The organism is Curtobacterium sp. 458 (assembly GCF_030406605.1).
Taxonomy (GTDB): Bacteria; Actinomycetota; Actinomycetes; order Actinomycetales; family Microbacteriaceae; genus Curtobacterium.
In genome coordinates this window covers 454,036-567,807 of record NZ_CP129104.1, presented here as the reverse complement: position 1 = coordinate 567,807, position 113,772 = coordinate 454,036, and the positions used below count along the sequence as shown (strand labels likewise).

Here is a 113,772-nt window from a genome sequence, read left to right as displayed (position 1 = left end):
TCCAGCTCCCCGAGCGCGACACCCGGCAGATCGAGAAGCAGGACGAGCAGCGGGCGAAGGACGTCCTCGAGGGGATCCGGATCCGCCAGGGCGCCGACCGCGACTGACCCGGCCGGGTGAGACTGAGGACATTCCCGGCGGGCGCCGCTACCGTTCGCCCGTGCCGTCCTTCCTCGACGACCTGCCGTTCTGGCCGCTCGTCGCCACCCTGCTCGTCATCGTGTTCTGCCGTGCGCAGGCCACGTACTGGCTGGCACGGCTGGCGGTGACCGGGGCGGCACGCTCGCGGTGGGGCCGGTGGCTCGACTCGGCCGCGGTCCGTCGAGGCTCGGCGCTCCTCGACCGCTGGGGGCTGCCGGTCGTCACGGTCAGCTTCCTCACCGTCGGCCTGCAGACGATGGTGAACGCGGCCGCGGGCCTCGCCCGGGTCCCGTGGTGGCGGTACACGGTCGCAATGCTGGTCGGGTGCGTCGCGTGGGCGTTCGTCTACGCGACCGTCGGTCTGGCCCTGTTCTGGGCGCTCCTCGCCGCCTTCGCCGGCTCGCCCTGGGGTGTCTCCGCGATCGTCGCGGTGGTCGCGGCCGGTGCAGTCGGGTGGGTGGTGCTCCGCCGCCGGCGCGGCGCGTCCGTCGCCTCCCGCTGACGCGACCTGCGGTCGCACACCCGGCCTGGAGGCACGGTGCGGCCCCGTCGGACCGCATCCGTAGGCTGGTGCGCATGACCGACACCGCGCCTCCCGTCAGCCTGCCCACCGCACTCGTGACGGGCGCGACCCGTGGGATCGGCCGCGCCATCGCGCTCGACCTCGGGCGGACGCACCACGTGTACGTGGGCGGTCGGGACGCCGGGGCCGTCGACGCCCTCGTGTCCGAGCTGCCGAGTGCGTCGCCGTTCGTCGGCGACCTCGGTGCCGGTGACGCGCCCGCCCTGCCGGACCGCCTCGACGTCCTCGTGCACAACGCCGGCGTCGAGGAGGGCACCACCGTCGCGGACACCGAGCGCGCCGTGTGGGAACGGGTCTTCGCGACGAACGTGTTCGCGGTCGCCGAGCTCACCCGTCGCGCGCTGCCGGCCCTCCGCGCGGCCCGGGGCATCGTCGTGCCGATCAACAGCGGCTCGGGGTTCCACTCCGGCCCCGGTGGCGGGGTCTACGCGGCGTCGAAGTTCGCCCTCCGTGCCTTCGCCGACGCCCTGCGCGAGGAAGAGCGCGCGAACGGCGTGCGGGTGTCGAGCGTGCACCCGGGCCGGACCGACTCGGACATGCAGCGCGCCCTCACCGAGAAGCTCGGCGAGGACTACGACACCGCGTACTACCTCGCTCCGGAGGACGTCGCGGCGGCGGTCCGCACCGTCGTCGACCTGCCGGAGCGTGGCACGGTCGAGTCGCTCGCGATCCGGCCGACGAAGCGCCGCTGACCGTCCCGCCGAGGCCGAGGCCGAGGCCGAAGCCGGGGCCGGGGCCGGGGCCGGGGCCGAGGCCCGCGGTCCCGGTCACGACAGCTCGATCCGGGCCGTGAGGTCGAGCCGCTCGAGGAACGTCTCGTCGTGGCTCACGACCACGAGCGCACCCCGGTAGGACCGCAGCGCGTCGACGAGCTGGTCGACGCTCGTCAGGTCGAGGTCGTTCGTCGGCTCGTCGAGCACCAGCAGCTGCGGCGGCGGGTCCGCGAGCACGAGCGCGGCCAGGGCCACCCGGAACCGCTCGCCGCCGGAGAGGTCCCCGGCGCGACGGTCCACGGCGTCCCCACGGACGAGGAACCGGGCGAGCCGGTTCTTCACCTCGGCGTCGCTCGCGGTCGGGGCGTGCCGTCGGACGTTGTCGAACACGGTCGCGGTGTCGTCGAGCGAGTCCTTCCGCTGCGGCAGGTAGCCGATGCGATCGACGTGCGGGACGGCACCGGTGCTCGGGAGCGGGTGCTCGCGGGCGGCCGGGAGATCGACGAGCTGCTCGAGCAGCGTCGTCTTGCCGACCCCGTTGTCGCCCGCGACCGCGATCCGTTCCGGGCCCTGCACGATGGTGTCCCGCCCCCGGACGGTCACGGTTGCGATCATCCGGGAGGCCGGCACCTCCGGATCGGGCAGCGCGACCGTGATCGACTCGTCGACCCGCAGCCGGGCCTCGGCCTCGTGCTTCGCCGCCAGCGCCGCGGCCTCGTCCTCGGCGTACCCGGTGCGGAGTCGCCCGGCGGTCTGCTCGCCACGCTTCCGCATCTCGTTCGCGAAGATCTTCGGCATGCCCTCGGCGGCCTTCTTCCCCGAGCGGGCACGCCGCGCGATCTTCGTCTCCGCCTCGATGCGCTGCCGCTTCTCCGTGCGGTGCCGCTGTTCGGCGACCCGGACCTCGCGCAGGGCCGCGGCCTGCTGCACCGCGAGGTGCTCCTCGTACGCGCTGAACGTCCCACCGAACACGGTCAGCGTCCCGGAGCGCAGCTCGCAGGTCTCGTCCACGTGCTCGAGGAGCTCCCGGTCGTGGCTCACCAGCACGAGCGTGCCCGACCATCCGTCGACCATGTCGAGCAGGACGCCGCGGGCACGTCGGTCGAGGTTGTTCGTCGGCTCGTCGAGGAACGCGATCGGTGCTCGACGCATCCGGATGCCGGCGACGGCGACGAGCACGGCCTGTCCGCCGGACAACGTCGACACGGGACGGTCGAGGTCGGAACCGTCGAGGCCGAGCCCGATGCCGGACAGTGCGGCGGCGGCCTGCTCCTCGACGTCCCAGTCGTCGCCGATCACGTCGAAGTGCTCCGGTGACGCGTCGCCGCCGAGGACCGCGCGGAGCGCCGTGACCGTCGGTCGGATGCCGAGGAGGTCCGTGACGCTGTCGTCGGGCCGCGCGGTCAGGCGCTGCGGCAGCAGGTCGACCGGACCGGTCGTCGTGACCGATCCCGAGGTGGGGTGGAGCTGCCCCGTGACCAGCCGGACGAGCGTGGACTTGCCGGCCCCGTTCCTCCCGACCAGGCCGGTGCGGCCGCGGCCGAAGGCGGCGGTGAGGTGGTCGAGCGCGACGGTGCCGTCGGGCCAGGCGAAACTGAGGTCGTTCAGGACGACGGACTGACTGATGGGCATACGGGTGCCTCCCCGGTTGTCGGTGCTGGGCGCACGACACCGGAGCCACCACCGTGCGGTCGGGCACGAGCGGTGGAGCGCCCGACGGCGGGCGCGATCACGGTGTCAGCGCGTGGGCTGAGCGGAACCGGTGATCGACAGCAACTCATCTGCTTCCGTCGGGGACCCCCGTGGCCGTCACCCGTGGCGGCGGCCGGTCGTCCCGCACCGCGACCCCGTGGTGACGACGGGGTGGGCCACCACGGTACGCCCGGGGGTGCTACCGCGCAAGAGGTGACAGGCTGGAGGCATGCCGGAGAACCTGCTGCCGAACCCAGCCACCCCCGAGACCCTGCTGCCCGAGGAACCGGAGGTGACGTCGGCGCTCGCCGCGGACGCTCCCGTCGCCTCCGTGGTGGTGTCGCACCCGTCGTCGAGCCTCGCGTGGGCGCTCCTCGCCGACGAGGCCTGGGACCGCGGTGCGACGCTCGAGTCGTACGCCTACGCCCGGGTCGGGTACCACCGCGGGCTCGACGCGCTGCGGAAGGCCGGGTGGCGCGGAGCCGGTCCGGTGCCGTGGTCGCACGAGCCGAACCGCGGCGTGCTCCGGGCGCTGTTCGCGCTGCGTCGGGCGGCCGAGGCGATCGGCGAGGACGGCGAGCCCGAGCGGCTGACGGCGTTCCTCGAGCAGAGCGACCCGGAGGCGCTGCGCGCACTCGGCGCGTAGCGCGGCGGGCGCGCCGCGCGGTCGCATCGAACCACGGAAGCGACATCGAACCGGGTTGAGTGCCCGGTTCGATGTCGCTTCCGTAGTTCTTCGCGGCGCGAACGCGCCGCCCCGCTCTAGCCCAGCACCACGCTCCACGACGCCGCGTGCGGCCACAGCTGGTGCTCTGGCAGCACGTCGAGGCCGCACGCCCGCGAGCCCAGCCCGTGCTGCGCGACGTCGAGGTACAGGTACGCGTGGTCCGGCGTCGGCAGCTCGTACGGGTGCCCGGCGCGCGTGACCTGCTGCGCGGTCCACGGCGTGAGCGTGAAGCCCGCGCGGTGGGAGCCGACCGTCGTCACGGTGAGGTCGCCGACGCTCAGCGACCGCAGTTCAGGCCGGTGGCCGGACTCCTGCGGCCGCGAGTACTCGACCGTCAGCGAGCGGACCGGCGCAGTGAAGCGTCCGACCCGGGCCGCGTGGTCGGAGTCCGAGTAGGACTCCTCCGGACCGGTGCCGAACCACGTCGCGGTCTCGTCGAGGAACGACACGGGCAGGTCGAACCGCACGCCGAACCGCGGCCACGTGACGTCCCACGCCCCGAACGGCACGGCGTCCGTCTGCAGCTGCAGTCCGGCGTCCGTCAGGGTCCAGCGGTGTGTGACGTCGACGCCCCACCCGCTGTTCGCCGCCGCGACCCGGACCCGCTGCACGAGGCCGTCCGCCGTGCGGTCGACCGACACCAGCCGGTGCGTCAGCCGGTCGAGCCCACGCTCGACCCACCGCTCGGCCGACGCCGGAGCGTCCGGGTCGCCGACGCCGCCAGTGAGCACGGGGTCGGCCGTCTCGTAGCCGCCCTGTGACGACAGCCGGTCGTTGTCCGTCGGCGCGCGCCAGAGCTCGAGTCGCGGTCCGGCGACCTCGTGGCCCTTGAACGAGACCAGGTCACCGCGGGCGGTGAAGGTGCCGTCGCCGAGACGGTCGCCGTCCCACCCCTGCCGGGAGGCCCGTGGCGCGTCCGCCGGTCGGCTCGCGACGAGCCGCTGCGTGCGTGCCACGACGTGGCCGGTGTCCGCCCACGCGGTCGGTCCGGCGAGCTCCGCGGTCACGTCGAACCAGAGCTCGTCGCCGGGTGCGACCGAGCCGGCGGCGGCCTGCAGCACCTCGTCCGGCACGGGCACGGTCGCGGACGCCCGAGCGGCGATCACGCCGGGTGCGAGCCGCCCGGACGCCTCGACCTCGCCGTTCCGCGACAGCGTCCAGCTGAAGCGGAGTCCCGCGGTCGAGGCCGAGTGGTACCGGTTCTCGACGAGCAGCGTGGTGTCCGACGACGACATCCGGATCGGCGCCACGACGGCCGCGAACTCCGCGAGGCCAGGGGTCGGGGTGTCGTCGGGCAGCACGAGGCCGTCCATCACGAAGTTGCCGTCGTGCACGACCTCGCCGAAGTCGCCGCCGTACCCGTAGTACGGCGTGCCGTCGGCGGTGTGGGTGAGCAGGCCGTGGTCCCGCCACTCCCACACGAAGCCGCCGTGGAGCCGCGGGTACTTGTCCACGAGGGCCTCGTACTCGGCGATCTGCCCCGGTCCGTTGCCCATCGCGTGCACGTACTCGCAGTGGATGAACGGCTTCGACCGCTGCCGTGCCGCCTCGGCCGGGCCGCACTCCATCAGGGGCGTGGGCGTGCCACCACCGATCGACTCGGTCTCCTGCAGCGTCGGGTACATGCGCGAGTACACGTCGGTGTACTCACCCGTGTAGTCGCCCTCGTAGTGGACCGGCCGCTCGTCGTCGCGGTCGTGCACCCACTGCGACATGGCCGCGAGGTTCCGACCGGTGCCCGACTCGTTGCCGAGGGACCACATGACGATCGACGGGTGGTTCTTGTCCCGCTCGACCGTCCGCGCGATCCGGTCGAGGTACGCGTCGCGCCAGGCCGGGTCGTCGGAGGGGTTGCCCACCCACCCGGTGAACAGGAAGCCGTGGGTCTCCAGGTCGCACTCGAGGACCACCCAGAACCCGAGCTCGTCCGCGAGGTCGAGCACGCGCGGGTGCGGCGGGTAGTGCGAGGTGCGGATCGCGTTGACGTTGCTCCGCTTCATGAGCGCCATGTCGGCGCGGGCGTGCTCCTCGTCGAAGACGCGCCCGCGCACGGGGTGGGTCTCGTGCCGGTTCACGCCGTGGAAGACCACGCGCTCGCCGTTCACGAGGAACCGGTCGCCCTCGATGCGCACCGACCGGAAGCCGAGGCGGAGCGAGACGGTCTCGCCGCCCGTGCGTCCGCCGGCGGCGGTGCCGGTCGACAGCGTCGCGTCGTACAGCCGCGGCAGTTCGGCGCTCCACGGCTCGACGCCCTCGACGGTGATCGGTGCGACGTCGGACGCGGACGCCCACGTCACGTCGACGTCGAGCGACGGAACGGCGAACCGCACCGGGAACACGGCGTCGAGCGTCGGCACGGTGATCGTCCCCGTCCCCGTCGACGGCCGCCCCGACGCGGCGGTGCCGGCGGTCGCGGCGGACCCGAGCACCGGCGCCCATCCGGCGCGCACGAACACGTCGTCGATCGCCGCGGTCGGACGCGCGAGCAGCGTGACGTCGCGGAAGATGCCGGGCAGCCACCACTGGTCCTGGTCCTCGAGGTACGAGGCACCGGACCACTGGTGCACGCGCACGAGCAGCTCGTTCGACCCCGGACGCAGCAGCGCGGTCACGTCGAACTCGGTGACGAGCCGCGAGCCGGTGCTCCAGCCGACGAGCGAGCCGTTCAGCCACACCCGGAAGTGCGACTCGACGCCGTCGAACCGCAGCACGACCCGGGCGGCCGCGTCGAACGAGTCCGGTAGCGAGAACGTGCGCCGGTGGTCACCGGTGGGGTTCTCCTCCGGCGGGTGCGGCGGGTCGATCGGGAACGGGTACTGCAGGTTCGTGTAGCTCGGTGCCCCGTGCCCGTGCAGCACCCAGTGCGACGGCACCGGCAGGGTGCCCCAGTCGTCGTCCGCCCCGGGGACCGGGACGTCGGCGACGGGCGACCAGCGGAAGTCCCACTCGCCGTCCAGCGACAGCGAGGGGGCGTCCGTGTGCAACCAGGCACGGGGTGCCAGTCGCGAGTCGGAGCCGGGGGCGGTGGACGCCAGGTCGGCGCGTGCCGAGTCGGCGGATGGCTGTGCAGTGACGGTCAACCCTTGACCGATCCTTCCGTGAGGCCCCCGCGCCAGAAGCGCTGCAGGACGATGATCGCGATCACGAGCGGGATGACCGAGACGAGCACTCCGCCGGTGGTGAGCTGGTAGAACTCTGGCAGACGATCGACCTGTGCACGCCAGTTGTTGAGTCCCAGTGTGATCGGGTACAGCTTCTGGTCCGCCAGCATGATGAGCGGCAGGAAGAAGTTGTTCCAGATGCCGACGACCTGGAACAGGAACACCGTCACGAGCGCCGGCGTCATCTGCCGCAGCACGATGGTGTGGAAGATCCGCAGCTCACCGGCCCCGTCGATGCGCGCCTGCTCGAGGAGCGCCGTGTCGACTGACGCCGCCGCGTAGACCCGGCAGAGGAACAGCCCGAACGGGGAGACGAGGCTCGGGATGAGCACGCTCCAGTACGTGTCGGTCAGCCCGAGCGTCGAGAACAGCAGGAACAGCGGCAGCGCCGTCGCGGTGCCGGGGACGAGCACGCCGCCGAGGATCGTGCCGAACACGAGCTGTCGCCCGCGGAACTCGTACTTCGCGAGGGCGTACCCGCCGGCGGCGGCGAAGTACGTCGCGAGCACGGCACCGACGCCCGAGTACAGGATGCTGTTCGCGATCCACCGGACGAAGATGCCGCCGTCGTACGAGAACACCTGCGCGATGTTGCTGAACAGCGCGAACTCGCCGCCGAACCAGAACCCGTTCGTCGCGAACAGTGCCCCGGTGGTCTTCGTCGCCGCGATGACCACCCAGTAGAGCGGCACCAGGAAGTAGATCGCGACGATGACGAGGATCCCCGTCACGACGATCTGCGACTTCCCGGACCGGTCGAGCTTGCGGCGCTGGTGCGCCGTGATCGCGGTCGTGTCGACGGGTTCGGCCGCCTGCTTGGTCACCGGCGCGCTGGAGCTCTGAGCGACGCGCCAGCGGCGCCGCGACGCCAGCGCCGCAGGAGCCTGCGACTGCGGTCCGTCAATGCGTTCGCCGCTCATCGGTTGTCCCCTTCGGCCTGGAGGCGCGGTGCGGCCCCGGTGGTCGTGTTGCGGTTCGCGACACCGGTGGCGGGCCGCGACCCACCGTCGGCGGTGACGCGCGTCTGGAGCGCACGCCGTGCCTCCAGGCCGTCGCGCTTCGCGCGCTTCCTCTGGTCCCGCTCGCTCTTCGGCGGCCGGTTCGTCAGCGCGAGGAACGCGAACGACAGGATGAACGCGGCCAGCGCGATGATCACAGCCTGGGCCGAGGCGACGCCGTACTCGTTGAAGGCGAACGCGTTCGTGTAGGCCGCGTAGTTCGGCGTGTACTCCGTGTCGATCGCGGGCGCGACCGTGGACAGGATCTGCGGCTCCGCGAAGAGCTGCAGCGTGCCGATGATCGAGAACACGGTCGTGAGCACGAGCGCCGGCGCGATGAGCGGGATCTGGATGCGCCACGCGACCTGGAAGGCGTTCGCGCCGTCCATCTTCGCGGCCTCGTAGACCTCGCCCGGGATGGACTTGAGCTGCGCCACGATGATGAGCATGTTGTAGCCGGTGTACGTCCAGGTGACGATGTTCGCGATCGACCACAGGACGCTGTTCGCGCCGAGGAAGTCCGGCTGCAGCCCGATCGACTGCAGCAGCGCCACGATCGGGGAGAGCCCGGGGACGTAGAGGAACGACCACAGGATCGTCGCGATGACGCCGGGGACGCCGTACGGCATGAAGTACACGGCCCGGAAGAACGCGGGCCAGCGGGCGCTCGCCGACTCGAGCAGCAGCGCCAGGATCGTGCAGAGGATGATCATCACCGGGACTTGCACGATGCCGAACAGCAGCATCCGGCCGATCGAGGCGACGAACCCGGAGTCCTGCAGCGCGATCGCGTAGTTGTCGAACCCGGCGAACCGGCCGACGACGCCGTCCTCGCCGAACAGGCCCTTGCGGTCGACGGTGGTGAAGCTCTGGAACAGCGCGCTGATGATCGGGATGATGAACGTCAGGACGAACAGCGCGAGGAAGGGTCCGAGCAGGATCCACGGCGCCCGCTTCTGCGCGCTGGTGGCCTTCGTGCTCGTCCGGAAGGTCGGCGTGGTGCCGCCGGTCTGGCGTGTGCCGGTCTGCTGGCTCATCGTGCGGTCCTCACGCTCAGGCCCTTGTCCTTGAAGGACTGGACGATCTCCCGTTGGGCGAGCTCCACCGCGTCGGTGAGCTTCAGGCCGCCGGTCAGCTTGCGGCGGAACTGGTTCTGCAGGCTCGTGAACGCGGACTGCGTGACCGGGGACCACGACCAGTCGACGTTCTGCTCCTGCGCGGCGGGGACGAAGACCTCTTCGTTGTAGTTCTGCCCGGAGAACCACGCGCTCGGCTTCTGGCGCGCGGCGCCGATGTAGTCCTTGGCGGGCGACCAGCCGATGCCGCAGTACTTGATCATCGCGTTGATGCCCTCCTCCGAGGTGGTCATCCACGTGATGAACTCGAGCGCCTCGGCCGGGTGCTTCGCGTTCGCGAGGACCGCGGCGGTCGAACCGCCGATCGCGCTCGAGCCGAAGCCCGTGTCGCCCCACGTCTGCATGGGCGCGACCTTCCACTTGCCCTCACCGCCCTGCACCGACTGGATGAGGGCGTCGCCCCAGCTCGCGCTCGTGACGGCCGCGATCTTGCCGCTCGCCGCCGCGGCGTACCAACCGGGGGAGTACGCGCCGGCGCTCGTGTCGACGAGCTTGTCGTCGATGACGCCGTCGAAGAACTCGGCGACCATCATCGTCTTGTCGTCGGTCATGTCGACGACCCACTCGTCGCCGTCGATCCTGAACCACCGCGCACCGGCCTGCTGCGCGTAGGCGGCGAACGGCGACGCGTCGGCGACCGGGAACACCTCGAGGTAGTTGCCGTTGCCCGTGCCACGCACCTTGTCGGCGAGGTCGCGCCACTCGTCCCACGTCTTCGGGGGTTCCCCGCCGGCCTGCTCGAGGATCGCGGTCTGGTAGTAGAAGCCCATGGGGCCGGTGTCCTGCGGGATGCCGTAGATGCCGTCCACGAACGAGACCTGCGCCCACGCTGCCTCGTCGTACTTCGACTCGAAGTCCTTCGCGCCGTACCGGGCGAGGTCCGTCAGGCCGTTCGCGAGCATGAACTCGGGGATCTGGCGGAGCTCGACCTGTCCGATGTCCGGGCCACCGCCGGCCGCGAGCGCGGAGTACATCTTCTGGTAGCCGCCGCTGTTGCCGCCGGGGATCCAGTTCGCGGTGACCTGGATGCGGGGGTTCTTCGCGTTCCACACGTCGCAGACCTTCTGCAGGTCCTTGAGCCACGCCCAGTAGGTGAGCTGGACGGTCTCGCCGCCCGACGAGGCGGGGATCAACGCCGCCTTGTTCACGTTCGTCGAGCCCGGCACCGCACAGCCGGCGAGCAGGCCCGCCGCCGCCGTCCCCAGGCCGAAGCCCAGGAGTTGTCGTCTCGTGATGGGGCTTCTTCTGCCTGTCGGCGTCATCGCACGGCTCCGGTTCGTCGTCGATCGGGGTCCCGCCCAGCCAACCACAAAACCGAGCGTTGCTGTACTTTCACGCAGGTCGCTGGGCGTTCCCTCCGCACTGTGGACGCATCCGGGTCGACGGGTGGAGTGTGGGCTGACGCGGACGCAGGGGACCGTGACAGGGTCCGTCCGAACCGGTGTCCGCCGTCGGGGCAGACCTGCTCCGGCACGCTGAGCGGAAGGAGCTACCATGACGTCGACCAACGCGACGAGCGAACTGCACGGGATCCTGGGACAGCGGCTGGAGGACGGGGGCACGTGGGCCTGGGCCTACGCGGACGTCTCCGGCAACGTGGAGGACCCGAGGCGGCAGGCGGCGCTCAAGCTCCGCGCGGTCGAGGAGTCGCTCCGTGCGCAGGGCGCCACCGACGCCGTCGTGGACGCCGTCGCCGCCGAGTTCGAGCAGGAGGCCGGCGTCCCCTCGCCCGTCACCCGGTACGTGCTCGTCCACGAGGGATCGATCGTCCTGAGCGAGGTGCTCCCCGGACACCTGCACGGCGTGGAGTCGGTCGGCGTCGGGGCCGTCCCGGACCTCGTACCCCTCGTCGCCCACCGCCCCGTCGACCTGCCCTTCCTCGTCGTGCACGCCGGCAAGGAGGGCGGTGCCTTCCGCACCTACCGGCTCGGCCACGCGCCCGTCGCCCCGGACGAGCAGCAGGTCGAGGGCCGCAACGACACCCTGCACTACGCCAAGGCCGGCACCGGGTGGAAGCAGCCGCACTGGCAGCAGCACACCGAGGAGATCTGGAAGCAGAACCAGTCCGAGCTCGCTGGTGCCCTCGACGCCACGGTCCGCGAGCGCCGACCAGGGCTCGTCGTCATCGCGGGGGACGTCACCGCACGCGAGCTCCTCGTGAAGTCCCTGTCGACCGAGACGAAGGCCCTCGTGTCGGTGTTCCCCGGTGACCCCCGCGCCGACACCGCGTCGAAGCAGGCCTTCGTCGAGCACGTCGAGATCGCGCTCGCCCGCGTCGTCGCCACCCGTCGGCACGACCTCGAGGACCTCCTCCGGACCCACGTCGGACGCGGCGACAACCAGGCGGTGACCGGGCTCGGCTCCGTGGTCGAGGCGCTGCAGCAGGCGCAGAGCTCGGTGGTCGCGCTCGACGCCGTCGCCATCGGGGACCGGACGCTCCTCGCACTCGGGGCGGCGCCCTGGGTCGCGACGGCTCCGGAGCAGGCCGGCGGCGTCCCGGTGATCGGGCCGGTGCCCGCGGTCTGCGCGCTCGTCCGGGCGGCGGTGCTGACGGACGCGGAGCTCGTGCTCGTCAACGCGGCGTCCCTGCCGGGCGGTGCAGCGGCGGCCGCGCTCCTGCGCTGGCCGGTCGGACCGGCCGTGCCCGCCTGATCACGTGACCCCTGACGGACGGGAGGCCCGTGGCGACCCCGCCACGGGCCTCCAGTCCGTCCCGCGCGCGCGTCCGCACCCGAGCCGCCCTGCCGAGGTTCCGGAACACCGGCATCTCGCCGGCTCCCGCCTCGGTCGTCGGAACCTCGGCGACCTGCGGGCGGCGAGTCGCGCAACCTCGGTACCGCACGCCCGGGCGCGTCAGTCGTGCGAGCGGTCCGCCCTCGGCACGAGCGGGAGCGCGAGCAGCGGCAGGACCGCCACGATCGAGAAGGACGCGGCGAACCCGAGGCCCGCGACGAGCGCGCCGACCCCGGGCCCGACGGCGCTCGCCGCGATGAACTGCCCCGTGTTCTGCGCCCCGAGGGCGCGACCCGACCAGAACGGTCCCGCGGCCTCGGCCACCGACGTGTACGCCAGCCCGTTGTCCGCGACGGTCACGCTCGTCGCCACCACGAGGAACACCGCCCCCGCCGCCAGGTGTGTCACGTCCACGAGCGCGAGCACGCCCATCACCGCCGCGGCGCTCAGGGCGACGATCCGCAGGGGGCCGACGCGGGAGCCGACCCGGTCGCTCCAGGCCCCGACGAGGATGCGCCCGACGGCACCGACGAACTGTGCGCCGCCGACGAGGAGTCCGGCCGCACCCGTCGACCATCCGAGCCCGACGAGCCACACCAGCCCGTACGTGGACAGGGTGAACTGCGGCACGACGAGCAGCACCGACACCGCGTGCACCCGCCAGAGGAACCCGTCGGTGCGGTAGGGGTTCGCCACGTGCTCCGCCGGGGCGTCGGCCCGCGAGGCCCTCGGCGGGTTGACGATCCCGATCGTACAGAGCACCGCGAGCACGGCGCAGAGCACGACCGGCAGCACGAGCGATGCCCGGATGCCGGCGGACTCGGCGAGTTGCGGCACCGTCACCGCCGCCAGGGTCACGCCGAGCGGCTGTGACATCTGCCGGATGCCCATCGCGAGCCCGCGGCGCTCCTTCGGGAACCACCCCACCACCACGCGACCGCTCGCGGCGTTCGTCGACGCGCTCGTCATGCCCGCTGCGAGGAACGCGATCCCGAGCAGCACGGTGTTCCCCGCCGCGAGCCACGCTGCCGCCACCGCGACGGTCGTCAGGACGAGACCACCGGCGATCACCGCACGCTCGCCGAACCGGTCCGTGACGGCGCCCCAGGCGATCAGGGTGAGCACCATGCCGAACGTGGGCGATGCGGCGAGGACGCCGGCGACGGGCAGCGGGGTGCCGTGGGCGTGCAGGTGCGGGATGAGGAGCGCGGGCGCGGAGACGACGAGGGTGCCGGCTGCCTGCGCGGCGACGCCCAGCGCGAGCATCGTCCACGCGCGGCGGCTCATCGTCGGGCGCGATGTGGTGGTCGTCGTCACGATGATTCCGTTCGGGGACTGATTGGTATACCAAAACGGTATACCATTCCTGCTAGGCTCTCGGACCGTGGCTGGAACGACAGACGTGGTGACCGCGGACGGCGTGGCGGTCTCGCAGACCGCGCAGCTCTACGACAACCTGCGCGCGGCGGTCCTGACCCTCGACATCGCCCCGGGCGAGCGCATCTCGGAGCGCGGGCTCGAGGCGCGGTTCCATGCCTCGCGCACCCCGGTCCGAGCCGCACTGTCGCGGCTCGAACGCGAGGGGCTCATCCTGCACGAGGGGCGCTCGTGGATGGTCACCCCGATCGACCTCGACGAGATCGCCTCGCTCGCGGAACTCCGTGGCGTCCTCGAGCCCGCGGCCGCCAGGCTCGCGGTCGCGCGCGCCTCCACCGAGCAGCTCGACGAGGTCCGGGCACACCTCGACGACCTCCGCGAGGCACCCGACCAGCGCTCGGGCATCCGGATGGGCTCGACGTTCCACCTCGACCTCGCGTCGCTCGGCGGCAACCGGTTCATCACCGACGCCGTCGCGGACGCGCTCACCCGCCTCGAGCGGACCCGCTGGATCGAGGTGCGGACGCCCGAGGCCCGCGACGCCGCCTGGGACGAGCACAGCCAGATCCTCGACGCCGTCCGTTCGGGCGACGCCGACCGCGCGGCGGAACTGCTCGCAGCGCACGTCGCCGGTACCAACGACCGGCTGCTCGCGTTCATCGCGCAGGAGCGACGGCGGCTCCGCGGTGCGGGCATGGCGATCGTCGGGCCGACCGAACGCTCCGGCGGGCCGGCCGAGCGCGCCAACGGGTCGACGGAGCGCTGACGGCGCTAGCTCGCGTCGACCGGCGCGTCAGAGCGTCGGTTCCTCGCTCCCGTCGACCTCACCGAAGATCCAGGCGTTCTGGTTCCCCTGACTGTGGTCGAGCAGTCCGCTCTTCACCTCGTCGATGGCGATCGACTCGGTGATGACGTCACGGCTCTGTCCGCGGGTGTTCTTCGACATCGTCGGCTCCTGTGTGTGTGGGCATCGGATCGGTGGCGCAGGCCCCTGCCTGCGGATGCGCTTCCTCACGGGACGTACTGAGGTCGCTCAAGTGTGACCGTGTTCGTCCGCGGAGCGCAAGGGTCTGCGCGCACCTGTGGACGGATCGGCCCGGACGGCGTGCCTAGGATGGTCCGGCCGCACCGGGCGCGGCACCACCAGCGCGACGGCGGACGGGAGGCACGGCTTGGCTGGACAGCGCACCGCACCTCCCACGGTCTACGACGTGGCGTCCGCCGCCGGTGTCTCCATCGCCACCGTCTCGCGCGTGCTCCGGACGCCCGACGCCGTCCGCGAGGGCACCCGCGACCGCGTGCAGGCGGCCATCCGGACGCTCGGCTACGTGCCCTCCGGCAACGCGCGTGCGCTCGCCGGCAAGCGCACCGGCGTGGTCGGACTCCTGCTCCCGGGCTTCGACGTCGTGCCCGACGAGCGGCCGGACCTCGTCACGGACGGCGGTGTCCGCGTGGTCGACGACCGCCGGCACGTGACGCAGCCGTTCTCGTCGAACCTCTACTTCGACGAGGTCCTCCGCGGCGCCGAGGTCGAGGCGTGGCAACGCGGCCTCGCGCTCATGGTCGCGGCCGGTCGGGGTCCCTCGAGGGACGTCATCGTGAACGACGTCGCCGGCCGGGTCGACGGCCTCGCCGTGCTCGCGCAGACCGTCCCGGACGAACTGCTCGAGCACGTCGCCCGGCGCATCCCCGTGGTGGTGCTCGCGGACGACCGGCGCTCGCACGGCTTCGACTCGGTGAGCGTCGACAACGCCGCGGGCATGCGGACCGTCGTGTCGCACGTGGTCGGACGCCTCGGGATCCGCTCGATCGCCTACGTCGCCGGTCCGATCGACTCGCCGGACGACATGGAGCGCGCGGCGGGGTTCCGCGCGGCCCTCGTCGAGCACGGGGTCGACCCGGCCGACGTGCCCGTGGTGCACGGCGACTTCGGCCGCGCCCGCGCCCGGGAGCTCGCGACGTCGCTCTTCGAGGGTGCCGTCCCCCGTGCGGTCGTCTGCTCGAACGACCAGTCGGCGCTCGGCACGCTCGACGCCGCTGCGGCCCTCGGCATCCGGGTGCCGGAGGACGTCGTCGTCACCGGGTTCGACGGCATCGACGCTGGTCGCTTCTCGCAGCCGCGCCTCACGACCGTGCACCAGCCGATGGGGGAGCTCGGGCGTGCCGCCGTGCGGGCGATCGTCGAGCGGCTCGCCCGCCCCGACGGGCCCCCGCGTGCCGTGCGCCTGCCGGTCGAGGTGCTGCTCCGCGAGAGCTGCCCGCCGGTCCTCGACGCCTGACGGCACCGGACGCCGTGTTGCACCCCGCCGATCAGGACCGGTGGTTGCACGCCGCGATGTAAGCGCATACATTGGTGCGGTACCCAATCGACACGGAGGTCGACCGAGCAATGACGCTTCCCCCACAGCGCATGCGCGAGCCAGGCATGCGCGAACCAGCAGGCCCACAGACGGCCGCTCCGCGCGCAGCCCGCGGCACCCGTGCCACCGGCCCCGCCCGTCCCCGCCGGCGCGGCCGTCTCCTCGCCGCCCTGGCCGGCATCGCCGTCGTGGCCCTCGCGGCGAGCGGCTGCAGCATCCAGGTCCGCTCCCAGCCGGACCCGAGCATCGGCAAGGACACGATGCTCATCAACGCCGACCACGGCAACCCGCTGTTCGACCGCAACTTCAACCCGTACATCTCGAACGCCCGCACCGCGAGCAAGTGGATGTACGAGCCGCTGATCGAGGTCAACCCGCTCGACGGCAAGGGCACGCCCTGGCTCGCGAGCAGCTGGACCCAGCCGGACGCGCGCACGATCGACATGACCATCCGGCAGGGCGTCGAGTGGTCGAACGGCGATCCCTTCAGCGCGAAGGACGTCGTCTTCACGTTCGACCTGCTCAAGAAGTTCCCCGCGATGGACATCAAGGGCGCCTGGCAGCACATCGACCGCATCGAGCAGGACGGCGACCACGTCGTCTTCCACCTCAAGAGCGACGACGTGCCGAGCCTCAACATCATCGGCGCGACGTACATCCTCGGCGAGCAGCACTGGGGGAAGGTCAAGGACCCGACCACGTGGCGCGACCCGAACCCCGTCGGCACCGGGCCGTTCGTGCTCGGCAACTACACCGACCAGCAGTACTCGATGGACAAGAACCCCCGGTACTGGCAGGCCGACAAGATCGCCATCAAGCACCTCATCCTCCCAGCCACGAACACCCAGCTCGACACCGTCACGCGTGGCTACGACTGGGCGTACTCGTTCATCTCGGACGTCAAGGGCACGTGGGGTGCTGCGTCGAAGACCAACACGTGGTGGTTCCCGGCCGGCGGTGTCATCGGCCTCGTGCCGAACCTCACGAAGGCGCCGTACAACGACGTCAACGTCCGCAAGGGCATCTCGTACGCGCTCGACCGGCAGGACATCGCCGAGACCGCGACCGAGGGCAACCTGACGGCCGCCGGTCAGACGGGCCTGATCCTGCCGAACCAGGAGCAGTACCTCGACCCGTCCATCCCGGACAAGGGGATGATCACGCAGGACACGAAGCGGTCGCTGCAGGAGTTCGCGAAGTCCGGCTGGACGCAGCAGGGCGGCAAGCTCGTGAAGGACGGCAAGCAGCTGACCATCACGATCATGACCGCGAACGGCTACTCCGACTGGCTCCGCGCGGCCCAGCAGGTGCAGCGCGACCTCACCGCGATCGGCATCAAGGTGTCCCTCCAGGCGCCGCAGCCCGCCGGCTACCAGGCCAACCTCAACAACGGAAAGTTCGACATGGCCATGGGCGGGATGGGCAACGGTGACGTCTACCAGGCCTTCAACTCGCTGCTGTCGAGCGACTTCTACCAGCCCGTCGGCAAGTCGACGGTGAACAACTTCGAGCGGTACCGGAACGCCGACACCCAGGCGCTCCTCGACGAGTACAAGGCGACGACGGACGAGTCCCGGCAGCGGGCCATCCTGCACCAGCTGCAGAACATCGTCTACGACGACGTCCCGGTCATCGGCATGTACTACGGCGGCCTCTGGGGTCTGTTCAACACGAACAAGTTCGTCGGGTGGCCGAGCGCGGAGGACCCGTACATGGCACCGCAGAACTACGACTCCGCACCGCTGCTGATCTTCTCGAAACTGCGGCTCCGCGACAGTGCCGCAGGCCGCCAGATCCTCGAGGAACAGGAGGAAGCGAAGTGAAGTACCTCCTCCAGAAACTCGTCCTGTTCGTCCTGACCCTCTGGGCCGCGGTCACGCTGAACTTCGTGCTCCCTCGGCTCATGCCGGGCAGCCCGACCGACGCCGCACTCGCGAAGCTCAGCCAGAACGGCCCCGTCACCGACGCCACGAAGAAGGCGATCGAGGCGCAGCTCGGCGTCCCGAGCGGCAACCTCTGGGACCAGTACGTCAGCTACCTGCACCAGGTCGTCACCCTCGACTTCGGCACGAGCTACACGTTCTACCCCCAGCCCGTCGGCGACCTCGTGGCGCAGGCGCTGCCGTACACGCTGGTGCTCGTCGGGCTCGTCACGATCATCGCGTTCGTGCTCGGCACCCTCATCGGCGTCGGGGCGGCGTGGAAGCGCGGCACCTGGCTCGACTCCCTGCCGACCCTGTCCGGCAGCTTCATGTCGACGTTCCCGTACTTCTGGACCGCGCTCCTGCTGCTGTTCTTCCTCGGCTACGTCCTGCACTGGTTCCCGACGACCGGGGCCTACTCGGCCACGACCACGCCGGGCTTCAGCGGACAGTTCATCGGGGACGCCCTGCAGCACGCGATGCTCCCGGCGATCACGATCCTCGTGACGAGCCTCGGCGGCTGGATCATCGGCATGCGCAACGCGATGATCAACACGCTCGGCGACGACTACGTCACCTTCGCCGAGGCCAACGGGCTCCGCGGCCGAACGGTCGCCGTCCGGTACGCAGCCCGGAACGCGATCCTGCCGAACCTCACCGGCTTCGGCCTCGCGCTCGGCGGTGTCGTCGGCGGGTCCGTGCTCGTGGAGCAGGTGTTCGGGTACCCGGGCATCGGCTACCTGCTGTTCAACGCCGTGATCGGGCAGGACTACCCGCTCATGCAGGCCCTCTTCCTGATGATCACCGTGTCGGTGCTCATCGCCAACTTCATCGTGGACGTCCTCTACGGCGTCCTGGACCCGAGGACGCGCCGATGACCCAGACCAAAGCACCGGACACCACGGTCGCAGTACGCACGCAGCACGAACCAGCAGCCCCGTCCAAGTGGCTCGCCGCCGCCCGCCAGTTCGGCGTCGTGTGGAGCAACACCAAGGCCCGCATCGGCATCATCATCCTCGCCGTGTTCGTCGTCGTGGCCATCGCCGCCCCGCTCCTCGCCCCCTACGGCGCGAGCCAGAACGGCTTCGCCCGCAGCGCCGACGCCACCTGGGCACACTGGATGGGCACCACCGCCGCCGGCGAGGACGTCCTCTCCCAGCTCATCTACGGCGCCCGGGTCTCCGTGCTCGTCGGTGCGGTCGCGGGCTTCCTCTCCACGCTCGTGGCCGTCGCCATCGGACTGAGCTGGGGTTACATCCGCGGCTGGGTCGCCGAGGTCATCGGGTTCATCGTGAACCTCTTCCTCGTCATCCCCGGCCTGCCGCTCATGATCGTCATCGCCGCGTACCTGCAGAACGGCGGCATCGCGGTGATCATCGCCGTGATCGTGGTCACCGGCTGGGCCTGGGGCGCTCGGGTCCTCCGGAGCCAGACGCAGTCGCTCCGCAGCCGTGACTTCGTGACGGCCGCGCAGTTCTCCGGCGACGGCGCCACCCGCATCGTGTTCCGCGAGATCCTCCCGAACATGACGAGCCTCATCGTCGGCTCGTTCTTCGGTGCGGCGACGAGCGCGATCCTCGCCGAGGCGGGCCTCGAGTTCCTCGGGCTCGGTGACTCGTCGATCGTCAGCTGGGGCACGATCCTCTACTGGGCGCAGAACTCGAACGCGCTGCTCACCGGTCAGTGGATCCTGCTGTTCGCCCCCGGTCTCTGCATCGCCCTCCTGGCGATGAGCCTGACCCTGATCAACTTCGGCGTCGACGCCGTGTCCAACCCGCGGCTGCGCGAAGGCGCGCGCCGCAAGCGCAAGGAGGCCACCGCATGAGCGGCGCACCCACGCACGCAGCAGACGGCCGGGAGGCCCGTGGCGGCGCCGCCACGCGCCTCCAGTCCGAAGGTCCCGACGCTGGTGACGTCCTGCTGGACGTCCGCGATCTGTCGGTCGTCTACGAGTCCACCGGCCAGGAGGCCGTCCAGGCCGTCGACCACGTGTCGTTCTCCCTGCGGAAGGGCGAGTTCGTCGGCCTCGTGGGGGAGTCCGGCTCCGGCAAGTCGACCCTCGGGTACGCGCTGACGCGGCTGCAAAAGCCTCCAGCGCGCACCAACGGCGGCAACATCTTCTTCGCCGGGTCGGACATCCGCGACCTCGACGACGAAGCGCTCCGCCAGCAGCGGCAGGGCGGGTTCGCGATGGTGCTGCAGTCGGGCATGAACGCGCTCAACCCGGTGCGGACGATCCGCAACCACTTCATCGACGTGTTCAAGGCGCACGGGCACGTGCCGCGCGAGCGGTGGGACGCCCGGATGCGGGAGCTCATCGACAAGGTGAAGCTCCCCGCCACGATGCTCGCCCGCTACCCCGGGGAGCTCTCCGGCGGCATGCGGCAGCGCGTGTCGATCGCCCTCGCGCTGTCGCTCGAACCGCGGCTCATGGTGTTCGACGAGCCGACCACGGCGCTCGACGTCCTCGTCCAGCACGCCGTGATGGACACGATCATCGAGCTGCAGCGGTCCGAGGGGTTCACAGCGATCCTCATCAGCCACGACCTCGGCATCGTCCTCGAGGCCACCGAGCGTGTGCTCGTCATGCACGAGGGCCGCATCGTCGAGGACGGCGGTTCGACGGAGATCCTGCGCGACCCGCAGGACGAGTACACGAAGATGCTGCTGTCGCACTACGCCGACCCGCGTGCCGAGGTCGTCTCGCTCCCGGGGTTCCCGGACCGGTCGCAGCGCGATCCCTCGGCCACCCGCCAGGAGACGACGTCGTCGTTCAGCACGGTCGGCTCCCGCGAGCGCAGCGCCGCGCGCAACCCGATCGTCGTCGACCACCTCGTCAAGACGTACCCGGCGCCCCGCCGTGGCGAGCAGCCCGTCCAGGCCGTTCGCGACGTCTCGTTCACGCTCGAGCCCGGGCAGTCGCTCGCCCTCGTCGGCCAGTCCGGCTCCGGCAAGTCCACGATCGCGAAGATGCTGACCGGCGTCGAGAAGCCGACCACGGGCACCGTCCGGTTCGGCGACACGGACGTCGCGAAGCTCGGGCGACGCGGGCTGAAGGACCTCCGCTCCGAGGTGCAGATGGTGTTCCAGGACCCGTACGCGGCGCTCAACCCGCTGCACACGGTGGAGTACATCCTGTCCCGGCCGATCGCGAACTACACCGGACTCCGCGGCCGTGACGCGAGGCGACGGATGCTCGAGCTGCTCGAGACCGTGGGACTGACGCCCGTCGAGCAGTTCGCGCAGAAGCTCCCGCACCAGCTCTCCGGCGGGCAGCGCCAGCGTGTCGTCATCGCCCGGGCACTGGCGTCCGACCCGCAGGTCATCATCGCCGACGAGCCCGTCTCGATGCTCGACGTCACGCTCCGTGCCGGGGTGCTCGCGCTCCTCGAGGACCTGCGCGAGCAGTGGGGCGTCTCGCTCCTCTACATCACGCACGACCTGCTGAGCGCGCGGCTCATCACGGACGACATCATGGTGCTGCACGACGGTGCCGTGGTCGAACGGGGCCGCACGGCCGCGGTGCTGCAGGACCCGCAGGACCCGTACACGGTGGCGCTGCTCGACGCGGTGCCGAACCCTCGAAGGGCACTGCTGGCATGACCACGCTCCACGACTTCCCGACCGTCCCCGCGTTCGGGCACCTCCCCACCCCGGACGGCGTCGACGTCGTCGGCATCGACCTCCCCGTCGGGCGGCTCACCGCCTACCGCGTCGTGCCGACCGGGCGATCGAAGGGTGTCGTGTTGATCGTCCCCGGGTACACGGGGTCGAAGGAGGACTGGCGGACGTTCATGCCGCTCCTGGGTGACGCCGGCTGGACCGCGGTCGCGATCACCCGACGTGGGCAGGCCGACTCGGCGCGGGCGGCGTCGCCGTCCGGGTACACGCTGCAGGAGGAAGCCGCCGACGTCGTCCGGGTCGCTCGGCTGCTCGACGACGGCGCTCCCGTGCACCTCATCGGACACTCGCTCGGCGGTGTGATCGTCCGCGAGGCCGCCATCGCTTCGCCGGACTCGTTCCGTGACGTCGTCCAGTTCTGCTCCGGACCGTACGGCTGGCCCTACCGCAAGGTCACCGAGCTCACGATCCTGCACGACACCGGCGGGAACCTCCGCCAGCTGTTCGACTCGACGAACCCGCTCTGGGCCTACCGCCCCGACGAGGAGCTCCCCGACGACCCGCGCTTCGTCCGCGACCGGTTCGACGCACACGACCCCGCGAGCGTCGTCGCCGGTGGCCACATCCTCGAGGACCACACCGACGCCTCCGCCGAGCTCCGCGCGACCGGCCTCCCGGTGCTCGTGACCCACGGCGAGTGGGACGGTGCCTGGCCGATCCCGTGGCAGCGGCAGATGGCGGAGGACACCGGCGCCGCCTACGAGGTCATCCCCGAGAGCTACCACGGCCCGCAGGTCGAGAACCCGGCGGCGACGCTCGCCGTCTTCGACCGCTTCCTGAGCACGCACTGACCCGAGCACGCACTGAAAGGCACCATCATCACCACGCTGCAGTTCCCCGACGGCTTCCTCTGGGGTGCCGCCACCGCCGCCCACCAGATCGAGGGCAACAACGTCAACAGCAACTGGTGGGTCCACGAGCACGAACCCGACACCACCATCGTCGAGCCCTCCGGCGACGCCGCGGACAGCTACCACCGCTACCGCGACGACATCCGGATCGCCGCCGACCTCGGCCTGAGCTCCTACCGGTTCAGCATCGAGTGGGCGCGCATCGAGCCGGAGCGCGGCTTCGTCTCCCGTGCGGAGATCGACCACTACCGCCGCATGGTCGAGACCTGCCACGAGTTCGGCATCGAACCCATCGTCACGCTCATGCACTTCACCGTCCCGCGCTGGTTCGAGCGCGACGGCTTCTGGCGCGCACCCGACGCGGCCGACCTGTTCGCCCGCTACACCGAGGCCGCGCTGCCCGTGGTCCAGGACGGCGTGCGCTACGTCTGCACGATCAACGAGCCGAACATCGCCGCGATGCTCGCCGGGGGAGAGGACGCGTCGAACCTCGTCGCGTACGGCCTCCCGAACCCGGACCTCGGCGTCGCCGACGCCCTGCTCGCGTCGCACCAGCGATCCCGCGAGGTCCTGTCACAGGTGTCCGGGCTGCAGTCCGGCTGGACCATCGCGACGCAGGCCTTCCGGTCGAACGGCGAACCCGGTTCGGACGAGATGCTCCGCGAGTACGGGTACCCGCGCGACGACTGGTACCTCGAGCAGGCCGCCGGCGACGACTTCCTCGGCGTGCAGGCGTACACCCGCACCTTCATCGGGCCGTCCGGCCCGCTCCCGGTAGCCGACGACGTCGAGACGACGCTGACCGGTTGGGAGTTCTACCCCGAGGCCTCCGCCGACGGCCTCCGCTCGGCATGGGAGCTCTCCGGTCACGTGCCGCTCATGATCACCGAGAACGGCATCGCCACCGCGGACGACTCCCGCCGGGTCGCGTACACGCAGGGCGCCCTCGAGGGCATCCACCGCTGCATCGAGGACGGCATCGAGGTCCTCGGCTACCAGCACTGGTCCCTGCTCGACAACTACGAGTGGGCGTCGGGCTACCGCCCGACCTTCGGGCTCGTCGCGTGGGACCCGGAGACGTTCGAGCGGACGCCGAAGGACTCGGCGCGCTGGTACGGGCGGGTCGCGCAGGCGAACGCGCTCACCGTCTGAGACGACACCAGCCGGGAGGCGCGACCTGCGTGGAGGCGCAGGTCGCGCCTCCCGGCTGGTTCAGTCCGCCGATTCGTCGGAGGTGGGGTCCTCCGCGGTGAAGTGCAGCCCCGCGGTCTGGTCGTCGAACCAGGCGAGCAGGACCTCCTCCGCCTTCCGCGAGCCGCGCTCGCGGGCGAGGTCCAGGGCACTGCGCCCCTCGGCGTCGAGCACCGTCACGTCCGCGCCCCGTTCCAGCAGCGCCTCCGTCGTACCGCGCCGGTCGAACCAGGCTGCAGCGTGCAGCGGAGCGAAGCCCCAGCGGGGGTCGACCTCGTCGATGCCGACCGTTTCGCCACCGATGCCGTCGAGCGCGAGCGACAGTCCGCCGACGTCGCCGTGTGCCGCCGCTCGCACCGCCGGCGTCGCCCACTCGACCCAGCCGTCCGGCACCGGGCCGTGCCAACCGTGCTGCCGGCGCTGCTCAAGCTTGGCCCAGTCGTCCTCGTGCACGGACCGGACCTCGATCGCGACGTCACGGAAGTGCACGGCGAGCTCACCGGTGGGGGAGAGCAGGAGTCGGAGCTCCCAGACGTCGGCGTCGACGTGCGCGAGCTCCCCGCGCGTGACGTGGACGTCCCCGGCCAGGAGGTCGAGGGTCTCAGTGTCGCGCGGTTCGAGCACAGCGCGGTCGAAGCGCAGCGTGACGCGGGCGTGGTTCCAGCGCTTCCAGAGGCCGTCCGGGGTGTCCAGGACCTCGTCGTTCCGGACGACCACGGCTGCGCTCACGGCCGCGCTGCCGTCGTCAGCGGGGGTCTCGGTCTCCCAGCGTTCGATGCGCGCTTCGTTCCAGGTGACCGAGGCGAGGGCCGCCACGGTGGGCGGCGCGTCGGTCAGCAGACGGGCGAGGTGCTCGGGGTAGCCCTCGACGTCCTCGAGGGAGACGTACCCGACCGCGGGCCAGCCCACTCGACTCCATCGCACGGTCCGAGCCTAGTCGTCGGCGATGCGTCTTCGTACATATGACATCTTGATTGCTGGAGTGTGGCGCACGACCTGTCTACGCTCCTGCCCATGCGCCCCCTTCCTCGTGACCCGCTCCGCCTCTTCGCGTCGTACGTGCACATGGCATCGGCAGCTGTTCGCGCCCGGCTCGGGCGTCATCGGCTGACGATGCCCGGCGGACCCGTCGTCTCGTTGACGACGCACGGAGCGCGTGCCCGCGCGGTCCACCTGACGCTGGCGTCCATCGGAGCCGGCACCGTGCGGCCGTCACGGCTGATCGTGTGGATCGATGACGAAGCCCTGCTCGCCGAGCCTCCACGAGGGCTGCGTCGCCTCGTGGCACGCGGGGTCGAACTCCGACCGTGCGAGGACCTCGGCCCGCACAAGAAGTACTTCCCCTACGTCTGCTCGCTCGCGCAGCACCGCGTCCCGATGGTGACCGCGGACGACGACGTGCTCTACCCGCGGAGGTGGCTCGAGACCCTCGTCGCGGAGCACGTTCGTCGGCCGGATGCTGTGTTCGCGCATCGGGTCAACCGCATCACCGTCGAGGACGATCGCGTCCTCCCGTACGACCGCTGGGAGCGGGCCACGTCTGCCGAGGTGACGCCGCGCAACTACGCGGTCGGGGTGAAGGGGGTGCTGTACCCGCCGGCGTTCCTGGACGCACTGCGCGATGCCGGCGACGGGTTCAGGTCGGTCGCCCCAGGGTCGTCGGACACCTGGCTCCACCACCGGTCGCTCCGGGCGGCGGTCCCCGTGCTTCCGGTCACCGCCCTCGAGGGAGTCGTCTTCTGGCCGGTCCGGGGGCTGCGGCGCTCGCCCGCGCTCCTCGACCAGAACGTCCGAGCGGGCCGGAACGACCGCGTCCGCGCGTCGCTCTGGTCGCCGACGGACAGCGATCTCGTCGTCCGAGGTGCGTGGACCCCTTGTTGAAATAACACATGTCATGTTCTAATGGAGCGACCCGTTCAGGAGGCTCCTCGTGCTGTTCCTCGTCCAGATCGCTCTGTCCCTCGTGGTCGCCCTCGCGACCGTCCGTCGGCCACAGTGGGGCATCGCGGCTGTGGTCCTCTCCGCCGCCCTCCTGCCGTTCGAGGTCGTCCGGAGCCTCCTCGGGACGAGCTGGCACCCGGCGACCACGATCGGCATCGCGCTCCTCGTGGTGACCTTCGTCCGTGACCCACTCCAAGTCGGGCGTGTCCTCTGTCGCCACGCGGTCGTCACTGCCGTCCTGCTCGTGTTCATCGCCATCGCGATCGCCACGTCGTGGTTCACCGGGCGTGCCGGCGATCTCGGCACGATCGTGCTGCAGCTCATCGCTCCGACGATGGTGTTCCTGGTCGTCCGAGCCCGGTCGACCGACCAGCCCGGACTCCCGAGCGCCGTCGCCCGGATGATCGTCCTCGTCGCCGTCGGCGAGACGCTCCTGATCCTCGGGATCTGGTCGGGCCTCGTGCCGCAGCCGTGGCTGAGCACGCTGGAGGGACTCCGGTGGTGGGCGACGGACTCCGCGCGGATGCTCGGTACCTTCGACCACCCGCTCGTCGCTGCACTGTGGATCTCAGCCGCTGTCCCGATGGCGGCCGCGCTCGGCACGGTCTGGGCACGGACCGCGGTACCCGTCCTGCTCGTCGTGGGGGTGGCGCTGACCGGTTCGCGATCCGCCCTCTTCGCGGCGGTGCTCGCGGTGGTGGTGCTCATCCTCCGGTCGCGCATCGCCGCGGTCGTCAAGGTCGCTGCGCTCGGCGCGGCGACGATCGGCCTGACGACCTTCCTGGGGAGCGCCGCTGGAGCGATCGTCAACGACCGCCTCGAGGACGACGGTGGCTCGTCGTCGGCCCGCTTCAAGACGATCGGTCTCGCCGTCGAGCAATGGCGGGAGACCGCGGTCATCGGCCGCGGCTTCGGTGCGAGCGAGCAGGTCACCCGCAACGCCCTGATCGGGAACACCTTCGAGAACCCGTTCCTGATGTTCTCAGTCGACTTCGGGCTGGTGGCGGCTGTGCTCTTCTTCGCGGCGATCGTCGGACTCGTGTTCGCCCGGCGAGCGGGGGCGGTGCGGACGCCGGGAACGCGCCTCGCGGCGGCGCTCACGTTGCTGACGCTCATGGGCTTCAACTCGCTCAGCACCAACACCCCCATCGGGCTGCTGCTCTTCCTGCTGCTGGCGATCGTCCCGGGGAGCGGGGCCGGCGACACGGGTGGAGGTCGGGGCGAGTTCCCGACCGCGGACCTGCCGGACCGGGCCGACCCGCGCTGCACCGTCAGGGCCGGGCTGTGACCGCCGGGCACCAGAACCGTGTGGGGAACATCCTCGCGGCCCTCGTCGGGAACGCGTTCCCGCCGCTCGCGTCGATCGCGACGGCACCGATCCTCGCACTCGCGCTCGGTGTGGACGGGCGAGGAGCGGTCGCGTCGGCCACGGCCCCGCTCTTCCTCGCGGTGGCCCTCGCGACCTTCGGGGTCCCGGCCTCCGTCACCCGCTCGATCGCGCGGCAACCGTGGCTCGCGGGGCCGTTCGTCTGGCGGGCGGCGGGCGTCCTCGTCCTCGCGGGGGCCGTCGTCACGGTCGCAGTGGTGCTCACGTCGCCCTTCTTCGGCGGTGGGGACGACACCCTGGTGACCCTGGTGCGCGTCGCCGCGGTCGCGGTCGTCCCGACCCTCCTGACCACGCTGCTCCAGGCGGTCGCGAGCGGACGCCACCGATGGCGGCTCGTCACCGTCGAGCGCGCGGTCACGGCCGGCGCGCGTCTGACCGCGCTCGCCTCCCTGGCCATGGCCGGCACGCTCGACGTGGTGAGCGCGGTGGTCGTCCTCGCGCTCGCCCCCGTGGTCGGTGCCGCCGCGTACCTCGGGCTGCTCCGCACGGACCCGGTCGGGCGGCCTGTCGGTTCCGTGGACGCCCGCTCCCGCGACGTCCTGTCCTTCGGGATCCGGGTGTGGTTCGGGTCGGTGGCCGGCGTGCTCCTCACGCGGCTCGACCAGGCGCTCATCACGCCGCTGTCCGGGCCGGCCGAGCTCGGCCTCTACGTCGTCGCCGTCAACGTCGCGGACCTCCCGCTCGTCATCAGCAACGCCGTCCGGGACGTCTCGTTCGCAGCGGACGCAGCAGAGGCCGACGACCGACGCATGCTCGCGGCCTCGCGGATCTCGTCAGCACTGTCCCTCGTCGTGAGTGCCGTGCTCGCCGCGACTGCCTGGTGGTGGGTGCCCGTCGTGTTCGGGTCCGAGTTCGCAGCCGCGCTGCCCGCGTGCCTTGTCCTGCTGCTGGCCACGGCGGTCGGCGGTCAGGGCGCCCTCGCCGGCGTCACGCTGAGTGCCCGGGGCGCGCCCGGGCGGCGGAGTTGGTCGCTCGTCGTCGCAGCGGCGGTCAACACGACCCTCGTCGTGCTGCTCGTCCCCGGGCTCGGTGCCGTCGGGGCGGCGATCGGCACCCTGGTCGGTTCGTTCGTCTCGAGTTCGCTCAACGTCCTGCAGGTCTGGCAGCGACACGGCATCCCGCCGCGCTCGTTCTACGGCCTCCGCGCGAGTGACCTCCGCGCCTGCGGCCGCGTCGTGCGGCGCGTTCGGGGCCGTCCGACCATGTGACATGTGAACGCTTCGGTCCTCGAATGCCCGCGCCCGTAGGGTCCTCGCGGCGCCGCGGAGTGCGGCGCGGAGAGGAACGACATGCACGACCACAACGAACCGCCGCGCGCCGCGCGGCTGCGCCGACGGACAGTGCTGTCCGGTGGCGCCGCGGGACTGGCCGCGGCAGCGCTGACGGTCTGGACGAGTCCGGCGCGTGCGGCCACCGCGGAGTACTTCGTCGACTCCGCCGCGGGCGACGACACCGCCGACGGCAGTCGGACGCGCCCCTGGGCGACGACTGCGAGGGTGAACCAGGCCATCGCATCCGGAGCGGCCGCGGCCGGGAGCACCGTGCGCTTCCGGCGCGGTAGACGGTTCCACGGCATCATCCGACCCGGATCGACGCGCGGACTCCGGTTCGAGTCCTGGGGCGACGAGTCCGAAGCGCCGGTGATCACGACCTACAAGTACGTCCAGGGGGAGCGGTGCTGGGACGCCGTCGGTGACGGTCTCTGGCAGGTCGACCTCAGTGCAGCGAACATCGGACGGACGCATCACGGCCACGTGAGCACCTGGACGACGGAGATCGGGTTCCTCAAGGTCGACGGCACGATGCACGGTGACCGGAAGGCCTCGACCAGCGCGCTCACCGAAGACTGGCAGTTCACGTCGATCGGGCCCGTCGTCACGGTGCGGTGCACAGAGAACCCGAGCACCGACGGCCGGCGTGTGTGGCTGGCCGTGGCGGAACCGATCCTCGAGGGGCGCTCCGGAACGACTGTGCGCGACCTCGCCCTCCTCGGTACAGGGCGCAATGCGGTGCAGACGGCGAGCTCCGCTGTCCCGACGCAGGGGTTCACGCTCGCAGGCTGCATCGTCGGCGAAGCCGGGGGCGGATTCGCCGCGGACGGTGTCTCCCGGATGGGCAACGGCGTGCAGGTGTGGAGCGGCGCCACGGACGTCCTGATCGCCGCCAACACGATCGTCGACTGCTGGGACACCGCGATGACGATCCAGGGGCCCGCGGTGGTGTCGGGGCCATCATGGTCGAACGTCGAGTTCAACGGCAACGTCTCGGACCGGAACATGCAGACCTTCGAGTACTGGTCCTCCGGCGCTCCTGATCCGGGCACCGTGTCGACCTGTGCCGTCCGCGGCACCAGAGCGTCGCGGGCCGGGTCGAGCTGGAGCGCGCGTGTCCGACTCGACCGGTCGGGGAAGGGGTCGCACGTGCTGTTCTACTCGGACGCCGTGGAGGCTCGGATCGCCATGCGGGGCAATGAGTTCGCCGGCGCCTCGGACGCCTACCTCTACGCGAAGGTCCGCGTGCCCGTCGGTCTGACGAGCGACGAGAACACGATCCGAATCGCCCCGACCACACGCCTGCACTGGCAGCGGTCCGAGCGCATCGATCAGCGCGCGGCGTGGACCGCCGCGACGGGTCTGGAGCAGAATTCGACCTTCGCCGTGCTGGCCTGAGCGACGGCGAGCTGACGGCCACACCGCCCGGCCAGACCGGCCGGCCAGACCCGCCCAACCGGCCCGGCCCAACCGGCCCGGCAAGACCGGCCGGACCCGTCCAGACCCGCCCGGCCCGGCCGGACCGGCAGGGCAGACCGGCCCGGGCCGGCCAGACCCGCCCGGTCGGACTCGAACTGCTGGCTTGATCTGTCCGGCCCGCCGCCTGGACCGGTCTGCCCCGCCGAGCACGTGCTCCGTGCAGGGCAGGCCGGTCCTCACTTCGCTGAGTCGTCCGCGTGCGACCGGATGGGTGCCGCCGGCGCGACCGGGAACGCCCCCGTCTCACTGTCGCGCAGTCGACGTCCACGCTTCGGTGCAGCGACTGCCAGGTCGACCGTCGCGGCGCCGCCGTAGTACGCCCCGTACGCCGATCCGTACGCGCCGCCGTACCCCTTGCGCCCGCGGAAGGCCACCATGCTGACGACGATGCCGAGGACGGAGGCCCCCACCCGGTCGAGGCGGTCGAGCGCGGCACGGAGCTGCGGCGTGCGGCTGCTCCGGGCCGAGGTGACCACGACGGCACCGGAGGTCATCGACGCGAGCACCGCGGCGTCGGTCACCGGCAGGAGTGGCGGCGCATCGAGGAGCACGTGGTCGTACTGCTCCGTCAGGAGCTCCAGCAACGCCTGCATCGCGGCCGATCCCAGGAGCTCGCTCGGGTTCGGCGGGACGAGTCCGGCGGGGAGCACGTCGAGCTTGGTGCGCCCCCACGGCTGGACGACGTCGTGGACCTCGGCTCGACCGATGAGGAGATCGGTGAGGCCCGCGGCGTTCTCGAGCCCCATCACCTCGGCGACCCGCGGTCGGCGAAGGTCGGCGTCGATGAGCACCACGCGTGCGCCGGTCTCGGCGAGCGCGATGGCGAGGTTCGCGGTCGACGTGGTCTTCCCTTCACTGGGCATCGCGGAGGTCACGACGAAGCTGCCGTTGCCTGACCCGAGGTCGACGAACTGGAGGTTGGTCCGGAGCGCCCGGTACGCCTCGGCGAGCGGGTTGCGCGGGTCCGCGGAGACGATCAGCGGGCGGCGCTTCGCGTCGTGGTCGAAGCCGAGCGTGGCGAGGATCGGCGAGTCGGTGCTGGTGGCGACGTCGCGCGGCCCGTGCACCCTGGTGTCGACGACGCTCCGGAGGAGTGCTGCGCCGAACCCGAACAGGGCGCCGAGCGCGAGACCGACGGCGAGGTGCAACGGCGTGTTCGGCGAGGAGGGCGCGGACGGGACGACGGCGCCCTGGATGGTCGAGGCCCGGACGAGGCTCGTCGCGTCGGGACTCGGCTTCTCGAGTCCTTCGATGACGCGGATGAAGCTCGTGCCGATGGCGTCCGCGATGCGGGCCGAGCGGCGGGCAGATCCGTCGGTGACGGCGATCGTCATCACGACGGTGTTCGTGTTGATCGTCGGCTGCACACGCCGCGCGAGGGCCGTCGGGGTCGTGTCGAGCCCGAGTTCGTCGATCACCGGCTGCAGGATGCTCTCGGTCAGGATCACGTCCGCGTAGGAGCGGACCTTCTGCTGTGCTGCGGCGTTGCCCTGCGACACGTCGGTCGCTGATGCTGCGTCCGGAGTGCGGACCGCGACGAAGAGCTTGACCGCTGCCGTGTACTCGGGTGTCGCGGCCTCGGCGGCGGTGAACCCGGCGCCCCCGCCGAGCAAGAGGCCGATCGTGATCAGGAGCCATCCCTTGCGGAAGACCTTCACGAGGTTCGCCGTGTCCATGTCGCGTTCCTGTCTGGAGGGAGTGGTCGTCAACGTAAATATATCACATGATAGTATTTGGTCACCCGCCCTGAACGGAGACGAGATGACCAGCCCTCCCCCCGCGTTCCGAACGGATGTGCACGGCCTTCGCGGCATCGCGGTCGCGCTCGTCCTCCTCGATCATGCCGGGCTCACGTTCGGCGGCGGGTTCGTCGGGGTCGACGTCTTCTTCGTGATCTCCGGCTTCCTCATCACCGGTCACGTCGTCCGCGAGCTCGAGCAGCGGGGCCGTGTCGACCTCGCTGCGTTCTGGGCTCGTCGTGTCCGTCGCATCCTGCCGTCGGCCCTCGTCGTCGCCCTCGTGACGGCGGTGGCCGGACTCGGGCTCGTCCCGCCCCTGGCACGTGGCGAACTCGTCGACGCCGCGGTGGCTTCGTTCCTGTCGGTTCCGAACCTGTACTTCGCATCGGAAGGCACCGACTACCTCACCGGGACCGCTCCGTCGCCGTTCCAGCACTACTGGTCCCTCGGGGTCGAGGAGCAGTTCTACCTGCTCTGGCCACTGCTGCTCCTGCTCGTCTGGCGACTCGGACGCCGTTCGTCGGACAGCCAGCGGACGGCCCTGCTCGTCGGCACGATCGTGGCGCTCATCGGACTGTCACTGACCCTCGCCGTGCTGCTGACGGACCGGTCCCAACCGTGGGCCTTCTTCTCCCTGCCGTCCCGTGCCTGGGAACTCGCGGCCGGTGGACTCGTCGCGGTCGCGGTGGCTCGGCGGGCGGTCGTGCGGGGTCACACGGCCGCGTGCATCGGCTGGGCGGGTCTCGCGGGCATCCTCCTCGCGGCGACCACGTTCGACGAGACCACCGCGTACCCGGGGACGGCCGTCCTCTTGCCGGTCCTCTCTGCGGTGGCGCTCGTGTGGAGTGGAGCCGCTGGCCACCCGTTCGGCCCCGTCGTCCTGCTCGGGGTCCGTCCGTTGCAGTACCTCGGGGGCATCTCGTACGCGCTGTACCTCTGGCACTGGCCGCTGCTCGTCCTGCCCCAGGCCGCGATCGGACTCGCGACGCCCCTTCCGCTCTGGGCGCGCTTCGTCGCGCTGGCCACCGCCGTCGTCCTCGCGCACCTGACGACGCGGTACGTCGAGCAGCCGTTCCGTGGTGTCCGTGCGCCGGGCGTCCGGACCGTGCTGCTCGGGGTCTCCGCGAGTGCCCTCGCCGTCGCCGTCGTCCTCGGGGCGGGTACGGCCACCGACCCTCGGACGTCGACGTCGGGCCGCTCCGCCGCTGATGTGACGCCCACTGCACCGCCGACCTTCACGCCGTTCGTCCCGAGCGGACTCGAACCACAGCTCGACCGGGCGACCGAGGCTTCGTCGGACTACCGACGCGAGGGCTGCCACGTGGAGTCGACCTCGGACACGACGGTGAATTCGTGCGTGCTCGGAGACCCCGAGGGTGCCCTGACGGTCGCGCTCGTGGGGGACTCCCACGCCGCGCACTGGATGCCGGCACTCGAGGGCTGGGCGGAACGACGCGGCGGGGTCCGGGTCCTCGGGTACACGAAGAACGCGTGCACGATGGTCGACGTCGAGGTCAGGACGTCGGGCCGCCCCTACCGGGAGTGCGACGTGTGGCGAGCCGCAGTGCTGCAGCGGCTCACGGCCGACGCACCGGACGTCGTGCTCGTCGCCGGTTCCGCGCACCTGCCGCTCGTGGGTGCGCCCGACGAGGCAGACCGGGCCGCCCGGATCGACCTGTGGCGCGAGGGGCTGCGTCGGACGCTGGCCGCGCTGCCCGAGCGGTCACGGGCGAGTGTCCTCGCCGACACCCCGGAGTTCGCGGAGTCGGTCCCGCGGTGCCTCTCGGCGAACCTCGACGACGCCGGCGCCTGTGGCGTCGACCGGCACGTCGGTGTGGACCCTGGTTGGATCGCCTCGGAACGGCGCGTGACCGAGGACGCCGGTCACGGTTACGCCGACCTCACCGACTGGTTCTGCTCGGCCACCCGGTGCGGCGTCGTGTCCGGGAACACCCTGCTGTACCGGGACCACGGACACCTCACCGAGCCGTGGGCACGTGCGCTGTGGAGGCAGATCGGCGGGGCGATCGAGGAGGCACGCTGAGCCGCGTCACGAGACCCGCGACGCCGTCACGGTGAACTTGTCGGTCCGGACCACCTGGCGCGTCGCGCCGACGACACGCTCCAACACCGGCCGGTAACGCAGGTGCGAGTTCCAGACGCACCACAGTTCCCCGCCGGACTGGAGGATCGTGGCCGCGTTCCGGAACATCGCCTCGGCGGCGTCGGTGGTCACCGTGGTGTCCGCGTGGAACGGCGGGTTGCACAGCACGAGCTGGGCGCAGCCGTCCTGGAGCTCGTCGCCCGCGTCCGTCCGCACGACCTGCACGCGGTCCTCCACATCGTTCGCCGCCGCGGTCGCCTTCGTCGACGCCACCGCGGTCTGCGTCACGTCCGTCGCGATGACCTTGATGCCGGGCCGCTGCCGCGCGAGCGACACCGCGATGACGCCGTTCCCGCAGCCGAGGTCGACAGCGGTCCGAGCGGTCGGGACGGCGTCGCGCACCACGTCGAGGAGCACGCGCGTGCCTTGATCGAGCGACGGTCCCGCGAACACCCCGCCGTGCGCGACGAGCGTCAACCCGAGTTCGTCGTTGTGGACCGACCGCGGCCACGGGTTCGACGTGTCCGCGCGGACGGCCGAGGCACGAAGGGGGTCCTGCGCGACGAGGAGCCGCGACTTCCCGCGCCCGCGCGAGGCCGTCACCTCGCCGAAGTACCGACGGAGGACGTCGTTCTGCCCGAGGTTCATGTGCTTCGACACCCCGCCGCAGAGCAGCACCACGTCGGGTGCGGCGTACCGGGCGACCGCGCGGGCGATCTCGTCGAGCCGGTCGTTCGACTTCGAGAGGCGCAGCAGCACGAGCCGTGCGTCGGTGAACGCCCGTTCGAGGGAGTCCGGATGGTGGAAGCCCCGCCGCCCGAAGACGCCGGCGTTGGCCTCGAGCGCGCGGACCCCGACGAGGGAGTCCTGCACGACCCGGACGTCCGACGCGCCGTGCACCGAGATGACCCCGAGCGTGAGCACACCGTTCCGGTCGTCGACGACCGCGACCTCACCCGGCTGCCGGAGCGCATCGCCGTGTACGTGCGGCGCCTCGTCGAGGATGAAGCGGTCGGTGCCGTCGATCGTGATCAGGTCCGGCGCGTCGTCGTCGCGACGGCGGAAGAGGTCGGCGAGGTCCGGTGGCACGGCGCCACCCTACCCAGTGCGCCCTAGTGCGGCGGACGCCAGAGGACGATCTGCGTGTTCCGCTGCGGGCGCATCCCGGCGCGCAACGGCACCGCACCGCCGGTCGCCGAGGCCGCGAACACACGCGCGCCCGGCCGGTTGATGAGCTGATCGGCGAGGGCCGTCTCGAGTTCCGACACCCGCGAGCGCAGCGCCCGGTTCTCGTTCTCGAGTTCGAGCACCCGACGGATGCCCTCGAGCGAGACGCCCTCGGACCCGAGCCGCGCGATCTCCCGCAGCTGGGCGATGTCGCGCATCGAGTACCGCCGCGACCCGCCGCGGGTGCGGCCGGGCACGACGAGGCCGAGCCGGTCGTACTGCCGGAGCGTCTGCGGGTGCATCTCCGCGAGCTCGGCCGCCATCGCGATGGCGAAGACGGGCGAGTTCTCGTCCATGTCGGTCATCGACCGCCCCTCTCGTCGTTGTCGTGGTGCGGACCAGCCTGGAGGCTCGGTGCGGCTTCCTGACGGAGCCGCGCCGAGCCTCCAGGCCGGGTTTCGTGCAGCGCGCTAGCCGCGCGCCTTGGCGAGGAGGTCCTCGCGGGGGTCCTCGTCGGGCAGCGCAGCTGCCAGGGCCTCGACGGCCTCGCGCTGCTTGTCCGACAGGTGGGAGGGCACCGCGACCTGCACGGTGGCGAGCAGGTCGCCCGTGCCCTTGTTGCTGGCGACGCCGCGACCCTTGACGCGCAGGACGCGACCCGACGGGGTGCCGGGGGCGACCCGCAGCTTGACGGGCTCGCCGCCGAGCGTCGGGACCTGGATCGTCGCGCCGAGCGCCGCCTCGACGAACGTCACGGGGACGTCCACGCGGAGGTTGAGCCCGTCGCGCTCGAAGACCGGGTGCTTCCGGACCGAGACCGTGACCACGAGGTCGCCGGCCTCACCGCCGTCGGGGGACGGCTGCCCGCGCCCGCGGAGACGGATCTTCTGCCCGTCCGCGACCCCGGCCGGGATCCGGACGTTCACCGGACGACCGTTGCCCTGCGAGAGCTTGACGGTGTCGCCGGCGATCGCGGTCGCGAAGTCGAGCGTCGTGGACGCCGTGACGTCCTGACCCTTCGACGGTCCACCGAAGCCGCGGTAGCCGCCGTTCGACTGACCGAAGCCGCCGCCGCCGAACATGCCGCCGAGGATGTCCTCGAAGCCGCCGGCGCCGCCGCGACCGTTGCCCGGCTGCCCGAAGCGGACGCGCTGACCGCCTCCACCGCCGCCGAACATGCCGCCGAAGACGTCCTCGAAGCCGCCCTGGGCACCCGGGCCGCCCGCCGTGAAGCGGGCGCCCGAGCCCATGGCGCGGACCTGGTCGTACTCGGCGCGCTGCTCCTTGTCGGAGAGCACCGAGTAGGCCTCGCTGATCTCCTTGAAGCGGGCCTCGGCGGCGGCGTCACCCGGGTTGGAGTCCGGGTGGTACTGCCGCGCGAGCTTCCGGTAGGTCTTCTTCAGCTCAGCGTCGCTCGCCGTCTTGTCGACGCCGAGGACCTTGTAGAAGTCCTTGTCGAACCAATCCTGACTGGCCATCCGTACCTACCTTTTCCCGCGCTCAGGCCGGGACCGCGACCGCGACCTTGGCCGCACGGAGGACCCGCTCGCCGAGTTTGTAGCCCGGCTCGACGACGTCCGCCACGGTCTGCGCGGTCGCACCCGGCGTCGGGAGCTGCACGATCGCCTCGTGGATGTTCGGGTCGAAGGCCTCACCCTTCTCACCGATCTGCACGAGCTTGAACCTCTCGAAGCCGCCGCGGATCTTCTGACCGATGACCTGCATGGGCCCCTCGGCGAGGTCGCCGTGGGCCTCGGCTCGGGTGAGGTCGTCGAGCGCCGGCAGGAGCGCCCGGACGACCTCGGCGATGGCGACCTCGCGGTTCGCCTCACGGTCACGCTCGACGCGCTTCCGGAAGTTCACCAGCTCGGCCTGCGCACGGAGCATGTCCGCCCGCATCTCGGCGACCAGGTCGCGGTCCTCGGCGCTCAGCTTGTCCTCGGCGATGCCTCGGGCGGCGTCGTCGAGCAGCGCCTGGTCCTCCGGGGAGAGGTCGCTCTGCGGCCCGCCGGCGGCGGGGCCGTCCGTGGGGACCTCCACGTCCGGCCCCTCCGCCTCGATGAGGTCCTCGGGCTCCTGCGCGTTGGTGGCGTCGCCCTCGACCTGGGGCTCTGCATCCTCGGGCACGTTGTCCTTCGGTGCGTTGTCCTCGGGGTTCGGCATCGTTACTTCTTGTCCTTGTCGTCCTCGTCGTCCACGACCTCGGCGTCGACGATGTCCTCGTCGTCCTGCGTCGCCTGGTCACCCGCGGGCTGCTCGCCACCGGCCGCGGCACCCGCGTCCTGCTGGCTGTAGATCGCCTGGCCGAGCTTGCCCTGCGACTCGTTGAGCTTGTCGAACGCGGCCTTCACTGCGTCGTCGTCCTCACCCGCGAGCGCCGACTTCAGGGCGTCGACGTCGGCCTGGACCTCGGACTTGACGTCCGCGGGGAGCTTGTCCTCGTTCTCCTTGATGAGCTTCTCGATCGAGTAGACGAGCTGCTCGGCCTGGTTGCGACGCTCGTTGGCCTCACGACGGGCCTTGTCCTCGGCCGCGTGCTCCTCGGCCTCGCGGACCATGCGCTCGATGTCCTCCTTCGGCAGCGACGAACCGCCGGAGATGACCATCGACTGCTCCTTGCCGGTGCCCTTGTCCTTCGCGGACACGTGCACGATGCCGTTCGCGTCGATGTCGAACGTGACCTCGACCTGCGGGACGCCACGGGGCGCCGGCGCGATGCCGGTCAGCTCGAAGGTGCCGAGCGGCTTGTTGTCGCGGGTGAACTCGCGCTCGCCCTGGAAGACCTGGATCGCGACCGACGGCTGGTTGTCGTCGGCGGTCGTGAAGGTCTCGCTCCGCTTGGTCGGGATCGCGGTGTTGCGGTCGATGAGCTTCGTCATCAGGCCGCCCTTGGTCTCGATGCCGAGCGACAGCGGCGTCACGTCGATGAGGAGGACGTCCTTGCGCTCGCCCTTCAGGACACCAGCCTGCAGCGCGGCACCGACGGCCACGACCTCGTCCGGGTTGACGCCCTGGTTCGGCTGCTTGCCGCCCGTGAGCGACTTGACGACCTCGGCCACGGCGGGCATGCGGGTCGAGCCACCGACGAGCACCACGTGCGCGATGTCGCTGACCGAGACACCCGCCTCCTTGATGACGTCGTTGAACGGCTTCTTCGTGCGGTCGAGCAGGTCGGAGGTCATCTGCTCGAACTGCGCACGCGAGATGGTCTCGTCGAGGTTGAGCGGACCCTCGGCCGTGAGCGTGAGGTACGGGAGCTGGATGCTCGCCGACATCTGCGACGAGAGCTCCTTCTTCGCCTGCTCAGCGGCCTCCTTGAGGCGCTGCTTCGCGATCTTGTCGGTCGAGAGGTCGACGCCGTGCTCGTCCTTGAACTTCTTGATGAGGAAGTCGACGATGCGCTGGTCCCAGTCGTCGCCACCGAGGCGGTTGTCGCCGGCGGTCGCGCGGACCTGGATCGTGGAGAAGTCGTCGTCCTTGCCCACCTCGAGCAGGGAGACGTCGAACGTGCCGCCACCGAGGTCGAAGACCAGGATGAGCTCGTCTTCCTTGCCCTTGTCGAGGCCGTACGCGAGCGCAGCGGCCGTCGGCTCGTTGATGATGCGGAGGACGTTGAGGCCGGCGATCTCACCGGCGTCCTTCGTGGCCTGGCGCTCGGCGTCGTTGAAGTACGCCGGGACGGTGATGACCGCGTCGGTCACGTCCTCGCCGAGGTACTGCTCGGCGTCGCGCTTGAGCTTGCCGAGGGTTCGAGCCGAGATCTCCTGCGGCGTGTACTGCTTGCCGTCGATGTCGACCTTCCAGTCGGTGCCGATGTGGCGCTTGACGGAGGCGATGGTGCGGTCCACGTTCGTGACCGCCTGGCGCTTGGCGGTCTCGCCGACCAGGACCTCGCCGTCCTTCGTGAAGGCGACGATCGACGGCGTGGTGCGGAGGCCCTCAGCGTTCGCGATGACCGTGGGCTCGCCACCCTCGAGCACGCTGACGACCGAGTTGGTGGTTCCGAGGTCGATGCCTACTGCACGTCCCATGTGTTGGTGCTCCTTCGTTTGGTGCGGAAGTCGTTGGACTTGCGTCCGATGGACTCAACCTTACTCCTGACAGGGGGCACGTCAACTCGAAGGGCTGGAAGTTGCGTCCGAATGACTCAAGTCATTTCGATAGCGAGTGTTGTATTCCTACGCAGAGTTTGATATTTTGAAATGGCAGCGGGGTGTCCCGCGACCACGACGACCGCGAATCGCGGATGGACCGATCATCCCCGATGAGCCCTCGCGGCCCGACCCCTCGAAAGGGATCACCAACCATGTCCTACAAGACCAAACGCATCGCGAAAGGCCTCGGCGCATCCGCGCTCGCCGTCGCGACCATCGCGTCCGGCCTCTCCTTCGGTGCTGCCGCCAGCGCGAACCCGAGCTCCGCTCCCCAAGAGGCCAAGGACGGGCGCACGGTGCAGATCATCGCGAAGCTCGATGAATACAACTTCCGCACGCATTCCGCATCGTACGTGCGCCAATTCCCGACCTACGCTGACGCGCAGAAGGCCGCCACGTCGTACCGAGTGCTCCCCACCGGTGACGGTCGCTTCCAGCTGGAGGACACGAAGAACCCGGGCCAGTGCTGGGGGTACGCAAAGCACGCGTCACTTGGCGAATGGTTCCAGGAGCACCCCTGTGGGGGTCCCCAGTCGGAGCTCATGCAGGATGAGCGCGGGAACATCATGGTCCCGGCGTACTCGAAGTACCTCACGACGAACATCAGGTCGATGACCAACCAGTCCTACTTCGCGCCGTCCACATCGGCGCCGAGCACCAACGATTTCGTCGGCATCGAGGGCCTCGGGTTCGGCGGACGAGTCGTTTCGACCGACCTCGACCGACGTTCGGCCGTCGTGTCGGGCGCCGCGATCCCGAACGCGTTCGTCGCTATCGCATGGGGTGATGGCCGGGCCGACGAGATCCGCGCGAACGCGGATGGCGAGTGGTCCTACGAGCTGGAGGGGTTGCAGCTCGGGGAGAACCCCGTTCACATCGAACAGTACGTCGACAAGAAGCAGTACGGGTTCCACGACTTCGACGTCGAGCTGAAGATCGCAGACCTCACGGTCGAGCACGAGTTCGGCGCTGAGCGCGACGATCTCGTGGTGCTCTCCGGAGCGGCGCAGCCGGGCGCGGTCGTGCAGGCACTCGACGAGAACGGCAACATGCTGGTCGCGTCTGACGAGGTGCCGATGTCCGGCGCGTGGTCGATGGAGCTCCCGGCGCCGAACAAGGCCGGTGCCTACGAGATCGACGTCGTCCAGTCCTACGGCGGCGAACAGACCGGCAAGACCGCGGTCTCGATCGACTACGGCGCGCAGCTCGCTGTCACGCGCCCCGAGGACGGCTTCGCGCATGCGGGCGGAAAGCTCAAGCTGCGAGGCACGGGTGAGCCTTCGTCGACGATCACCGTGGCGGAGGACGGCAAGGTCGTCGGGACCGCCAACGTGTTCCAGAGCTCGCAGTGGAACCTCACGACGACCGAGGCCCTGAGCGCATCCGAGCACGAACTGACGGTGACGCTGCAGTCGAAGGGCGGCAACGCCCAGACCGAGACGATCGTCGTGAACCCGGGTGAGGGCACGGTCGAGCTGACTGCTGACGGCCGCTTCGATGCTGCTGACGCGACGAAGCCGGCAACCGCGTTCGGTGCGGCGCCGAACGGTTCGACGGTGGTGCTGCGCAACTCGGTCGGCACCGAGATCGGTCGCACGGTCGCGAAGGGTGACGCGTACGAGATCAAGATCAATCCGACAAAGGCGATCTCGGGCGTGAACTCGTTCAGTGTCATCATCGATGGCGCTCCGGAATCCGAGTCGAAGTCGTTCACGTTGAACTACGGGCAGCCGGCTGCTGCGGTGGTCGTGACGAAGCCGGAGCGCGACGGCACCGTCGCGCCGGGCCGGGTCGAGTTCGCGGGGACCGGTGAGACCGGTTCGAAGATCGTGGTGCGTGGGTCGAGCCGTGAGGTCGCGTCGGCGATGGTCGTGTCGGGTTCGTGGTCGGCGACGTCCACGATGGAACTCGGCAAGGGGAAGTACGACCTGTACTTCGACCAGATCAGCAAGGGCGGGCTGACGTCGACGGTCCGTCACGCGTTCACGATCGGTGAGCTCGCTTCGATCGTGACGCCGCACACCCTGACCAGCCCGGGTGCGGACGCGGTCCTCGACACCCTCACTCCGGAGTTCCGGGGCACGGGGCACGAGGGTGCGACGATCACGGTTCGTGGTTCGTCGCGGGTCGTCGCGAGCGGCACGGTCGTGAACGGTCAGTGGATCGCGAAGACCGACGAGGCGTCGCCGCTGGCGCCGGGCACGTACAACCTCTACGTCGATCAGTCGGTCCGTGGGACCGTCACGGGCACGATCCGTGCGTCCTTCACCGTGTCGAACGAGTCGTTCCGGGAGCTGACCCTGTCGGCGCCGGCACAGAACGAGAACGTCACGACGCTGCGTCCGACGTTCGTCGGGACGGCAACGCCGGGTGCGGAGATCCGGGTCGGCTCGTCGCGGACCACGGTCGCGACTGCCACGGTCGGCGAGGACGGCACCTGGCGTGCCACCGCCCTGTTCGACCTCGCTCGGGGCGGCACGTACGCCGGCCTCGAAGTGAAGCAGACCACGAAGTCGGGCAAGACCTCGACGGTGTCCTCGACCTTCACCGTCGACCGCAACGCCCAGTAACACTCCCGCAGCTCTGGCTGCATCGGAGGGCCCGGCTCGCGCCGGGCCCTCCCCCCCCGACTCACCTCCGGCCCACGCCCCACCCCGAATGAAAGGCACCGCCATGCGTACTCTGCGAATGCTCGCCCCCACGATCGTCGCCGCTGCGCTCGTTGCCGTGCTCGCCGGCTGCTCCGCAGCTGACAGCACCGAGCCCGCGTCCAAGCGGTCGACGTCCGCGTCGTCGAAGCCGTCCGTGCTGCCCCAGTCCGACGTGCGGGTGCCGGACGTCAAGAAGAGCGTGACGTGCACCGACGGGACCGCGGTCGTGGACCAGTCCGGCGCAGAGGTCACCCTCGATGGCGACTGCGCGAGGGTCACCGTGTCGGGCAACGACTCGATCGTGCACCTCGGCGACGTCGACGAGCTCATCGTCGAGAGCGCCATCAGCCGCATCATGGTCGGCACGGCCAAGACCGTCACGCTCAGCGGCAACGCGAACGATGTCCTCTACACCGGCGGCAAGCCGACGAGGGTCACTGACAAGGGCGAGCGGAACATCGTTCAGGCTGAGGGCAAGTAGACCGGACACACGGAAAGGGCGGCAACCAGGAGGTTGCCGCCCGTTCGTGCATCCGGCGGATCAGGCCGGGACGTAGTCGAACGTGTCCGGGTCCGGGCCGGTGCGGTGGCCCTTGTCGAGCGACGTGATCGCGGTCATGTCCTCGTCGGAGAGCTCGAAGTCGAAGATCGCGAAGTTCTCCTCGACGCGGGTGCGGGTGACCGACTTCGGGAAGACGATGTCGCCGCGCTGGATGTGCCAGCGGAGGACGACCTGCGCCGGGGTCTTGCCGGTGTTGCCGGCGATGCGGGTGATGGTCTCGTCGTCGAGGACGAGGCCCTGCGCGATGGGAGACCACGCCTCGGTCGCGATGCCGTGCTCGCGGTCGTACGCGCGGAGTTCCTCCTGCGTGAGGTACGGGTGCACCTCGATCTGGTTCACCGCCGGGGTGATGGTCGTCTCGGCGGCGAGGCGGTTGAGGTGGTGCGCCTGGAAGTTGCTCACGCCGATCGAGCGAGCGGTGCCGGCGCGGTAGAGCTCCTCCATCGCCTTCCACGTCGGCACGAAGTCCGAGACGGTGGGCAGCGGCCAGTGGATGAGGAAGAGGTCGGTGTAGCCGCCGAGGAGGTCTGCCGACTTCTTGCCGTTCTCGAGCGCTGCCTCGGAGTCGTGGAAGCCGTTGTTGAGCTTCGAGGTGACGAAGATCTCCTCACGAGGGATGCCGGACGCCTCGATGGCCTCGCCGACCTCCTTCTCGTTGCCGTACATCTCGGCGGTGTCGATGTGGCGGTAACCGACCTCGAGTGCTGCGAGCGTCGCCTCCTTGGTGTCGGAGGGGTCGATCTGGAAGACGCCGAAGCCGAGCTGCGGGATGGTCTTGCCGTCGTTCAGGGTGATGTTCGGAACGGTCATGTCGCCATGCAACCAAAGCCCGCCCAGCGTGCATTCCAGCAACTCCCAGCCGGGCGCGTCACCCGGTCCGGGGGCGGTCAGTCCAGCGCAGAACGGATGTAGGCGAGGAGTGCGGCACCGTACGCGTCGGCCGCATCGGGAGCGTCGAAGGTCTGCGGGGCCCCGTCGATGGTCGCGGTGACGGTCAGCGACGAGCCCGAACTCGCGAGCGACACGAAGGCGCTCCCGAGCAGGGACCGCAGCTGGTCCTCCCGCGGCAGCCACAGCGACTCGGCGGCCTCGACCGAGTCGAGCGCCCACTCCGTGGTGCCGTTGAACCCGAGCACGGTGCCGGAGGGGTAGTCGTGCCGCTCGACGGTCATCTCGGAGACGGTGTAGACGTCGTCGTCGACCCCGGGCTTGTCGATGACGAAGCGGTCCCCGGTCGACGGGTGCCAGCGGAGTCCGGCGTCGCGGAGGGCTGCGGCGAGAGCAACTGTGATCACGCGCCCCAGCCTGCCACCCACCCCCGTGCAAGCTCCGCGTACTAGCATCGCCGGGCACCCCCTCGTGTGATCGCCCAGGCGGTCGCGCGCGCGACGTGACGACGCCCGGCTGACCGGTGTCGTGCCTCCAGGCCGGTACCCGGCCGCCTGGCGGACACGCAGCCGGCGTCCCGACCGAGCGGACCACCGGTCCCGCCCGCCCAGAGAAGGACCCGCATGACCCTCGACCGCGAGGAACTCCGCGACGGCTGGACCGTGACGATGGCAGGCGGCAGTGGCGCCCCTGACGGCGTCGCCGGTCGGAGCATCCCGGCGACGGTGCCGGGGCAGGTGCACACGGACCTCGAGCGGGAGGGCCTGCTCGCCGACCCCACGTTCGACCGCAACGAGGCGGACGGCAAGTGGGTCGGACGCGCTGACTGGGCCTACCGGCGCGCGGTCGACGTCGATCCGCGGGGGCACGAACGCGTCGACCTGGTGTGCGACGGACTCGACACGGTGTCGACGCTGACGGTCGACGGTGTGACCGTCGGGACCACCCGGAACATGCACCGGCGCTACCGGTTCGACCTGCGCGATGCGACCGGTGGGTCCAACACGCGCACGGAGCGGGAGCTCGAGATCCTGTTCGAGTCGCCCTACCGCGAGGCCGGACGCGTCGCGGCCAGGGCCGGGAGCATGCCGGGCCCGTACGACGAGCCGTTCCCGTACGTGCGGAAGATGGCGTCGAACTTCGGCTGGGACTGGGGGCTGACGGCGGTGACCAGCGGCCCGTGGCGGCCGGTGGCGATCGAGCGCTGGTCGACGGCGCGACTCCGTGAGGTGCGTCCGCTCGTCGACGTCGAGGCGGGGGAGGGCGTGCTCGACGCGCACATCACGGTCGAGCGGTCCGGGATGAACGACCTCGACCAGGACGGCGAGGACGACGACCTCGTGCTGGTCGTGACCGTGAGCGGCCCGGACGCCGAGGGCGGGACGACCCGACAGCGCTCGCGTGCGCAGCTGACCCCGAAGGACGACGAGACCGTCGTGACCGTGCGGGTCCCGGATGCGCAGCGGTGGTGGCCGCGCGGCTACGGCGAGCAGCCGCTCTACGACGTGACCGTCGAGCTGCAGACGGTCGAGGGTGAGGTCCTCGACCGTGATGTGTTCCGGACGGGCTTCCGGTCGACGCGGATCGACACGGCATCGGACACGATCGGCAAGCCGTTCGGTGTGTACGTCAACGGGACGCTCATCGACGTCCGCGGGGTGAACTGGATCCCCGACGACGTCATCGTCTCGCGTGTGACGCGGGACCGCTACGCGTCCCGACTGGGCACCGCTGCCGCGCTGCGGGCGAACCTCGTGCGCGTCTGGGGCGGCGGCGTGTACGAGTCGCGCGACTTCTACGAGGTGTGCGACGAGCTCGGACTGCTCGTCTGGCAGGACTTCGCGTTCGCGTGCTCCGCCTACCCCGAGACCGAGCCGATCCGGAGCGAGGTCGTCGCGGAGGCCCGGGACAACGTCGCCCGGCTCTCCCGCCACCCGTCCCTCGTGGTCTGGAACGGCAACAACGAGAACATCTGGCTGCACGACGTCGACGGCTGGGCGGAGTCGCTCGGGGACCGCGGCTGGGGGCTGGACTACTACCTCGACCTCCTGCCGACGATCGTCGACGCGGTGGACCCGACGCGCTTCTACACGGTGGGCTCGCCGTGGTCCGGCGACGAGGAACTGCCGGCCAACGACGTCGACCACGAGACGCACCACTCGTGGGAGGCCTGGAACCGCCTGCCCGACAGCGCGTACCGCGTGTCGGTGCCGCGGTTCGTGTCCGAGTTCGGCTGGCAGGCGCCGCCCGCGTGGCGGACGCTGCGTGACGCGGTGTCCGACCCCGAGCTGACCGTGGACGCACCCGGCGTCGTCCACCACCAGAAGGCGGACGACGGGATGGGCAAGTTGGCGCGGGGGATCGCTCCGCGCTTCGGCAGCGTGGACGCTGCCTCCTTCGACGCGTGGCACTACCTGACGCAGCTCCAGCAGGCGCGCGCGATCGCGACGGGCGTCGAGCACTGGCGGACGCACTGGCCACGGAACACCGGGGTCGTCCTGTGGCAGCTCAACGACCTGTGGCCGGTCGCGTCGTGGTCGGCCGTCGACTCGTCGGGGCGCCTCAAGCCGCTCGCGCACGAGCTGCGGCGGCTCTACGACGACGTGCTGCTGACGATCCGGCCCGTCTCGTCGGTCGCCGGCCCGCGGCCGGCGGCTCCGGCCGGCGCGTCGCCGGACGACCAGCCTGGAGGCACGGATCGCCCGTCCTCACCGGCGCACGTCGACGAGGCGGCTGAGCTGGGCGAGCTGGCGGACACGCTGTCGCTCGGGTCCGGGGGCGTCTCGCTCGGGGTGTCGCCCGGAGCCTTCGGTTCGTCGCCCGTCGAGGTCGCGGTCCGGTCGGCCAAGTCCGTCGGCGACGGGGTCGTGCGGGTCCGCCGCATCACGCTCGCCGGTATGGTGCTCGCCGAGGTGACGCTGCCGGTGCACCTCTCCGCCGGGGTCGCCGTCGTCGCGCTGCCCGAGTCGGTCGGGGTCGTGGACGATCCGCGGAACGAGCTGATTGTCGCCGACCTCGACGAGCACCGCGCGGTGTGGACGCCGGCGCCCGACCGTGAGCTGCGGTGGGAGCCCGCGCGCTTCTCCGCGTCGACCGAGGTCGACGGAGCGACGATCCGGGTGGTGGTGGAGGCCTCGACCGTCGTGCGGGACCTGCTGCTCCAGCCCGACCGGGTGTCACCGGACGGGGTTGTCGACCGGGGCTTCGTGACGCTGCTCCCTGGCGAGCGGGCGGTGTTCCGCGTGCGCGGGGTCGAGCCGGCGGACGCGGGGGCGCTGCTCGACCGGCCGGTGCTGTGGTCAGTCGCGGATGTCCTCGGTCATTGATATTTCCAACATCTCGGTGATATTCTGGTAGGGCGAACCTTCGTCGTGCTCTGACCGACGAAGGCGCCCGGCCGACCCTCCGTCGGTCGGCGTCCGACCGGAGGTCCCGCGGTGTCACTCACGTTCCGTCCCACCCGTCCGGTGGGAGTCGTCGCCCTGACCGCGACGCGTGCCGTTCCCACCGCCGCCCCCGCCGGAGCACGGCCCGGGTTCGCGACGGCTGTCGCCGCCCTCGACCTCGCCGTCCTGCTCCTCGCCTTCGTGGCGGCGCACCTCGTGCGGTTCCCGGGTGAGCTCCCGGTGGGTTCTGCTGCCGCGGGCTGGATGGAGTTCGTCGTCGCGCCCGCGATCGTGCTCGTCTGGATGACGCTCCTGTCGACGTTCCGTACCCGCAACGCCCGCATCGCTGGTGTCGGCAACGAGGAGTACCGCCGGCTCGTGCTGGCGAGCCTCGTCGCCGGAGCGAGCGTCGCGATCGTCGCCTACGCAGTCCAGCTCGACCTCGCCCGTGGGTACGTCGCGATCGCGTTCCCGCTGGGGCTCGCCCTGCTCGTGGCGGAGCGCAAGGTCGTGCGCACGGTGCTCGCACGCCGACGGGGTCGTGGCGAGCGGCTCCAAGACGTCCTGCTCGTCGGCGACGCCGAGGACGTGCGCTACGTCGGCCGTCGGATCGCGGCGACCCCCGTCGCCGGGTACCGGGTCGCAGGCGTCGTCACGGACTGCCTTGCCATCGGCTCGACCGTCGAGCTCGGAGGGGCGTGCTCGTCGGTCGTCGGCGGGATCGACGACGTCCTCGACCGCGCGCAGGCGGGCGGCGTGTCCGCCGTCGTCGTCGCAGGGGCGATCCGCGGCGGGCACGAACGTCTCCGACGACTCGGTTGGCAACTGGAAGAGCACGGCGTCGAGCTCGTCGTCTCCTCGCCGCTCGCCGACATCGCTGCAGGCCGGGTCCACGAACGCCCGGTCGACGGCCTGCCGCTCATGCACGTCGAGACGCCCGACTACCGTCGGCGGTTCGGCAAGCGGCTGCTCGACGTCGTCGGCGCCGGGCTCGGCCTGGTGCTGCTCGCCCCGGTGTTCGCCGTGATCGCGGTCGTGATCCGGCTCGACGACCGGGGGCCGGTGTTCTTCCGTCAGACCCGTGTCGGTCGCGGTGGGCAGGACTTCCCGATCCTCAAGTTCCGGACGATGTGCGTCGACGCCGAAGCCCGGATGGCCGCACTCGAGGCATCGAACGAGGGCGCGGGACCGCTCTTCAAGATGCGGGACGACCCCCGGGTGACCCGCGTCGGAGCATTCCTCCGCAAGACGTCGCTCGACGAGCTCCCGCAGCTCTGGAACGTCCTGAAGGGGTCGATGAGCCTCGTCGGGCCCCGTCCGGCGCTCCCGAAGGAGGTCGCCGTCTACGAGGACTTCGCGGACCGGAGGCTGCTCGTGACCCCGGGCATCACCGGGCTGTGGCAGGTCAGTGGTCGCTCGGACCTCGACTGGGCCGAGGGCGTGCGGCTCGACCTCCACTACGTCGAGAACTGGTCGTTCCTGCACGACATCGTCATCCTCGCGCGGACGATCCCGTCCGTGCTGCGGTCCCGCGGCGCGTACTGACCCGGCGGGGGCAGTCGCCGAGCCTGTGCGAACGGTGTCCGTTCGGGCTCCTCGCCTGTGATTCCCGGAGAGACCGAGTTACCATGAACGGACCACGAGCTTCCGCCGCGTGTGTCGAAGAAGACCCGAGCACGGCGACCAGTTCACCATCGAAGGAGTCATGATGTTCGCAGGCCTCACCGGCATCCATCTGCTGATCATCCTCGGGATCGTCATCCTGCTGTTCGGGGCGACCAAGCTCCCGGCGCTCGCGAAGGGTCTCGGTCAGTCGATCAACATCTTCAAGAAGGAGATGGGCACCGAGGACAAGCAGGCGTCCGACGCCACCGCCCAGAACACGACCGCGCAGAACACGGCTGCGCAGACGGCGGCCCCGGTCGTGAACCCCGGCCCCTCGGTCCAGCCGAACGCCGACTCCAAGCAGTAGGACTCCCAGCCCCGTCCTGTCGGCAGCCCCCGCGACCACTCCGGTCGCGGGGGCTTCGTCGTGCGTGCGGTCGTGTGCGCGACGTCGGCGGTGCGGGGTTGGATGAGCGCATGACGACGCCCGCCGCTCCGCTCCGCGACGACCGCCGCGTGGTGCTCGTCGTCGCGATCCTCGCGTCGTTCGTGGTGGGGTTGGACGCGAGCGTCGTGAACGTCGCGCTCCCGGCGATCCGACACGAGCTCGGGGGCGGCCTCGTCGTGCAGCAGTGGGTCGTCGACGCCTACATGGTGACGCTCGGGTCGCTCATCCTCGTCGCCGGCTCCCTGTCGGACCTGTTCGGCCGGGTGCGGATCATCACGCTCGGGTTGATCGTCTTCGGGGTGGCCTCCATCGTGTGCGCGGCGGCGCCGACGGGCGAGGTGCTCATCGTCGCGCGGGCACTGCAGGGTGTCGGGGGTGCGCTCGTCACACCGAGCTCGCTCGCGCTCATCATCGCGGCGTACCGCGGTGCGGCGCAGGGCAGGGCGATCGGCTCGTGGACGGCGTGGTCGAGCGCTGCCGTGATCGTCGGCCCGGTCATCGGCGGGGTGATCGTCGACGGGATCGGTTGGCGGTGGATCTTCGTGCTCACCGCGGTGCCGATCGCCGTGACCATCCCGCTCGTGGCCCGGATCTCCGGTGACGTCCGGCCTCCCGGCAGGCCGCGGGTCGACGTGGTCGGGGCGGTGCTCGCGGTGGTCGGCATCGGCGGGGTGGTGCTCGGGCTGATCGAGCAGGAGCGCCTCGGCTGGTCGTCCCCGATCGTGCTCGGCGCGCTCGTGCTCGGCGGGCTGGCGCTGGCGGCGTTCGTGCCGTGGGAACGGCGGACCCCGCAGCCGCTCGTGGACCTCGGGCTGTTCCGGGCGCGGAACTTCGCGGTCGGGAACCTGGCGACACTGTCGATCTACGGTGCGCTCGGCATGGTCGGCTTCGTCGTGACCCTGTTCCTCCAGGAGGTCTGGGCGTTCCCGGCCTGGGTCGCCGGGATCGCCACGCTGCCGCCGACGATCCTGCTCCTGCTGCTCTCGACGACGGTGGGCTCCTTCGCCGGCCGGTACGGGCCGCGGTGGTTCATGGCCGCGGGTCCGGCGATCGCAGCAGTGGGTTCGTTCCTCATGGTGCTCGTCGGCGACGACCCGGCGGCCTACTGGTGGACGGTGCTCCCCGGGCTCGTGCTCGTCGGCGTCGGGATCTCGCTCATGGTGACGCCGCTGACCAGTGCGGTCCTGGGATCGGTACCGGAGTCCGAGGCGGGCATCGGCTCGGCGGTCAACAACGCCGTGGCCCGGATCGCCAGCCTCGTCGTGGTGGCGCTCGCCGGTGTCGTGCTCGGCGGCGCGATGAGCACGGTCGGGTTCCACCGTGCGGTCGTGGTCATGGGCGTCCTGCTGCTCGCCGGCGCGATCGTCAGCGCGGTCGGGATCCGGAACCCGGTGCGGGAAGAAACCGTGCCGAACAGAAGTTGAGTGCAGTAGACTCAACCCCAGGATCAATGCAACGAAAGGACGGAACGCATGGCGAACCTCCAGGGCGCTCCTGACTCGCAAGAGCGACAGAAGACCGCCCTCGAGCAGTACGGCGTCGACCTCACCGCGATCGCCCGGAGCGGCAAGCTCGACCCGGTGATCGGTCGCGACGCCGAGATCCGGCGCGTGTCGCAGGTGTTGACCCGCCGGACGAAGAACAACCCCGTGCTCATCGGCGAGCCCGGCGTCGGCAAGACCGCCGTGGTCGAGGGACTCGCGCAGCGCATCGTCGCCGGGGACGTCGCCGACTCCCTCAAGGACAAGCGGCTCGTGTCGCTCGACATCTCCGCCCTCATCGCCGGCGCGAAGTACCGCGGCGAGTTCGAGGAGCGGCTCAAGGCCGTGCTCAAGGAGATCAACGACTCCGACGGGCAGGTCATCACCTTCATCGACGAGCTGCACACACTCATGGGCGCCGGTGGCGGCGAAGGGTCCGTCGCAGCGTCGAACATGCTCAAGCCGATGCTCGCGCGCGGTGAGCTCCGGCTCATCGGTGCCACGACGCTCGACGAGTACCGCCAGTACATCGAGAAGGACGCCGCACTCGAACGACGGTTCCAGCAGGTCTACGTGGGCGAGCCCAGCGTCGAGGACGCCGTGGCCATCCTCCGCGGGCTCAAGGAGCGGTACGAGGCACACCACAAGGTGACGATCAACGACTCCGCGCTCGTCGCCGCTGCGAGCCTGTCGAACCGGTACATCTCCGGTCGTCAGCTGCCCGACAAGGCGATCGACCTCATCGACGAGGCGGCGTCGCGACTCCGGATGGAGATCGACTCGTCGCCGGTCGAGATCGACGAGCTCAAGCGCACGGTGGACCGGCTGCGCGTCGAGGAGTTCGCACTCAAGCAGGAGAAGGACGACGCCTCGAAGGCGCGGCTCGAGACCCTGCGTGCCGAGCTCGCGAGCCGCGAGACGCTGCTCGCGGAACTCGAGCAGCGGTGGCAGGCCGAGCGCGCGTCGCTCAACCGGATCGGTGAGCTGAAGCAGCAGCTCGACGAGCTGGGCATGCGTTCGCAGCGGGCACAGCGAGAGGCCGACTACGAGACCGTCAGCCGGCTCGAGTACGGCGAGAAGCCGCGCATCGAGGCCGAGCTGGCCGCCGCCGAACAGGCCGAGAGCGCCGAGCGGATGGTGAACGACAGCGTCACCGACGAGGACATCGCGGCCGTCATCGCGCAGTGGACCGGCATCCCGATGGGGCGCCTGCTCCAGGGCGAGACCGAGAAGCTGCTGCACCTCGAGAACGAGCTCGGCCGCCGGATCATCGGGCAGCGCTCGGCGGTGAACACCGTGTCCGAGGCCGTCCGCCGCACCCGTGCGGGCATCTCCGACCCGGACCGCCCCACGGGCTCGTTCCTGTTCCTCGGACCCACCGGCGTCGGCAAGACCGAGCTGGCCAAGGCGCTCGCCGAGTTCCTGTTCGACGACGAGAAGGCCCTCGTCCGGATCGACATGAGCGAGTACGGCGAGAAGCACTCGGTCGCGCGGCTCATCGGCGCCCCGCCCGGGTACGTCGGGTACGAGGCCGGTGGGCAGCTCACCGAGTCCGTCCGGCGTCGGCCCTACTCGGTCGTGCTGCTCGACGAGGTCGAGAAGGCCCACCCCGAGGTCTTCGACGTGCTCCTGCAGGTGCTCGACGACGGCCGGTTGACCGACGGACAGGGGCGGACGGTCGACTTCCGGAACACGATCCTCATCCTGACGTCGAACCTCGGGTCGCAGTTCCTCACCGACACCTCGTTGACGCCGGAGCAGCGCGAGGAGGGCGTGCGTGAGCTCGTGTCGCAGGCCTTCCGGCCGGAGTTCGTCAACCGGCTCGACGACATCGTGGTGTTCCAGGCGCTCACCTCGGAGGACCTCGGGCAGATCGTGTCGCTGTACGTCGACCGCCTCGCGCGCCGGCTGTCCGACCGTCGGCTCGAGCTCGCGGTGACGCCGTCGGCCCGGACGTGGCTCGCTGAGCGCGGGTACGACCCGGTGTACGGCGCGCGTCCGTTGCGGCGGCTCATGCAGCGGCAGATCGACGACCGGCTGGCGCGGGCCATCCTGGCCGGCGACGTCCGCGACGGCGACACCGTGCGGGTGGACGTCGCTGCGGGTGGCGACGAGCTGACGGTCGAGCCGTTCGACCTCGGTGAGGTCGTCGAGGGCGAGATCGTCGAGGAGTAGCGGGAGGCAGCCCGTGCGCTCCGAGGGGAACCAGGTTCCGGGCGCAGCACCGTGGAACGGCGCGGTGTGGTGTCCGGAACCTGGTTCCGTGTCGGCGTGGCCAAGGGTGACCGCCTGGAGGCCCGGGGAACGTTCCTGGAACGCGCCCCGCCTCGCTCGCAGGCTCGCTCGGCGAGACCGGGGCACAGCGCTGGCGCGCTGTGAACGCCCCCGCCTCGCCCGGCCTAGATTCCAGGGCATGCCTGAGATCCGCGCCATCCGTCGCCTCACCGACGCCGTCGAGCACGCGGACGTGCTCGACAAGGCCGTCGACATCGACCGCAGCGTCGTCCGCGCGCTCGCACGCCCGAAGGCGCTGCGACAGCTGCTGCACGGCGTGCCCTTCGGGCACCCGCTCCACCCCCTGATGGTGCAGGTGCCGCTCGGGGCGTGGATCTCGGCGGCGGTGCTCGACCTCGTGGGCGGGAAGGGCAACGCGAAGGCCGCGAAGACCCTCGTCGGTGTGGGGCTGGTGTCGTCCGGGAGCGCGTCCGTTGCCGGGTACGTGGACTGGTCCGAGCTCGACCGCGAACAGCTCCGGACCGGATGGGTGCACCAGGCGGTGAACTGGGTCGGGATCACGCTCTACGGGCTGTCGTGGATGCAGCGGAAGCGCGGGAACCACGGCGCCGGGAAGCTGCTCGGGTTCGCGGGGCTGACGGTCGTCGGGGTCGGCGGGTACCTCGGTGGGCACCTGGCCTACCGGCAGCGTGCGGGTGTCGGGTCGAGCGAGCACGTCCCCTTCGACGACTGAACACTCTGTCCTGACGGGTCGCTCCGGCGACGGACGGGAGGCCCGTGGCGGGATCGCCACGGGCCTCCCGTCCGTCGTGTCCGGCGGGTGCAGATCATGCCTGGTCATGACCAGTTCGTCAAGGCTGCGTCCCGATCTGTTCGACATCCGTGATCGCCCGGAAACATGCGGATCGCGACTGTCCACAGGCTTGCGATCCGGTGTTGACATCCCTGCGTGATGGGTCTTTACTCACCATTACGCAACGTCCTTTCATAAAGGTCGGACCAAGGGAGTCAACGTGACACGCACGCGTTTCGCCGCACTCGGTGCGCTCGCCCTCGCAGGCGCGCTCGCCCTCACCGGGTGCTCCGCCGGAAGCAACGGAGCTTCCGACGGCGGCACGAAGTCCATCGGCACACCCGACGGCAAGGGCAAGACCATCACCGTGTGGATCATGAACGGCGACCTCAGCCCGAAGATCCTCGACGTCGCCGAGAAGCAGTTCACCAAGGACACCGGCGCCAAGGTGAAGCTCCAGCTGCAGCAGTGGGACGGCATCACGACCAAGCTCACGACGGCGCTCGCGCAGCAGGACGCCCCGGACGTCGTCGACCTCGGCAACACACAGGTGCCGGTGTACGCCGCGACCGGTGGCCTGATGGACCTGTCGCCATACAAGAAGGAGCTGCAGGACGGGCAGACGTGGCTGTCCGGGCTCGAGGGCCCGGCGACCGTCGACGGGAAGCTCTACGGCGCCCCGCTGTTCGCCGGCAACCGCGCGGTCATCTACAACAAGAAGACGTGGGCGGACGCCGGGGTCACCGACGTGCCGAAGTCGTACGACGAGCTCACCGCCGACCTCGACAAGGTGAAGGCGAAGAACCCGCAGGCCGACTTCTCCGCGTTCTACATGCCCGGCCAGTACTGGTACGGCGGACTGCAGTGGGTGTGGGACGCCGGCGGACAGATCGCCACCGAGAAGGGCGGCAAGTGGACGGGAGCGCTCGACTCCGCCGCCGCCGTCAAGGGGCTCACGGCGTGGAAGGACTTCCAGAACAGCTACTCGGCGAAGTCCACGCAGGACATCAACACCGACAAGCCCGCCGAGTCCGACGTCTTCGCCCAGGGCAACACCTCGGCGATCCTCGGGTCAGCGTGGGAGATCGGGTCGATCACCACGGCCAAGCCCGAGCTCAAGGACCAGATCGGGACGTTCCCGATGCCCTCCGCGACCGAGGGGAAGACCCAGCCGGTGTTCCTCGGCGGGTCGGACCTCGGCATCCCGTCGAAGTCGCAGAACCAGGACCTCGCGCTGTACTACACGAAGATCCTGACCTCGAAGGAGTTCCAGAAGGACCAGGTCTTCGGCGTCGACGGGTGGGAGCCGAACTCGACGCAGCTGCTCGACGCGGTCGCCGGTGACGTGGACGAGCTCCACAAGCCGTACTTCGAGGCCGCCTCGACGAGCCGCCCGACCCCGGCGACCCCGGGCTGGGCCACGATCGAGGGCGACTCGAGCTTCCAGACGATGTTCGCCGACATCGCCACGGGGCGGAAGACACCGCAGCAGGCAGCCGAGGGCTTCTCGGAGCACCTCACGTCCGCGCTCAACGCGCAGCAGTAGTCGATGACCTCCACTGCAGAGCGGGTGTCCGGTCCGGCCTCGGCCGGGCCGGACACCCGGCGTGGCGGTCTGCGCCGGAGCCGTCCGGTCGGAGCGGGTCCGTCGGGGTCGGGCTCGGCGGGCGGTCGCGGTGGCCGGCGGCGGTCGCTGACGGCGTCCCGGGCCCCGCTCGTGCTGCTGGCGCCGGCCGCGGTCCTGTTGCTCGCGCTGGTCGTGTACCCGCTCGTGCGGCTGCTGGTGATCTCCTTCCAGGACTACGGCCTCCGCGCGATCTTCACCGGGCAGGCCGGGTTCGCCGGGATCACGAACTACACGAACGTCCTCACCGACGCCAGCTTCTGGCCGGTCATCCTCCGGACGGTGCTCGTCACGGGGGCGATGGTCGTCGGGACGATCGGCATCGGCATGGCGGTGTCGCAGCTGCTCACCCGGCTCGGCGTCGTCATGCGCACGGTGGTCAGCGTCGTGCTCGTGCTGGCCTGGGCGATGCCGAACGTGGCGTCCAGCCTGGTCTGGCAGTGGCTCTTCCAGCCGTTCTACGGTGTGCTCAACTGGATCATCACGCAGCTCGGCGTGTTCGGGGACCACACGCAGGACAACTGGGCCTCGACCCCGGGGCAGTCACTGGCGATCGTGCTCTCGCTCGTCATCTGGCAGGCGGTCCCGTTCGTGGCGCTCACGCTGTACGCGGCGCAGTCGCAGATCGCGGCGGAGTACTACGAGGCCGGTGCGCTCGACGGCGCTTCGGCGTGGGCCATGTACCGGGCGATCACGCTCCCCGCGCTCGTGCCGACGCTGCTCCTCGTGACGATCCTCTCGGTGATCTGGGACTTCAACGTCTTCAACCAGATCTGGCTGCTCACCAGGGGCGGACCGGAGGACACCACGCTCACGCTCGGCATCTGGACGTTCGTGAAGTCGTTCGTCTCAAACGCGTACGGGCAGGGCGCCGCGATCGCCGTCATCTCGACGCTGATTCTCGGTGCGCTCACCAGCTACTACATCCGCCGGCTCGTCCGCAGTGGAGAGGAAGACCTGTGACGACCACCACCACCCCCGGGGTGACCGGGGTGACCGCCTCCGAAGCGCAGCCCGACGTGGCGGGGGCGAGGCGTGCCTCCAGGCCGGGCGGGCGTGGTCGGGGCGGTGAGCCGGGCGGCGCGCGTCGGCGGAAGCCGCGCATCGTCGCGAACACCATCGCGGTGGTGTTCTGCCTGGTCTGGGTGTTCCCGATCTACTGGATGGTGAACACGGCGTTCAAGCCCGCGGACGAGGTCACGACGCTGACGCCGATCTGGCTGCCGCTCCGACCGACGCTCGAGAACTTCACCCGGGCGCTGACCCAGGACGGGTTCCTCGTGTACCTGCGCAACTCGGCGATCGTCGTCGTGGCTGCGGTGCTGCTGTCGATCGTGGTCGGGTTCCTGGCCTCGGCGGCGCTGTCGCGGTTCCGGTTCCGCGGGCGGCGGGCGATCCTCGTGGCGATCCTGTTCGTGCAGATGATCCCGTCCGGGGCGCTCCTCATCCCGCTGTTCCTGTCGTTCCAGACCCTCGGGCTGCTCAACAGCTACATCGGGCTGATCCTCGCGTACGTCGCGAGCGTCCTCCCGTTCTCGATCTGGGTGATGCGGGGGTTCTTCGTGGCCGTGCCCGTCGAGATCGAGGAGGCCGCGAAGGTCGACGGCGCGGGAACGTTCCGCATCCTCTGGAGCGTCCTGTTCCCGCTCGTGATGCCGGGGGTGATCGCCACGAGCGTGTTCGCGTTCATCGCCGCGTGGAACGACTACCTGACGGCGTACGTGATGCTCAAGGACCAGGGGATGTACACGCTGCCGGTGTGGCTCGCCGGGTTCTCCACGAACAAGGGGACCGACTTCGGCGGGCTCATGGCGGCGTCCGTGCTGTTCTCGATCCCGGTGGTGGTGTTCTTCCTGATCGTGCAGCGGCGGCTGGTGAGCGGGATGACCGCGGGGGCCGTCAAGGGGTAGCCGGCACCGGTGCTCGTACTCCCTGCAGGGCGGGGTGTTCTCGTGCGCCCGGGTGCTCGCGTGCGCGTGTCGCGCCGACCCCGGCTGGTCGCAGAACGTGTCGGCCCGCTCGGCCCCGGGCGGCGTGTTGTGCGACCAAACGGGTGGCGCGGGCGCCCGGCCGAGCCTGTGGACGTGTTGGTTTCGCAACGAAACGGTTGCGAACGTGTGACTTTGCGGCGTACAGTGCTCGAAACCCACGGGAACGAAGGAGTTCGGGCATGTACGCAACCGAGCGGCACGACGCCATCGCCGCCTCGCTGCTGTCGGCAGGGCGCGTCTCCGTCGCCGAACTGGCCGAGCACTTCGACGTCACGACCGAGACCGTCCGACGTGACCTCGACGTCCTCGAGTCCGCCGGCGTCCTGCGCCGTGTGCACGGGGGAGCGGTGCCGGTCGGCCGGTCGAGCGTCGTCGAACTGAGCGTCGCCGAACGTGAGGGGCAGCACGGCTCCGCGAAGACCGCGATCGCCCGCGCTGCCATGCGTCTCGTGCCGCCGACGTTCACCGGGTCGATCGCCCTCGACGCCGGCACGACCTGCGCCGCCGTCGGCGCCGAACTCGCCCGGTGGGAACCCGCCACGGCCGGGGCGACGATCACCGTCATCACGAACTCGGTCCCGATCGCCGGCGTCCTGCAGCACAGCGAGCACGTCGAACTGCACCTCCTCGGCGGCCGGGTGCGCGGCGTCACCAGCGCCGCGGTCGGCACGGCCACGGTCGAGCAGATCGGCGCGCTGCGACCCGACATCGCCTTCGTCGGGACGAACGGCCTCTCCGCGGGCTTCGGGCTGAGCACCCCGGACGAGTACGAAGCAGCGGTCAAGGGCGCCTACGTCCTGGCCGCTCGGCGGAGCGTCGTCCTCGCGGACGCGGCCAAGCACGGGGTCGAGGCCCTCATGCGCTTCGCCCGGCTCGACGAGGTCGACACGATCGTCACCGACCAGGAGCCCCCGGCGGACCTCGCCGGTGCGCTCGCCGAAGCGGACGTCGAGGTGGTCGTCGCATGAACCAGAACCCGAGCCACGACGCGCGGACCAGCACGCGCATCGTCACGGTGACGCCGAACCCGAGCCTCGACCGCACGATCGAGCTCGCCGGTGAACTCCAGCGCGGCGCCGTCCAGCGCGCCACGCGGTCCACGGCGGAGCCGGGCGGCAAGGGCGTCAACGTCTCCCGCGTCGTCGTGGCGAGCGGTGGCGACACGATCGCGGTCCTGCCGGGCGACGAGCTCGACCCCGTGCTGCTCGGCCTCGCGACCCGCGGCATCCCGACGGCCGCGATGCCGATCGGCGCGCCGCTCCGCTCGAACGTCACGGTCACCGAGCCCACCGGCACGACCACGAAGCTCAACGAGCCCGGGCCGTCCCTCGCCGGACGCCTCGAGGAGTTCGCCTCGCTCGTCGCCGACGCCGCGGGGCCGACCCCGACCGGACCCGGTGCACGCTGGGTCGTCCTCGCCGGGTCGCTGCCGCCGGGACTCCCGGACGACGCGCTCGCCGAGCTGGTCCGGGCCGTCCGCGCCCGCCACGGTGAGGACGTCCGGATCGCCGTCGACTCCTCGGGCGTCCCGTTCACGGCCCTGCTGCAGTCCGGCGAGCGGATCGACCTCGTCAAGCCGAACGCCGAGGAACTCGCCGAGGTCGTCGGCGGCGACCCCGACGAGTACGAGCGGGACCTCGACGCCGCGGCCGCCGCAGCGGAACGACTCCGGTCGCGGGGTGTGGACACCGTCCTGCTCACCCTCGGCAGCGCCGGCGCCGTCCTCGTCGGCCCCGACGGAGCGCACGCCGCCGCCGCCCCGAAGATCGTCGCCCGCTCGACCGTCGGGGCGGGGGACTCCTCCCTCGCCGGGTACCTGCTCGCCGAGGTCGCCGGAGCGCGGCCGGAGGAACGCCTCGCCCAGGCCGTCGCGACCGGAGCGGCGGCAGCCGCACTCCCGGGCAGCGACGTCCCCGCACTCGACCACACCGATCCCACCGCCATCGCGGTCCGAGCACTGCGGCCCGCGACACCGACGGCACCGGCACCAGCTGCACCGGCACCGGTCTGAACCCCGACGACCACCCGCACGACAACCCGTACGACCCCCACCCACCAGCACGAAGCACGGCCCGCGCCCCCGGCGCCACTGCAAAGGAGCAACCCATGTCCGCAGACACGACGCAGCGCCTCATCAGCGCTGAGCTCGTCGGCCTCGACGAGGACCTCGGAGCGACGTCGAGCGACGTCATCCGCGTCCTCGCCGACCGCGTCGCCGCCACCGGCCGCGCAGCCGACGGCGCCGCCCTCGCCGAGGACGCCATCAAGCGCGAAGCCAGCGTCGGCACGGGCGTGCCCGGCGGCATCGCCATCCCGCACGCACGGTCGGCCTCGGTGTCGAGCCCGACCCTCGCGTTCTCGCGCCTCGCCCGGAAGGTGCCGTTCGGCGCTCCGGACGGCGACGCCGACGTCGTCTTCATGATCGCCGTGCCCGAGGGCGCCGACAAGGACCACCTCACGGTCCTCTCGACCCTCGCCCGGGCGCTCATCCGCGAGGACTTCACCGCGGCGCTCCGCGCCGCGTCGACCCCGCAGGAGATCGTCGACCTCGTCGAGCGCGAGGTGGGCGGCGAGGTCGCCGCAGCCGGCGTCGGGAACGCGAGCAGCGCCTCCCGGCCGGCCGCAGCACCGTCGACGCAGGCCGCGTCCGGTGACGCGACCACGAGCAACACCGCCGCGCGTGCCCGCAAGGTCATCGTCGGCGTCACCGCCTGCCCGACCGGCATCGCGCACACCTACATGGCTGCCGACGCCCTCGTCGCCGCCGCCCAGCGGGCCGGTGCCGAGATGCACGTCGAGACCCAGGGGTCCTCGCAGGTCGAGCCGCTCGACCCGGCGCTCATCGCCCGGGCCGACGCCGTCGTGTTCGCCGTGGACGTCGACGTGCGCGACCGCGGCCGGTTCGCGGGCAAGCCCCTCGTGTCCGGACCGGTGAAGCGCGGCGTGGACGAGCCCGACAAGATGATCGCCGAGGCCCTCCGAGCCGCCGACGACCCGAACGCCGCGCGCGTCCAGGGCGGTGCGGCGACCGCCGAGACCACGAAGCCCGACGAGCACTTCGGGCAGGCGCTCAAGCGCTGGCTCCTCACCGGTGTCAGCTACATGATCCCGTTCGTCGCGGGCGGCGGTCTGCTCATCGCGCTCGGCTTCCTGCTCGCCGGCTACGGCATCGCGCTGCAGCACGGCGACTCCGGCCAGAACAACGCCGTCTACACGCTGACGAACTACACCCTCGTCAACCTCCCGCCGGAGGGGCTCGCTTACTACCTCGGTGCGGCCGCGTTCCAGATCGGTGGCGTCTCGCTCGGCTTCCTCGTCGCAGCACTCGCCGGGTACATCGCGTACGCCATCGCCGACCGTCCGGGCATCGCGCCGGGCTTCGTCGCCGGTTCGATCGCCGTCTTCATGAACGCGGGCTTCCTCGGAGGGCTCGTCGGTGGCCTCATCGCCGGTGGCGCTGCGTACTGGATCGGGCGCATCCCGACCTGGCGCTGGCTGCGCGGACTCATGCCGGTCGTGATCATCCCGCTGTTCGCGTCGATCATCGCCTCGGGCCTCATGCTCCTCGTGCTCGGCGGTCCGATCGCCTGGGTCATGACGCAGCTCACCGCGTGGCTGAACTCGCTGTCCGGCGCCTCGGCGATCCTGCTCGGCATCATCCTCGGCCTCATGATGGCGTTCGACCTCGGTGGCCCGGTCAACAAGGTGGCGTACGCGTTCGCGGTCGCCGGCCTCGGTGCCGGTTCGGCCACCAACGTCGTGCCGTTCGAGATCATGGCCGCCGTCATGGCCGCGGGCATGGTCCCGCCGCTGGCCCTCGCGCTCGCCTCGACCGTCCTCTACCGTCGCGGCTTCACCAAGCCGGAGCGGGAGAACGGCAAGGCCGCGTGGCTGCTCGGTGCGTCGTTCATCTCCGAGGGTGCGATCCCGTTCGCCGCGGCCGACCCGCTCCGCGTCATCCCGGCGTCGATGATCGGTGCCGCGGTCACCGGGGCGATCTCGATGGCGGCCGGTGTGACCTCGCGGGCACCGCACGGCGGCATCTTCGTCTTCTTCGCGATCGGCAACATCTGGATGTTCATCGTCGCGATCCTCGCCGGCACCGTGGTCTCCGCGCTCGTGCTGGTCGGGCTGAAGAAGTGGGTGCGTCGTCGTCCGGTGGACGAGGCCGCCGCGGGCTCCGAGGCCGCGGTCGCGGCCGAGACGGTGGGGCAGCGCGCGCCGGTCGCGGCGTAGTCGACGTCACCACGTGACGGACGGGAGGCACGGTGCCAGCTGGCACCGTGCCTCCCGTCCGTCCGTGGGTGCGTCGCGCACGGGGCGCGACTCTGCCCTGTACTCGCAGCGCGGAGCGGTCGCGACGCCCCGCGGGCCGCAGGTCGAGCGGTCACGGAACGTCGCTCTCGCGAGTGGGGCGCGACGATTCGCGACCTATCGGGGGAGCTGAGCGGGGAGTCGTGACCGATCGGCGCCCTCCGCGTCCGGTCGGTCCAGCCAGCCCCGCGCGCTACTCCGCGATGTTCGCCGTCACCGCGTCGATGTACGCCGCGCGTTCCTCTCGTGAGGCCGGCCGCCCCGGCACCCCCGGCCGCTGCTCCCACGGGAACGGCCCGGCCTCGTGCCGGTACTCGATCCCCATCGCCTCGAGCCGTGCCGTGTGCTCCGCCAGGCGTCCGCGGAACTCCGCGACGTCCCGTGGTCCGGCGACGTCCGCCGACCACAGCGCCTCGGACAGCGCCGCCACCCGGGGGAAGAGCTGGTAGTCGAGCTTCCGGGCAGTGTCGACGTGCTCGGTCCACATGTTGCCCTGGCCGCCGATGACGTGCGCCCGCTCGGCGTCGGTCAGGCCCGAGGGCACCGGGTCGAACGCGAAGACGTCGTCGACGGAGAGCACGATCGACACCGGGATCGGCTCGGTCGGCAGGTCGCTCTGGCGGTAGTCGAGGTACGCCTGGTCGTCCGGGGACGAGATCACGTCGTGGCCCCGCTTCGCCGCCGTCCGCGCACCCGTGAGCCCGCGCCACGACAGCACGGTGGCCGACGGGGACAGGGTACCGCCCTCGAGGATCTCGTCCCAGCCGAAGGCACGTCGGCCCCGCGACTCGACGTGTGCCGCGAGCCGACCGATGATCCACGCCTGGAGCTGCTCCTCGTCTGCCAGCCCGAGCTCCCGCATGCGCTCCTGCGTGCGCGGGTCGTGCTCCCACTGCACCTTCGGGCACTCGTCGCCGCCGATGCCGATGTACGGGCTCGGGAAGAGGTCGATGACCTCGTCGAGGACGTCCTGGAAGAACGCGATCGTGGACTCCTCGGCGTTGAGGACGTCGTCGGCGATGCCCCACTCCGTCCAGACCTCGACCGGGCGGTCCGGGTGGACGCCGAGCTCCGGGTACGCGGCGAGGGCGGCGCGGACGTGACCAGGCGTCTCGATCTCGGGCACGACGGTGACGAAGCGGTCGGCTGCGTAGGCGACGATCTCGCGGACGTCGTCGTGCGTGTAGTACCCGCCGTGCGGGCGTCCGTCGAACCCGGCGGGACGGAGCGCCCCGTCGGCGTCCGCCACGTGCGCGCCGACCTGGGACTCGCGCCGCCACGAGCCGACCTCGGTCAGACGCGGGTACTTCCGGATCTCGATCCGCCACCCCTGGTCCTCGGTGAGGTGGAAGTGCAGGCGGTTGATCCGGTGCGCGGCGAGTTGGTCGACGACCCGCATGACCTCGTGCTTCGTGCGGAAGTGGCGGCAGACGTCGAGCATCACGCCCCGCCAGGCGAAGGCGGGGGCGTCCTCGACGACCGTCGCGGGGACCGTCCACGGCCCCGTCCCGACGCGTCCGTGCCGGTACACGTCGGCCGGCAGGGACTGCAGCAGGGCCTGCACACCGTAGAAGACACCGGCAGCCGAACCGCCGACCACCTCGATCCGCTCGGGCGTGACCGTGAGCCGGAACGCCTCGCTGCGGTCGCCCGGAGCCGACGCGGGTCCGTCGGCCGCGGGTCCGGCCGCGGTCGCGGGTCCGGCCGGCAGGGTCTCGAGCTCCGCCGGGGAAGCGACCCGCAGCGCGATGACGTCGGCCCCCTCGTGACGTTCCGCGTCGCGCACCGGCAGGCCGGTCGAGCCGCGGAGGGTCTGCTGCAGGTACAGTCGCACCGACGCGGTGTCGTCGTCGGCAGCGATGCGGGTCGACGCGGTGATCTCGAAGGCGCCGGTTCCCGCTTCGGTACGGCGCGGGCGGGGGATGAGCATGTCAGGTCCACCATTCCTCAATGGTCTTTCGTAATATGGAGGCTATGGCCGTGGAAGAGACCGTGTCAACGCTCCCGAGCACCGTAGTGGGGACGACCCCCGGTGTGCTGCGGCTGATCAACTCGCGCGCGATCCTCGACGAGCTCTTCCGCGAGGACGCCTCCCGGACGGTCACGGAACTGAGCCGGACGGTCGGGCTCTCCCGTCCGACTGTCGAGGCTGCGCTCGCCGACCTCGTGGACGAAGGGTGGGTCGCCGAGGCCGAGGCCATCGCGACCCCGAACAAGGCCGGGCGTCGTGCCAAGCGCTTCGCCGCCGACGCGTCGGCCGGTGCGGTCCTCGGCGTGGACCTCGGGCTGCACGGCATCGTCGGTCTGCGCGCGGACCTCCGGGGCGCGACGACCGTCCGGGTCGAGGAGCGCTACGCCGACCTGACCAGCGCCGAGCAGGCCTGGACGAGCGTGCAGGACGTCGTGCAGCGGCTCACCGAGGGCGTCGCGCCCGACCGGGTGCTCGCCGCCACGTTCGGCGTGCCGGCGGTCGTCGACCGCTCGGGCGCGATCGACTACACGGTCGCGGTGCCCCAGTGGGTGGAGTCGCGGGTGCCCGGCCGCATCCAGGACCTCTTCCCCGGGGCGGCGACCTTCTTCGACAACGACGCCAAGCTCGCGGCGACCGCCGAGGCGATGTGGGGCCGGTTCCGCGGTGTCGACGACGCGCTCTACCTCGTCATGGGGCGGCAGATCGGAGCGTCCTACCTGGTCGACGGATCGCTGGCGCGCGGGGCGCGCGGCGCCGCGGGTGAGATGGGAGGCCTCGCCTCGACCGGGTGGCCGTCCGCGCCGACCCGCCTGGAGGCGCGGATCGCCCCCGGCACGGACCTCGAGTCGGTCTTCGCGTCGGCCGGGCACGGCGACCCCGGGGCCGTCGAGGTCGTCCGCGCGTTCGCGGCCGACGTGGCCCCGGGCGTGGTTCAGCTCGTCACGACGCTCGACCCGCAGGTCGTCGTGGTCGGGGGAGAGGTCCTGCCCGCCGCAGACGTCTTCGCCGCAGCGCTGCAGGGGCTCGTGACGCCCGAGCTGCGGCACCCCGTCGAGGTCGTGCCGTCGACGGTCGGTCGCGACGCGGTGGCGCGAGGTGCGCTCGCTCGGTCCCTCACCCACGTGCGGACCTCGCACATGGGCCTCGGGTGACGCTCAGGTCCCGCGCCGGAGTCTGACAGGCCGCTCAGGGATGATCGGCGGATGACGACTGCCCTGCCCCGTCCCGTGGCTGCCGCCGATCCCGAGATGGGCGGGCTCTCCGGGCTCGTCCTGCAGCTCATCGACGCCCTCGGCGAGTGGGGCGTCGCGCTCATGCTCTTCATCGAGACGGTCTTCCCGCCGATCCCGTCCGAGGTCATACTGCCGCTCGCCGGGTTCCTCGCCGGGGCGGGGCAGATGAACCTCGTGCTGGTGCTCGTCGCGGCGACGCTCGGGTCCTACCTCGGAGCACTGGTGCTCTACTGGCTCGGCGCGGTCATCGGCTTCGAGCGGACCGTGCGCCTGCTCGGTCGGCTGCCGCTCGTCGACGAGGACGACTTCCGCAAGGCTGCGGACTGGTTCCACCGACACGGCAAGAGCGCGGTGTTCTTCGGCCGCTTCGTGCCGATCGTCCGCAGTCTCATCTCGCTCCCGGCAGGAGCGGACCGCATGCACCTCGGTACGTTCTCGGTCTTCACGATCATCGCGAGCGGGATCTGGAACGGCGCGCTCGTCCTGCTCGGTGCGGCGTTCGGGACGCAGTACGACAAGGTCGAGCAGTACACCGAGTGGATCGACCGGGTGCTCTACGTCGCCATCGCCGTCGTCGTCGTGACGTTCGTCGTGCGCCGGGTCCGACGAGCCCGCGCCGGACAGGGTGCTCGCAGGCGGCGCCGCGCCACCCCGGCCGGCGACTGAGCCGCACCGGGACCGGTTCAGGCCTTCGTCAGGGCCGACTCCTTGTGGGCGGCCTTGTTGCCCGACTTCTCCGACTCGACGATCCAGTACGGGTCGTCGTCGGTCGGCTTGAAGTCCTGACCGTCGAACGTGAAGTCCTTGGTCTTCTTCTCGACCAGCTTGCCGGTCGTCTTGCCCTGCGAGGTGTTCCAGTGCACCTCGTCACCCTTCGACAGCGCCATCGTGTCCTCCTTGCGCGTGAACGTCCATCTGTCCCGCCCATGCGTACACCCGATGCAGCCGCATGAACACAGGGAAGTACGGCCCATCACGATGTCGTAACGAGCCCGCGGGATCGTTCGCGGGCGCGTACCGTACTGGGTGAGTCAACCCGAAGGCAACTGCTGCTCCCGACTCCCGACGGAACGACGTGCACATGACCCTGCTGGACAGCCCTCGGGCGGAGACGGTGCTCGCTGGCCGCTACCGTCTCCTGCGGCTCATCGGCACCGGTGGCATGGGCACCGTCTACGAAGCGCGCGACGAGCACACCTACCGGCTCGTCGCGGTGAAGCTGTTCGCGACGCCGGACACCATGACGACCGCCGACCGCGTCCGCCAGGAGCGCGAGATCCGCCTGCTGAGCATGCTGTCGCACCCCGGACTCATCCCGCTCTACGACGCCGGGACGCACGACTTCGAGGACGGCCCGCACCGCTTCATCGTGATGGAGCTCATCGCCGACACGACGCTGCTCCGGCGGCTGGCCGAGGGCGCGCTGCACAACTACGAGGTGGCCGACCTCGGGGCGCAGCTCGCCGACGCGCTCGCCTACGTGCACTCCCGCGGCATCGTGCACCGTGACGTCAAGCCGGCGAACATCCTCATCAGCGACGAGGGCTCCTCCGGTTTCGCTCGGACGGTCAAGCTCACCGACTTCGGCGTCGCGCACTTCGTCGACGGCTCCCGGCTCACCAACGACGGCACGATCATCGGGACCGCCGCGTACCTCAGCCCGGAGCAGGTGGCCGGCGAGCCGATCGGGTTCGCGACGGACGTCTACTCGCTCGGGCTCGTGCTGCTCGAGGCCCTGACCGGCAAGCAGGAGTACTCCGGCACGCTCATCGAGGCCGCCCTCGCCCGACTCCGGCGCGACCCGGAGGTCCCGGAGGACATCGCGTCGGAGTGGCGCGACCTCCTCGAGCGCATGACGGCCCGGGACCCCGAGCGCCGGCCGACCGCGGTGGCCGTGGCGAACGCACTGCGCGGCGGATCGACGCAGATCACCGGACCGGTGCCGCTGGGGCCCGACCGCGAGAGGCACCTCCGCGCGCACAAGCTGCACCGTGCCGCACACCGACACGCCAAGCGGGGCACGTTCGACTCCGTGAAGCGGTGGCGTCGCCGGAACGTGCTGCTCGGCGGGTTCGCGATGTTCGGACTGCTCGCAGCGTGCGGCGCGTCGTACCTGGCGGGCATGCTGCACTGAACCGAGTGCGACCGCGTCTGTGCGCCCTGGCAGGATGGACGGCATGACCGATCAGCGCTGGATCAAGATCTGCGGCCTCTCCACCCCCGAGACGGTGGACGCCGCCGTGGACGCCGGCGCCGACGCGGTCGGGTTCGTCTTCGCCGCGAACAGCCCCCGCACGGTGACGGCCGACCTCGCGAAGGAACTCGTCGAGCGGGTGCCCGAGGGCATCGACGCCGTCGGGGTGTTCCGCGACCAGCAGATCGACGAGGTGGTCGGGATCGCCTCGGCGGTCGGACTGACCACGCTCCAGCTGCACGGCGGCGAATCCGTCTCGGACTTCGCCCGCGCACGTGACGCCGGCTTCTTCACGATCCGGGCGGTCAGCACCGAGGACTACCTGCGCGAGACGCCCGAGCAGCGTGCCGCGTTCGACCACGACCTCCTGCTGCTCGACGCCGCGGTGCCGGGCAGCGGTCGACTCGTGGAGCCCTCGACGATCGCGGGCAAGGTGGACGAGGCCTGGATCCTCGCGGGCGGCCTCACACCCGCGAACGTCGTTGCCGCGGTCGAGGCGCTCGACCCGGACGGCGTCGACGTGTCGAGCGGCGTCGAGTCCGAGCGCGGCGTCAAGGACGCCGCGAAGATCCGCGCGTTCGTCGAGGCGGTCCGCAGCATCCCTTGACGCCGCGCCTCGCGCGCGACGCGACCAGACGGACGGACGGGAGGCCCATGGCGGATCCGCCACGGGCCTCCCGTCCGTACCGGTGCGCGTCAGCGCAGCGTCGGGATCAGCTCCGTGAGGAACGCGTCGGTGTCCTCCCAGCCCTCCACGGCGTGGCAGGGGACGCCGAGCGCCTTCACCGGGTAGTCGTTGCCCTCGGGGTCGAGGCGGTCGCCGACGAACAGCATGTCGTCGAGCGCGATGCCCGTGAGCTCGGCGAGCCGACGCATCCCGTAGGCCTTGTCGATGCCCTTGCGGGTGATGTCGATGCTCGTGGAACCGCCGGAGCGGACCTCGAGGTCGGCCAGCTGCTCCTGCACGAGGCGACGCAGGTGGTCCTTCTTCTCGCCGGTCGGGTCCCACTGCTTCTTCACGTCGACCGGTGCTGCCTGGCCGAGGGCCGAGAACGTGATCTGCGAGCCACGGTCCTCGAGGATGTCACCCCAGGTCCGGGTCTCCCAGTAGCCGGCCTGCTTCGCCTGGTCCTCCACGGCGGCGAGGGCGCGGGCCTTCTGCTCGTCGGTGAGGTCCTCGGCGTACTGCAGTGCCCAGTCGTCGTCCTGCCAGCGGTAGTACCGGGTGCCGCAGGTCGGCAGGAGGTGGAGGTCGTCGAGCGTCAGGCCGTCGCGGTGCCGGAGCGGCGTGACGAGCTGCTGCTCGAACTGGTGGAAGTTGCCACCGGAGATCACGGCGACCGGCACGACCTCGAGCAGGGACGCGAAGGTCTCGAGCATGCGGGGGTCGAGCGGCGACTTCGACGGGGCGAGGGTGTCGTCCAGGTCGAAGGCGACGAGGTGGGGCGTGGTCATGGGTCCGATCCTGCCAGAGTCGGGCCGAGCAGACGGTCCGTGCGGGGGAGCGGTGCGGATCGGATGCGGACCACCGCGACGTGCGGGCAGCGGACGGCGGCCGGTGGGCGGTGCAGCATGCGGCGGGCGGCGGGCGGCCGGTCAGGCCCGGTGCGTGGCGGGGACCCGGTCGCGCGCGTAGGTGATGTCCGTGTAGCCGTGCGGCGCCGGGTTGCCGTCCTCGTCGAGGTTCACGAAGACGACCTCGTCGATGGTGAGGATGCTGCGGTGCGTGAAGAGGTTGCGCGCCTCGGCCCGCATCGTGAGCGACGTCCGGCCGAAGCGGGTGGCGACGAGGCCGATCTCGACGATGTCGCCCTCACGCGCGGACGACACGAAGACGATCTCCGACATGTACTTCGTCACGACCTTGCCGTTGCCGAGCTGGATGATCGCGTAGACCGCGGCCTCCTCGTCGATCCAGCGGAGGAGGCTGCCGCCGAAGAGCGTGCCGTTGGCGTTGAGGTCCTCGGGGCGGACCCACTTGCGGGTGTAGAAGTTCATCGCGTTCTGCATGTCAGTACATACTACGACGGCCGGGCCCGTGCGGACCCGGCCGTCGGTACGACGTGCTGCCGACTACTCCTTGACGAGGACGACCTCGTCGAGCGGCAGGCGGGTGCGCGGCGCGACCTCGCGCTCGGCGGCCTTGTCGTCGAGCTGCGACGGGTCCGCGACCGTGCCGATCGCCGTCACGGTGTAGGGCAGGAATCGCTCCGGCAGGTCGAACGCGGCGCGGAGCCCCTCGGCGTCGATGCCCGCCATCTGGTGCACGTGCAGGCCCTCGGCGTGCGCCTGCACGGTCAGCGCGGCGAGCGACTGGCCGAGGTCGTACTGCGCGAACGGCCGCTCCTCGCCGTCCTCGGTGACGGTCTCGAGCACGCCGACCACGAGCGCGCTGGCACGGAACGCCCACGCGGCGTTGAAGCCGAGCAGGTTCTCGTTGATCTTCCGGAACGTCTCGGTGCCACGGCGACCGGCGATGAAGCGGCGCGGCTGGTGGTTCATGGCCGAAGCGGCCCAGCGTGCAGCCTCGAGGACGGCGTCGAACGCGGCGTCGTCGATGGTCGCGGTCTCGTCGTAGGAACGCGGGCTCCACCGCTCCTCGAGGAGCGGCACGAGGGGCTGGCTGGAGTCGGTCGAGCGGGTGAGCGTCTGCGAGGTCATGGTGCCGTCAACGGTATTCGATGCGTTCGCATTTCCCGGCTGTACGACGTCACATGAAGCCGAGGTGCCAGGATGGACGGGATGGGTGGCGTCTTGACCGGGTTCGCGATCATCGGCGCGATCATCGCTGCCGGGTACGTCGTGGGGCGCACCGGCCTGCTCGGTCCGCACGCCCAGTTCGTGATGAGCCGACTCGCGTTCTTCGTGCTCATGCCGTGCCTGCTGTTCCACACCATCGCGACCGCCGACATCGCCGCGCTCCTCTCGCCCGTGCTCTGGGTGTCGCTCGTCAGCGCGCTCGTGGTCGCGCTCGGAGCGGCGATCGTCTTCCGGGTGGTGCTCCGGCGTCCGCTCACGACGACGACGGTCGGAGCACTGGCGTCGAGCTACGTCAACGCGAACAACATCGGCCTGCCGGTCGCCGTCTACGTCCTCGGGCAGGCCACCGCCGTCGTCCCGGTCATCCTGCTGCAGCTCATCGTCCTCGCGCCGATCGCCCTGACGGTCCTCGACACCGCGACGGCCGGTTCGGGCAGCCTCGGGCGTCGGATCGCCGGGCCGTTCCGGAACCCGATCATCATCGCGTCGCTCGTCGGGCTCGTGTGCAGTGCGCTGCACGTGGAGCTGCCGGCGCCCGTCCTCGAGCCGTTCTCCCTGGTCGGGGCCGCGGCCGTGCCGGTGGTGCTGCTCTCGTTCGGGATGAGCCTGCACGGCGCGACACCGCTGCGGGACCCGGCGATCCGGACCGACGTCGTCGTCGCGTCGGCGATCAAGCTCGTGGTCATGCCCGCCGTGGCGTTCGTGTTCGCGCGGTACGTGTTCGGCCTCGGCGCACAGGACGTCTTCGTGCTCACCACGCTCGGGGCGCTGCCGTCGGCGCAGAACGTCTTCAACTACGCGCAGCGCTACGGTGCCGCCGTGCCGGTGGCGCGGGACGTCGTGCTCGTCTCGACCGTCGGGTCGGTTCCGGTGCTCGTGGCGATCGCGGCCCTGCTGCACCCGTAGCGCGCTGTCCGGCGTGGGGTCGCGAACGGGCGGGCACTCGCGACGCGCTCGGTGCGCGCGACCTCGAGTGGGCGTGCGCTCGCGACATGCGTGCACTCGCGACGCCGCGTGCGCCCGCGACGCCGCGTGCGCTCGCGACGCCGCGTGCGCTCGCGACGCCGCGCGCGTCAGAAGATCATCGGCCGGTCGTCGTCGAGCGAGGTGTCGAGGTCGAGGTCGACCGTCACGGGCACGTGGTCGCTCGGGGCGTCGCCCTTCCGCTCGTTGCGGTGGATCGCCGCGTCGGTGACGACGTCCGCGAACGCCTGCGAGCCGAGCACGAAGTCGATGCGCATGCCCTCGTTGCGGGGGAACCGGAGCTGCTTGTAGTCCCAGTAGGTGTAGCCGTCGGGGACGATCGGACGCACCACGTCCTGCAGGCCGCGCTCCTCGAACGCCCGGAACGCCGCGCGCTCCGGCTCACTGACGTGGGTGGCGCCCTCGAACACCGCCATGTCCCAGACGTCCCGGTCGAACGGCGCCACGTTCCAGTCGCCCATCAGCGCGAGGGGGAGGTTCGGGTCCTCGATGAGCCACTCCGACGTGCGGTCGGCGAGCTGTGCCAGCCAGTCGAGCTTGTACGTCCAGTGCGGGTCGCCGAGCTCGCGGCCGTTCGGCACGTAGAGGCTCCAGAGGCGCACGCCGTCGACCGTCACGCCGATCGCGCGGGCCTCGACCGGGAGGTCCGGCCCCTCCCGGCCCTTGAGGAAGCCCGGCTGGCCGGGAAAGTCCCGCGTGACGTCCTCCATCGGCAGCCGGCTGGCGAACGCGACCCCGTTCCACTGGTTCAGCCCGTGCGCCTCGACCTGGTAGCCCGCGGCCTCGAACGCCTCGGTCGGGAACTGCTCCGGCTTGCACTTGATCTCCTGCATGCCGAGGACGTCGACGTCCTCGCGCACCAACCAGTCGACGATCCGCCCCACTCGGGTGCGGACGGAGTTCACGTTCCAGGTCGCCACGCGCATGGGTCCGAACCTACCGGTCCCTCCCCGGTGGGATGGTGTTCGCTGGGGTGCACCACCGGATCAGCGGATCAGATCGGAGACCACCCATGGCATCCACCACGGACCGCGTCGACGGGACCACCACCGGGACCACGACGACGCAGGTGACCACCAAGGGCAAGACCCTCATCGACGACGCCGTCGTGGCGAAGGTCGCCGGCATCGCCGCGCGCGACGTGCCCGGCGTGCACGCCCTGGGTGGCAACGCGGCGCGCGCGTTCGGAGCGATCCGGGACGCCATCGGGTCGAGCGACCTCGGGCAGGGCGTCCGCGTCGAGGTCGGCGAGACCCAGGCGGCGGTCGACATCACGATCGTCGTCGAGTACCCCGTGCCGATGATGCAGGTCGCCTCTGCCGTGCGCGAAGCCGTCACCGCCGCGGTCACCGACCTCGTCGGGCTCGAGGTCACCGAGGTCAACGTCGCGATCAACGACGTCGAGATCCCGGGGCTGCCGGCCGCGACCGAGGACTCCGAGGGTCGCGTGCGATGAACGGGACCGTCGTCGGGGCGGGCGTCGGGGCGGTCCTCGCGATCGTCGCCGTGACGCTCGGGTTCTGGGCGTTCGTCGTCGTCGCCGTGTTCATGCTCGTCGGGGCCCTCGTCGGTCGGATCGTGAGCGGCGACCTCGACGTGCGCCGACTCGTCGACGTGCTCCGCGGACGCCGGAGCTCGTCGTGACCGGCGCCGTCGTCGCCGGCGGGACCGGCAGCGGCGGCGTCGTGCCCGGGTGGGACCGCATCGGTCCCGCCGCACTCGTCCACACCGCGCAGGCGGTCGCCTCCGAGGCGCTGCGTGCACCCCTCCGCGAGGTCCGTGCCCGGATCGCCGACGACGGGCACGGTTCGCTCGCGGTCGAGATAACGGCCCCGCTCGTCGTGCCCGCGCTCGGATCCGGCACCGTCCCGTCCGAGCCGGTGCTGCGGACCGCACACCGCGCCCGCGGAACGATCGCCGAGCGGCTGCACACGATCACCGGGCGGCAGGTCGACCGCGTCGACGTGACCTACGGATCGTCGGTCGTCGACACGCCGAGGAGGGTGCGGTGAGCGCGGCTCCGGACGCCAGCGCGGCCCGCGGACTCGACGCGTCGTCGGCGGGGAACGAGCGGGTGTACCGACGGGTCCTCCGCCGCGAGACCTCCGCGTCGCGCTCGGGCACCGTCGTCGTCGCGATGCTGCTCACCGTGCTGCTCGCCGCTGCGGTGGTCTTCGCCGCCGCCGTCGTCCTGCTCGGCCAACGCGTGGCCGGTGTCGACCCCCGAGCCCTCGTCGACACGGCCGTGCGGACACCGGACGGCCTCGACACGACCGTGGTGGTGACCGTCGGCGCGATCGTCGCCCTCGTCGGGCTGACCTTCCTGCTCCGCGGACTCCTGCCGCAGCGCCGACCCCGTCACACCCTGCCGTCCGACCGGCTCGCGGTGGTCGTCGACGACGAGGTGCTCGCGTCCGCGGCCGCCCGTGCAGCCCGCTCCGCCACGCGCCTCGGGCCGGACGCCGCCGTCGGCACCGTCGGACGCCGGACCGTCGACGTGGTGCTGCGGCCTGCCGCCGGGGTGGACGTGCCCGTGCTCGACGCCACCGAGGCCGTCCGGCGGGAGCTCGACGCCGTCGCGGCGCAGCCCACCGTGACACCGCACGTCCGGGTGCAGCCGACCGGGAGGGTGGACGGGTGAACGCCACGAACCGCGTCGTCGGACGCATCGCCCTCGTCGTCGTCGGGCTCGCCCTGCTCGTCGCGGGAGCCGGAGCCGTCCTCGTGCAGACCGTCCCGGCCGCCGCCGGCATCTGGCACGACCTCGCACGACCGGGCCTGACCGACCTCGGCACCCGCGCGGCCGAGGAAGCGTCGCTCGTCGCGTGGACCGCGGTCCTCGGCGGCGCGGTCGTCGTCGGGGTGCTCGCGCTCGTGGTGCTCAGCACGCTCGGCGGCGGACGGACCGGCACGGTGGTGCAGGACGACGGTGGTGCCGACGGCGTCGCGGGATCGGTGCGGATCGATGCCGCGGCCGTGCAGCACGCCCTGTCGTCGGCGATCGGTGCGCTGCCGCAGGTGGCGTCGCTCGCCGTGGACGTCTACCGGGTACGTGGTCGCCGTGCCGTGCGCATCCGGGTGCGTCCGCGCCGCGGGGCCGGGCCGCGTGAGCTCACCGAGCGGGTCGAGGCGGTCGTCGCTGACCTCGACGCGCTGCTCGGCGAGCGGCTGCCGGTCCTGCTCGAGATCGCCCGCGGGGGCGTCGGGTCGGGGAAGCCGGACCGCGTGCACTGACGCCAGGTGCCGGTGCGGGCGTCGGTGCCGGTGCCGGTGCCGGCGTGGGTGCCGGTGCGGATTGGTGGCGCACAACCGAAGGCACCTCGAACCGCGGATGCGCGCGGTTCGAGGTGCCTTTGGTTGTGCGAGCGCGAGAGCGCGAGAGCGCGAGAGCGCGAAGACGCGAGAGCGCCGCCGGTGCGCGGCCGCGCGGGCCCGCTAGATGCCGACGCCGCGAGCGCGGAGGAAGGGCACGGGGTCGATCGTGGCGCCGCCCGTGTGGACCTCGATGTGCGAGTGGCACCCGGTCGAGTTCCCCGTGGAGCCCACGAGCGCGATGAGCTGCCCGGCCGAGACGCGCTGCCCGGGCGACACCCGGAAGCCGCCGTTCACGATGTGGCCGTACGCGGTCGTGATCCCGCCGCCATGGGAGATCCGCACGTAGTTGCCGTAGCCGCCGTACCAGCCGACGTACTCGACCGTCCCGGCGGCCGCCGCCACGATGGCCGACGAGCACGGGCTGCCGAGGTCGACGCCGTCGTGGAAGATGACGCCGCCGTGGATCGGGTGCACACGGTAGCCGTACGGGCTCGTGATGCCGCCGCTCGCCGGTCGGACCCAGCCCGTACCCGAGCCGGACCCCACGGAGCCGCCCGAGGACCCGCCGCTCGACCCGCCGGAGGCACCGGAGCCCCCACCCGACGAACCGCCGCTGTTCGCCGCGGCGGCTGCAGCGGCCGCGGCAGCAGCGGCGCGGGCGGCAGCTTCACGTGCAGCCTTCTCCTCCGCCGCCTTGCGGATCGCCTCGCCCTTCGCGAACTCCTTCTCGGACCGGACACGACCCGATGTCAGGGTCGCGAGCTGTGCGTCGAGCCGGGCCTTGTTCGACTGCTGCTCCTCGTACGCTGCCTGGACCTTGTCGGACGCGGCCTGCGCGACGTCCATCCGTTCCTTCGCCTCGTCAGCGAGTTCGTCGAGCTTCTTGGCCGCGCGGTCGGCCTGTGCGGTGAGGGACCGCGCGACGGAGGCGTCCGCGGAGGCAGCGGCCTCGACGCGCTCGGCCTGCTCGGAGAGCTTACTCAGGGCGCCGAGGTTGTAGAGCAGGTCGGAGGCGTCCTCCGAGCTGCCGACGACCGACGCGGTGACGTCCGCGCCGCCGGAGCGAGCCATCTGGGCGGCGAGCTGCCCGGCCTGGGCGGCGCTCTGCTCGGCGGTCTCGGCGTGCTCGTCGGCCTCGGCGCGGAGCTTCTGTTCCGTCTCCGCCTGCCGCTGCGCCGCGGCCTGCGCCTCCTGGAAGTCGTCACCGAGGCGCTGGGCCTCTGCCTGGGCTTCCTCGAGGTCGTCGGACAGCCCGTCGATGATGCCGCGGATCTTCGTGATCTGCGTCTGCTTCTCGGACTCCTTGCCACGGGCGGCGAGCACGTCGTCCCACGACGGGTAGGTCTTCGCCTGCGCCGCCGGGGCGTCCAGCACGACGGTGCCGACGAGTCCCGCGAGCGCCAGACCGGTGACGGCGAGGCGGAGCGGGAGGGTCCGGCGGGGTCGGGGGCTGGTGGCGCGGGTCACAGGGGGAAGCCTATACATCCGTACAGGCAGATCGGGTCGCGGGCGCGCCGCTGTGGATGGAACACCGCGCGACAGGGTGGAGCTCAGAAGCCCCGGTCGCGCAGGGTCTGCTCCGCGCTCTGCACGACCCGGTCCCGGAGGACGGCCGCGCCCGTGGTCCCCGCGTAGTCGTAGACGTCGAAGCCCGTGCAGTGCGTGATCGACGCCGGAGCGCCGAGCGAGTCCTCCACGGCCCGGGTCCAGACGTCCCCGGAGCCGATGACCACGAAGGTCGGCCGGGCCCCGCGGTAGGCGCCGAGGTCGACCAACCACGGGTAGGTGTCGAACGTGTCCCGGACCTGCAGCAGCTCGACGTTCGGCGCCGCGTAGGTCGCGAGTGGCCGCACCGTCCAGAACTGCCCGACCCCGGTGACGTCCCGCCCCGCTGCCCAGCGATCGAGGCAGCCGGCGGCGGAGTAGCGGGCGTCCGACACGGTGCGGACGGTCCCCGGGACGGCAGCCACCCCCGCGACGAGGACGGCCGCCGCACCGATCGCGAGGAGCGTACGGACCGCCCGTGACGGTCGGTGGACCCGGGTCGCGCGGACGGCGGTCCGGGTGAGTTCGGCGACCGCGATGAACGCCAGGAGCGGCGCGGTCACGATCGGCTCGAGGTACCGCGGGGTCTCCGACCCGGCGACCACGACCCCGACGGACACTGCGACCACGGTCACGAGCGGCAGCACCGTGGCGACGAGCACCGTGCGGGAGGTCCGGATCCGCCAGGCCCACACCGTGCCACCAACGGCGAGCAGGACCCCGACGAAGAGCAGGAGCAGCCCGGCGTCGCCCGCCGCGGTGGCCGCCCGGTCGTCGGTGAGCTGCGCGAAGAACGCCAGGGTGTCGAACGCCCGCGATGGGTGCACGTAGGTGGACGGGTCGAGCGACACGAACGGGCGCAGCGGGATCCGCACGAGGTACCCGACCACGGAGCCGACGACGAGCACCCCGCCGAGCAGCCCGGCCGGCCGCCACGGCACCCGGCGTGCGAGTGCGAGCAGCCCGAGTGTCACGATGACCGGGCCGGCCGACCACGGCACGTACAGCGGGTTCGACGCGGTCGTCAGCGCCGCGACGAGGCCGAGCGTGACGAGGACCGGGACCGATGCCCGTCCGGTCCGCACTGCCCGGAGCACGAGCACGGCGGTCGCGAGCATCGCCAGCACGGCGCCGTAGTAGTAGGTGGTCGTGAGGAGCAGCGACGCGAGTTCGAGCGAGGTGGCCGTCGCGGTCGACTCGGTCAGGACGAGCGCCGTGACGAACGCGAGCGCCAGCCCGGACACTGCGATCCGTGCCGGACGTCCGGCCGAGGGCATGAGCTCGTTCGCCGCCGCGCGGAGCAGTGCGTACACGGCGAGGAGCACGAGCACGCCGTTCAGCGCGAGCGCCTGCTGCGGGGTCGCCGTCACCACCGAGCAGAGCAGGTAGACCGGCAGCTCGGGGAAGAAGAACAGCGCGGGGGACATCGCCCACTCGAACGGCTGCCCGGCGTCGAGCGAGCGCCGGACCAGCGGCAGGAGCACCGAGTCGCCGTCGTACCAGAGCAACGCGACCCGCGGTGTGGCGACGACGTGCCGCAACGCGATGACGGACAGGGCCAGCGCGACCAGGGCGCCCAGTGCCTCCCGGCCGATCGCGACCCACCTGCCCGCGGTGGCCGCGCTGCCCGCCTCGACGGCTGGCGGCGGTGCGGAGCGGGGCATGCTCCGGAGCGTACCGAGCGCGCCTCGGCGGGAGCCGCCCAGGTGCACAGGAGCGCCCGATCACCCCGACCGGCTACTCTGGTGCGCTGTGACTGACGTGCGTGACCAGTTGATCGACCACATCAAGGCCGATGCCGTGTTCCACGGCGACTTCACCCTGACCAGCGGCAAGCAGGCGTCGTACTACATCGACCTGCGGAAGGTCAGCCTCGACCACCGTGTGGCACCCCTCATCGGGCAGGTGATGACCGACCTCATCGCCGAGGTCCCGGACGTCGCCGCCGTCGGTGGCCTCACCATGGGAGCCGACCCGATCGCGAGCGCCGTGCTGCACCAGGCCGCCGCGCGTGGCCTCGCGTACGACGCCTTCGTCGTCCGCAAGGAGCCGAAGGACCACGGTCGCGGCCGTCAGGTCGAGGGCCCCGACGTCCGTGGCAAGCGCGTCATCGTGCTCGAGGACACCTCGACCACCGGCGGCTCGCCGCTCAAGGCGGCCGAGGCGCTCGAGCGTGAGGGCGCGATCATCGCCGCGGTCGCCGTCGTGGTCGACCGCGACACCGGCGCCAAGGAGAAGATCGAGGCCGCCGGGTACCCCTACTACGCCGCCATCGGGTTGGCCGACCTGGGGTTGTCCGCGTGACCGGGGAGCGTCCGGACGACGCGCAGGGCCCCGAGGGCACCGCCGGTCCCGGAGACGGGGACGACGGCCTGGAGGCACGGCGCGCGTCGGACGCGGACGCTCCGTTCCACGGTCTCCGCAGTGCCGCGGACATCTTCGGCGCTCCCCGCTCGGCCGACGAGTGGCCGTCCCGACGGGAGCGTCGCGAGGCCATCAAGGCCGCGCAGGAGACCGGTGCGCCGCTGCCCGAGCCGTTCACCGCGCCCTCGGAGGAGGACTCCGCCGGCGCGGACACGAGCCCGGCCGAGGCGGCCGCGCGTGACGAGGCGGCCGCGCGTGACGAGGCGGCGGCGCGTGACGAGGTGCCGGCCGACGCCGGTGCCACGCAGGCGATCTCGATGCCCGAGGAGCTCCGCGCGCCGTCGCAGCAGGCGCACCCGAGCTCGATCCAGCTGCCGACCGCGCAGTCGAACCGGGACGCACGCGCCGCCGAGGCCCGGGCGCTCGACGAGGAACGCCGGCGGACCGACCCCACTGGGACCGGCCGTGACGACGTCGACTGGCTCGGCCGAGCGACCGGCACCGGCACGGGAGCGGTGACGGTCGGCGAGCCGATGGCCCGTCAGCCGCTCGGGGTCGAGGACGCGCTGCCCTCCGCCGACGAGCCGCCGAGCTTCACCGACCTGCTGCGGGTGCAGTCGTCCTCCGACGACGACGCGGCTGCCGGGTCGGACCGTCCGTTCGACTGGGCCGTGCACGACGACGAGACGGGCGAGGTCCCGACGACGCTGACCTCCGAGGCGTACGACACGGCCGGGTCGTGGACGCTCGCGGACGAGGCGGAGGACGAGGACGAGGTCGCCACCGGAGCGGTCCCCACCGCGGCGCCCGGACTGCCGACCGCCGCCGCACTCGGCGCCGCCGGTGCGGTCGCTGCCGGGGCTGCGGCCGCCGCACCGACGGGATCCGAGCCGGACGCCCCGACGACGCGACTCTCCGTACCGGACGCGGCCACGGGCCTCCCGGTCGAACCGACGCGACCGTCGACCCCTGTCGAGCCGGCGCTTGCCGAGCCGGCGCTTGCCGAGCCGGCGCCTGCCGAGCCGGCGCCTGCCGAGCCGGCAGCGGACGGGGCCGCCACGACCAGGTGGTCGCTCTCCGACGAGGCCGAGGAGACCCCGACCGTCGCCTTCGAGCCGCCACGCTCCGCGTCCGCGACGCCGTGGTGGGCCGAACCCGACGACGCCGTGCCGCCGACCGCCGCCCCGCCGCTCGTCGAGCCGACCCCCGAGTCGTACCCGGCGCACCTCCCGCCCGCGGTCGGTCAGGACTTCGACGGACTGCTCTCCGCTCCGGAGGACCGCCCCGACCCGGAGCCCGCCGCGACGACCGACCCCGCAGCAGCAGCGGTGCGCCCGGAGGACATCGACCAGTCGGAGTGGACCGACCGCGAGACGAGCGACACGAGCGCGATCAAGGACCTCTTCGGGACCGCCGCAGTCGACCAGCTCGGCACGACCGGCTACGACCCGCACGACACCGGCACGGCGATGATGCCCGCGGTCCGGTCGTCCTCGGCCGCCGCTCCCACCCCCGCTGCTCCCTCGGCCCGCGCGTCGGAGACCCCGTCGCCGTCCCAGCAGGGGCTCATCAACCAGCAGTTCGCGAAGCTGCAGGGCGAGGGGACGCGCGGCAAGCAGCTCCTCATCGGCGGCGCGATCGTCCTCATCGTCGTGCTGCTCGTCCTCGTGTTCCTCTTCGCGAAGTGGATCATGGGCAACACGGTCGCCGACCATCTCGTCCCACCCACGAAGTCTCCGACCGCCGCCGCGCAGTCCGCGGCGCCGTCGTCGACGCCCTCCGCCGAGGCCGAGCAGGCGCAGACGCCCGCGACGGGGCTCCAGTTCGCGACCACGCCGGCGGCCCCGGGCGAGCACGCGTGGACGGACCTCGCGGGCGGGGAGTGCCTGACGCCGTTCACGAACGCGTGGGCGCAGACCTTCACGGTCGTGGACTGCGCGACGCCGCACGCGGCGCAGCTCACCGCACGGCTGCCCGTCCAGGCGGACGCGTACCCGGGGGCGGACGCACTCGCGGCGCAGGCTGCGGAGCAGTGCCAGACCTCGGCGGCGCTGGACACGGCCGCGGCGGGTTCGGTCGGGGACGTGCAGGTCCAGGGGGCCTACGCGCCGGACGAGTCCACGTGGCAGCAGGGCGACACGTTCATCTCGTGCTTCGTCACGCGGTCGTCGGGGCAGGAGCTCACGGGGTCGCTCGCGCCCGCGGCGTAGGCGGCGCGGGCGGCGTCGAGCGTGTCGTCGTCGTCGTCGCGCAGCCGGCGTCAGCGGCGCTGGAGCGACGAGCGTGGGGGCGCGGCTGTCGATCGACGCGGTCGTCGTCGTACGACCACCGCGGAGTCGCTCCGTGCCCGCGCGGGTTGCCCGCGTGCGCGACGAACGACGTCGCCGCCGTCGTACGACAGCGGCGACGTCGTTCAGCAGCGGCAGCGCGGGGCGCCGCCGCCGCGGTCAACGTGCGGCGGGGACCTTCGCGGACGCGTCCGACAGGGTGCGCAGCTCCTCCGCGCTGAGCTCGAGCTCCGCCGACGCGAGCAGCGCCGGCAGCTGGTCGGTGTTCCGCGCGCTGGCGATCGGCGCGACGACGTCCGGCTGTGCCTGGAGCCACGCCAGGGCCACGGTCGCGATCTCCACGCCGTGCTCACGGCCGATCGTGTCGAGGGCGTCGACGACCGCGAGCCCCTCGTCCGAGAAGTAACCCGACACCTGCCCCTCGCGGTCCTTGCCGGCGAAGTCCTCCTCCGAGCGGTACTTCCCGGTGAGGAACCCGGCGGCGAGGGCGAAGTACGGCACCACCCCGAGGTGCTCGGCGGCGGCGAGCGGCGCGATGTCCGACTCGTACGGCTCCCGCGTCACGAGGTTGTAGTGCGGCTGGATCGCGACCGGCTTCGCGAGGCCGTGCTCGTCCGCGATGCGGATCCACTCCTGGGCGCGCTCCCGCGAGTAGTTCGAGATCGCCGTGTACCGGACGAGGCCCTCGCGCACGAGCTGGTCGAACGCCCGCACGGTCTCCTCGAGCGGGGTCGACTCGTCGTCGAAGTGCGCGTAGTACAGGTCGATCCGGTCGGTGCCGAGCCGTTCGAGGCTGGCCCGGGCAGCCGCTGCGACGTTCGACGCCGAGAGGCCCTGGAACTCCGGGTGCTGCGACACCTTCGTCGCGATGACGACGTCGTCGCGCTTGCCCGAGGCGCGGAGCCACGAACCGATGACCCGCTCGGACTCACCGCCGCTGTTGCCCGGCGCCCAGGCGGAGTACACGTCGGCCGAGTCCACGAAGTCCCCACCGGCGCCCGTGTACGCGTCGAGTACCCGGTGCGAAGTCTGCTCGTCGGCCGTCCAGCCGAAGACGTTGCCGCCGAGTGCGAGGGGGAACACGGTGAGGTCGCTGGTACCGATGCGGGGCATGGTGGTCCTTTCGTGGTCTGGTCGTCGCGGTCACGGTGACGGCCGCGACCCTCCCACGCTATGCCCGGCCGCCTGTCGCCCGGCCAGGGGCTTCGCAGTGTTGCATGAGGGGATGAGCACGCTGACCGACCACCTCGCCGACCCCCGTTCCTCCGCGCGCCTCCGCGCCGTGATGGCGGCCGGCACCGCGGCGGACCCGGCCGACCTCGACGTCCTCCTCGAGCAGTGCGCGGTCGACCCCGACCTGCAGGTCCGCGAGGCCCTGACGTGGTCGCTCGTCCGGCTGCCGGCGGAGGTCGTCGTGCCACGGCTCGTCGCCGAGCTCGACCGTCCGGAAGCGCAGGCGCGGTCGCAGGCGCTCCACACGCTGTCGAAGATCCGCGACGGGTCCGTGTACGCCGAGGTCGCGGACCGGATCGGCGACACCGACCCCGGTGTCCGGCGAACGGCCTGGCGTGCCGCCGCGGTCCTCGCCCCCGAGGGGGAACGACCCGCGCTGGCCCGACGGCTCGCCCGGGAACTCGGCGAGGGCGACCGGGACCGCCGCCTGGCCCTCAGTCGTGCGCTGGTGTCCCTCGGCGAGGACGTCGTCGCGCCGGTCCTCGCGGACGCCGCCGCGCGACGCGGCGAGTCGGTGCGCGAGCACGTCGCCGACACCGAGCGGCTGCTCCACGACCCGGACGCCGCGTCCTCGCTCGCGCTGGAGCGCGCGCGACGCGAGATGGCGCTGGGACGCAGCAAGCGCGCCTCCGGCTGACGCGACCCGCAGGAGCGCGACGGCCGCCGACGTGAGCGGATGACGGCCGGGAGGCGCGTGGCGGCGCCGCCACGCGCCTCCCGGCCGTCCGCACCAGCGCTGGGCGGGCGCCGGAACCCGCGGATTCGGCGTCTCGAAACCCCCGGATCGGCTTGCGCGTCGGGAACGACACCGGCCAAGGTGGGTGTCGAAGGGGAGTAGCTCCCAGCGCGTGCATCGACACACTGGCCATCACGACGATCGGCCCGGTGCACCACCTGCCGGTCCCACCCGGCGGGCGAGCGAGACCTTCGGCCGTTCTGCCGTGCCGAAGCGCTCCCCACCCCTGCGCGATCGGTGCGGCCCGACCAAGGGACCCCCCTGTGATCGACACCTCACCCGTCCGCGTCGTCGACGCCGCCGCACCGCCCGCCCGCATGGGCCGCAGTGCCTGGGGCCGCATCGCGATCTGCGTCGTCCTCGCACTGCCCGCCGTCGTCTTCCGGTTGACCGGTTCCGCGCCGAACCCCGTCGTCGACCTGCTCGTCTTCGGCGGCGCGGTCGTCGCAGCCTCGTTCCTGCTCGCCTGGGCCGCCGAGGCCGCGCAGAAGGACATCGCGGGCGCCCTGGCCATCGCGATCCTCGCGCTCATCGCCGTGCTGCCCGAGTACGCGGTCGACCTGTTCTACGCGTTCCGGTCCGGCTCCGACCCCGCGTTCGAGCAGTTCGCCGCCGCCAACATGACCGGGTCGAACCGGTTGCTGCTCGGGTTCGGCTGGCCGCTCGTCGTCGTCATCTCGCTGCTCGTCGCCCGGCGGTACGTGCGCGCCGGTTCGCTGCCCGCGTCGGCCACGCGGGTGCTGCAGCTCGAGCAGTCCTCCCGGCTCGACATCGGGTTCCTCGCGCTCCTCGCCGTCGTGGCGTTCCTCATCCCGCTGTTCGGGTCGATCCCACTGTGGTTCGGGTTCGTGCTCCTCGCCGCGTTCGTCGCCTACCTGTGGCGCGCGTCGAAGGTGTCCGACGGTGACGACGACGACGAGGAACTCGTCGGCATGGCGGGCAACATCGCCGCGATGCCGACCCGCGCGCGTCGATGGACGATCGTCGCGCTGTTCGTCGTCGCAGCCGCGGTGATCCTGTCGTCCGCGGAGCCCTTCGCCGAGGCCCTCGTGTCCTCCGGCAGCGCGCTCGGCATCGACAGTTACTTCCTCGTGCAGTGGCTCGCACCGCTCGCGACCGAGGCGCCGGAGTTCATCGTCGCCGCGCTCTTCGCCCTGCGCGGGATGGGCGGTGCGGCGATCGGGACGCTCATCGCCTCGAAGGTGAACCAGTGGTCGCTGCTCGTCGGGTCGCTGCCGATCGCGCACGTGCTCGGCGGCGGGACCACGGGCGGGCTGCCGCTCGACGGTCGGCAGGTCGAGGAGTTCATGCTCACCGCCTCGCAGACGGTGCTCGGCGTGGCCATCATCATCGCGCTGCGGTTCCACCGGTGGTCGGCGATCGCGCTCGTGGCGCTCTTCGCGGTCCAGTTCGTGGTGACGGACACGAGCGGGCGGTGGGTGCTGAGCATCGTGCACCTCGTCGCCGCGGTCGTCGTGTTCTGGATCAACCGGCGGGAGATCGCGTCGACCCTGGCCGCGCCGTTCCGGCGGCAGTCGGTGGTGGCGCGCGGCTGACGCCGGGCTGGCGTGGGCGCTGCGGGTGCCGCGGCCGTCACGCCGGGTGCCTGGTCGCAGAACCTGTCGGCTTGTGGACGCCCGCGCGGCATGTCGTGCGACCAGGGTGGACGTGAGCGGCACGTCGTGCGACCAGCGCGGGGCGGGATCGGACGAAGCGGGGCGGGGTCGGACGGGCGGACCGCGCCGGTCAGTCGTCGTCGGGGGCGAGCCAGATGGCGGTCGCGGCGGCGGCCGGCAGGTCGACGAGGGACTCCGAGCCGTCGGCGGAGCGGCGCGCCACCGCGATGACGCCCGCGTAGTCCCGGACCTGCTCGACCCGGAGGTGCGTGCCGAGCGCCACCCCGAGCTCGTCGAAGTACCGCAGGAGCGAGGGATCGTCGTCCGACACCCGGTCCACCGTGCCGCACGTGCCCGGTGTCACGGTGCCCAGGAGCGCCCCGGGAGAGTCCGGCACGGAGCCGTCCGCGCGGGGGATCGGGTCGCCGTGGGGGTCGTGCGTCGGGTGCCCAAGGTCGGCGTCGACGCGGTCGAGGAAGGTCTCCGACACCGCGTGCTCGAGTGCCTCGGCCTCGGTGTGCACCTCGTCCCAGCCGTACCCGAGCCGCTGGACCAGGAACGTCTCGATCAGCCGGTGTCGGCGGACCATCGCCACCGCGACCTGCTGCCCGAGCGGCGTGAGGACGACGCCGTAGTACGGGGTGTGCTCGATCAGGCCGTCGCGGTCGAGCTTCCGGAGGTTGCCCGACACCGTGGAGGCCGAGACCCGGAGCGCCGCCGCGATGTCGCGCGTCGCCAGACCGGCACCGCCGCGCTCGCCCGCCTTCCAGATGAGCTTCACGTAGTCCTCGGCCATGGTGCTGAGGGAGGGAAGCCGCATGCGTCAATGGTACAAACGCAAGGGTGACGTCAGCAGCCCCTGCTCGCAGACGGCGCTGGCCGGTTCCCCCCTCGCTGCTGGTCGGCGTCGCGCCCCTCGTCGTGTTCGCCGTGGTGAGCGCGGTCCGGGCCCGCCCGAGCGACGACTACCCGAGTCTCGGGCAGACGGTCGACAGCGTCGTCCGCTCCCTCGTCGTGCCGGAGGGGATCGCGGTCGCGGCGTTCGCGGTCGTCGTCACCGCGCTCGGCTGGTGGCGGATCGCGACCGTCGACCTCACCCGGACGCCCCTGCGTTGGACGATGATCGCGCCGCTCGGGATCCTGCTCGTCTGCCTCGTGCGGCTGCCGCTGGTGGACTGGGGCGCGCTGCCCGTCCGGTACTTCCTGCTGCTCACGGTCGGGGTGCTGTTCGTCGGGGTCTTCGAGGAGCTGATGACCCGGGGCGTGCTGCTCGTCGGGCTGCGTCGACGTCTGCCCGAGTTCGCGGTGTGGGCGGTGTCGTGCGTGCTGTTCGGGCTGCTGCACCTGCTGAACATCCTCGCCGGAGCCGGTGTCGGGCCCACGCTCCTGCAGGTCGTGTTCGCGGCGTCGTTCGGCTCGACGCTGTACGTCGCGCGACGGCTGACCGGGTCGTTGCTCGCGCCCGTGCTGCTGCACGCGTTCTGGGACTTCGGGTCGATCGGTTACTCGCCCACGGCGGACCCGTCCGACCTCTCGACGCTGACGGTCGCCGGGGTGATCGGCCTGTTCTCGTTCGGCCTGCTCGCGTTCGGGATCGTCGCGGGCGGCATGGTGGCGTGGCGGGACGACCGCCAACGTCGTACACGGCGGCGGTGGGTCGGGGTGCCCCCGATGGCGGCGTTCGTCGTGCGCGGTGACGAGCCGCGCCTCCAGTCGGTCTGACGCGCAGCGGCGAACGACGCGTCAGCGCTTGCGGCCCACCGCGAACACCCGACGGAACGGGTACACCGTGCCGTGCGGTCCGGCCGGGTACGCGGTACGCAGCAGGGCGGCGTACCGCTCGGTGAACGCGGTCGTCAGCGCACCGGTCGGGTCCGCGGCGTCGAGGGCGGCGACGGCGGGCCGCAGCCCCGTGCCCCGCACCCACGCGAGCACCGGGTCGTCGCCGGACAGCAGCTGCGCGTACGTCGTCTCCCACGCCCGGGCCTCGAGTCCGGCGTCGAGCATGAGCCCGAGGTAACCCGCCGGGTCGAGTACCGGATCGGCTCGCAGCACGCCGTCGAGCACGGACGCCCACGGTCCGTCGGCCGCGACCGACCGCATGAGCGCGTGCGACGGGGAGTCGAAGTTGCCCGGCACCTGCATCGCGAACCACGCGCCCGACGGCATCGCGGCGAACCACCGCGGCAGGAGCTCGACGTGCGACGGCACCCACTGGAGCGCGGCGTTCGTCACGACGACGTCGTCCGTCGCGCCCGGCGTCCAGTCCTCGATCGCGCCGAGCTCGAACGCCAGCCCGGGGACGTCCGACGGCGCCGTGGCGAGCATCTCCGCGGAGCTGTCGATCCCGACCACCTGCGCGCCCGGCCAGCGGGCCGCGAGGGTGGCGGTGAGGGTCCCGGGGCCGCAACCGAGGTCGACGACGCGACGCGGTGCCTCCCGGCCGTCGCCCGCCGACCACGCGACCTGCGCGACCAGGTCGTGGAAGGGGCGTGCGCGGTCGTCCGCGAAGGCGGCGTAGCGGTCCGGGTCCCAGCGCACGGTGCTCCTACATCTCGACTTCGAACGGCTCGGTGCGCACGAGCTCGTGCACGCCGGAGATGACCTCGCTCGGTCGGAACGGGTACTTCTCGATCTCGGCCTGGTCGCTGATGCCCGTCATCACGAGCACGGTGTGGAGCCCGGCCTCGATGCCGGCCTGGACGTCCGTGTCCATGCGGTCGCCGATCATGCCGGTGTTCTCGGAGTGCGCCCCGATGCGGTTCATCGCGGAGCGGAACATCATCGGGTTCGGCTTGCCGACGACGTACGGCTGCTTGCCGGTGGCCTTCTCGATCATCGCGGCGATCGCACCGGTCGCCGGCAGGACGCCCTCGGCGCTCGGGCCGGTCGCGTCGGGGTTGGTGACGATGAACCGCGCGCCGTCGCGGATGAGCCGCACGGCCTTGGTGATCGCCTCGAACGAGTAGTTCCGTGTCTCGCCGACGACCACGTAGTCGGGGGCGGTCTCGGTCATGATGAAGCCGGCCTCGTGCAGTGCCGTGGTCATGCCGGCCTCGCCGATCACGAAGGCGGAGCCGCCGGGCATCTGGGACCGGCAGAAGTCCGCGGTCGCGAGCGCGCTCGTCCAGATGCGCTCCTCGGGCACGTGCAGGCCCGAACCGCGGAGCCGGGCGCTCAGGTCGCGCGGCGTGAAGATCGAGTTGTTCGTCAGGACGAGGAACTCGGTGCCCTCGTCGAGCCACTGCTGGATGAGCTCCGGTGCCCCAGGCAGGGCCTGGTTCTCGTGGACGAGCACGCCGTCCATGTCCGTCAGCCAGCACTCGACCTCGTCGCGGGTTGCCATGGCCTCACCCTAGTGCGAGCGGATGGTCGCGCCGGCTGCGCGTGCGGTCGCGCCCGGCACGGGCTGGGAGCAGGCCGGGAGGCACGGATCGGCTCTTGCGCGTCGGCGTCGGTTGCCGGGATGGTCGAGTCACCGAATGACACTCGCTTTTGCCCTAGGCTTTTCGGTACACGTACTGGATCAAGGAGTCCCACCGTGCTCGTCGACCCCCTCGCCCACGCCGCCACCCCCCGACCCGCTGCTGCTGGTGCCGTCTCCGGTGCTGCCGGGAACGCGTCCGTCGGCGAGGCCGAGGTGGCGCCGCGGCGACGACGCGGTCGTCCGAACGTGCTCTCGCGCGAGCAGGTGATCGACGCCGCGACCCGGATCGCGAACGAGGAGGGGCTCGACCGGCTTTCCTTCCGCGCGCTCGGGGCGGCGCTCGGCGTGGCCCCGATGACCGTGCACCGGACGATCGGCGGTCTCGACGACCTGCACGCCGAGCTCGTCCGACGCACCGTCGACGAGTTCGCGTCGACGTTCGTGTGGCCGTCGGACTGGCGCGAGGTCGTCCGGGTCTTCGCCTGCACCTTCCGCGACCTCATGACGACGCACCCGCTCGTCCTCGAGTCGCACAGCCAGCACGCGCCGCTCGCCTCGACCGAGTCGGACGGCGTCGTCCGGACCGTCGTCTCGGCGCTCCAGGATGCCGGCTTGCCGGACCGCGAGGCGATGTACGCGTTCTTCGTGGTCTACGACTTCGTGGTCGGGCACGTCGGCGTCCTCGTCGGCCGGGGCTCGTCCGAGGCCGGCCGGCCGGAGCGGCACGCGCTCGTGGGGGAGATCCTCGGGTCGCACTCGTACGACGACCGCTTCACGCTCGGCGTCGAGGTGCTGCTCGCCGGCATCGAGGCGCGGGTCGCAGCGTCACGCGCGTCCTAGTCTGGAGGGCGTGACCGCCGCCCAGCCCGAGCCCTCCCACGAGCGCACGACCAACGGCGTCGGCCCCCACCCCGAGCCGTGGCCCGACGACCCCCGGCTCGACCCGGAGCTCCTCGCGGACGGCGACCCCCGCAACGTCGTCGACCGCTTCCGGTATTGGTCGATGGAGGCGATCGTCGCCGACCTCGACACCCGCCGCCACGCGTTCGACGTCGCGATCGAGAACTGGCAGCACGACCTCAACATCGGGTCGATCGTGCGCAGCGCCAACGCGTTCCTCGCCGGCGTCGTGCACATCATCGGGCGCCGCCGCTGGAACAAGCGCGGCGCGATGGTCACCGACCGGTACCAGCACGTCCGGTACCACCCGGACGTCGCGGCGTTCCTCGAGGCCATGCACGCCGAGGGGCGGCCGGTCGTCGCGATCGACAACACCGACGGTGCCGAGCGCATCGAGACCGCGGCGATCCCGGAGCGCTGTGTGTTCCTCTTCGGCCAGGAGGGCCCGGGGCTGACCGCCGAGGCCGTGGCCGGGGCGGACGCACACCTCGAGATCACCCAGTACGGGTCGACGCGGAGCATCAATGCCTCGGCCGCCGCTGCGATCGTCATGCACAGCTGGATCGTGCAGCACGCGATCGCGGACTGAGGTCCGTCCGTTCAGGTGGGTCGTCCGGGTGCCCACACGGGCGCCGGGCCGATCGCCTCGGCGACGGCACGTGCGGCTGCACCCAGGTGCTGCGCCTCCCGCTCGCCGATGGTGTCGAAGACGAGGCGCCTGACCAGCGCGCGATGCCCGGGGGTCGCTGCCAGGACCTGTGCGTGTCCGGTGTCGGTGAGGACGCCGAGGGTGAACCGGCCGTCGGTTGGGTCGACCACCCGTTCGACCCAACCCTGCCGGTGCAACCGTGTCACCGCCCTCGACAGGCGTGACAGCGTGCAGCTGGCGTACGCCGCGAGGGTGCTCAGTCGGAGCGCGCGATCGGGAGCGCTGTCGAGCGCGAAGAGGACCCCGTACTCGAAGTGCGTCAGGCCGCTGTCGTGTTGCAGCTGGGCGTCGAGTGCGGCGGGGAGTCGCTCGAGCAGCGTCGCGAGTGATGACCAGGTCGCGAGTTCGTCGTCGGTGAAGTCCACGTCGACACGCTACCTGCTCGCACTTGCTCAGGAAAGTCATCTGCCGTACCGTCGCTTGCTCAAGCAAGTCATGACGAACGGAGTGCCACATGGACCTCGGACTGCGCGGCCGGACCGCGTTCATCAGCGGCTCGACGGCGGGCATCGGCTACGCCGTCGCAGCAGCGTTGGCAGCGGAGGGCGTCGACGTCACCATCAACGGCCGGTCGCCGGACCGTGTCGCCGCGGCGGTGGAGCGGCTCGCAGCAGCGGCACCCGACGTCCGGGTCGCCGGCATCGCGGCGGACTTCGCCGACGCGGCGGCCGTCGACCGTCTCCTCGACGAACTCGGCGAGGTCGACGTCCTGGTCGCGAACGTCGGCGTGTTCGGCCTCGACCGCTTCGAGGACGTCGGCGACGACGACTGGCAGCGCTACCTCGACGTCAACCTGATGAGCGCCGTCCGGTCGGCCAGGAGGCTGCTCCCCGGGATGCTCGACCGTGGGCACGGGCGGATCGTGCTCGTCAGCAGCGAGTCGGGTGTCGACGTGCCCGGCGACATGGTCCCGTACGGCGTCACGAAGGCCGGCCTCGTGGCGCTCGGCAACGGGCTGGCGAAGCGCACGAGGGGCACGTCGGTCACGGTGAACACCGTCCTCGGCGGACCCACCTGGTCGGACGGGGTCGCGGCCGCCGTCACGTCGGTCGCCGCTGCCCAGGCAGCGCCCGTCGCGACGGTCCGGGACGCGATCATCGGGCAGAACACCACGAGCCTGCTCGGTCGCTTCATCGAGCCGTCGGAGATCGCCGACCTCGTCGTCTGGCTGGCCAGCCCGCGGGCATCGGCGACGACCGGAGCTGCCCTCCGTGCGGACGGGGGCGTGCTCACGACGATGTTGTGACGCGAGGTCGGGTCAGGCGTCGCGGGTCAGCAGCACCACGGTCACGTCGTCCTCCGCACGCTCGGCGGCGCGGAGTCGCACGGTCTCGAGGAACGCGTGGTGGTCCCGCGTGCGCTCGAACGTGCGCGTGAGCTCGGACAGGGTGTCGATCGTGCCGTCGCCGAGGTCGAGTGCGCCGTCGCTCGCCACGAGGAGTGCGTCACCGGGGGCCAGCGTGACGGTCGTGACCGACCGCGCGGCGCCGACCGGGTGCAGGCCGAGCGGCAGGTCGTGCGAGCGCAGCATCCGGTGCCGGCCGTCGGCGCCGAGGTGCACGACGAGTCCGTGTCCGGCGTCGACCGCCTCGACCGCTCCCGTGCCGAGGGCGACCCGGGCGTGGAACAGCGTGGCGAACGCGCTCGCGGCGACGAGGTCCTCCGCGACCGCCGGCTCGACGGCCCGCACGGCGTCCTCGGGTGCACGGTCGCGGTGCTGTCGGAGCGCCGAACGGATCCCGGCAGCGAGGATCGCCGCGGGCTGCTCCTTGCCCATCACGTCGGCGAGCGTCACGGTGAGGTGCTGCCCGTCGGTCGACCAGTCGTGCAGGTCCCCGCTCGTGTCGCCGTACGGTACCGAGGTCGCGGAGACGTGCAGGTCGCCGACCCCGAGCGGAGCGGGCGTCAGTGCGGCCACGACGTCCTGCAACCGGTCGTGGTGGAGGCCCTGGCCGAGGGCGCGTTCCGCCCAGCGGCCGAAGTCGATCAGCGCGGCCTCGTCGGCGAGCGAGAAGTCCCGCGGCCGCGTGTCCATGAGGCAGAGCGTCCCGACGGGCATGCCACCCGGCATCGTCAGCGGGACGCCGGCGTAGAAGCGGATGCCGCGGTTCGTCACCCCGGGCAGTCCGGCCGTCCGTGGGTCGGCGGTCGTGTCGCAGATGACCGTCGGTTCGACCTGCCGGATCGTCAGCTGACAGAACGACCAACCGATGGGTCCGGACACGATCTCGTCGGGCACGTTCGGCGTCAGGGTGTGCAGCAGGTCGTCGTCGAGGACGTTGACGTAGGACAACGGGACGTCGAAGACCTCCCGGGCGACGCGGACGATCCGTTCGAACCGCTCGGACGGCGCCGCTCCCACGACGTCGAGCGCCGCCACCAGTGCGGCACGTGCCGACGTCCGGCCCTCGTCCTCCATCGGCACCGCTCCAGATCCTCCGTGACCGGACTCCGCCCCGTTCGGTGGCGGCCGCCGCGTGGTCGGTGCGGTGGACCGGTTCGGCCTGCAACGCTACCCGCTGACCACCGGGGGGAGTCGAACGCCGTCCGGAGGACGCGCCCGGCCGTGCTCGCAACACCGCCGGACCTGAGCGCGGCCACAGGAACCCGGGCACCATGGTCGGCATGGCGACTCCTCACCCCACCACGACCCCGCGACTGAAGCGCTGGGTGTTCTGGCCGGCAGCGGTCGTCGTCCTGGGCTTCGTGGCGTGGACCCTCGTCGCCCCGGCATCGGCAGAGGGCGCCTTCGACACACTGCAGGACGCGATCGTCCAGAACTTCAGCTGGTACTACGTCCTCGTGGCGGCCTTCTTCGTCGCGTTCAGCATCTTCGTCGGCTTCAGCAAGTTCGGCGACATCAAGCTCGGGAAGGACCGCGACGAACCGGAGTTCTCGACCGGCTCGTGGTTCGCGCTGCTCTTCGCGGCCGGCATGGGGATCGGTCTCGTCTTCTACGGCGTCTCCGAGCCGCTGAGCCACTTCGCGGACCCGCGCCCCGGCGTCACCGGGAACGAGGCGTCGCTCGCCCAGCAGGCGATGACGCAGACCTTCCTGCACTGGGGCCTGCACGCCTGGGCGATCTACGTCGTGCTCGGGCTGGCGCTCGCGTACGCGATCCACCGCCGCGGGCGCCCGGTCTCGATCCGGTGGGCCCTCGAGCCGCTCCTCGGGGCCCGCGTCAAGGGCGGGTGGGGCAACACCATCGACGTCGTCGCCCTGATCGGGACCCTGTTCGGCGTCGCGACCTCACTCGGTCTCGGCGTCCTCCAGATCGGTGCCGGCCTCGAGAGCGCCGGCATCGCCGAGAGCACCACGGTCAGCCAGATCGCCATCATCGCCGTGATCACCGCGCTCACGATCGTCTCGCTCGTCACCGGCGTGACGAAGGGCATGAAGATCCTGTCGAACTTCAACCTGCTCCTCGCGGCCGCGCTGCTGCTGTTCATCCTCGTCGTCGGCCCGACGCAGTACCTCCTCCGTGACTTCGTGCAGTCGATCGGCGCGTACCTGCAGGACCTCGTCGGGCTCTCCTTCACCGTGAGCGCGCAGCAGGGCGCGGCCGGCGAGGCCTGGCAGGCGGCCTGGACCACGTTCTACTGGGGCTGGTGGATGTCCTGGGCGCCGTTCGTGGGCATCTTCATCGCCCGCATCTCGAAGGGCCGCACGGTGCGGCAGTTCGTGTTCGGCGTCCTGCTCGTGCCGACCGCGCTCACGATGCTCTGGTTCGCCGTGCTCGGCGGGGCCGCCGTCCACCAGCAGGTGAACGGCGGGGGCCTGGTCGGCAGCGACGGCTCGGTCGACGTCGAGGGGTCGCTGTTCACCCTGCTCGGGGACCTGCCTGCAGGGACCGTCCTGACGTTCGGCGCGATCCTCCTCATCGGCGTCTTCTTCGTGACCTCGTCGGACTCCGGGTCGCTCGTGATGGCCATGCTCGCCTCCGGTGGGGACATCGAGCCGAAGAACTGGCTCCGGGTGTTCTTCGCGGGCGTGACCGCACTGCTCGCCATCGCGCTCCTGCTCACCGGCGGCCTCAACGCCCTGAAGACGGCGGCGATCACGACCGCACTCCCGTTCAGCATCGTGCTCCTGCTCACCTGCTGGTCGACCGTCATCGCGTTCACCCGCGAACGCCGGGCGTACGACCGGGCGGAACGGGCGCTGCTCCTGGAACGCGTCGGCGAGTACTACGGCCTCGAGGTCGACGCACCCGCGGAGCGCGGCGTCCAGACCGGGCTCGGTCGACCGTGGCGGGTCATCCGGCAGCGGCTCCGCCCGACCCGGGGCACGGCACGGCCGGAGGTCGCGCACGAGCCGGACCCGCCGGTGAGCACCGCCGCGGTGTCCCCGGACCCGGCACTCGACCCGCGGCTCGACGTGGCGGTCGCCCGCGACGAGGGCACGACCGCGGACCGCTGAGGCACCGTTGCGGCGGGAGCGACGAGCTGCGCTCCCGTCGCAGCGTCAGCGTCGTGCGGTCGTGCGCCGCGCGACGAGCCGCGGCTCGACGAGGATCTCCCGTGCCGGCGCGTCCGGGTCCGCGATGCGGGCGAGCAACCGCTCACCAGCACCCCGGCCGATCTCGACGCTCCGGTCGTCGATGCTCGTCAGGCCGACGTAGCGGGTGGCGGCGACCGGGGTGTCGTCGTACCCGATGACCGAGACGTCCTCGGGCACCCGCAGGCCCCGCTCGGCGAGGCCCGAGAGCGCCCCGAGGGCCATCACGTCGTTCGCGGCGAAAACCGCCGTGACGTCGGGGTGCTCGTCGAGGAGGACCCCGACGGCACGGACGCCGGCGTCCTCGGTGGGCTCACCGGGGAGGACCGCACTGACGACGGAGGCGCCGGACCCGGCGGAGGCGACCCGTGCCTCCAGGCCGGTCCGTCGTTCGTCGGAGGCGGCGGAACGCGCCCCGACGAAGCCGATGCGCGTGTGCCCGAGGTCGAGCAGGTGGTCGGCGGCGATCGCGCCGCCGGTGCGGTCGTCGTTCGCGACCGTGTCGGCGCGCGGGATCGCGACCCGTCCGCCCGCGATGACCAGCGGCATGGACGCGGGGACCGCCAGGTCCGTCTCGGGCTCGCCGGCGATCACGATGCCCTCGACGCGCATCGAGAGGAAGCCCTCGACGGGCGAGGCGTCCAGACCGGTGTTGAGGAACCGGTCGGCGACGACGAGCCGGTGCCCCTGGTCCTGCAGCGACTCGCGGAGGCCGGTGAGGAGGTCGACGAACCACTGGTTCCGGAAGTCGTCGAGCACCACCCCGATCGTGCGTGAGCGTGTCCCCGCGAGGGCGACGGCGGCCGTTGACGGGCGGTAGTCGAGCTCCTGGATGGCCTGCAGCACCGCCGTTCGGCGCTGGTCGCTCACCCGCGGGGAGCGTTGCAGGACGAGCGAGACGAGCGACTTGGAGACACCGGCGCGTGCCGCGACGTCGTAGATGGTCGCCGGCTTGCCGCCGGCTGGCTTGCCGTCGCCCATGATCGGCATCGACCTCCTGGTGTCCTCGTCGATCCTAGCGGTGGCGCACTTGGTGCTGTTGTCAGGACATCAGCCTGGAGGCGCGGTGCGGGTCCGCCGCGTCGTGGCTGCCGGGAGGCGCGGTGCGGGTCCGCCGCGTCCCTGGCGGTCCGGTGGTCAGCTCGACCGACGACCGAGCGGCAGGTCCGCCATGCCGCCGCCGAGGAACCGGATGTCCTCCTCCGGCAGGGCCGCACGCTGGTCCGCGTCGAGCACGGCCGAGGCGTCGTCCGCGGGATGGAAGCCGATCGCCTCGCCGGCGGACAGGTCGGCGGGGGACCCGGTGTTCCGCGAGACCGCCCACACGACGTGGTGGCCCGGCTCCCGGAGGTCGACCGTCGCCTGCACGAGCCGCGCCAGGTCGTCCGGCGAACTCCACATCAGCAGCGCCCGCCGGCTGCTCGGGCGCTCGCCGAAGGCGCCGATGCGGGCCGAGACGACCGACATGTCGTACCGGTCGGCGAACAGGCTGCCGAGGAGCTCCATCGCGGCCTTGGTGAACCCGTAGTACAGGTCGGGACGCGGGAGCCGGTCGCCCGGGACGCTCGCCGGGGCGGTGCCCTCCTCGGGGACCCGACCGACCGCGTGGATCGAGCTCGCCTGGACGACCCGTCGTACCCGGGCTGCCACGGCGGCCTCGAACAGGTTCTTGGTGCCCGTGACGTTCGCGGCGACGAGGGTGTCCCACTCGTCCTCGGTCGGGATCCCGGCCAGGTGCACGATCGTGTCGACGCCGGGCAGGGCGGCCGCGAGGGCGGAGCGGTCGTTCACGTCCCCCTCGACGAAGCGCTCGCGGTCCCCGACCGCCGGCTCCGGGCGGCGGGTGTCGAGCAGGACGAGGTCGTGTCCGGCGGCCGTGAGCCTCGGGCGGAGGGCCGTCCCGATGCGTCCGGCCGCTCCGGTGATGAGCAGCGTCGCCATGCGCGCGACGGTACGCGGGGGTGGGGACGGGCAGAACCAGGTTCCGGACACAGCACCGTGCTTCTTCGTGGTGCTGTGTCCGGAACCTGGTTCCGGCGGGGCTGCGCTAGCCGATGGCGCTAGCCGATGAGGCTCGGGCGGAGGTCCCGCAGCGTGCGACTCCGGGTCTGCCGGGCGGTCACGACGTACGACACGAGCAGCGCCCCGAGGAGCCAGCAGAGCAGCACGCCCGTGTCCGACCACGCCGCCGCCGCGGACCCGCCGTACATCGTCTGCCGGATGGCGTCGACCGAGTACGTCATCGGCAGCGCGAAGTGCAGCGCCGCCAACGGCCCCGGCAGCGTCTGCCACGGGAACGTCCCGCCGGCGGTCACGAGCTGCACGAGCATGAGCACGAGGCCGAGGAACTGCCCGACGGACCCGAGCAGCACGTTGAGCGCCATGATGATCGCCGCGAACGTGGCCGAGGCGAGCACCATGATGCCGATCGTCGGGCCGGCCTGCACCACGTTCAGGTCGAGCGCGAACCGGACGATGAGGAACAGCGCGACCATCTGCACGACCCCGAGGAGCGCGGGGGTGAGCCAGCCGCCGAGCACCACCCGGAGGGGCTTCCGCACCGCGGTGATCGCCCGCTTCGAGATCGGCTTGAGGATGAGGAACAGCGCGTACATGCCGATCCAGGCCGCGAGGGAGATGAAGAACGGGGCGAGACCGGCGCCGTAGTTCCCCGCCGAGGCCACGTTGTCGTCGCCGACCTTCACCGGGTCCGAGATGACGGACGCCTGGTCCTCGCGCGACGACGCGGTCGACGACTGGATCTTCGTGCGGCCGTCGTCGAGCTTGTCCGCGAGCTCCTTCGAGCCGCTCTCGAGCTTCGTCAGCCCGGATGCGAGCGACTTCGCGCCCTCGTCGGCCGAGGCCGCTCCAGAGGCGAGCTGGGACGCGCCGCTCGACAGCGTCGGCGCGGCCGCTGCGAGCTTCGAGGTCCCCGCGGCGACCTGCGACGCGCCGCCGGACAGGGTGGACGCGCCGTCGGCCGCGGTGGCGATCCCGTTCGCCAGGGTCGGCGACGCGTCGGCGAGCTGCTGCGTCCCGGCGGCCACCTGGGCCGAGCCGTCACGGAGCTGGTCGACCCCGGTCAGGGCCTTCTCGACCTTCGCGAGCTGCTCCTGGTTGCCGGAGTCCGCGAGCTGCTGCTCGACGGTCTGCTTGATGACCGCCTGCGCCTCGGGCGACAGCTCGACGCCCTGCTTCGCCGCCGCCGCGGTGATCGCCGCGTTCACAGTGTCGGGGGAGAGCGCCTCGAGTGACTCCAGCGCCGGGTCGGTCGAGTCCGACAGTGTCTGCAGACCCGTGGCGACCTGCTGCGCGCCGGAGTTGAGGCGAGCCGTGTCGGACGGCAGTGATGCGGTCTGCTGTTGCGCGTCGGCGAGCCCGGACGCGAGCTGCGACGCGCCCGAGGACACCTGCTGCGCCCCGCTGTCCAACTGCTGCGTCTGCGACGGCAGGTCCGCGGTGCCGGCGGCGAGCTGTGCCGCCCCCGAGGAGAGCTTGCCCGTCCCGTCGGCGAGTCGGTCGGCCCCGTCCTTCGCGGTGGTGGCCCCGGAGGCGAGCTGACCGGCCCCGTCGACGGCGTCGCCGAGGCTGTCGCGTACGTCCGCGAGTCCGACGAGGAGTGTCTTCGCGGCCTGCTTGCCGACCCGCTCGGCGACGGCGGTCCGCATGGTCTTGCCCGCCTGCTCGGCGATGGTCGACGCGAGGTACGAGTTCGTGTCGGCGGTCGTCATCGTGAGTTTGGCCTGCTCGGGGTCGTCCGACTGCGCCGACACGAGCGAGGACGAGAAGTCGTGCGGGATCGTCACGACGAAGTCGTAGGTGCCGTTCCGGACCCCGGAGCGTGCATCGGCCGCGGAGGTCTCCGTCCACTCGAAGTCGTGGCCGTCGATCGCCTCCTTCGTGACGTCGTCGCCGTAGTCCACCCGGTCGCCGTCCAGCGTGGCGCCGGCGTCCTGGTTGACGATCGCGGCGGGGACCTGGTCGAGCTTGGCGTAGGGGTCGCGGTTCGCCCACAGGTAGGCGCCGCCGTAGAGCAGCGGCACGCACATCAGTGCGATGAACGCGAGGCGGGCGAGGGGCGTGGCGGTGAGGCGCGCGAGCTCCGCGCGGACGAGCGAGGTGGTGGTCACGTCAGGACGCTTCCTGGAGGCGCGGGTCGTCTCCGTCGGTGGCGGTCGCGTCGTCGGGGCCGTCGGTCGTGGTCGGGGAGGGGATGGTGTCGAGGAGGGCTGCGGCGGTCTGCGCCGCGGCCTTCGACGTCACGAGGAGGACGGTCACGCCACGGAGGGCGACGTCGCGCACGACGGCGAACCAGTCCTCGACGGCGCCGCCGTGCCGCTCGGGCGAGGTGACCACCAGTCCGGTGACACCGTCGCGGAGCAGGGCGAGTTCGACGAGCAGGCGGATGCGGACCTCGGTGGGGACGCGCTGGACGTGGGTGTCGGCGTACTGCGCCATCCCGAGCGACTCGAGCACCGTGTCGACGTGCTCGCGCGACGGTCGCTGACCGGCGTAGGCGAGTTCCTCGCGGACGATGCGTCGGCAGCTCATCACGGGGAAGGGCTCGGCGACGCCGGGGGTGTCGACGAGGGCGAACGAGCCGCGCACGGCTGCCGGGTCCTCGTGCCCGTCGACGAGCACGCGACCCCGGTCGGGTCGCATCCGGCCGCCGGCGACGAGCGACGCGAGCACCGGGGCCTGTTCGGTCTCGACGGCGACGATGCCCGGTCGACCGGGTCCGGCCACCGCGGACACGGTCGGCAGTGCGGCGCCGGGCTCCTCGCCGATGCCGACGTGGTCGAGTTCGAGGGTGCTCATGCGGAGGGCTCCTGGGCGGTGGTGGTCGACGGGCTGGGTTCGGAGAGCAGGGCGGTGCGCCAGTCGATGCCGGTCACGCCGAGCGCCGACAGGACGACCATGCGACGTCCGGCGGCGTCGGAGGTGCCGGAGCGGGTCGCCTCGTCGAGCACGGCGATGCACGCGTCCTCGACGAGCCGGCCGAGCGCGTCCGGGGTGACGTCGTCGCGCATGATGCCGTCCGCGATCCCGAGCGCGCAGGCGTCGCGGACGCGGGCCCGGACCGGTGCGAACTCGGCCGCCACCGACTGGATGAAGGGTTCCCGGACGGCGACGGCCGCCATCGAGCGGACGTGCGAGACCTCGGCCCAGAGCGCCACTGCGATCGCGGCGATCCGAGCGGCGGCCGGCACCTCGACGAGGTCGGCAGCGGTCGGCATCGCGGCGGCGATCCGGGCGGCGCCGATGGTGACGACCTCGCGGACGAGGTCGTCACGGGACGGGAAGTGTCCGTAGACCGCACGGCGCGACAGACCGGCGGCGGCGGCGATCGTCTCGAGGGAGGCGTCCGGGTCGCGCTGGAGTTCCGTCTTCGCGGCCTCGATCAGTGCCGCCCGGTTCTCCGCGGCGTCCCGGCGGGGTGCGCGAGTGGGCGCAGCAGGCGTGGTCATGACCCCCATCGTAATAACCTGCACACCGGTGTGCAAGTTACGACCGTGTATCCCCGAATGAGGGACGGTCCTCCGAAGAGGGGACTAGGCGACCTGAAAGGAAGCAAATAGCTTCACAGGAATTCCACGAGAACCACGGACAGAGCCAGGAGTGCCCTTTGAACCGTGCAACACCGAACCCGGACCCGACACCACGCCGCCTCGCGCGCGTCCTGACCGCCGGCATCGCCGCCGCGGCCCTGACGTGCGCCGGGCTGGCGGTCGGCGGCACCGCCGTCGCCGCTCCCGCAGGCGTGTCCATCCCCGAGCTGAAGCTCGCGCAGCCCCTGCGTGACGCGAAGCCCACGAAGACGGTCAGCGCGTTCGTGCGCACGACCGGGAAGGGTGCGCTCGAGGTCGACGCGCAGGCGAAGGGCGGGGACCTCTCCCGCTCGAAGTCCCCGTCGACGCAGGCGAAGCAGCGTGTCCAGTCGATCCAGTCCACGACGGAGGCCGTCCGCGCCGCCGTCAAGAAGGCCGACCCACGGTCGACCGAGCTCTACGCCACCGAGTACACCGTCCCCGGGGTCGCGGTCGTCGCCGACGTCGACGCGCTGCAGCAGATCGCGAAGCGCTCCGACGTCGAGAGCATCATCCCGCTCACCCCGAAGAAGATCGTCGAGCCGACCGTCAACGCCGACGCGTCCGCTGCGCCCTCCGGCGTCGACCCGAGCACGGCGAAGGCGGGCGTCGACGGCGTCGCCCCGAAGAACGCCGCGAGCGACGTCTACACCCGGGCACTCAACGCCTGGACCCAGACGGGGCACACCGGCAAGGGCGTCAACGTCGCGGTGCTCGACACGGGCCTCGACTACACACAGGCCGACTTCGGCGGTCCCGGCACGGCCCAGGCGTACGCCGACGCCCTCGCCTCGACATCGGCGCCGGCAGCCGGTTCGTACGACCCCGAGAAGTTCCTCGGTGGGTACGACTTCGCGGGTCCGACCTACAACGCGGACCCGACGAGCGACGCCTACCAGCCGGTGCCGGCACCGGACGACAACCCCATCGACGGCAAGGGCGGCGACCACGGGACGCACGTGTCCGGCACGGTCGCGGGCTACGGCCTCACCGCCGACAAGAAGACCTTCGACGGCGACTACACCAAGCTGACCGCCCAGCAGGTCCAGGACATGTGGGTCGGTCCGGGCACCGCGCCGGAAGCTGGTCTCTACGCCCTCAAGGTGTTCGGGGACGGGGGCGGCTCGACCGACCTCACCGGCGCCGCACTCGACTGGGTCGGCCAGGCGCTCACCCAGGGCAAGGACATCAACGTCCTCAACCTCTCGCTCGGCTCCGACTACGGTGCGCCGGACGACCCCGACAACGCGAAGATCGACGCCCTCACCGACCGCGGCGTGCTGCCGGTGATCGCGTCGGGCAACGCCGACGACTTCACCGACATCGGGGGATCCCCCGGGACCGCCGAGGGTGCGCTGACCGTCGCCGCGAGCGCCACGGGCCAGTCCCTCTACGACGGCGTCCAGGCGACCGCGCCGAGCTCGGTCGCGAAGACCTGGCGGGCGCAGTACTCGCAGGACTACTCCGGCACGCTGCCCGTCGAGGGCGACGTCGCCGTGCCGACCACGAACGTCGACGGCTGCACGGCCTTCACCGGTGCGGACAAGGCCGCCATCGCGGGCAAGGTCGCGTGGCTGAAGTGGACCGACGGCGCACTCGAGTGCGGGTCGAAGACCCGCTTCGACAACGTCAAGGCCGCCGGCGGCGTCGGCGTGCTCCTCGCGGGCACCGTCAACACCTTCGACTCGGGCATCGCGGGGAACGCGACCATCCCGGGTGCCGAGCTGACCAAGGACAGCGTCACGGGCCTCCAGACAGCCGCGAAGGCGGGGACCCTGCACGTGCGCTTCGCGGACGAGCTCAAGGGCTTCCAGCTCGCGACCGACCCCGAGGCCGTGAACACGCTCGCGTCGTTCACCAGCCGGGGCGTCCACGGCTCCTTCGACGACATCGTCAAGCCGGACATCGCCGGACCCGGCGTCAACGTCATCTCCGCCGCCAACGGCACCGGTGACGGCCGCATGTCGATGAGCGGCACCTCGATGGCCACGCCGGACGTCGCGGGCATCGCCGCGCTGACGTTCGAGTCGCACCCGACCTGGGGTGCGGACGCCGTCAAGGCAGCGCTCATGAACACCGCGACGCACGACGTGAAGGACGGCAACACGGTCGCGAACCAGCTCCGTCAGGGCACCGGCCGCGTCGACGCCCTGCAGGCCGTGAACGCCGACACCACCGTGGTGAGCGTCGAGAACGGCAAGCTCGTGACGGCGTCCTTCGGCGTCGTCGAGGTGGCGGACAAGAACACCACCGCCGAGCGCTCCCTGCTCATCACGAACAAGGACTCGGTGGCGCACACCTACGACGTGGCCTACCAGTCCCGCGTGACGCAGCCCGGCGTGACGTTCTCGCTCGACAAGCAGCGCGTCACGGTCCGTCCCGGCGGCGGTGCGGTCCTCAAGCTGACCATGCGGGTCGCCGACCCGACGCAGCTCCGCCGGGTGATCGACCCGACGCAGGAGGCCGTGCAGCAGGGCTACCAGCGGGAGTTCGTCGCCGCGGCGACCGGCCTCGTGACCTTCACGCCGACCGACAAGACCGTCGAACCGCTCCGACTCGGCACCTACGCCGCGCCGAAGCCGGTGAGCGCGGTCACGGGGAGCAGCGTGACCTTCACGGGTTCCACGAAGGCACAGCTCACGCTGACCGGTCGCACCGTCGACCAGGGCGGCCTGACCACCGGTTACCACGCCGCGGTCGCGCCGTTCGTCCTCGGCGGCACCGACCCTGCCGAGTCGTTCCCCGCCGGTTCGGCCCAGCAGTCGCTCCGCGCGGCCGACGTCCGCTCCTACGGCGCGAGCTACGACAAGGCGTCGGACGTGCTCGCGTTCGGCGTGCAGACCCAGGGTCCGGACGCCAACCCCGGCGCCGTGACCAACGTCGAGGTGTACATCGACGTTGATGGTGACGGCACGGACGACTACCTCGTGTACGACGCCAAGTCGTCGGTGGTCGACGCGACGTTCGTCACGACGGTCGACCTGCACGCGGCCGAGGACGAGGACCCCGTGGTCGACGCTTACCCGCTCAACGCAGGGGCGCCCGGCCAGGACGTCAACACGTTCGACAGCGCGGTGAAGGTCCTGCCGGTGACGGCCAGCCTGATCGGCGCGACCGGCAAGCAGGTCAGCTACCACGTGGAGACCGAGTCGGCCTACGCGACCGGTGTCACGGGCAGCTCCGTGGTCGACACCACCCCGGCGACGACCTTCGACCTCGCCAAGCCGGCGCTGACCTTCGCCCAGTCGGGCGCGGGCGGCACGCTGTTCGCCGACAAGGGGTCGCTGCAGGTGACCCGCGCGAGCGGTGCCACGAGCGAGAAGGTCCTCCTCCTCCACCTCGGCAACGCGGTGGGCAAGCAGGCCCAGACCGTCTCGACCAAGGTCGTCACGAAGCTCGCCCTCAAGCCGGGCAGCTCCGTGTCGATCAACGGGACCGCCAAGGTCGGCAAGACGCTGACCGCGGTGCACGGCGAGTGGGACGCGGGCAGCGCCAAGGTGACGTACTCGTACCAGTGGTACCGGGACGGCAAGGCGATCGGGAAGGCCACGGCCGCGAAGTACCCGGTCAAGACGTCCGACCGCGGCAAGAAGCTGACCGTCAAGGTCGTCGCGAAGGCCTCGGGGTACCTGGACGGATCGGCCACCTCGAAGCCGACCCCGAAGGTCACGAAGTAGATCCGTCCGGTCCGCCCGGAGTGCGCTGACGGGACAGGTAGTTAGACAAACTAGTTGTTTCGTGGAATGGTGATCACATGCGACAGCAGAGCGACATCAAGCAGCTCCGGGCGAACCCCACGGAGTGGCGTCGACGCGGTCTCACCCCGCCCGACGTGATACAGGCGATGGTCGAGGAGCGGCTCCGCGAGCCGGGCCACAGCCAGCCGGTCGGGGACCCCGCGTACGCGGACTTCTTCCGCAGCTAGCTGCGAAGGCGGGCGCGATTCGGGCGCGACCGAGCAACGAACGGGAGGCACGGTGCCAGCTGGCACCGTGCCTCCCGTCCGTCTGTCGGTCGTCCTCGACCGGGCGTCCCGCCTGTGGATCAGGCGTCCGGTCGTTCGTCGGCCGCTTCGCGGCCGCGGTCCGTCTCGGGCATCACGTCCTGCGGAGCGTGCTCGACCGAGCCGATCCCGCCGTCCGTCAGCTCCTCGGCCTGCTCGACGTCCTGTAGGCGCTCCGGGTCGTCGATGGGGTCGCTCATGGTGGTGGTCCTTCCGTCGTGGCATCGGAGTCCCAGCGTGCTCGGTCCGGGGCTCCGTGCACTCAGGAGCCGTCCGGACGGTGGCGTGGAGGTGACCAGCCGATAGACTCGGGTGGACCACCGACCGAGCCGGTCGCGTGCGGTCCTCCGCCAACGTGAGGAGAACCAGATGCCCGCAGCAGTCATCATCGGCGCCCAGTGGGGCGACGAGGGCAAGGGGAAGGCCACCGACCTCCTCGGGTCCCGCATCGACTACGTCGTCAAGTTCAACGGCGGCAACAACGCCGGGCACACGGTCGTCGTCGGCGGCGAGAAGTACGCGCTGCACCTCCTGCCGTCCGGCATCCTCACGCCCGGGGTCACCCCGATCATCGGCAACGGCGTGGTCGTCGACCTCGAGGTCCTCTTCCAGGAGCTCGACGCGCTGAAGGCCCGCGGCGTCGACGTCTCCCGGCTGCTCGTGTCGGCCAACGCCCACGTCATCACTCACTACCACCGCACCATCGACAAGGTGACCGAGCGGTTCCTCGGCAAGCGGCAGATCGGCACCACCGGCCGGGGCATCGGCCCCACCTACGCCGACAAGATCAACCGCGTCGGCATCCGCATCCAGGACATCTTCGACGAGAACATCCTGCGGCAGAAGGTCGAGGCTGCCCTCGACCAGAAGAACCACCTCCTCGTGAAGGTGTTCAACCGCCGCGCGATCGACGCCGACGAGGTCGTCGAGTCGCTGCTCTCGTTCGCCGACCGACTCCGCCCGATGGTCGCCGACACCGCGCTCGAGATCCACCGGGCACTCGAACGCGGCGACACCGTGCTCTTCGAGGCCGGCCAGGCGACCATGCTCGACGTCGACCACGGGACGTACCCGTTCGTGACGTCCTCCTCCGCGACCGCCGGCGGTGCCGCCACCGGCTCCGGCATCGGCCCGGGCAAGCTCGAGCGCATCATCGGGATCGTCAAGGCGTACACGACCCGCGTCGGCGCCGGGCCCTTCCCGACCGAGCTGTTCGACGAGTCGGGGGAGTTCCTGCGCGCCAACGGCTTCGAGTTCGGCACCACCACCGGACGTCCGCGCCGCTGCGGCTGGTACGACGCCCCGATCGCCCGGTACACGGCGCGCATCAACGGCGTGACGGACTTCGTGCTCACCAAGCTCGACGTCCTCACCGGGCTGGACACCATCCCGGTCTGTGTGGCGTACGAGGTCGACGGCCAGCGCGTCGACGAGGTCCCCGTGAACCAGTCGGACTTCCACCACGCCAAGCCGATCTACGAGGAGTTCCCCGGCTGGACCGAGGACATCACCGGCGCCCGGTCGTTCGAGGACCTGCCGCAGGCCGCGCAGGACTACGTGCTGGCAGTCGAGCGGATGTCCGGCGCCCGGATCTCGGCCATCGGCGTCGGCCCCGGCCGTGATGCGATCGTCGTCCGGCACGACCTCCTCGGCGCCGCACCGACCGCATCCTGACGATGCTCGTCCTGTTCGTCTGCAGCGGCAACCTCTGCCGGTCTCCGCTCGGCGCACAGGTCCTCACCGCTCGGCTCGGCCGTGACGCCCCGGCGTTCACGGTCGAGTCGGCGGGCACCATCGCGCAGGACGGCGCCCCGATGGACGAGGCCGCTGCCGCGCAGTCGCGTCGGCTGGGCGGTTCGCCGGACGACCACCGTGCGCGGTACCTCACCCCCGCGATCGCCGGTGCCGCCGACCTCGTGCTCACCGCGGAGCGAGCGCACCGGGCCGCGGTGGTCTCCCTCGCTCCCCGCGCCACGAAGCGGGCGTTCACGATCGTGCAGTTCGCACGGGTGCTCGACGCGCTGGAGCCCGCCGACCTCTCCGGTGTCTCGACCGTGCCGGAACTCGTCGAGCGGGTGGCTCGGCTCCGGGGTTCGGTGCCGCCCCCGGTCGATCCCGCGGACGACGACGTCGACGACCCCTACCGTCGGTCGACGGCGACGCACGCCCGGGTGGCGGACGAGATCGGGGCCGCCGTGGCGACGATCGCGGACGCCCTGCGCGCGGTGCGCTGAGCGCTGCCTGCTGCCTGCTGCCCGCGGCTGGGTGCTGCCGAGTCTCGTGCTGAGCGACCAGTCTCGCGGCCGCGAGCGCGAACGTCGTCGCCCACCACGAGTCTCGTGGGCGTGCCGCCGAGTCTCGCGGCCGCGTCATCGGCGCTGTACCCCAGGAACCGGTTCATCCACGGAACGAGTACCCCGTCGGGGGACGTGTACCCCGAACTGTCGTCATCAGCCCCCGGAAACCCGGGCCTCGGCGATGGAGAGCATTGACGCAACCCGTGAATGCACGCGGGCGGGTGGCGTGTGGGCCGTGCTGTCTCGTAGCGTTCTGGTGTCAGCAGATGTACCCCGGAACGCGAAGGAGCACGACATGAGCACGACCGTCCAGACCGACACGCGAGCCGAGGTCACGCTCGACACCGACACCGTCGACACGATCGCGATCCTCGAGGCCGACGCTGCCGTCCACGGGCGTGCGAGCCGCGCCAAGCTCACCTGGACCCAGGAGGACGAGGACGAGTGGGTCGCCAACTACGGCGGCTACTTCGGGGGCTCGGTCGACAAGCGCGACGGCCGGTACGTCGCGTCGGACACGTTCGGCCTGGTCGTCGGCGACTTCGGATCGCTCGAGGAAGCCCAGGGCCGACTCGCCGACCAGCTGCACGTCATGCTCCCGGCCGTCATCCGGCCGGTCGCGTAGTGCCGGGCGACCATCCGCACCCGTCATCGGACGGGGCCACCGACAACAGCACACCGCACAGCACCACGGCGCACCGCGCCACCAGCACCAGGAGCACCACCATGAGCACCCCCGTCGCGTCCGGCCAGCACACCGAGGTGGACGTCGACACGGCGACCATCGAGCTCATCACCGGGATCGGCGACGGGATCGTCTCGCCCGAGGCGCCGGCCCGAGCGCACGTGGTGTGGTCCGAGGCGGACGCCGGACTCTGGGCAGCGAACTACGGCGGGTACTACGGGGGCGTCGTCGACCAGCAGGGTGCGCACTTCTTCGTGTCGGACACCTTCGGTCAGTACGTCGGAGACTTCCGGAGCCTCGAGGAGGCCCAGGACCGCCTCGCCGAACGGCTCCACGTGCTCCTGCCGGACGTCCGGCGGACGCTGGACTGATCCGCGTCCCACCCGCCGACACACCACGAGAGACCCCGCCCGCGAGGCGGGGTCTTCGTCGTCGGCCCGACGATCGTCAGCCGACGGGGTCGATCAGATGCGGTCCCTGGTTCCGGACGCTGTTCACGGCACGTGCGACCTCGTACTGCTCGAGCCCGGCCGCGACCGCGAGCGACTCGTGGTCGAGCAGGGCGAGCAGGTCGTCCGTCCCGAGCCCGCCGTCGAGCCAGTCGTCGTAGCCGTCGGGCGTGAGGAACGCCGGCATCCGGTCGTGCACCTCACCCGGGGCGACGTGGGCGTCCCGCGTGATGATCGCGAGCGACAGCCGCCACTTGTCCGGGTCGTCCTCGGGCTTCGTCGGGTCGGGCCAGGCGCTCACGACGCCCGCCATGGCGAGGGCGCCGCCGGGCTCGTGGACGAAGTGCGGCTCCTTGCCGTCCTCGCGCACCACCCACTCGTAGTAGCCCTGCGCGGGCACGATGCAGCGGTTCGTGGCGAACGCCCGCTTGAACATGCCGCTCGTCGCGACGGTCTCGATGCGTGCGTTGATCGGCTTCGGGCGCTGCTTCTGGAAGTCCTTCGCCCAGCTCGGCACGAACCCCCAGCTGATCTGCGGGAGTTCCCGCTGCCCGTGCCGCTGTCGGACGGCGTACACGGGGTCGGTCGGGGCGACGTTCCAGCTCGGGGCGAGGCCGGCGCGGACCTCACCGGTGTCCTCGTCGACGTGTTCGGTGCGCGCGGCGAGCTCACCGACGAGTTCCGGGAGCAGGTCGGCGGTGGTGTCGGAGACGACGAACCTTCCACACATGCCGCCAGTCTGCCCGGGACCGCCGACAGGCGCCCGTGCCCGCGCGCCCGCGCGCACCGCCCGCGCAGAGCGTCAGCCCCGCGCGCCCACCGTCTCCCGCGAGCCTCTGCCGTCCGGAGCGCCCGCGAGCATCCGGTCCGCCGTCCGCAGCGACAGCGCCATGATCGTCAGTGCCGGGTTCGCGATCACGGCACTCGGGAACACCGAGTTGTCGCAGACCCAGAGGTTCGGCACGTCCCACGACCGGCCGTCCCGGTCCACGACGGACGACGAGGCGTCGGTCCCCATCCGGGCCGTGCCGATGGTGTGCGCGGTCCGCTCGAGCACGCGGACGTCGCGTCCACCGGCGGCCTCGACGATCGCGGTCATGGTCTTCACGGCGTGCCGCTCGATCGCGTCCTCGTTCTCGCCGGGGCTGAACGTGACCCGTGCCCGAGGCACCCCGTGGGCGTCGAGCTCGTCGGTCAGCTCGAGGCGGTTCCCGTCGTACGGCAGGCACTCGGCGTTGATGCCGACCCCGGCCATCCGCGGGTAGTCCCGCATGGCGTCGACGAGCGCCTTCCCGCGCAGCCCGCCGCCCCGGACGAGCGTCGTCGCGAAGGTCAGCGGCTGCACGCCGAGGCTCTGGATGAGGTAGCCGCCCGCGAAGTCGGAGTCGGTCGGCCGCACGAAATCCTCGGTGATGATCGACGACGGGTACCCGCGGTAGGACCGCATCGACTCGTCGAACGTCGCCCACACCTGCGTCGCCCCGTGTGCGGTGAAGTTCCGCCCGACCTGACCGCTGGAGTTCGCGAGCCCGGTGTGCAGCAGGAGTCGCGGCGTCTCGACCCCACCCGCTGCGAGGACGAGCGAGCGGCACCGCTGCCGGTGGTCCCGGCCGCCCTGGTGGTAGACGACCGCTTCGACACGGCCGAGTGCGTCGAGCTCGATGCCGTGCACGAACGCCTCCGGGCGGATCTCGGCACCGAACGCCACCGCTGCCGGCAGGTACGTGGTGTCCATCGACACCTTCGACCCGTTCCGGCAGCCCTGGTGACACGACCCGCACGAGACGCAGGCCTGACGGAGGCCGTGGTGTTCCTGGTGCCGGTCCTCGGTGGTGAGGCCGACGGGGGCGTCCGTCGCGGTGATGCCGAGCGCCGCGGTGCCGCGCATCATCATGTCCGAGGACGCGTTCCGCGCCGGCGGGCGCATGCGGTAGCGACGGGACGGGTCCCACGGGTAGTGCTCGGGTCCGGCGACGCCGACGTCGTGCTCGACCTGCTCGATGTACCCGGTCAGCTCGTCGTGGTCGATCGGCCAGTCCTCGCCCTTCCCGGTCTCGGTCCGGAGCTGCAGGTCGTGCCGGCTCGGCCTCGGCGTGAACGCACCCCAGTGCAGCGTCGACCCGCCGACACCGGTGCCGCTGTTGTTCGGCCCGAAAGCGGTCGGGGCGTCACCGCCGCTGATCCGCTCGTCCATCCAGTTGACGTCCGCGGGCGCCAGCACCTCGTCGGGGGTGTGGTCGCCCGGCTCGGTGTTCCGTCCGGCCTCGAGCGCGACGACCGAGAGCCCGCGTCGTGCGAGGGCCGCGGTGAGCGGTGCGCCGCCGGCCCCGGTCCCGACGACGACCACGTCGACGACCTCGTCCTCGTCCCAGTGCCGCTGTCCGTCGAGTCTCATCGCGTCGCCCCTGCTTCCGTCGTGTCCGTTCGGGGGACCGCAGACGGGGCCCCCGGTTCCCACGCCTCGCGCTGGCCGGCCCCGAGCAGCTGGAAGCCATGCTTCCGCACCCCGTCGCCGCCGTTCGCGTAGCCGTCGTAGTCGATCGCCGCCATGGTCGCCGGGTGCGCGAGCCACTGCTTCGCGAGGTCCACGGCCGCGTCCTCGACCCAGGCGGACAGCTGCGCGACCGTCATCGGTCCGGCCGGCTCGTAGGACCCGTCGTCGATCGCGGTGAGGACGCCAGCGAGCACGTCGCCGGTGACGGACCCGTCGGCCGGGCCACGCGAGACCGCCCCGCTGAGTTCGTCGAGCGCCGCCCGGTACGCCTCGATGTCCGTCGGCAGGCCGTCCGGCCGCCATCCGTCGCCGACGCCGTCCGCCAGCTGCGCGTCCACCCGGAGCGCGACGTCGACTGTCCGCTCGCCCGTCTGCGGCACCACCATCGCGGCGACGGCACGGAGGGTGTCGAGTTGCGCGCGGGACAGCGCCAGGGGGTCCGCGTCGGGGTCGTCCGCGAGCGCCCGGACCGCCAACGCACCACGGGTGGTCGCGCTCACCCGCGGGGAGGCGATCACCCGGGCGTGCTCCTCCGGCACGACCGGACCGTTGGCGGCGTGCCGCTCCCAGAACGCCCGGATGCGGTCGGCGACGTGGTCGGGCTGCTCCCAGGGCAGCAGGTGCGCGGCACCCGGCACGACCGCGAAGGTCCCGTTCGACCAGTGCGGCAGCACGAGTTCCTGCTGCGCCGTCGGTCCGAGGTCGCCGTCCTCGGCGCCGGCGAGCACGAGCGCGGGCACCGGGTTCGTGGTGTCGTCGGACCAGTCCTCGCGGCTGCCCCGTTCGAGCCAGGCGCGCCAGGCCTCGGGGTCCGCGCGCTCGACGTCGTACACGGCAGACCGCAGCCGGTCGGACGGCAGCGTCGTCGCGGTGTTCGCGTCGACGAACTCGCCCGCGTGGTCTGTGGTGATGTGTCCGGCGGCCGCCCAGTCGAGCATGGCCGCTCGGCGATCCTCGCCCATCGGCTCGGGGGAGCGCGGCGACGCGGCGAGCAGCACGACACCACGGAGGCCGAACAGACCGTTCGCGCCCGACACCGTCCGGTCCGCGACGACCGCCGCGACCTTCCCGCCCATCGAGTGCCCGACGAGCGCCCACTCCGTCACGCCGCTGCGGCCGATGGCCCGCTCGACCCGCTCGACCATGTCCTCGACGGTCGTGCCGGAGGACGCCGGGCTCGACCCGAAGCCGGGCAGGTCGATGCCGACGAGGTCGATCGTGTCCTCCAGCCGGTCGTGCAGCAGCGCGAACTCCTCGGAACTCGAGCCGAGGGCGTGGAGGCAGAACGCGGTGGCGGGCATGCGTTCGTTCCTACGCGCCGCGCCATGTGGACACCGACCAGCCCTGTACCCCTCCCCTCGAACCGGGTGACATCGGGTAGAACATGAGGGGTGTTCCGACTCGGGTGCTCCGTCTTCCGCCGTCACACCGGCGACGTCTTCGACCGCGCCCGCGTCCGCCGAGCGGCATGGATCGCGGGAGCGGCGACCGTCGTCAGCGTCGTCGCGCTCTCCGCCCTGGAGGCACGGTTCGGCTGGGCCGGCACCGGTCTCGTCCGCAGCGTGGTCGCGATCGCCCTCCTCGCGATCGGGATCGGGCTGCTGGTCTTCGGCTGCGTGCCGAGCCGCCGCCCGCTCGACCCCGCCGCGACGATCAACGGTCGGCCGGTCCGCGTGGACCTGCGGTTCGCCGCCCGGCCGACGACGAAGCGGTACCTCCGTCGACGCGCCGTGCCCGTCGCGCCCGAGGACCGCGACGCCGTCCTCGCCGACACGATGCTGCTCCGCCGGGGACTCATCGCCCTGATCGGCCGAGCCGGCCCGCTCCTCGGCGGGGGTGTCGCCGCCGCGGTCGCCTGCGTCGTCGCGGGCTGGGCGCAGTGGTTCCCCCTGCTCTGGGTCGCGGGCTACGTGCTGTCGGCCCCCGGGTACCTCGCCGACCTCGGGCGGACCGAACGCGCTCGGCTCGCGGCACTCGACGCGCCGGAGCCCATGACGACCGACTGACGGGTCACTCCCCGGGCAGCGCGAGCTTGCTGCCGCTCGGACCTCCCGGACGACCGCGCTTCGGGGGCACCGGGGGCACCGGCAGGAGCGCGGACGCCTCGACGCGCAGCTGCTCCTGCCGCCCGAGCGTGCGGAACCCGATGACCCCGTACCCGCCGGCGATCAGGGGCCAGACCGGGGCGTACAGGAACACGGGGCCGTGCGCCGTCGAACCGGCGAGCCCGAGCACGACCGCCCCGAGCAACCCGAACACCCACGATCCGAGCAGGAAGGAGCTCTGCAGTGTCGTGCGGACGACCGGGTCGCGGTGCACCGCGATGCTCTGCAGCACGATGTCCCGGTGCTCCGGTGTGACCGCCGGAGGGTTGCGACCGTAGTAGCGAGCGACCGCCTCCTGCGTGCGCCAGCCGATCGCCGGCACCGGCGGGATCGCCCAGCCCTTCGGTCCGATGCGACAGAACACCATCGCGAACCCGCCGGCCGCGACCCCGAACAGCAGCGCCACGACCACGCCGACCACGGTGATCCCCTCGGTCAGCGCGGCGACGACGAGCAGCCCGACCGTCACCACCGGCGCGACGATCGACGCCACCACCACGAGGCGCCGCCGATCTCGGTCGGAGACGAGCTCGGGCAGCCGCGTGCGGAACACCTGCCAGCCCAGTCGGAACACCGCTCCGGCCTACACGCGCTACCGTCGTCCGGTGATCGCCGACACCGACCGCTGCCCCTGCCTGAGCGGCAACCCCTACGGCGAGTGCTGCGGCCCGCTGCACGCCGGTGCTCCCGCGCCCACCGCCGAACGGCTCATGCGCTCCCGGTTCACCGCCTTCGCGCTCGGGCTGCCGGAGTACCTGCTCGCGACCTGGCACCCGAGCACCCGGCCGGCGTCGCTCGACCTCGACGGCTCGCAGCGGTGGACCCGGCTCGACATCGTCGCCACCCGCGCCGGCGGGCCGTTCGACACCGCGGGCACCGTCGCGTTCCGGGCGTACTGGCGCGCGGAGGTCGAACGCGGCGTGCTCGAGGAGACGAGCGACTTCGTCCGCGAGGACGGTCGGTGGCTGTACGTCGACGGCGTGGTCAGCGCGGGCTGATCGACGGTTCCAGGCCGACCGCGGACCGCATCGCCCGACGCACCGCGGCCTCGTCGGGGAGCAGCTGGTCCTGGTCGCCGGTCAGGAAGAACCGGATCTGCCCGATCGCCTGCTCGGTCAGCATGTCGAGCCCGTTGAGCACCCGGCCGCCGGCGTCGGACCACCGGGTGGCGGCAGCGGTCGGCCACGGCTCGTACGCGACGTCGAACAGCACCGCGTCCGGGTCCGACGGCGTCAGGTCGAGGCCGTCCGCGGCGCCACCGGGGAGCGTCGAGAGGACGAACCCGTGGCGCGTCCCCGGGAGGTCCGTCAGCGGGTGCACCTCGAGCGACACCCCGAGCCGGACGGCGAGGTCGACGAGCCGCCGCGACTTCGCAGGATCGCGCAGGAACACCCGCACGAGGACGGCGCCGAGCCGGACCGCCGCGGTGACGGCGCTCGCCGCGGTCGCACCGCCGCCGAGGACGCTGGCCTCGCCCGGCAGGTGACCGAGCGCCTCGACCGGTCGGACGAGCCCCTCCACGTCGGTGTTCGCCCCCAGCCGCTCGACACGGTCACCGGCCGTGCGGAAGCGGACCGTGTTGGCGACCCCGAGCTCGTCGACCAGGGGGGTCGTGTGGTCGAGGAGCGGCAGCACCTCGCGCTTGAGCGGCATGGTCAGGCTCAGCCCGCGCCACTCCGGACCCAGCCCCGCGACGAACGCACCGAGCCCGCCGGACGCCACCTCGTGCCTCCCGTACGTGAAAGGCACCCCGAGCACGTCGTAGGCCGCTGCGTGGAGGGTGGGCGAGAGGGAGTGTGCGATGGGGGAGCCGAGCACCGCGAGGTGGGAGCGGGCCGGATCGGAGTACTGCACCCCGTCAGCGTACCCAGGCACACCGCCCGGATGACTTAGGGTAGCCTTACCTCTGTGACCCGCTCCTCTTCCCGACTCCGCCGCGCGCTCGCCGCCGCGGGCGCCGTCGTCGCAGCATCCCTCGTCCTGGCCGGCTGCGCGTCCGGCTCCGGCACCTCCACCGATGACACGTCGTCCTCCGCCAAGGCGGACGGCCAGTTCCCCGTCTCGATCACGACCGCGCTCGGCACGACCGAGATCAAGAGCGCGCCCGAGCGCGTCGTCGCCCTCGGCTGGGGTGACGCCGAGACGGCCCTCGAGCTCGGTGTGCAGCCGGTCGGCGCGAGCGACTGGCTCGGCTTCGGCGGCGACGGCGTCGGCCCGTGGCTGAAGGGCGCGTACACGAAGTCGCCGAAGATCATCCAGACGCTCGAGCCGAGCTACGAGGACATCATCAAGCTCAAGCCGGACGTCATCCTCGACGTCAAGAGCTCGGGCGACGCCGACCGCTACGCGAAGCTCTCGGCGATCGCGCCGACCGTCGCGGTGCCGAAGGGTGGTGCGAACTACCTCGCGACCACGGAGCAGCAGGTCGACATGATCGCGAAGGCGCTCGGCAAGGAGTCCGAGGGCAAGAAGCTGCTCTCCGGCCTCGACGACGCCTACGCCGCGGCCCGCAAGGCGCACCCGGAGTTCGAGGGGAAGACCGCCGTCGTCGGCTCGTACTCCTCGGAGGGGTTCGGTGCCTACGCCTCGTCGGACAGCCGGTCGCAGTTCATGGAGAACCTCGGCTTCACCATCCCGAAGGCCATCGACCAGCAGGCCGGCAAGCAGTTCGCGGTGAGCCTCTCCGACGAGAACCTCGACCTGCTCGACGCCGACCTGACGCTCATCCTGCCGATCTTCGTCGATGCGTCGGAGGCGTCCTCGAACAAGCTGTTCCAGAAGGTGCCGTCGGTCGAGGCCGGCCACGACATCGTGTTCGACGACAAGGACGTGTCCTCCGCGTTCTCGCTCGGCACCACGGCCGCGATCGAGTGGGCGCTCGACAAGCTGCCGTCGCAGTTCGCGGAGAAGCTCGGCTGAGACCTGGCCGCACGCACGACGCCCCCGCCGGGATCCGGCGGGGGCGTCGTGCGTGCAGGGGCGTCGTCGCGCTGGCGTGGCGCCGTCCTTGCGGGGGCGTGCCGTCCTGCGGGGGCGTGCCGTCCTGCGGGGGCGTGCCGTCCTGCAGGGGTGGTCAGGCGCCGAACGTCGACCCGAGCAGCGCGGACAGCAGCGCGAGGAACGGCAGCGTGCCCTGCGCCAACGCAGCGCGGAGGTACCGGCGACCGGACCCGAGCAGCACGACCGCGGCCCCGAGCATCGATGCGGTGGCGAAGACCGTGATCGGCCACCCGACCGCGCCGTTGCCCGCCGCGATCAGGACCACACCGAGGATCGCGCCGATCGCGAGGAAGAGGTTGTAGAAGCCCTGGTTGAACGCCATCGACCGGGTCGCGAGCGCGTCGGACTCGGTCTCGACGCTGAAGATGCGTCGGACGCGCGGGCTCGTCCAGGCGATCGACTCGAGGAAGAAGATGTACACGTGCACGAGTCCGGCGAGGACCGCGCACACGCTCGAGATCACGAGGAGAGCCGTCATGGCTCCCATTCTGGCAGCCTCGTAACCGACGTGGGTGCCGCCAGCCGCGGCCAGTAGGCTCGGTGCATGAGCGACGACCAGACGCCCGCGCACGACCAGGCTGCGGTCGCCGAACTGCAGAGCATCCGGCAGAGCATCGACAACATCGACGCCGCCGTCATCCACATGCTCGCCGAACGCTTCAAGTACACGCAGCGGGTCGGCTACCTCAAGGCCGCCGCAGGCATGCCCGCGGCCGACCCCGCTCGCGAGCAGGTGCAGGTGTCACGCTTGCGCGACCTCGCCGCCGAGTCGCACCTCGACCCGGCCTTCGCGGAGAAGTTCCTGAACTTCATCGTCGCCGAGGTCATCCACCACCACGAGCGCATCGCGGGCGGCGGCGAATGAGCGGCGATCTGCCCGACCTGCCCGACCT

At 71.6% G+C, this 113,772-nt stretch carries 104 protein-coding genes (2 of these 104 cut by a window edge); 62 read left to right on the top strand and 42 right to left on the bottom strand.

Translation table 11 applies throughout. The features are described from left to right. The 3 genes from QPJ90_RS02685 to QPJ90_RS02675 all read left to right on the top strand — a co-directional run. Nucleotides 1–107, top strand: partial view of a YihY/virulence factor BrkB family protein gene (locus tag QPJ90_RS02685; protein ID WP_290132934.1) — the end only. It extends 925 nt beyond the left edge of the window; the window shows 107 of its 1,032 coding nt (coding positions 926–1,032); its start codon lies beyond the left edge, outside the window; its stop codon occupies nt 105–107. Between the two features lie 53 nt (nt 108–160). After that, nucleotides 161–643 (top strand): VTT domain-containing protein, encoded by a 483-nt coding sequence (locus QPJ90_RS02680; RefSeq protein WP_290132933.1) that lies wholly within the window; start codon nt 161–163, stop codon nt 641–643. 74 nt (nt 644–717) lie between these two features. Then, complete coding sequence (locus QPJ90_RS02675; RefSeq protein ID WP_290132932.1) at nt 718–1,416, top strand: SDR family oxidoreductase; 699 nt, start codon at nt 718–720, stop codon at nt 1,414–1,416. Between the two features lie 75 nt (nt 1,417–1,491). On the opposite strand, the gene QPJ90_RS02670 is transcribed toward QPJ90_RS02675, so the two are convergent. Next, complete coding sequence (locus QPJ90_RS02670; RefSeq protein WP_290132931.1) at nt 1,492–3,069, bottom strand: ABC-F family ATP-binding cassette domain-containing protein; 1,578 nt, start codon at nt 3,067–3,069, stop codon at nt 1,492–1,494. A 289-nt stretch (nt 3,070–3,358) separates the two neighbouring features. Between QPJ90_RS02670 and QPJ90_RS02665 the strand changes: the two genes are divergently transcribed. Further along, the gene (locus tag QPJ90_RS02665) at nt 3,359–3,775 is read left to right on the top strand and encodes a DUF3151 domain-containing protein (RefSeq protein ID WP_290132930.1); all 417 of its coding nucleotides are present in this window, start codon (nt 3,359–3,361) and stop codon (nt 3,773–3,775) included. 116 nt (nt 3,776–3,891) lie between these two features. On the opposite strand, the gene QPJ90_RS02660 is transcribed toward QPJ90_RS02665, so the two are convergent. The 4 genes from QPJ90_RS02660 to QPJ90_RS02645 form a co-directional block, all read right to left on the bottom strand. Beyond that, on the bottom strand, nt 3,892–6,936 hold the full coding sequence (locus QPJ90_RS02660) for a glycoside hydrolase family 2 TIM barrel-domain containing protein (RefSeq protein ID WP_290132929.1): 3,045 nt from the start codon (nt 6,934–6,936) through the stop codon (nt 3,892–3,894). Next, nucleotides 6,933–7,841 carry a carbohydrate ABC transporter permease gene (locus tag QPJ90_RS02655; protein WP_290132928.1) on the bottom strand — a complete coding sequence of 303 codons (909 nt, stop codon included), beginning with the start codon at nt 7,839–7,841 and terminating at the stop codon, nt 6,933–6,935. The genes QPJ90_RS02660 and QPJ90_RS02655 overlap by 4 nt, the downstream gene beginning before the upstream one ends. A 92-nt stretch (nt 7,842–7,933) precedes the next feature. After that, nucleotides 7,934–9,052: a sugar ABC transporter permease gene (locus tag QPJ90_RS02650; RefSeq protein WP_290132927.1), complete on the bottom strand. Its 1,119-nt coding sequence runs from the start codon at nt 9,050–9,052 to the stop codon at nt 7,934–7,936. Next, on the bottom strand, nt 9,049–10,413 hold the full coding sequence (locus QPJ90_RS02645) for an extracellular solute-binding protein (RefSeq protein ID WP_290132926.1): 1,365 nt from the start codon (nt 10,411–10,413) through the stop codon (nt 9,049–9,051). Before QPJ90_RS02645 ends, QPJ90_RS02650 begins: the two co-directional genes overlap by 4 nt. Nucleotides 10,414–10,645: 232 nt before the next feature. On the opposite strand from QPJ90_RS02645, the gene QPJ90_RS02640 reads away from it, so the two are divergent. Continuing rightward, nucleotides 10,646–11,803, top strand: coding sequence for a Vms1/Ankzf1 family peptidyl-tRNA hydrolase (locus tag QPJ90_RS02640; protein ID WP_290132925.1), 1,158 nt, complete (start codon nt 10,646–10,648; stop codon nt 11,801–11,803). Between the two features lie 201 nt (nt 11,804–12,004). Here the strand turns inward: QPJ90_RS02640 and QPJ90_RS02635 are convergent, their stop codons facing one another. Next, complete coding sequence (locus tag QPJ90_RS02635) at nt 12,005–13,171, bottom strand: MFS transporter (protein ID WP_290134154.1); 1,167 nt, start codon at nt 13,169–13,171, stop codon at nt 12,005–12,007. A gap of 97 nt (nt 13,172–13,268) precedes the next feature. Here QPJ90_RS02635 and QPJ90_RS02630 point away from each other — a divergent pair, with 97 nt between their 5' ends. After that, nucleotides 13,269–14,027, top strand: coding sequence for a GntR family transcriptional regulator (locus QPJ90_RS02630; RefSeq protein WP_290132924.1), 759 nt, complete (start codon nt 13,269–13,271; stop codon nt 14,025–14,027). 27 nt (nt 14,028–14,054) lie between these two features. Here QPJ90_RS02630 and QPJ90_RS02625 read toward each other — a convergent pair whose 3' ends face one another. Continuing rightward, complete coding sequence (locus tag QPJ90_RS02625) at nt 14,055–14,207, bottom strand: hypothetical protein (RefSeq protein ID WP_290132923.1); 153 nt, start codon at nt 14,205–14,207, stop codon at nt 14,055–14,057. Nucleotides 14,208–14,472: 265 nt separating this feature from the next. On the opposite strand from QPJ90_RS02625, the gene QPJ90_RS02620 reads away from it, so the two are divergent. From QPJ90_RS02620 to QPJ90_RS02590, 7 genes are all read left to right on the top strand, one after another. Next, complete coding sequence (locus tag QPJ90_RS02620) at nt 14,473–15,540, top strand: LacI family DNA-binding transcriptional regulator (RefSeq protein WP_290132922.1); 1,068 nt, start codon at nt 14,473–14,475, stop codon at nt 15,538–15,540. A 146-nt stretch (nt 15,541–15,686) separates the two neighbouring features. Then, on the top strand, nt 15,687–17,444 hold the full coding sequence (locus tag QPJ90_RS02615) for an ABC transporter substrate-binding protein (RefSeq protein ID WP_290132921.1): 1,758 nt from the start codon (nt 15,687–15,689) through the stop codon (nt 17,442–17,444). Beyond that, nucleotides 17,441–18,421, top strand: coding sequence for an ABC transporter permease (locus tag QPJ90_RS02610; protein WP_290132920.1), 981 nt, complete (start codon nt 17,441–17,443; stop codon nt 18,419–18,421). The genes QPJ90_RS02615 and QPJ90_RS02610 overlap by 4 nt, the downstream gene beginning before the upstream one ends. After that, nucleotides 18,418–19,368 carry an ABC transporter permease gene (locus QPJ90_RS02605; RefSeq protein WP_290132919.1) on the top strand — a complete coding sequence of 317 codons (951 nt, stop codon included), beginning with the start codon at nt 18,418–18,420 and terminating at the stop codon, nt 19,366–19,368. The genes QPJ90_RS02610 and QPJ90_RS02605 overlap by 4 nt, the downstream gene beginning before the upstream one ends. Further along, nucleotides 19,365–21,146, top strand: a complete 1,782-nt coding sequence (locus tag QPJ90_RS02600) for an ABC transporter ATP-binding protein (protein WP_290132918.1) — start codon at nt 19,365–19,367, stop codon at nt 21,144–21,146. The genes QPJ90_RS02605 and QPJ90_RS02600 overlap by 4 nt, the downstream gene beginning before the upstream one ends. Further along, a complete protein-coding gene (locus QPJ90_RS02595) occupies nt 21,143–22,015 on the top strand; it encodes an alpha/beta hydrolase (protein ID WP_290132917.1) in 873 nt (290 codons plus the stop codon). The genes QPJ90_RS02600 and QPJ90_RS02595 overlap by 4 nt, the downstream gene beginning before the upstream one ends. A gap of 36 nt (nt 22,016–22,051) precedes the next feature. Beyond that, on the top strand, nt 22,052–23,227 hold the full coding sequence (locus QPJ90_RS02590) for a family 1 glycosylhydrolase (RefSeq protein ID WP_290134153.1): 1,176 nt from the start codon (nt 22,052–22,054) through the stop codon (nt 23,225–23,227). A gap of 60 nt (nt 23,228–23,287) precedes the next feature. On the opposite strand, the gene QPJ90_RS02585 is transcribed toward QPJ90_RS02590, so the two are convergent. Next, nucleotides 23,288–24,190, bottom strand: coding sequence for a hypothetical protein (locus QPJ90_RS02585; RefSeq protein ID WP_290132916.1), 903 nt, complete (start codon nt 24,188–24,190; stop codon nt 23,288–23,290). Between the two features lie 90 nt (nt 24,191–24,280). Between QPJ90_RS02585 and QPJ90_RS02580 the strand changes: the two genes are divergently transcribed. From QPJ90_RS02580 to QPJ90_RS02565, 4 genes are all read left to right on the top strand, one after another. Further along, nucleotides 24,281–25,147, top strand: coding sequence for a hypothetical protein (locus QPJ90_RS02580; RefSeq protein ID WP_290132915.1), 867 nt, complete (start codon nt 24,281–24,283; stop codon nt 25,145–25,147). Between the two features lie 49 nt (nt 25,148–25,196). Continuing rightward, entirely contained in the window at nt 25,197–26,495 is a 1,299-nt protein-coding gene (locus tag QPJ90_RS02575) for an O-antigen ligase family protein (RefSeq protein ID WP_290132914.1), read from the top strand. Beyond that, a complete protein-coding gene (locus QPJ90_RS02570; protein WP_290132913.1) occupies nt 26,492–27,802 on the top strand; it encodes an oligosaccharide flippase family protein in 1,311 nt (436 codons plus the stop codon). The genes QPJ90_RS02575 and QPJ90_RS02570 overlap by 4 nt, the downstream gene beginning before the upstream one ends. An 81-nt stretch (nt 27,803–27,883) precedes the next feature. Beyond that, nucleotides 27,884–29,263 carry a hypothetical protein gene (locus tag QPJ90_RS02565; RefSeq protein ID WP_290132912.1) on the top strand — a complete coding sequence of 460 codons (1,380 nt, stop codon included), beginning with the start codon at nt 27,884–27,886 and terminating at the stop codon, nt 29,261–29,263. A gap of 257 nt (nt 29,264–29,520) precedes the next feature. On the opposite strand, the gene QPJ90_RS02560 is transcribed toward QPJ90_RS02565, so the two are convergent. Then, nucleotides 29,521–31,020, bottom strand: a complete 1,500-nt coding sequence (locus QPJ90_RS02560) for a polysaccharide biosynthesis tyrosine autokinase (RefSeq protein ID WP_290132911.1) — start codon at nt 31,018–31,020, stop codon at nt 29,521–29,523. Nucleotides 31,021–31,105: 85 nt separating this feature from the next. Between QPJ90_RS02560 and QPJ90_RS02555 the strand changes: the two genes are divergently transcribed. Further along, the gene (locus QPJ90_RS02555) at nt 31,106–33,127 is read left to right on the top strand and encodes an acyltransferase family protein (protein WP_290132910.1); all 2,022 of its coding nucleotides are present in this window, start codon (nt 31,106–31,108) and stop codon (nt 33,125–33,127) included. A 6-nt stretch (nt 33,128–33,133) separates the two neighbouring features. Here QPJ90_RS02555 and QPJ90_RS02550 read toward each other — a convergent pair whose 3' ends face one another. The 5 genes from QPJ90_RS02550 to dnaK form a co-directional block, all read right to left on the bottom strand. After that, nucleotides 33,134–34,276 carry a class I SAM-dependent methyltransferase gene (locus QPJ90_RS02550; protein ID WP_290132909.1) on the bottom strand — a complete coding sequence of 381 codons (1,143 nt, stop codon included), beginning with the start codon at nt 34,274–34,276 and terminating at the stop codon, nt 33,134–33,136. Nucleotides 34,277–34,299: 23 nt separating this feature from the next. Further along, nucleotides 34,300–34,710, bottom strand: coding sequence for a helix-turn-helix transcriptional regulator (locus tag QPJ90_RS02545; RefSeq protein ID WP_290134151.1), 411 nt, complete (start codon nt 34,708–34,710; stop codon nt 34,300–34,302). Nucleotides 34,711–34,824: 114 nt separating this feature from the next. Next, complete coding sequence (locus QPJ90_RS02540; protein WP_290132908.1) at nt 34,825–35,832, bottom strand: DnaJ C-terminal domain-containing protein; 1,008 nt, start codon at nt 35,830–35,832, stop codon at nt 34,825–34,827. Between the two features lie 22 nt (nt 35,833–35,854). Then, nucleotides 35,855–36,517: a nucleotide exchange factor GrpE gene (locus QPJ90_RS02535; protein ID WP_290132907.1), complete on the bottom strand. Its 663-nt coding sequence runs from the start codon at nt 36,515–36,517 to the stop codon at nt 35,855–35,857. A gap of 2 nt (nt 36,518–36,519) precedes the next feature. Next, nucleotides 36,520–38,385, bottom strand: coding sequence for a molecular chaperone DnaK (gene dnaK, locus QPJ90_RS02530; RefSeq protein ID WP_290132906.1), 1,866 nt, complete (start codon nt 38,383–38,385; stop codon nt 36,520–36,522). A 275-nt stretch (nt 38,386–38,660) separates the two neighbouring features. Between dnaK and QPJ90_RS02525 the strand changes: the two genes are divergently transcribed. Then, nucleotides 38,661–41,078, top strand: a complete 2,418-nt coding sequence (locus QPJ90_RS02525) for an Ig-like domain-containing protein (RefSeq protein ID WP_290132905.1) — start codon at nt 38,661–38,663, stop codon at nt 41,076–41,078. A gap of 103 nt (nt 41,079–41,181) precedes the next feature. Continuing rightward, the gene (locus QPJ90_RS02520) at nt 41,182–41,640 is read left to right on the top strand and encodes a DUF3060 domain-containing protein (RefSeq protein WP_290132904.1); all 459 of its coding nucleotides are present in this window, start codon (nt 41,182–41,184) and stop codon (nt 41,638–41,640) included. A gap of 60 nt (nt 41,641–41,700) precedes the next feature. On the opposite strand, the gene QPJ90_RS02515 is transcribed toward QPJ90_RS02520, so the two are convergent. Both QPJ90_RS02515 and QPJ90_RS02510 read right to left on the bottom strand, forming a co-directional pair. After that, on the bottom strand, nt 41,701–42,531 hold the full coding sequence (locus tag QPJ90_RS02515) for an aldo/keto reductase (protein WP_290132903.1): 831 nt from the start codon (nt 42,529–42,531) through the stop codon (nt 41,701–41,703). Nucleotides 42,532–42,608: 77 nt separating this feature from the next. After that, nucleotides 42,609–43,016, bottom strand: coding sequence for a pilus assembly protein CpaE (locus QPJ90_RS02510; RefSeq protein WP_290132902.1), 408 nt, complete (start codon nt 43,014–43,016; stop codon nt 42,609–42,611). Between the two features lie 216 nt (nt 43,017–43,232). Here QPJ90_RS02510 and QPJ90_RS02505 point away from each other — a divergent pair, with 216 nt between their 5' ends. The 12 genes from QPJ90_RS02505 (at nt 43,233) to QPJ90_RS02450 (ending at nt 60,408) form a co-directional block, all read left to right on the top strand. Continuing rightward, nucleotides 43,233–45,935 carry a glycoside hydrolase family 2 protein gene (locus tag QPJ90_RS02505; RefSeq protein ID WP_290132901.1) on the top strand — a complete coding sequence of 901 codons (2,703 nt, stop codon included), beginning with the start codon at nt 43,233–43,235 and terminating at the stop codon, nt 45,933–45,935. Nucleotides 45,936–46,046: 111 nt separating this feature from the next. Next, nucleotides 46,047–47,540, top strand: coding sequence for a sugar transferase (locus QPJ90_RS02500; RefSeq protein WP_290132900.1), 1,494 nt, complete (start codon nt 46,047–46,049; stop codon nt 47,538–47,540). Nucleotides 47,541–47,703: 163 nt separating this feature from the next. Further along, entirely contained in the window at nt 47,704–47,967 is a 264-nt protein-coding gene (gene tatA, locus QPJ90_RS02495) for a twin-arginine translocase TatA/TatE family subunit (protein ID WP_290134150.1), read from the top strand. A gap of 110 nt (nt 47,968–48,077) precedes the next feature. Next, entirely contained in the window at nt 48,078–49,472 is a 1,395-nt protein-coding gene (locus QPJ90_RS02490) for an MFS transporter (RefSeq protein ID WP_290132899.1), read from the top strand. A 48-nt stretch (nt 49,473–49,520) separates the two neighbouring features. Next, complete coding sequence (locus QPJ90_RS02485) at nt 49,521–51,704, top strand: AAA family ATPase (protein ID WP_290132898.1); 2,184 nt, start codon at nt 49,521–49,523, stop codon at nt 51,702–51,704. 238 nt (nt 51,705–51,942) lie between these two features. Next, nucleotides 51,943–52,497 carry a DUF2231 domain-containing protein gene (locus tag QPJ90_RS02480; RefSeq protein ID WP_290132897.1) on the top strand — a complete coding sequence of 185 codons (555 nt, stop codon included), beginning with the start codon at nt 51,943–51,945 and terminating at the stop codon, nt 52,495–52,497. A 280-nt stretch (nt 52,498–52,777) separates the two neighbouring features. Further along, nucleotides 52,778–54,103: a sugar ABC transporter substrate-binding protein gene (locus QPJ90_RS02475; RefSeq protein WP_290132896.1), complete on the top strand. Its 1,326-nt coding sequence runs from the start codon at nt 52,778–52,780 to the stop codon at nt 54,101–54,103. Nucleotides 54,104–54,106: 3 nt separating this feature from the next. Then, nucleotides 54,107–55,144: a sugar ABC transporter permease gene (locus tag QPJ90_RS02470; RefSeq protein ID WP_290132895.1), complete on the top strand. Its 1,038-nt coding sequence runs from the start codon at nt 54,107–54,109 to the stop codon at nt 55,142–55,144. Next, on the top strand, nt 55,141–56,091 hold the full coding sequence (locus tag QPJ90_RS02465; RefSeq protein ID WP_290132894.1) for a carbohydrate ABC transporter permease: 951 nt from the start codon (nt 55,141–55,143) through the stop codon (nt 56,089–56,091). Before QPJ90_RS02470 ends, QPJ90_RS02465 begins: the two co-directional genes overlap by 4 nt. Nucleotides 56,092–56,351: 260 nt before the next feature. Next, entirely contained in the window at nt 56,352–57,140 is a 789-nt protein-coding gene (locus QPJ90_RS02460; protein ID WP_290132893.1) for a DeoR/GlpR family DNA-binding transcription regulator, read from the top strand. Next, nucleotides 57,137–58,183 (top strand): hexose kinase, encoded by a 1,047-nt coding sequence (locus QPJ90_RS02455; protein ID WP_290132892.1) that lies wholly within the window; start codon nt 57,137–57,139, stop codon nt 58,181–58,183. Before QPJ90_RS02460 ends, QPJ90_RS02455 begins: the two co-directional genes overlap by 4 nt. Nucleotides 58,184–58,278: 95 nt before the next feature. Continuing rightward, a complete protein-coding gene (locus tag QPJ90_RS02450; RefSeq protein WP_290132891.1) occupies nt 58,279–60,408 on the top strand; it encodes a fructose-specific PTS transporter subunit EIIC in 2,130 nt (709 codons plus the stop codon). A gap of 271 nt (nt 60,409–60,679) precedes the next feature. Here QPJ90_RS02450 and QPJ90_RS02445 read toward each other — a convergent pair whose 3' ends face one another. Next, nucleotides 60,680–62,416 carry a beta-N-acetylhexosaminidase gene (locus QPJ90_RS02445; protein WP_290132890.1) on the bottom strand — a complete coding sequence of 579 codons (1,737 nt, stop codon included), beginning with the start codon at nt 62,414–62,416 and terminating at the stop codon, nt 60,680–60,682. A gap of 44 nt (nt 62,417–62,460) precedes the next feature. Between QPJ90_RS02445 and QPJ90_RS02440 the strand changes: the two genes are divergently transcribed. After that, complete coding sequence (locus tag QPJ90_RS02440; RefSeq protein ID WP_290132889.1) at nt 62,461–63,609, top strand: ROK family transcriptional regulator; 1,149 nt, start codon at nt 62,461–62,463, stop codon at nt 63,607–63,609. Between the two features lie 51 nt (nt 63,610–63,660). Beyond that, nucleotides 63,661–64,356, top strand: a complete 696-nt coding sequence (locus QPJ90_RS02435; RefSeq protein ID WP_290132888.1) for a DedA family protein — start codon at nt 63,661–63,663, stop codon at nt 64,354–64,356. Between the two features lie 17 nt (nt 64,357–64,373). Here QPJ90_RS02435 and QPJ90_RS02430 read toward each other — a convergent pair whose 3' ends face one another. Beyond that, complete coding sequence (locus QPJ90_RS02430) at nt 64,374–64,577, bottom strand: DUF2945 domain-containing protein (RefSeq protein WP_290132887.1); 204 nt, start codon at nt 64,575–64,577, stop codon at nt 64,374–64,376. A gap of 194 nt (nt 64,578–64,771) precedes the next feature. On the opposite strand from QPJ90_RS02430, the gene QPJ90_RS02425 reads away from it, so the two are divergent. Continuing rightward, nucleotides 64,772–65,824, top strand: coding sequence for a serine/threonine-protein kinase (locus QPJ90_RS02425; RefSeq protein WP_290132886.1), 1,053 nt, complete (start codon nt 64,772–64,774; stop codon nt 65,822–65,824). 43 nt (nt 65,825–65,867) lie between these two features. Then, the gene (locus QPJ90_RS02420; RefSeq protein ID WP_290132885.1) at nt 65,868–66,491 is read left to right on the top strand and encodes a phosphoribosylanthranilate isomerase; all 624 of its coding nucleotides are present in this window, start codon (nt 65,868–65,870) and stop codon (nt 66,489–66,491) included. 89 nt (nt 66,492–66,580) lie between these two features. Here QPJ90_RS02420 and QPJ90_RS02415 read toward each other — a convergent pair whose 3' ends face one another. From QPJ90_RS02415 to QPJ90_RS02405, 3 genes are all read right to left on the bottom strand, one after another. Then, nucleotides 66,581–67,339 (bottom strand): HAD-IIB family hydrolase, encoded by a 759-nt coding sequence (locus tag QPJ90_RS02415; RefSeq protein WP_290132884.1) that lies wholly within the window; start codon nt 67,337–67,339, stop codon nt 66,581–66,583. Nucleotides 67,340–67,480: 141 nt separating this feature from the next. After that, entirely contained in the window at nt 67,481–67,894 is a 414-nt protein-coding gene (locus QPJ90_RS02410; RefSeq protein WP_290132883.1) for a hotdog domain-containing protein, read from the bottom strand. 63 nt (nt 67,895–67,957) lie between these two features. After that, nucleotides 67,958–68,545, bottom strand: a complete 588-nt coding sequence (locus QPJ90_RS02405) for a nitroreductase family protein (RefSeq protein WP_290132882.1) — start codon at nt 68,543–68,545, stop codon at nt 67,958–67,960. 81 nt (nt 68,546–68,626) lie between these two features. Here QPJ90_RS02405 and QPJ90_RS02400 point away from each other — a divergent pair, with 81 nt between their 5' ends. Next, entirely contained in the window at nt 68,627–69,550 is a 924-nt protein-coding gene (locus tag QPJ90_RS02400) for an AEC family transporter (RefSeq protein WP_290132881.1), read from the top strand. 167 nt (nt 69,551–69,717) lie between these two features. Here QPJ90_RS02400 and QPJ90_RS02395 read toward each other — a convergent pair whose 3' ends face one another. Then, nucleotides 69,718–70,554: an exodeoxyribonuclease III gene (locus QPJ90_RS02395; protein WP_290132880.1), complete on the bottom strand. Its 837-nt coding sequence runs from the start codon at nt 70,552–70,554 to the stop codon at nt 69,718–69,720. An 86-nt stretch (nt 70,555–70,640) separates the two neighbouring features. Here QPJ90_RS02395 and QPJ90_RS02390 point away from each other — a divergent pair, with 86 nt between their 5' ends. The 5 genes from QPJ90_RS02390 to QPJ90_RS02370 are packed head-to-tail and all read left to right on the top strand — an operon-like array spanning nt 70,641 to nt 72,862. Continuing rightward, on the top strand, nt 70,641–71,084 hold the full coding sequence (locus QPJ90_RS02390) for an Asp23/Gls24 family envelope stress response protein (protein ID WP_290132879.1): 444 nt from the start codon (nt 70,641–70,643) through the stop codon (nt 71,082–71,084). Next, a complete protein-coding gene (locus tag QPJ90_RS02385; protein ID WP_058725186.1) occupies nt 71,081–71,272 on the top strand; it encodes a DUF2273 domain-containing protein in 192 nt (63 codons plus the stop codon). The genes QPJ90_RS02390 and QPJ90_RS02385 overlap by 4 nt, the downstream gene beginning before the upstream one ends. Continuing rightward, a complete protein-coding gene (locus QPJ90_RS02380; RefSeq protein WP_290132878.1) occupies nt 71,269–71,640 on the top strand; it encodes a hypothetical protein in 372 nt (123 codons plus the stop codon). The genes QPJ90_RS02385 and QPJ90_RS02380 overlap by 4 nt, the downstream gene beginning before the upstream one ends. Further along, entirely contained in the window at nt 71,637–72,269 is a 633-nt protein-coding gene (locus tag QPJ90_RS02375; protein ID WP_290132877.1) for a hypothetical protein, read from the top strand. Before QPJ90_RS02380 ends, QPJ90_RS02375 begins: the two co-directional genes overlap by 4 nt. Continuing rightward, a complete protein-coding gene (locus tag QPJ90_RS02370) occupies nt 72,266–72,862 on the top strand; it encodes a hypothetical protein (RefSeq protein ID WP_290132876.1) in 597 nt (198 codons plus the stop codon). Before QPJ90_RS02375 ends, QPJ90_RS02370 begins: the two co-directional genes overlap by 4 nt. A gap of 201 nt (nt 72,863–73,063) precedes the next feature. On the opposite strand, the gene QPJ90_RS02365 is transcribed toward QPJ90_RS02370, so the two are convergent. Beyond that, complete coding sequence (locus QPJ90_RS02365; protein ID WP_290132875.1) at nt 73,064–74,410, bottom strand: M23 family metallopeptidase; 1,347 nt, start codon at nt 74,408–74,410, stop codon at nt 73,064–73,066. Nucleotides 74,411–74,493: 83 nt separating this feature from the next. Beyond that, complete coding sequence (locus QPJ90_RS02360) at nt 74,494–76,152, bottom strand: hypothetical protein (RefSeq protein WP_290132874.1); 1,659 nt, start codon at nt 76,150–76,152, stop codon at nt 74,494–74,496. Between the two features lie 88 nt (nt 76,153–76,240). Between QPJ90_RS02360 and pyrE the strand changes: the two genes are divergently transcribed. After that, nucleotides 76,241–76,792 (top strand): orotate phosphoribosyltransferase, encoded by a 552-nt coding sequence (pyrE, locus tag QPJ90_RS02355; RefSeq protein ID WP_290132873.1) that lies wholly within the window; start codon nt 76,241–76,243, stop codon nt 76,790–76,792. Beyond that, complete coding sequence (locus tag QPJ90_RS02350; protein ID WP_290132872.1) at nt 76,789–79,062, top strand: septum formation family protein; 2,274 nt, start codon at nt 76,789–76,791, stop codon at nt 79,060–79,062. Before pyrE ends, QPJ90_RS02350 begins: the two co-directional genes overlap by 4 nt. Nucleotides 79,063–79,299: 237 nt before the next feature. Here the strand turns inward: QPJ90_RS02350 and QPJ90_RS02345 are convergent, their stop codons facing one another. Then, nucleotides 79,300–80,253 (bottom strand): aldo/keto reductase, encoded by a 954-nt coding sequence (locus tag QPJ90_RS02345; protein WP_290132871.1) that lies wholly within the window; start codon nt 80,251–80,253, stop codon nt 79,300–79,302. Nucleotides 80,254–80,365: 112 nt separating this feature from the next. Here QPJ90_RS02345 and QPJ90_RS02340 point away from each other — a divergent pair, with 112 nt between their 5' ends. Together QPJ90_RS02340 and QPJ90_RS02335 are read left to right on the top strand one after the other, a co-directional pair. Next, entirely contained in the window at nt 80,366–81,010 is a 645-nt protein-coding gene (locus QPJ90_RS02340; RefSeq protein ID WP_290132870.1) for a HEAT repeat domain-containing protein, read from the top strand. Between the two features lie 362 nt (nt 81,011–81,372). Then, nucleotides 81,373–82,665 (top strand): sodium:proton exchanger, encoded by a 1,293-nt coding sequence (locus QPJ90_RS02335; protein WP_290132869.1) that lies wholly within the window; start codon nt 81,373–81,375, stop codon nt 82,663–82,665. Nucleotides 82,666–82,855: 190 nt separating this feature from the next. Here the strand turns inward: QPJ90_RS02335 and QPJ90_RS02330 are convergent, their stop codons facing one another. Continuing rightward, the gene (locus tag QPJ90_RS02330) at nt 82,856–83,545 is read right to left on the bottom strand and encodes a metal-dependent transcriptional regulator (RefSeq protein WP_290132868.1); all 690 of its coding nucleotides are present in this window, start codon (nt 83,543–83,545) and stop codon (nt 82,856–82,858) included. A 23-nt stretch (nt 83,546–83,568) separates the two neighbouring features. Between QPJ90_RS02330 and QPJ90_RS02325 the strand changes: the two genes are divergently transcribed. Further along, nucleotides 83,569–84,447 (top strand): CPBP family intramembrane glutamic endopeptidase, encoded by an 879-nt coding sequence (locus tag QPJ90_RS02325; protein ID WP_290132867.1) that lies wholly within the window; start codon nt 83,569–83,571, stop codon nt 84,445–84,447. Nucleotides 84,448–84,468: 21 nt separating this feature from the next. On the opposite strand, the gene QPJ90_RS02320 is transcribed toward QPJ90_RS02325, so the two are convergent. Together QPJ90_RS02320 and QPJ90_RS02315 are read right to left on the bottom strand one after the other, a co-directional pair. Continuing rightward, nucleotides 84,469–85,266, bottom strand: a complete 798-nt coding sequence (locus QPJ90_RS02320; RefSeq protein ID WP_290132866.1) for a methyltransferase domain-containing protein — start codon at nt 85,264–85,266, stop codon at nt 84,469–84,471. Nucleotides 85,267–85,273: 7 nt separating this feature from the next. Beyond that, complete coding sequence (locus QPJ90_RS02315) at nt 85,274–86,071, bottom strand: HAD-IIA family hydrolase (protein WP_058725198.1); 798 nt, start codon at nt 86,069–86,071, stop codon at nt 85,274–85,276. Between the two features lie 195 nt (nt 86,072–86,266). Here QPJ90_RS02315 and QPJ90_RS02310 point away from each other — a divergent pair, with 195 nt between their 5' ends. Together QPJ90_RS02310 and QPJ90_RS02305 are read left to right on the top strand one after the other, a co-directional pair. Then, the gene (locus QPJ90_RS02310; RefSeq protein ID WP_290132865.1) at nt 86,267–86,992 is read left to right on the top strand and encodes a TetR/AcrR family transcriptional regulator C-terminal domain-containing protein; all 726 of its coding nucleotides are present in this window, start codon (nt 86,267–86,269) and stop codon (nt 86,990–86,992) included. Between the two features lie 10 nt (nt 86,993–87,002). Next, nucleotides 87,003–87,641 carry a TrmH family RNA methyltransferase gene (locus QPJ90_RS02305; protein ID WP_290132864.1) on the top strand — a complete coding sequence of 213 codons (639 nt, stop codon included), beginning with the start codon at nt 87,003–87,005 and terminating at the stop codon, nt 87,639–87,641. Between the two features lie 11 nt (nt 87,642–87,652). On the opposite strand, the gene QPJ90_RS02300 is transcribed toward QPJ90_RS02305, so the two are convergent. After that, a complete protein-coding gene (locus QPJ90_RS02300) occupies nt 87,653–88,126 on the bottom strand; it encodes a MarR family winged helix-turn-helix transcriptional regulator (protein WP_290132863.1) in 474 nt (157 codons plus the stop codon). An 89-nt stretch (nt 88,127–88,215) separates the two neighbouring features. On the opposite strand from QPJ90_RS02300, the gene QPJ90_RS02295 reads away from it, so the two are divergent. After that, nucleotides 88,216–89,007 (top strand): SDR family oxidoreductase, encoded by a 792-nt coding sequence (locus tag QPJ90_RS02295; protein WP_290132862.1) that lies wholly within the window; start codon nt 88,216–88,218, stop codon nt 89,005–89,007. A gap of 12 nt (nt 89,008–89,019) precedes the next feature. Here QPJ90_RS02295 and QPJ90_RS02290 read toward each other — a convergent pair whose 3' ends face one another. Then, the gene (locus tag QPJ90_RS02290) at nt 89,020–90,180 is read right to left on the bottom strand and encodes a GAF domain-containing SpoIIE family protein phosphatase (RefSeq protein ID WP_290134148.1); all 1,161 of its coding nucleotides are present in this window, start codon (nt 90,178–90,180) and stop codon (nt 89,020–89,022) included. Nucleotides 90,181–90,386: 206 nt separating this feature from the next. Here QPJ90_RS02290 and QPJ90_RS02285 point away from each other — a divergent pair, with 206 nt between their 5' ends. Then, nucleotides 90,387–92,180 (top strand): BCCT family transporter, encoded by a 1,794-nt coding sequence (locus tag QPJ90_RS02285; protein ID WP_290132861.1) that lies wholly within the window; start codon nt 90,387–90,389, stop codon nt 92,178–92,180. Nucleotides 92,181–92,225: 45 nt separating this feature from the next. Here QPJ90_RS02285 and QPJ90_RS02280 read toward each other — a convergent pair whose 3' ends face one another. The 5 genes from QPJ90_RS02280 to QPJ90_RS02260 form a co-directional block, all read right to left on the bottom strand. Then, on the bottom strand, nt 92,226–93,248 hold the full coding sequence (locus QPJ90_RS02280; protein ID WP_290132860.1) for a LacI family DNA-binding transcriptional regulator: 1,023 nt from the start codon (nt 93,246–93,248) through the stop codon (nt 92,226–92,228). Nucleotides 93,249–93,395: 147 nt separating this feature from the next. Continuing rightward, entirely contained in the window at nt 93,396–94,199 is an 804-nt protein-coding gene (locus tag QPJ90_RS02275) for an NAD(P)-dependent oxidoreductase (RefSeq protein WP_290132859.1), read from the bottom strand. Between the two features lie 119 nt (nt 94,200–94,318). Next, a complete protein-coding gene (locus tag QPJ90_RS02270) occupies nt 94,319–96,388 on the bottom strand; it encodes a YhgE/Pip domain-containing protein (RefSeq protein WP_290132858.1) in 2,070 nt (689 codons plus the stop codon). Between the two features lies 1 nt (nt 96,389). Next, nucleotides 96,390–97,076, bottom strand: coding sequence for a hypothetical protein (locus tag QPJ90_RS02265; protein ID WP_290132857.1), 687 nt, complete (start codon nt 97,074–97,076; stop codon nt 96,390–96,392). After that, nucleotides 97,073–97,726, bottom strand: a complete 654-nt coding sequence (locus QPJ90_RS02260; RefSeq protein ID WP_290132856.1) for a TetR/AcrR family transcriptional regulator — start codon at nt 97,724–97,726, stop codon at nt 97,073–97,075. The genes QPJ90_RS02265 and QPJ90_RS02260 overlap by 4 nt, the downstream gene beginning before the upstream one ends. A gap of 158 nt (nt 97,727–97,884) precedes the next feature. On the opposite strand from QPJ90_RS02260, the gene QPJ90_RS02255 reads away from it, so the two are divergent. Beyond that, complete coding sequence (locus QPJ90_RS02255) at nt 97,885–101,523, top strand: S8 family serine peptidase (protein ID WP_290132855.1); 3,639 nt, start codon at nt 97,885–97,887, stop codon at nt 101,521–101,523. A 77-nt stretch (nt 101,524–101,600) separates the two neighbouring features. After that, nucleotides 101,601–101,771, top strand: a complete 171-nt coding sequence (locus QPJ90_RS02250; protein ID WP_290132854.1) for a hypothetical protein — start codon at nt 101,601–101,603, stop codon at nt 101,769–101,771. A gap of 119 nt (nt 101,772–101,890) precedes the next feature. Here QPJ90_RS02250 and QPJ90_RS02245 read toward each other — a convergent pair whose 3' ends face one another. Next, complete coding sequence (locus QPJ90_RS02245; RefSeq protein ID WP_290132853.1) at nt 101,891–102,049, bottom strand: hypothetical protein; 159 nt, start codon at nt 102,047–102,049, stop codon at nt 101,891–101,893. 169 nt (nt 102,050–102,218) lie between these two features. Here QPJ90_RS02245 and QPJ90_RS02240 point away from each other — a divergent pair, with 169 nt between their 5' ends. The 4 genes from QPJ90_RS02240 (at nt 102,219) to QPJ90_RS02225 (ending at nt 105,202) form a co-directional block, all read left to right on the top strand. After that, a complete protein-coding gene (locus QPJ90_RS02240; RefSeq protein ID WP_290132852.1) occupies nt 102,219–103,523 on the top strand; it encodes an adenylosuccinate synthase in 1,305 nt (434 codons plus the stop codon). 2 nt (nt 103,524–103,525) lie between these two features. After that, nucleotides 103,526–104,083, top strand: a complete 558-nt coding sequence (locus tag QPJ90_RS02235; RefSeq protein ID WP_290132851.1) for a low molecular weight phosphatase family protein — start codon at nt 103,526–103,528, stop codon at nt 104,081–104,083. A gap of 358 nt (nt 104,084–104,441) precedes the next feature. Continuing rightward, on the top strand, nt 104,442–104,771 hold the full coding sequence (locus QPJ90_RS02230; RefSeq protein ID WP_290132850.1) for a hypothetical protein: 330 nt from the start codon (nt 104,442–104,444) through the stop codon (nt 104,769–104,771). A gap of 101 nt (nt 104,772–104,872) precedes the next feature. Next, nucleotides 104,873–105,202 (top strand): hypothetical protein, encoded by a 330-nt coding sequence (locus tag QPJ90_RS02225; RefSeq protein WP_290132849.1) that lies wholly within the window; start codon nt 104,873–104,875, stop codon nt 105,200–105,202. A gap of 76 nt (nt 105,203–105,278) precedes the next feature. Here the strand turns inward: QPJ90_RS02225 and QPJ90_RS02220 are convergent, their stop codons facing one another. From QPJ90_RS02220 to QPJ90_RS02210, 3 genes are all read right to left on the bottom strand, one after another. Continuing rightward, on the bottom strand, nt 105,279–106,010 hold the full coding sequence (locus QPJ90_RS02220) for an SOS response-associated peptidase (RefSeq protein WP_290132848.1): 732 nt from the start codon (nt 106,008–106,010) through the stop codon (nt 105,279–105,281). 72 nt (nt 106,011–106,082) lie between these two features. After that, nucleotides 106,083–107,675 carry a GMC family oxidoreductase gene (locus QPJ90_RS02215; protein WP_290132847.1) on the bottom strand — a complete coding sequence of 531 codons (1,593 nt, stop codon included), beginning with the start codon at nt 107,673–107,675 and terminating at the stop codon, nt 106,083–106,085. Next, nucleotides 107,672–109,075: an alpha/beta fold hydrolase gene (locus QPJ90_RS02210; RefSeq protein ID WP_290132846.1), complete on the bottom strand. Its 1,404-nt coding sequence runs from the start codon at nt 109,073–109,075 to the stop codon at nt 107,672–107,674. Before QPJ90_RS02210 ends, QPJ90_RS02215 begins: the two co-directional genes overlap by 4 nt. A gap of 90 nt (nt 109,076–109,165) precedes the next feature. On the opposite strand from QPJ90_RS02210, the gene QPJ90_RS02205 reads away from it, so the two are divergent. Beyond that, complete coding sequence (locus tag QPJ90_RS02205; RefSeq protein ID WP_290132845.1) at nt 109,166–109,780, top strand: hypothetical protein; 615 nt, start codon at nt 109,166–109,168, stop codon at nt 109,778–109,780. Between the two features lie 4 nt (nt 109,781–109,784). On the opposite strand, the gene QPJ90_RS02200 is transcribed toward QPJ90_RS02205, so the two are convergent. Then, complete coding sequence (locus QPJ90_RS02200; protein WP_290132844.1) at nt 109,785–110,453, bottom strand: hypothetical protein; 669 nt, start codon at nt 110,451–110,453, stop codon at nt 109,785–109,787. Nucleotides 110,454–110,484: 31 nt separating this feature from the next. Here QPJ90_RS02200 and QPJ90_RS02195 point away from each other — a divergent pair, with 31 nt between their 5' ends. Beyond that, complete coding sequence (locus QPJ90_RS02195; RefSeq protein WP_290132843.1) at nt 110,485–110,877, top strand: YchJ family protein; 393 nt, start codon at nt 110,485–110,487, stop codon at nt 110,875–110,877. Here the strand turns inward: QPJ90_RS02195 and QPJ90_RS02190 are convergent. Next, the gene (locus QPJ90_RS02190; protein ID WP_290132842.1) at nt 110,864–111,733 is read right to left on the bottom strand and encodes a shikimate dehydrogenase; all 870 of its coding nucleotides are present in this window, start codon (nt 111,731–111,733) and stop codon (nt 110,864–110,866) included. The two genes, QPJ90_RS02195 and QPJ90_RS02190, sit on opposite strands and share 14 nt — an antisense overlap. 54 nt (nt 111,734–111,787) lie before the next feature. Between QPJ90_RS02190 and QPJ90_RS02185 the strand changes: the two genes are divergently transcribed. Beyond that, a complete protein-coding gene (locus QPJ90_RS02185; protein WP_290132841.1) occupies nt 111,788–112,798 on the top strand; it encodes an iron-siderophore ABC transporter substrate-binding protein in 1,011 nt (336 codons plus the stop codon). Between the two features lie 154 nt (nt 112,799–112,952). On the opposite strand, the gene QPJ90_RS02180 is transcribed toward QPJ90_RS02185, so the two are convergent. Further along, nucleotides 112,953–113,357, bottom strand: a complete 405-nt coding sequence (locus QPJ90_RS02180) for a DUF1304 domain-containing protein (protein WP_290132840.1) — start codon at nt 113,355–113,357, stop codon at nt 112,953–112,955. Nucleotides 113,358–113,423: 66 nt separating this feature from the next. Between QPJ90_RS02180 and QPJ90_RS02175 the strand changes: the two genes are divergently transcribed. Together QPJ90_RS02175 and QPJ90_RS02170 are read left to right on the top strand one after the other, a co-directional pair. Next, nucleotides 113,424–113,744, top strand: coding sequence for a chorismate mutase (locus QPJ90_RS02175; RefSeq protein WP_290132839.1), 321 nt, complete (start codon nt 113,424–113,426; stop codon nt 113,742–113,744). Then, a protein-coding gene (locus tag QPJ90_RS02170) for a beta-propeller fold lactonase family protein (RefSeq protein ID WP_290132838.1) crosses the window boundary here: on the top strand, nt 113,741–113,772 show its start. 1,048 nt of this gene lie beyond the right edge of the window; the window shows 32 of its 1,080 coding nt (coding positions 1–32); the start codon lies at nt 113,741–113,743; the stop codon falls past the right edge of the window. The genes QPJ90_RS02175 and QPJ90_RS02170 overlap by 4 nt, the downstream gene beginning before the upstream one ends.

Bases quoted from the DNA above. Each gene is read 5' to 3' on its own strand.
- QPJ90_RS02425 (WP_290132886.1), top strand. From the start codon at position 64,772: ATGACCCTGCTGGACAGCCCTCGGGCGGAGACGGTGCTCGCTGGCCGC.
- QPJ90_RS02545 (WP_290134151.1), bottom strand. From the start codon at position 34,710: ATGGACGAGAACTCGCCCGTCTTCGCCATCGCGATGGCGGCCGAGCTC.
- QPJ90_RS02220 (WP_290132848.1), bottom strand. From the start codon at position 106,010: ATGTGTGGAAGGTTCGTCGTCTCCGACACCACCGCCGACCTGCTCCCG.
- QPJ90_RS02180 (WP_290132840.1), bottom strand. From the start codon at position 113,357: ATGACGGCTCTCCTCGTGATCTCGAGCGTGTGCGCGGTCCTCGCCGGA.
- QPJ90_RS02405 (WP_290132882.1), bottom strand. From the start codon at position 68,545: ATGACCTCGCAGACGCTCACCCGCTCGACCGACTCCAGCCAGCCCCTC.
- QPJ90_RS02230 (WP_290132850.1), top strand. From the start codon at position 104,442: ATGAGCACGACCGTCCAGACCGACACGCGAGCCGAGGTCACGCTCGAC.
- QPJ90_RS02645 (WP_290132926.1), bottom strand. From the start codon at position 10,413: ATGACGCCGACAGGCAGAAGAAGCCCCATCACGAGACGACAACTCCTG.
- QPJ90_RS02560 (WP_290132911.1), bottom strand. From the start codon at position 31,020: ATGGACACGGCGAACCTCGTGAAGGTCTTCCGCAAGGGATGGCTCCTG.
- QPJ90_RS02600 (WP_290132918.1), top strand. From the start codon at position 19,365: ATGAGCGGCGCACCCACGCACGCAGCAGACGGCCGGGAGGCCCGTGGC.
- QPJ90_RS02440 (WP_290132889.1), top strand. From the start codon at position 62,461: ATGGCCGTGGAAGAGACCGTGTCAACGCTCCCGAGCACCGTAGTGGGG.
- QPJ90_RS02395 (WP_290132880.1), bottom strand. From the start codon at position 70,554: ATGCGCGTGGCGACCTGGAACGTGAACTCCGTCCGCACCCGAGTGGGG.
- QPJ90_RS02225 (WP_290132849.1), top strand. From the start codon at position 104,873: ATGAGCACCCCCGTCGCGTCCGGCCAGCACACCGAGGTGGACGTCGAC.
- QPJ90_RS02580 (WP_290132915.1), top strand. From the start codon at position 24,281: ATGCGCCCCCTTCCTCGTGACCCGCTCCGCCTCTTCGCGTCGTACGTG.
- QPJ90_RS02460 (WP_290132893.1), top strand. From the start codon at position 56,352: ATGTACGCAACCGAGCGGCACGACGCCATCGCCGCCTCGCTGCTGTCG.
- QPJ90_RS02490 (WP_290132899.1), top strand. From the start codon at position 48,078: ATGACGACGCCCGCCGCTCCGCTCCGCGACGACCGCCGCGTGGTGCTC.
- QPJ90_RS02615 (WP_290132921.1), top strand. From the start codon at position 15,687: ATGCGCGAACCAGCAGGCCCACAGACGGCCGCTCCGCGCGCAGCCCGC.
- QPJ90_RS02210 (WP_290132846.1), bottom strand. From the start codon at position 109,075: ATGCCCGCCACCGCGTTCTGCCTCCACGCCCTCGGCTCGAGTTCCGAG.
- QPJ90_RS02245 (WP_290132853.1), bottom strand. From the start codon at position 102,049: ATGAGCGACCCCATCGACGACCCGGAGCGCCTACAGGACGTCGAGCAG.
- QPJ90_RS02280 (WP_290132860.1), bottom strand. From the start codon at position 93,248: ATGCCGATCATGGGCGACGGCAAGCCAGCCGGCGGCAAGCCGGCGACC.
- QPJ90_RS02430 (WP_290132887.1), bottom strand. From the start codon at position 64,577: ATGGCGCTGTCGAAGGGTGACGAGGTGCACTGGAACACCTCGCAGGGC.
- QPJ90_RS02640 (WP_290132925.1), top strand. From the start codon at position 10,646: ATGACGTCGACCAACGCGACGAGCGAACTGCACGGGATCCTGGGACAG.
- QPJ90_RS02410 (WP_290132883.1), bottom strand. From the start codon at position 67,894: ATGCAGAACGCGATGAACTTCTACACCCGCAAGTGGGTCCGCCCCGAG.
- QPJ90_RS02315 (WP_058725198.1), bottom strand. From the start codon at position 86,071: ATGGCAACCCGCGACGAGGTCGAGTGCTGGCTGACGGACATGGACGGC.
- QPJ90_RS02595 (WP_290132917.1), top strand. From the start codon at position 21,143: ATGACCACGCTCCACGACTTCCCGACCGTCCCCGCGTTCGGGCACCTC.
- QPJ90_RS02470 (WP_290132895.1), top strand. From the start codon at position 54,107: ATGACCTCCACTGCAGAGCGGGTGTCCGGTCCGGCCTCGGCCGGGCCG.
- tatA (WP_290134150.1), top strand. From the start codon at position 47,704: ATGTTCGCAGGCCTCACCGGCATCCATCTGCTGATCATCCTCGGGATC.
- QPJ90_RS02250 (WP_290132854.1), top strand. From the start codon at position 101,601: ATGCGACAGCAGAGCGACATCAAGCAGCTCCGGGCGAACCCCACGGAG.
- QPJ90_RS02215 (WP_290132847.1), bottom strand. From the start codon at position 107,675: ATGAGACTCGACGGACAGCGGCACTGGGACGAGGACGAGGTCGTCGAC.
- QPJ90_RS02535 (WP_290132907.1), bottom strand. From the start codon at position 36,517: ATGCCGAACCCCGAGGACAACGCACCGAAGGACAACGTGCCCGAGGAT.
- QPJ90_RS02670 (WP_290132931.1), bottom strand. From the start codon at position 3,069: ATGCCCATCAGTCAGTCCGTCGTCCTGAACGACCTCAGTTTCGCCTGG.
- QPJ90_RS02455 (WP_290132892.1), top strand. From the start codon at position 57,137: ATGAACCAGAACCCGAGCCACGACGCGCGGACCAGCACGCGCATCGTC.
- QPJ90_RS02285 (WP_290132861.1), top strand. From the start codon at position 90,387: ATGGCGACTCCTCACCCCACCACGACCCCGCGACTGAAGCGCTGGGTG.
- QPJ90_RS02295 (WP_290132862.1), top strand. From the start codon at position 88,216: ATGGACCTCGGACTGCGCGGCCGGACCGCGTTCATCAGCGGCTCGACG.
- QPJ90_RS02400 (WP_290132881.1), top strand. From the start codon at position 68,627: ATGGGTGGCGTCTTGACCGGGTTCGCGATCATCGGCGCGATCATCGCT.
- QPJ90_RS02650 (WP_290132927.1), bottom strand. From the start codon at position 9,052: ATGAGCCAGCAGACCGGCACACGCCAGACCGGCGGCACCACGCCGACC.
- QPJ90_RS02175 (WP_290132839.1), top strand. From the start codon at position 113,424: ATGAGCGACGACCAGACGCCCGCGCACGACCAGGCTGCGGTCGCCGAA.
- QPJ90_RS02290 (WP_290134148.1), bottom strand. From the start codon at position 90,180: ATGGAGGACGAGGGCCGGACGTCGGCACGTGCCGCACTGGTGGCGGCG.
- QPJ90_RS02605 (WP_290132919.1), top strand. From the start codon at position 18,418: ATGACCCAGACCAAAGCACCGGACACCACGGTCGCAGTACGCACGCAG.
- QPJ90_RS02450 (WP_290132891.1), top strand. From the start codon at position 58,279: ATGTCCGCAGACACGACGCAGCGCCTCATCAGCGCTGAGCTCGTCGGC.
- QPJ90_RS02665 (WP_290132930.1), top strand. From the start codon at position 3,359: ATGCCGGAGAACCTGCTGCCGAACCCAGCCACCCCCGAGACCCTGCTG.
- QPJ90_RS02625 (WP_290132923.1), bottom strand. From the start codon at position 14,207: ATGTCGAAGAACACCCGCGGACAGAGCCGTGACGTCATCACCGAGTCG.
- QPJ90_RS02345 (WP_290132871.1), bottom strand. From the start codon at position 80,253: ATGCCCCGCATCGGTACCAGCGACCTCACCGTGTTCCCCCTCGCACTC.
- QPJ90_RS02360 (WP_290132874.1), bottom strand. From the start codon at position 76,152: ATGCCCCGCTCCGCACCGCCGCCAGCCGTCGAGGCGGGCAGCGCGGCC.
- QPJ90_RS02540 (WP_290132908.1), bottom strand. From the start codon at position 35,832: ATGGCCAGTCAGGATTGGTTCGACAAGGACTTCTACAAGGTCCTCGGC.
- QPJ90_RS02480 (WP_290132897.1), top strand. From the start codon at position 51,943: ATGCCTGAGATCCGCGCCATCCGTCGCCTCACCGACGCCGTCGAGCAC.
- QPJ90_RS02675 (WP_290132932.1), top strand. From the start codon at position 718: ATGACCGACACCGCGCCTCCCGTCAGCCTGCCCACCGCACTCGTGACG.
- QPJ90_RS02265 (WP_290132857.1), bottom strand. From the start codon at position 97,076: ATGAGCACCCTCGAACTCGACCACGTCGGCATCGGCGAGGAGCCCGGC.
- QPJ90_RS02635 (WP_290134154.1), bottom strand. From the start codon at position 13,171: ATGAGCCGCCGCGCGTGGACGATGCTCGCGCTGGGCGTCGCCGCGCAG.
- QPJ90_RS02385 (WP_058725186.1), top strand. From the start codon at position 71,081: ATGAACGGGACCGTCGTCGGGGCGGGCGTCGGGGCGGTCCTCGCGATC.
- QPJ90_RS02485 (WP_290132898.1), top strand. From the start codon at position 49,521: ATGGCGAACCTCCAGGGCGCTCCTGACTCGCAAGAGCGACAGAAGACC.
- QPJ90_RS02330 (WP_290132868.1), bottom strand. From the start codon at position 83,545: ATGCGGCTTCCCTCCCTCAGCACCATGGCCGAGGACTACGTGAAGCTC.
- QPJ90_RS02415 (WP_290132884.1), bottom strand. From the start codon at position 67,339: ATGACCACGCCCCACCTCGTCGCCTTCGACCTGGACGACACCCTCGCC.
- QPJ90_RS02340 (WP_290132870.1), top strand. From the start codon at position 80,366: ATGAGCACGCTGACCGACCACCTCGCCGACCCCCGTTCCTCCGCGCGC.
- QPJ90_RS02445 (WP_290132890.1), bottom strand. From the start codon at position 62,416: ATGCTCATCCCCCGCCCGCGCCGTACCGAAGCGGGAACCGGCGCCTTC.
- QPJ90_RS02515 (WP_290132903.1), bottom strand. From the start codon at position 42,531: ATGACCGTTCCGAACATCACCCTGAACGACGGCAAGACCATCCCGCAG.
- QPJ90_RS02260 (WP_290132856.1), bottom strand. From the start codon at position 97,726: ATGACCACGCCTGCTGCGCCCACTCGCGCACCCCGCCGGGACGCCGCG.
- QPJ90_RS02435 (WP_290132888.1), top strand. From the start codon at position 63,661: ATGACGACTGCCCTGCCCCGTCCCGTGGCTGCCGCCGATCCCGAGATG.
- QPJ90_RS02275 (WP_290132859.1), bottom strand. From the start codon at position 94,199: ATGGCGACGCTGCTCATCACCGGAGCGGCCGGACGCATCGGGACGGCC.
- QPJ90_RS02240 (WP_290132852.1), top strand. From the start codon at position 102,219: ATGCCCGCAGCAGTCATCATCGGCGCCCAGTGGGGCGACGAGGGCAAG.
- QPJ90_RS02555 (WP_290132910.1), top strand. From the start codon at position 31,106: ATGACCAGCCCTCCCCCCGCGTTCCGAACGGATGTGCACGGCCTTCGC.
- QPJ90_RS02420 (WP_290132885.1), top strand. From the start codon at position 65,868: ATGACCGATCAGCGCTGGATCAAGATCTGCGGCCTCTCCACCCCCGAG.
- dnaK (WP_290132906.1), bottom strand. From the start codon at position 38,385: ATGGGACGTGCAGTAGGCATCGACCTCGGAACCACCAACTCGGTCGTC.
- QPJ90_RS02525 (WP_290132905.1), top strand. From the start codon at position 38,661: ATGTCCTACAAGACCAAACGCATCGCGAAAGGCCTCGGCGCATCCGCG.
- QPJ90_RS02505 (WP_290132901.1), top strand. From the start codon at position 43,233: ATGACCCTCGACCGCGAGGAACTCCGCGACGGCTGGACCGTGACGATG.
- QPJ90_RS02235 (WP_290132851.1), top strand. From the start codon at position 103,526: ATGCTCGTCCTGTTCGTCTGCAGCGGCAACCTCTGCCGGTCTCCGCTC.
- QPJ90_RS02390 (WP_290132879.1), top strand. From the start codon at position 70,641: ATGGCATCCACCACGGACCGCGTCGACGGGACCACCACCGGGACCACG.
- QPJ90_RS02520 (WP_290132904.1), top strand. From the start codon at position 41,182: ATGCGTACTCTGCGAATGCTCGCCCCCACGATCGTCGCCGCTGCGCTC.
- QPJ90_RS02565 (WP_290132912.1), top strand. From the start codon at position 27,884: ATGCACGACCACAACGAACCGCCGCGCGCCGCGCGGCTGCGCCGACGG.